The following is a 115,343-nucleotide window of genomic DNA, read 5'->3' as shown; positions in this document are numbered from 1 at the left end:
ATATCACCGCACATGACAACCACAAATCCAGCTCCATTTTTTATTTCTATATCTGTGACATTTAGAACAAAATCCTTTGGTCTTCCAAGCGCTTTCGGGTCATCAGAAAGCGAATACTGAGTTTTTGACATACAAACTGGAAAATGTTCAATATTGAGATTTTTTATAAGCTCAAGTTTTGACACAGCCGCTTTAGAAAACTGTACATCTTTTGCACCATAGATGATGGTTGCAACTTTTTTAATTTTCTCTTCAATAGAATCGCTATCTTGGTAAACAAAGTTTATTTTTTTTCTTTTATTGCTCAGCTCTATAACCTTTTCAGCAAGCTCAAGCACACCTTCTGACCCGTGAGTATATGCAGTTGATACTGAAAATTCCACACCTTTTTGTTCACAAAAAGACCTGATAAGCACAATCTCTTCATCTGTATCATCCGGAAACCTATTTAAAGCCACCACTGTCTCAAGTCCCATGACTTTGAGATTTTCAATGTGCTTTTCTAAATTCTCAAGCCCTCGTTGAATAGAATTTACATCACTCTGCAGACCACCATTTTCTTCAATTCTCGCATGATGTTTTAAAGCTTTTGCTGTCACAACCAGAACAGCAGCGTGCGGGTATATTCCAGATTTTCTTGCAACAATATTAACAAATTTTTCTGCTCCCAAATCAGAACCAAAACCTGCTTCAACAACAACATAATCAGAAAGTTTTTGAGCAATTCTTGTTGCAACAATGCTGTTTGTACCGTGCGCAATGTTTGCAAACGGTCCACCATGGACAATTGCCGTGGTATTTTCAGAGGTCTGCACAAGGTTTGGTTTTAGCGCATCTTTTAACAAAAGAGCCATGCTCCCATGGACGTTCAAATCCTTAGCATACACCGGTTTTTTGTCATAGGTAAAGCCTATCAAGATATTTCCAAGTTTCTCTCTAAGCTCATCATAACTCATCGAAAGGCACAAAACTGCCATAACTTCAGAAGCAACAGAGATAACAAAACCATCTTCTCTTATAGCACCTTTTTGGTCATTTGAAAGTCCAACTATGATGTGCCGAAGACTTCTATCATTCATATCCATTGCTCTTTTTATGGTTATAGACTTTGGATTTATTCCAAGGCTATTTCCATGATAAATATGATTGTCAATGGCAGCACAAAGAAGATTGTTGGCAGTTGTCACAGCATGAATATCTCCTGTAAAGTGAAGGTTTATATCAATTGAGGGCAAAATCTGACACGCACCGCCCCCTGTTGCCCCACCTTTCAAACCCAAAAACGGGCCTAAGGAAGGTTCTCTCAAAGTAACAATAGATTTAAATCCCAGCCTGTTTATTGCCATCGAAAGGCCAATTGCAGTTGTTGTTTTCCCCTCTCCAAAAGGTGTTGGATTGATAGATGTCACTAAAATAACCTTGCCGTCTTCTACTTCTGCTTTTTTCTTGAGGACATCCAAACTGATTTTTGCCTTGTACTTTCCATAAAGCTCAATGTCATCCTCATCAAGGCCTATTTTTTCTGCAATCTTAGATATAGGCTCAAGGGTGGTCTCCTGCACTTTTGATATGCTTTTCATAGGTAGATTTCACCTAACCTTTTGATATGCTTTGTTTAAAAATCTTTCGCGATTTACAATAAACCTTTCGTGAACTCCTTCCCCAATCTTTTCAAAGCTGTCATACGCCTCTACTTTAAATGTGAGTTTTCTGTCTTCAATGGCAATCAGCTGAGCAACTGCTTTCACTTTCATTCCCTTTGGAGTAGGCGCTAAATGCAAAATATCCACTTTGCTTCCAACCGTGGTATAACCTTCTTCTAAATAGTTTTCAACACAAAGAAGTGCTGCCTTTTCCATCAGCGCTATCATTGAAGGAGTTGCAAAGACATCCAAAAGTCCGCTTTGAAAATGAGAAGCAAGCATGTTATCACTTACTACTTCCTCAATCTCAAATTTAAGTCCAACTTGAAGTTCTGGCTTTTTCAATTTATGCGCCTCCTTTGAATGCTCCTGTACTTTCGGGACACCATTTAAAAAATGCTATCGTGGTGCACAATTTTGTTCACAATATATGCTTTAATAAATATATTACTTCTATTTTGTGGAATTGTCAATTATAATATGAAAAAGTTTGACTTGAAAATGCTGATAAGATGAATTATAATTGATTTTGCAAAATGAAAAAAGGCGGAGAGATGGCCGAGTGGTCGAAGGCACACGACTCGAAATCGTGCGCACCCCCAAAAAGGGTGCCGTGGGTTCGAATCCCACTCTCTCCGCCATTTTTTATTTAATTTTTCTACGCGCTCAATTTTCCACTTCTGCAATATATGCTTTGAAAATAGGCAGACTGTTTAAGATTTGTGGTATAATAATATTCAATTCAACATTTTCTCCCCAAAACAGTTTACCAACTTGCAAAGGAGATGTATACAGTGATTGCAGAAGTATTTTTTGTGTCAATTATTGCAGGATTTGTAGGTTCTCTTCTGGGAATTGGTGGTGGGCTTATTGTCATCCCATTTTTGTCAATTGTGTTCAAGTTTAATATGCACCAGGCTGCTGCAGCCGGGCTTGTGTCAGTCATTGCAACATCGTCTGGTGCTGCATCTGCCTATGTCAAAGACAGGCTTACTCATCTTAGAATAGGAATGTTCTTGCAGCTTGCAACAGTTATTGGTGGTGTACTCGGAGCAATTCTGAGTGGTTTTTTGCCAGCAAAAGTGTTGTCGCTCATATTTGGAATTCTGCTTTTATACAATTCATTTTTGATGATAAAAAATAGAAAGTCTGATGAAAAGCCACAACCATCAAGCCTTCAAATATCCAAATGGGCAAAGAAATTAAAACTTTATGGAAGCTATTTTGATAAGATTCAAAACAAAGAAATAGAATACAGTGCACAAAATATTACAGGTGGCTTTCTGATGATGACACTCGCAGGGATACTTTCAGGGCTTTTGGGCATTGGCAGCGGTATTTTTAAGGTTTTAGCTCTTGACACCATAATGAAACTGCCTTTCAAGGTTTCAACTGCAACAAGCAATTTCATGATGGGTGTGACTGCTCTGGCCAGTATTAGCATATATCTTGCAAGAGGCGATATTGTGTATGATGCATGTGGGGCTGTTGCAGTTGGCGTGCTTGTAGGTTCTGCAATAGGTGCGCGGCTTATGCCTTACATAAAATCAAAGTACCTTCGCATAGCATTTGCCCTGATTTTAATTTATACCTCTATTGAAATGATTAGAAAGGGGCTGTTTTAGATGGAAAATAAAAAAATAGCAGCAATGGAAGATATAATAAGTATTGTTTTGAGAGCTGGAGTGCTGCTTAGTATAACTGTTATCTGTGCAGGGCTTTTTATGCACATTGTGCTAAAGCTTGCTGCGGGGAGCCTGATTATAAAAATAGGGCTTTATATTCTTTTTCTGACTCCTTTTGCAAGGCTTGTTGTCTCTCTTTTTATCTTCCTTATAGAAAAAGATTTGATATACTTTGCCATTACGTTGGCTATAATTGTGATTATAGTGGTAAGCAACCTGCTTGTATCAGCTAAAATGTGAAGTCTTCTGAAGAAAGGATGGTAAAAAGATGATACCACTATGGGAAAATCAAAATGATATTCCTCTTTTTGACCCTGCAAACCCGTTTGTGCCTCATCTTGTGCCTTACATACCTGAAAGTAGCAAGCAGCTACCTTGCATAATTGTCTTTCCTGGTGGTGGGTACACACACAGAGCACAGCACGAGTCAGAACCCGTTTGTCTTTGGCTAAACTCAATCGGAATTTCAGCATTTGTACTAAACTACAGAGTACAGCCTTACAAACACCCTGCTCCTCTTTTGGATGCAAAAAGAGCAATTCGACTTGTAAGATACTTTTCTAAGAAGTGGAATATTGACCCAAACAGAATTGGTGTTTTAGGATTTTCTGCAGGTGGGCACTTGGCATCTTTGGTTGGCACACACTTTGACAGTGGCGACAAGAAAAATGATGACCCTGTTGAAAGAGTTTCCTGCAGACCTGACTGTATGGTCCTGTGCTATCCCGTTATAAGCCTTGCTGAGTTTGCCCACGAAGGCAGCAAAAAAGCTCTGCTTGGTGAAAACCCCGACCCAGTTTTGGTGTGGACACTTTCATCACACAACATGGTTTCAAGCAAAACACCACCAACATTCTTGTGGCATACAAGCGATGATAGTAGCGTACCTGTCGAAAACTCTCTTTTGTTTGCAATGGCTCTAAAAAAACACGGGGTACCGTTCGAGCTTCACATTTTCCCTCACGGAAGACACGGACTTGGTCTTGCCAGCGACACTTTATATGTTAAAGAGTGGACAAAACTCTGCGAAAAATGGTTTGAAAGCATAGGGTTTATAGGATATAATGTTTGATAAGAGAAGATGTAATTTAGAATTTAAAAGAAAGGGATTGTAAATGCTTCTTAGAAAAGAAGGAAGAAGAGCTCAAAAAAAGTTAATCAAGGAAAACAGGCTTTTAGATGCTGCGTACAGCCTTTTTATTGAAAAGGGAATAACAGCCACTGCAATAGATGAAATTGTTAAAAAAGCTGGCGTTGCAAAGGGAACTTTTTATCTTTATTTCAAGGACAAAGAGGATATCCTGGAAAAGTTAATTCTCAAAAAAAGTAGCGAGATTGTCAAAAAAGCATTGCAGGAAGTCTCAAGCAAAGAATTTCCTTCGCCTGTTGACAAATTCTTGTTTTTTCTTGAGTACATTATAGATTATCTTAGTAAAAACAGAGTGCTATTTAGATTCTTAAAAAAGGATTTTTCATGGGTGTTTTATAAAAAGATTACCGAAAACGACCAGCTTGTTGAGATCAAAAAAGCAAAAGAGATGTTTTTGAAAAACCTCAATACAAACTATTCTCAAGAAGAACTTGAAATGGTAATCTTTATGATACTTGAACTTGTAAGCTCACTCACTTACTCGAGCATTGTCAACAGCGAGCCTGCTCCAATCGAAAAGGTAAAACCACTTCTTCTGGCCACAATTCGAAAAATTCTTGAAAATTGAATTTCACAATTTTTTAATTTCATTTCACAATCTTTTCACAATTTGTTCACACACCATCTCTTTTTTTGCCTTATAATAGATATTACAAAAACTGCACAGAAGGAGCTTGATTGACAGCAATGGACACAGCCTTGATTTCAAATGAGACAAAGATTATAAAATCAATGTTTGCACTTGGCACAGACATTCATTTTATTTTTTATCAGCCAAACTTTGAAAGTGCATTTGACAGAGCCTACAGTCTTATTTTAGATATGGAAAATAAATTGTCCATTTTTAAGCCGAAGAGTTTGATATCAAAATTGAACAGATATGGAAATTATATCCCCATAAAAGTCTGCCCAGAGGTTTATCAGCTTATCAAAAAGTCGGTTGAGTACAGCGTACTTTCAGAAGGCTATTTTGATATAACAGTAAAAAGACTTATGGACCTTTGGAAAGAGGCAAAACAAAAAAATCAGATGCCAGCAAAAGAAGAAGTAGAACTTGCTCTTCTTTATACAGGCTCAGAAAACATACAACTTTTATCAAACTATAGAGTAAAGCTTAAAAACAAAGTCAAACTTGACTTTGGAGCTATTGCCAAAGGCTTTCTTGCAGACAAAATACGTGAGATTTTTGAACAGGAAGGTATAAATTCAGCAATTGTCGACCTTGGCGGGCATATATTGACAGTTGGGAAAAAACATGATGAGAGCCTTTGGAAGGTGGGAATTCGTCATCCTTTTAAAACAAGAGAAGATGTGCTGGGTTTTTTAGAGCTTGGCAGTATTTCAGTTGTAACTTCTGCAAGTTATGAGAGGTATTTTACCATTGACAGTAAAAAACTTTCACACATAATCAATCCAAAAACAGGCTTTCCTGCAAAAGATGACATTGCAAGTATAACCGTTGTTGACACAAACTCGACATTTGCAGATGCGATATCAACTGCTCTTTTTGCTATGGGATTTAAAAAGGCCATAAATTTCATACAGGACAGCAAGACCACTGAAGCTGTGGTTGTCACCCCTTTCCGTGAAATATATATAACACCATCGCTTGCACAAAGGTTTACCCTGTGTGACAGCTCATTTAGAGTTATCAAGACAAATGAGGTGATTGTTCTGTGACAAAAAAGGTAATGCCAACACAAATACTAAGGTTTTTTATCCAGCTTATTTCATTTATTTTCTTTCCTCTTTCTTTTGCAATGCTTCTTTCTCAAATAAAAAGCCTGTATTTAGCCTTCTTGGGCAAGGAAAACTTTCAATTTAACCAGAACTTTATAATGCTTATTGTAACCCTGATTATCACAATCTTTTTGGGAAGGTTTTTTTGCGGCTGGGTATGTGCATTTGGAAGCATTTTGGAATGGATATATTTTTTGGGTAAGAAAATCTTTAAAAAGACATTTGAAATGCCTAAAAAATTAGATGACCTTCTTAAAATGATAAAATACCTTGTGCTTATATACCTTATTGTAATGGTATGGACGTTTGGAAAAACTTTTTATGCTGACCCCTGGGATTCCTTTGACAACCTGCTTTCTTTGAATTTTGATATAAAGACATACTTGCCAAGCTTTGTATTTTTCGTGTTTGTATTAATATTGAGCCTTTTTGTAAACAGAGCCCATTGCAGATACTTCTGCCCACTTGGTGCAATCTTCAATATAATCTCCAGAGCAAAGCTTTTATTTGTCAAAAAGGCAGACAAAAACTGTGGAAAGTGCAGTATATGTAATAGCACGTGCCCAATGGGAATAGATATGAATAATGTTGAAAATTACAAAGGTGAGTGCATAGCGTGTGTAAAATGCGTTGAAAGCTGTCCAAGATTTAATATTCAGCTGAACATCGCAAAGACCAAAATAGACCCACGGTATACTTCCGCCGCAGCCATTGCAGGCGTGTTTTCAGTTGCAAGCTTTTTTGCTACTGCTTCTTCTATTGAACCATTGAATCAAAAAATTACATCTTTAAAACCTTCAACAACTTTTTCGCAGAGTACTCAATCTGAAAATAACTTGGATTTTCAAGAAAATCAAACTGAATCAGAAAATACAAGTCTTGCTACACAAAATTCTCAGGAATTCAATACACAAAAATCTGCCTCTAAAATTTACAAAGATGGAACATATACAGGCGAAGGTTTTGGATACAGACCAGGGCTTGTTGTTCAGGTTACAATCAAAAACGATAAAATTACAGATATTCAAATAATCTCTCATCACGAAACACCAAGCTTTGCACAGCTGCCATTTGAGATTATTCCTAAGGAAATAATAGAGTCTCAGTCAACAAATGTTGATATTATCTCTGGTGCGACAAGAACGTCTTATGGTATTATCATGGCAGTTGAAGATGCACTCAGTAAGGCAAAGATTGAAAATACTGAATCGGCACAAAATTAAAAAGCACACGGGCTGCTCAAAATTAAGAGGGTTTAGCAGCCCATTTTGTTTTTTATTTTCAGCATACCCACGGACGATTAAAGGTTTCTATACTCACTAAATATTCTGCAAAACTTCTCTGTTTAAACTCAATGTTTTCAATCCGCAAAACAGGAAAAATACCTGCTATGCTGCTTGTAATAAAGCACTCATCCATATTCTTAATATCTTCTATTTTCAAATAAGCCTTCTTTACCATGTATCCTAATTTCTCTGATACCCTTATCACCTGTTTTCTTACAACACCTGGAAGCAGTCCGCACAAAACGTGAGGTGTGTAAATAACCTTATCTTTTCTGAAAAAGATGTTGGCAAACGCTGCCTCGCATATAAAATCATCTTGATTGAGAAAAAGACAGCTGTCAAATCCTTTTCTCTTGGCACTTTTTTCTTCTATCAAATTGACACCTATATTGGTAGTTTTTATATAGTTTAGTATATTAGCTTTATCTTTTCTTGTCCGTGCGATTTTTAGCTCAAAACCTTTTTGGAAAAGTTCTTTGCTATACCTTATTTCCTTTTGCTCTAAAATCAAATTGCCATCAACATATAAAATCCTCACCCCACCATAATCTTTCCCACAACAAGCTATATACCTCTCTAAAGTCTCCTTGAACTTTTCAAACTCCAAATCAAACCTAAGCCCAAGTATCCAGAAAGCTCTTTTAAATCTTACAAAGTGTTCATACAAAAAATGCGCACCCTTTTTGTCAAAATAGATTGTTTCGAAAGGAAATAACCCAAAGCCATATGACCGGAAAAACTCTTCCAAATTTTGAACCTCCTTTTCAAGCACCTGCAAAATCATTTATTCCCAAAATTTCTAAAAACGGCCTCCCTTTGTGGATTGTTTCCCACCATTCATCCTCTTCTTGAGAGTCCCATACAATTCCGCCGCCAACACTAAAGTATGCTGTGTTATCTTCTACAACAAGCGTTCTTATTGCAATGTTAAAATCCATGTTGAAATTATTTGAGATATAACCAATAGAGCCGCAGTATATCCCTCGCGGACACTTTTCAAGCTCCTCTATAATCTTTATAGCATTCAGCTTTGGTGCACCTGTTATTGACCCGCCTGGAAAGGTTGCTTCAATTATCCTTTTTAAATCCATTCCCCTTAAGAGCTTTCCCTTTATGGTGGAGACAAGATGAAAAACTGTTGAATATTCTTCAATATCAAAGAGTTTTTCAACCTCAATGGACTCTGGCAAACATATCTTTGCAAAGTCGTTTCTCTCAAGGTCAACAATCATCAAAAGCTCTGACCTGCACTTTATATCGTTATATAATCCATCTTTCAAAGCTCTGTCTTCTTCCGGGGTTTTCCCGCGCTTAGATGTACCTTTTATTGGTTTGGTTACAATAGTATCCCCTCTTTTTCTCAAAAAAAGTTCAGGCGATGTTGATATTATGGATGCTTTCGGAAGTTTTATATACGCATGGTAACTACCATAGTTTCTTTTTCTGAGGTCAAAATACAAAAAGTCAGGGTCAAATACACCTTTTACAAAAAACCGCTGTGAAAGATTTACTTGGTAAACATCACCCTCAAAAATATAATCCTTTATTCTTTTCACTGCCTGCATGTATTCCGACTTTTCAAAGTTGCACCAGGCTCTTTCAACCCAAGACTCTTTAAAGCTTGGCAGGACAAGGTTTTCACTTTTCAGTATCCCTTCAAATTCCCTTGCCAAGGCTTTGGATGTAAAAGAAGCATATGTCTTTTTTTCAAAGTGGTCAATGACCACAAAATCTTCAAAATACCCAAAGAATGCTTTGGGTACAAAAGAGGTATCTTTTCTCCTTTCAACTTCAAAAAGGTCAACACCAAAGTTATAAGAAAAGTATCCTGCAAAACCCCCATTGAAGACAAAGTCAGAAGGGTTATGTTTTCTTGCTACTTTGTTTGAAAGTTGGTTTAAATATTCAAAAACATCATCGTCTTCACTCAAGATATAAACTTCCTTGGGCTTTAAAAACAAAAAAGAATATCTCCCATATCTTCTACTCAGCATACTGCTCTCAAGCAAAACTGAAAAGTCGCTTTTCAAATGACAAAAAATCAAAAATGGGTCAGGTACTATGTTGTAAACTAAAATCTGCACTTTTAATTCTCACCCTTTTAAAAAGTTTTTAAGCATCAAAAGCCCCTGCTGCGTCGCAATTGACTCGGGATGAAACTGCACACCTTCTATTTTAAATCTTTTGTGTCTTATACCCATAACCTCTCCCTCTTGCGACGTTGCTGTGACGGTAAGTTGTAGAGTGTCAATATCATCTATTACAAGAGAGTGGTATCGCACAACGCGCAGAGGGTTTTTGAGGTTTTCAAATACTCCTTTTTGGTCATGAAATATTGTATCCACAATCCCGTGCATAGGTCTTTTTGCTTTTTTTAGTTTTGCTCCAAAGAACATGCCAATTGCCTGATGTCCAAGACATACACCAAGAATACTTTTTGTCTCTTTAAACTTATCTATGATTTCAAACAAAATCTTATCGTTGGAAGGCCGTCCTGGTCCAGGAGAAAGGACAATGTGAGTAGGGTTTAGCTGCAGGATTTTTTCTATGGTAATCTTATCTCTGTTTATCACAGTGGTAGACACCTTGAGTCTTAAAAAATAGTTGTAGAGATTATACGTAAACGAATCAAAATTGTCAACAATCAAGACCTTCATTGCAAAAACACCCTCTTTAGCTTGCCGGAGACTATCTTTGATAGTATCCTTTTTGATACCTTATATCAAAAAAGTGCATTCTTGTACTCTTCCACTTTTCACTATTATACTATAACTTGCAAAACCACACATCAACATTTTGCAACCTTCTGTTAAAATTGAGCTATTCACAAATCTCAAAAAAGGATTATAATTTTACTTACCCGAAAATTTTGAAAGGAGTTGAAAAGGGAAAATGGCAAAATCAAAGGTGTATTTCACAGACTTTAAAACCAAACCAGGGTATAATATGCTTGATAAGCTTGAAAACCTTGTGAAAAAGGCAGGGATTGAAACAATCGATTTTAAAAACAAGTTTGTTGCTATCAAGGTACACTTTGGAGAACCTGGAAACCTTGCGTATATAAGACCAAACTACGTTGCAAGGATTGTAAAACTCGTCAAAAGCCTTGGCGGGAAACCGTTTGTCACAGATGCAAACACACTTTACACAGGAAGAAGAAGCAACGCTTTAGACCACTTAGAAGCTGCGTATGAAAATGGATTTAACCCTCTTGTGCTTGGCTGTCATGTAATCATCGCAGATGGTCTGAAAGGAACAGAGTACAGAGAGATTGAAGTGAACCTCAAGCATACACAAAAAGCAAAGATTGGATCTGCCATTGCAGATGCTGATATTATAATCTCAATGAACCACTTTAAAGGTCATGAGATGACAGGGTTTGGTGGTGCTATCAAAAACATTGGAATGGGTTCTGGTTCTCGCGGCGGAAAGCTTTTTATGCACTCATCCTCAAAGCCTGTTATAAAGGTTTCAAAATGTGTCGGGTGTGGAATGTGCGTCAAAAGCTGTGCGCAGCTTGCTATAACTTTGAATGAGAAGAAAAAAGCAGTTATTGACTATGAAAAGTGTGTTGGATGTGGTCAGTGCGTTGCTGTGTGCCAGTTCGGTGCAGCAACAGTCAACTGGGATGAGGCAGCGTCAATCGCAAGCGAGAAGATTGCTGAGTATGCGTATGCAGTTTTAAAGGATAAGCCTCATTTTCACATAAATTTTGTCATGAATATTTCACCTGACTGTGACTGCTGGTCACACAACGATATCCCTGTTGCACCAGACATTGGTATTGCAGCGTCATTTGACCCTGTTGCGCTTGACAAGGCATGTGTTGACCTTGTAAATAACTCTACGTTCACACCAGCTGGCTCTGTATTTGAAAAGGCAAAACACATAGAGGTTGATGGTAAGATTGATAGGTTCAAGAGCATTCATCCTGACACGGACTGGAGAGTTGCACTAAAGCATGCTCAAGAGATTGGACTTGGAAGTTTGGAGTATGAGCTTGTGAAGGTATAGACATTCTTCCTTGCCAAACTGCCGCTTTTCTGGTATGATAAAAATCATAATAAAAAAATAAAATTAAAAAAAGCTGAATTCCTGTGTAAAAAAAAGCACAGGATAGGGGGGACCCACTTTTTTGGGGTGAATCAAGGCATTTTTGCCTTGTAGGGCAAATGTCCCTTTCTGCCCGAACCCGTCAGCTAACCCCCGAAGCTTTGAAAGGGAGGTTATTGTTTTATGAATGTTAAGTTCAATCAAAAGACTCACATTCTCGAGATTGAGTATCAGTTCAGGGACATTGAGGAGCCAAATCTTTTTAGGAACATCTATCCTTACAATGAGGTACCAAGGCTTGTTTTTAACCACAGAATTGTGCCAATGAATGTTCCTGAGCGGCTTTACATCACAGACACAACCTTCAGAGACGGCCAACAGTCACGCTCACCCTACACTGTTGAGCAAATCTGTAGGATTTATGACTACTTGCATGAGCTTGACAATGGAAGCGGTGTTATTCTTCACACAGAGTTCTTTGTCTACTCAAAGCAGGACAAGGAAGCAGTTTTAAAGTGTTTAGAAAAAGGCTATGATTTTCCAAAAGTGACTGCTTGGATTCGTGCAAAAAAAGAGGACTTTGAGATTGTAAAGAGCCTTGGTATCAAGGAAACAGGAATACTTGTCTCATGTTCTGACTATCACATTTTCAAAAAACTAAGGATGACAAGAAGTCAGGCAATGAAGCAGTACTTAGAGATTGTGTCGGCAGCTTTAGAGGCAGGAGTAATTCCAAGATGCCATTTTGAAGACATCACACGTGCAGACTTTTATGGGTTTGTTCTGCCATTTATCAACGAGCTTATGAAACTTTCAAAACAGGCAAACATGCCTGTGAAAATCAGAGCTTGTGACACGCTGGGGCTTGGCTCACCCATCCCTGGTGTTGCTCTGCCAAGAAGCGTTCCACAGATAATCTATGGCATTGTGAACTACGGTGAAGTGCCATCTGAGTGGCTTGAGTGGCACGGTCACAACGATTTTTACAAGGCAGTAATAAACTCAACAATGGCATGGCTATACGGTGCTTCAATGGTAAACACATCACTTTTGGGAATAGGTGAGCGGACTGGCAACACTCCCTTAGAGGCAATGGTGATGGAATATATTCAGATAAGAGGGTCAGCAGACGGCATGAACGTTGCTGTAATATCTGAGATTGCTGATTATTTCAAAAAAGAAATCGGGTATGAGATTCCTCCAATGACGCCTTTTGTTGGTGAGAACTTTAACGCAACACGGGCTGGAATTCATGCAGATGGGCTTATGAAAGATGAGGAGATTTACAATATATTTGATACAGGAAAGATTCTGGGAAGGCCTCCTAAGGTGATTATAGATGCATACTCAGGCATTGCAGGAATTGTAATCTGGATAAACAGGTACTTCAAAGATAGCGGCATTGACATCCAGGTTGATAAAAAAGACCCAAGAGTTCAAAAGGTCAAAGAGTGGGTAGACAATCAATATGAAAATGGAAGAAATACATCTATAAGCGATGAAGAGTTAAAAGAGGTTGTAAGTAGAATATTTGGACTGTAAAAAAACAAGCAAGGCTGCCATTTGAAAACGGCAGCCTTGTGTTGTGTATATCACAACCTTTTTGTGCTGGGGGAGTTCAAAAAAACTTTATTTCTGTCCGTACTTGGTCATGTACCTCTCATGAGCTCTTTTTACCTCTTCAGGTGGGATCTCGATAGGCTCGCCCATCATCTTTGCAATAAACACTGTTTTTGCCACATCTTCAACCATAACAGCCGCTTTAACTGCCTCATCAACTGTCTTGCCTATTGTAAAAACTCCATGGTTCTGAAGAAGGATTGCGGGTGAGTCTCCTATATACTCCACTATCACCTTGCCTATGTCCTCACCACCAATCTGAGCATACGGTCCACACGGAATCTCACAGCCAAACTCATCGGCAATTGCTGTCAGATACACTTTAATGGGCTGGCCCAGCGCTGCAAATGCTGTTGCATAGTTAGAATGTGTATGGACAACAGCATTTATGTGTGGCATGTGTTTGTATACATAAAGATGTGTGAGGGTGTCTGTTGATGGTTTTAAACTTCCTTCAACAACATTTCCGTCCATGTCAACCACAACCATCTTATCAGGTGTCAAATCGTCGTACATAACACCGGATGGTTTTATGACAACAAGGTTTGTCTCAGGGTCGCGAGCTGAGACATTGCCAGATGTCCATGTGACAAGGCCATATTTTGGAAGATACAAATTATATTTGCAAACAAGCTCTTTCAGATTTTCCAACATACTTATAGCCCTCCTTTTGTGGAATTTCTAAAGATAATCTCGCATTCAACCTCTTCTTTAACACCTCTTCTGCTCTTCTTTATCATGGCAACTGCTGCTTTTGCTGCCATCTCTCCAAGCTTTTCTTTCGGGTGCTCAACTGTTGTGAGCTTTATATCTGTCAGTGTAGAAAGAAGTGAATTGTCATATCCCGTAACTGATATATCCTGAGGAATTCTAAATCCCATTTCTTTTAGCTTTACACAAAGAGGAAGAGCAATCTTGTCGTTGTAGCAAACGGCTGCATCAAATCTTTCTCTTGATATGACTTCAGCAGCTCTATTATGAACAAAATTATACTCCTCACTTGTAAAAAAGATTGCATCAAACTCTGCCTGTGCCTCCTTGCACGCTTTCTCAAAACCACTGTATCTTTTTATCCCCTGCAAATCGTCGCCTTTGAAAATACCTAGAAGCTTTTTGCAACCGCTTTTTATAAGACTGGTTGTGAGCTTGTAAACTGCTGATTGGTCTTTGGTTATTATGTAGTTTTGAGCAATGCCTTCTAAAATAGTGTTGATGAAAATCACAGGAATGTCTTTTTGTATAAGTTTTCTGTAAAGCTCTTGATTTTTGGAAGGCAAGGCACTTTTTGTCGGCTCTATTATGACAGCATCTATGTTTGGGTTGTTTATTATACTCTCCAAATGATACCTTTCAAATTCGTAGCTGTTGTCAGTCGAAAACAGCAAAAGACCATACCCTTCATGTGCTATCACCTTTTCAATTCCTCTTATAATCAGGGGAAAGATGTAGTCGGATATAAATGTTGTCAGAACAGCAATGCATTTAGAGCTGTCGGCAGTTTTCTTTGCAACAAACGTACCTCTTCCTTTTTGAGAAACAAGAAGTCCCTCAAATTCGAGCTCCATTATAGCTCTTCTTACCGTGTGCCGCGAAACTTTGAATTTTCGTGACAGCATATTCTCTGAATAAATCTTCTCGCCCTCTTTGAACTTGCCAGAGCTAATCCCTTCAATAATGAAATCTTTTATAATCTCATATTTGGTTTTGCTCATCTTATCATCATCTTGTCCATACAAGTTTATTTTTATCATACCACTTAAAAATTTTTAAATCAATACCATTATTTAACTTGCAGGCCACCCCTAAAAAGCAAAGGAAGTTTTAAAAGGGCAGCCTGCTTTTGAAGGGTTAAAAGATTTAAAAGCTTTACATCCTTGAAACTTCTTCTTTTATCTCTTTTAGCCTCTTCATCACATCATTTGCTCCACGGCCAAAGTAGTCGTGAAGAATTCTGTATTCTCTGTAGAGTTTTTTGTAAATCTCGTGGTTTTGCGGATTTGGTTTGTAAGAATAGTCTTTTAGTTTTGCCATCTTCTTTGCAGCCTCGAATATGCTGTCATACCCACCTCTTTCTTTTCCTGCAGCAACTGCACCAAACATTGCAGAACCGAGTGCTGGAGTCTGAGGTGATGCTGACACTTTTATCTCAAGCCCTGTCACATCAGCATAAATCTGCATCAAAAGCTCGTCTTTTTCAGCAATTCCACCGCACGCATAAAGCTCTCTTACCTCAACGCCATGCTCATTGAAGTTGTCAATTATTATCTTTGTGCCGTACGCCGTTGCCTCAATCAGTGCCCTGTACATCTCCTCTGGCTTTGTTGTGAGTGTCATGCCAAGCATCATTCCTGTCAGGTCTGCATCAACCAAGATTGACCTGTTACCATTCCACCAGTCAAGTGCCAAAAGACCGCTCTGACCAGGTTTTAGAGCCTTTGCTTTTTCTTTGAGTAGCTGATAGATATTTAGTCCTTTTTGCTTTGCTTCATCATAGTATATTGGTGGCACGCAGTTTTCAACAAACCATTCAAAATGGTCTCCAACACAGCTCTGACCCGCCTCATACCCATAAAAACCAGGCAAAATTCCATCTTCAACGTACCCGCAAATACCAGGCACCATCTTCTCTTCGTTCCACAAAAGCATGTGGCATGTAGATGTTCCGATTATCATTAGCATCTTGCCAATATCAGTAATCCCAACAGCAGGAACTGATACATGAGCATCCACATTTGCAATTGCAACAGCTGTCCCAGGATTGAGTCCCATTAGCTTGGCCATTTCTTCTGTGAGCTCTCCAGCTTTCTGCCCAATGGGGTATATATCACGTGAAAGCTTTTCATCAACAACATTTTCAAGCCTTGGATGAAGTGCTTTGAAAAACTCTTTTGAAGGATATCCTTCCCTCTTGCTCCAGATAGCTTTATATCCTGCTGTGCATGAGTTTCTCTTCTCAACACCTGTCATCTTAAATACAATCCAGTCAGCAGCTTCTATAAACTTGTCCGCCTCTTCATACACCTCAGGTGCTTCTTCTAAAATCTGCATGATCTTAGGGAAAAGCCATTCTGATGAAATCTTTCCGCCATATCTTTGTAAAAACTTCTCTCCTCGCTCTTGTGCTATTCTATTTAGCCTATTTGCATACTTTTGAGCAGCATGGTGTTTCCACAGCTTAACATAGGCATGAGGATTTGATTTGAACTTGGAAAGCTCACAAAGCGGTGTCCCATCCTTTTTGATAGGAAGCATTGTGCAGGCTGTAAAGTCAATTCCTATTCCAATCACATCGTCTTTAGAAACTCCTGCTTTTTTCAAGATATCTGGAACAGTTGTTGCCAAGACTTCTATATAATCCTGTGGATGTTGAAGTGCCCAGTCGTGAGGAAGTTTTGTGCCATCTGGCAAACTTTCGTCCATAACTCCGTGAGTGTACTCTTTCACACTTGTGGCAACCTCTTCACCTGTCTCAACATTTACTAGCACTGCCCTTCCTGACTGTGTTCCAAAATCAATTCCTATGCTGAACTTTGCCATAAAAATCCCCCTTTTCTCCTTTGCTTGTGCATACATGTTTCTTTAAAAATATAGTAGCATATATGCAAAAAGAACAAAAGAGAAGGAGTGAAAAAAGTTGTACGTGAACAATTTCACATCCTTCTCTTTTAGAGCCTAAAATATTCGGGATTTAACACAAGTATAACATTTCCTTCATAGTCAATAGTTGTCCCCAAAAGGAGCTTGTTTTTTTCCAGTGCTTTTGGAAGTGGTTTTAAAACAAATTCCTCATTTTGCATAAGTTTATCTACACATACTGCTATCTTTACACCTTTGACATTTAAAATCACAACAGAAAGTTCACCATCTTTTACAAACCTTTTGATAACATCTTCATTGCATAAATCTTCTTGATACAGCACGTACGAAATAGGGTAAAGAGGAATTGGCTCATCTCTTACATCAATGAGAAGCTTGTCTACACAACCATACACATTTTTTACATTTATCTTTACAGTTTCTTCAACATACTCAAATGGAATTATAAATTTTTGTGAATTGTAAACAACTACAATGCCCTGAGAGACGGCAGCAGTTGTCGGAATCTCAAGGATGAACTTGCTTCCCTTCCCTTCCTCTGTTATAACTTCAACTTTTCCTTTTAAGGACTCTACGATGTTTTTCACAACGTCCATACCTACACCTCTGCCAGAAATCTCATCTGCCACATCCTTGGTAGAAAAACCAGGTTCAAATATCAGCTTTATAGCCTCATCTGCAGTTAAACTACCCGCTTGTTCTTCTGATATAATTCCTTTTTCTACTGCTTTTCGTATAATCTTGCCAATATCCATTCCCCTGCCATCATCAGATATCTCTATAACAATGTTCTGTCCCTTATAATACGAAATAAGTTCTACTTTTCCATGTTCTGGCTTGCCCAATTTCTTTCTTTCAGAAGCATCTTCAATGCCATGGTCTATGCAGTTTCTTATTATATGCATAAGAGGTTCGCTCAGTTTTTCTGCTATGCCTTTGTCTATAACCACGTCGCCACAAGTGTACGAAAATTTTACCTTTCTCCTTGTCTTTTTAGCAGTTTCTCTTATAAGCCTGTTAAACCTCTTTACCACCATCTCAAAAGGAATCATTCTAATTTTCATTATGTGGTCCTGAAGAATCTCAGAAGTCCTTTGGATAGAACGGAAAAGTTCACTGAATCTCTTTGAAAGGTCCATATCGTACTTTTCAAGCTCTTTTACAAGATAATAGAATGTACTTTTGGTTGTTATAATCTCACCAACAAGCCCCAGCATCTCATCAATTTTTTCATAGCTTATTTTTACCTCGTTCAGCTCTGCAGACAATGCTGATGTTGTTGAGGCAATTACCTGTTCAATAGTATCTTTCCTATCAAGTTGATTACTTGATGCATCCTGCAGACCTTGTTCTTCATTTGTAAAACTCTCTTCCTCAACAAATTCTATTTCTCTTTCTCTACCTTCACTCACACTTTGAGCCTTCAAAATCTCCCTGTTTATGAGTTCTTCTTTTTCCTTTGCAAACAAATCTAAATCAAATTCCTCTTCAACCTCAATATATCCCTTTTCAGCTTTACGTTCATCACCTATTTTAAAAACAACTCTTTTTATTATATCGCTGCCTTTTAACAAAAAATCAATAACATCACTGCTCACTTTTATTGTCTTATTCCTGATCTTTGCTAACACATCTTCAATAATTTGACAGAGCAATGTAAATTCACCCATGCCTTCAAAAAAACCTGATAATCCTTTCATAGAATGATATTTCCTAAAAAGACTATTGACAAGCTCTTCATCATCTTTTCTTTCCTCTAATGCCAGTATCTCCGCTTCTATGTTGTTGAGATACTCATTTGACTCTGATAAAAAATCCTCCAGAATTTCAAGTTCATCCTCTTTTACCATAACTCTCATCAAATCACCATCCGCTTTCGCACTCTTTATAGTAGAAAAAGGAATCGTTTATCCTTCTTACACTGAATCTATCAGAAAGTCTGCCAACAGATTCTGAATGACCTAAAAATAGATATCCTCCACAGTTTAAAATCTCATACATCTTATCGATGACCTTTTTCCTTTGCTCATCACCGAAATAGATAAGCACATTTCTGCAAAAGACAAAATCTGATTTGGAAAAAATAAAATACTTGCTAAAATCAACTAAATTGTGATGTAAAAACTTTATGTTCCTTTTTAGTTCTTCTTTAATTTGGAATTTGCCTTCTTTTGTAATATCAAAATATTTATTCAAATAATAATGGTGGACAAATCGAACATTTCTCGCTTCATACACGCCTTTTTCTGCTGCCCCAAGCGCATTAGTATCTATGTCAGATGCATATATTTCATACAAAAAATCTTTTTCTAAAAACTCACTTAGGATAATAGCAATGGTATATGCTTCATCACCTGTTGCACATCCCGCAACCCAGATTTTTATTTTATTTTCTCCACTTTTCCTCTTAAATTCAACAACCTCAGGCAGTATTACTTCTGCAAAAGCTTTCAGCTGCTCGAATTCTCTGAAAAAATATGTTTCATTGACAGTCAAAAAATTTATAAAGTTCTGAAGTTCCCTGTCGTTTGTTATGAGGTTATAATAAAAATGATTTAAATCCTTTATAGCACCCTCATTTATCAGTATTTGAATCTTCTGCAAAATCATGTTTGCTTTTTGCTCATTTATCAATATTCCGGTTCTTTCCAATACAAGCTTTTTTATTTTGTCAATCGAAGCGGCATCAATATCTTGCTTCATAAACTACTCTTTCCTCCATACGCTTATATTAACACCTATCGTTCCTTTATCTGTTGCAAACTTTATATCCACAGCCTCATACCTTGTCATCATTATATAAATTTCATTACCCATCACAAGAGTTGGAGGAGTGATGTCTACCCTTTCACCTCCAAGATCAGCAGACATGTTGTTTGCAATATAGGCAGACAGCATATTACCAAGCTCCAAAATGGTACTCCTTGCCATTGGGTCGTCTAAGGTGTTCAAAAAACCTCCTGTCATAATATTCACAAGCTCTTCAGCTATAAACTCATTTAACCCCACAATCACATACCCATTTACCTTTCCCAAGAAACCTATGGTAACATTTACAGGATAATCACTTTCACTGTTTTCTTTCCTTTGATAAAAAGAAAGCCTTATATCACTTACACCGAACTGCTGCAGAATTGACGTCACTGCATTCTTGACAGCTTCAATAACGCTCTCATTCACCTTTTATCTTCCCCTTTCAAACCCAACCTCTATGAACATTTTTCCATGCTCAAATACATTCTCTATCCTTTTTCTTTCTATCTTCGGTGAAACAATGAGCATATTCTCGCCAAGAAAAATGGAAGGAGGAGTTGGACGCAATCCGATATTATAGCTTTTTTTGAACTCAACCAATGTATTTCCTACAATCATGTTGAAAATTTCGTATGACACATCAAGCATATCACTGTTTGTCGCAACATCTTGGTCATAAACTGATTTTACAAGATGTGTGGAAAGGTTAAAATCAACTCCAATTATAACTCTTCCCTTCATATCGCCCATTACACCCAAAACTCCAACAACACCAGAGTATTGAAATTCATCTAACTCAGGCACAAATTCTTTGCCATCTTTTGCTGCAAGACCAAAATTTTGTAACAAAAGACTTTTAGCAACATCATCGGCTATTTTCAAAACCTCATCTATCACTTTCTTGCCCTCCAAATGCCAAATTTATAGCCTTTTGAATATCCTCGCTTTTGAAAGGCTTTTTTATAATTGTCACAATATTTGATGTATCAGTAACATTTAAAAGTTCCTTATCCCCTATTGCGCTCAAGAACACAACCTTGCACGATTTGTCTTTTTCACAAATCTTGTTGTATGCCGCATCACCTTCTAACACCGGCATTGTAACATCCATAAAAATCAAATCCGGCTTTAACTCAAAATACTTCTCAATAGCTTCCTGCCCGTTTGTTGCACAGTAGCAAACTTCATGTCCTAACTTTTCAATTTCTTTTTTAAGAAGCTTGTGAATCATAGGTGAGTCATCAACTATCATAATCCTTTTCATGACCTTTTACACCCTCCTTTTTCAGTCCTCTTCTCCAACAAGCTCAATCAGTTTTTCTGCAATCTTGTATGATGGAAGCACATAATCCGCACCGCCTCGCAAAATTGCCTCGCGCGGCATCCCAAATACTATTGCAGTCTCTTCAGACTCTGCAATGGTAACCCCACCGCTTTGTCTTATTTTTACCATTGCATCAGCACCGTCATCGCCCATGCCTGTCATGAGCACTCCTATAGTATTCTCCTTAAACTTTTCCAGCACTGACAACATACAAACATCTACAGACGGCATGAACCTGTGCTCAGGCTTTTGTGTGAGTCTTATTCTCAAATCGTCAATGCTACTGCCATATAAAGTAAGATGATATCCGCCTTTCCCGACATAGCACTTTGACTTTTCCACCTTCATTCCAGCTGACGCTTCTACAACTTCAAGTTGAGAGTTTTCGTTCAATCTTTTTGCATACTGAGCAGTAAAGGTAGGTGGCATGTGCTGGATCAAAAAAACACAGGCGTTTAAATTCGCCGGAAGATAAGGTATAACATCCATAATTGTCTTTGGTCCACCAGTTGATATTCCTATTACAATGGCTTTAGACGGTTTTTGCCCCAAAGGTTGAGTAGATGGTGGTGTTTTTTGGGATACTTTAAATGAAGCTTTTTTGACAAATGCTTTCTTCACTACAAACTTGTGAGAAGATGCAGCTGCAGCTTTGACCTTTTCTATTATATCTTGTTTTACCTTATCAATATCAAGTGAGATAGTTCCACCCGGTTTTGGAACAAAATCAAATGCTCCCATCTCAAGAGCTTTTAATGTAATCTCTGCACCTTCTTGGGTAAGAGAGGATACCATCACAACAGGTGCAATCTTTTTCTGCATCAAAATCTTCAATGCGGTAAGCCCATCCATCCTCGGCATGTTAATATCAAGAGTTATTACATCAGGCAAAAACTCTTCAGCCTTTCTGATGGCATCCTCTCCATCTCTTGCAGTTGCAACAACCTCAATATCAGGGTCACTTTCTAAAATCTCTGTCAACTTTTTTCGCATGAAAGCTGAGTCGTCAACAACCAAAACTCTTATCATGAAAATTCATTCTCCTCACTTCGGCATGGTAACAACATTTACTCTTCTATAATTATTTCAGGGTCTATTTGAATAATCAGGTCATCATTTTGTTTTATGATAGCTTTGATGTACTTGATATCCAAATTGCTAAATTTTTCTTTTATCTCCTCATCTTCAAAAGACTGGTCAACCTCAACAATGTTCTCAATAGCAACCTTTGATACACTCAAAACCTTTTTTGCCAAAATTCCAAATCTTTCTCCTTTCAGCTCAACTATTATCACTCTTGATGAGTCATTCAGCTGGGTCTCCTCGCCGTACAAAAGCAAACAAAGGTCGACAATGGCTATCACATCGCCACGCAAATTCGCAATTCCCTTTAAATAACCTTTTTCATTGGGAACCTTAACAATATTAGGTATACGGTTTATCTCTTTTACCTTTTGAATGTCAATTGCAAATTTTTGGTTATTTAGTTCAAATAACACTACCTGTTTTTCCTCATTGGTCCTCACCATTTCCAAAGCCTCTTCTCCCTGATTTTTAAATTCCTCATAAATGGCACTGCTCACTTTGTCAAAAATCTTTTTTACATTAATGATAATAAACATTTTATCGTCTGATTTGATGCTACCTTCAAAGATATCCTCATAGTTTGCAATGGTCGGCAATTTTTTTATGTCCTCATCATTTACAGATATTACAGATAAAATCCTGTCTACAACAAACCCAAATTTCATATTGGAATGATTTGCAATGACAATCTTTGTCTCATCATCCGTTTCTTTGTTTTGTACCTTTAACAACTTCTGAATGTTAACAATGGGAATTATCTCATTTCTTAAATTTATAACACCTAATATCTCATCACTTTCAGATGGAATGGTTGAAAAGTCTGCAAATCTTATAATCTCTTGAATATCCGAAATATTGAGTGCATAATTTTGGTTATCAATTGCAGCTAAGATGTACCTTTCCTGCCTTGAAATTTTAAGCTCATTTTCTTCGATTTTCGAGCTACCTGCCTCTACATTTACCTTTTGAAAAACTGCAAGCTCATAGCTCTCCTCAAAAATCTTATCACTATCAATGAAGGTGATTAATTTCTCTTCTTCTTTCTGTTTTATCACAGCTTTTATCTCGTCAAGTGTAGTGATTTTGCACTCACTCAGCTGAGATTGGTCAATGCTGCTGATGTTCAGAACCTTATCCACCAACACTCCCATTTTAAAGCCACTTTTCTCTATCACAATTATTCTTGCATCCTCACTTTTTACATAACTGTCAATTTTATATTTTTCCTTTAGGTTCAAAACTGGTATGACTTCTCCTCTCAAATTTATAAGTCCTGCTACATGATTCTTGGTAAGTGGAACTGGAGTGATAGATGGAACCTTTATGATCTCCTTTACATTGTCGAGACTAAATGCAAAGTTCTGCCTACCTATCTGAAATACAATGACATTAAGATCCAGCACCCCTATCTTGCTCATACTCAATCATCCTTTCGCTACATGGCTAAAATTTCTTCAGCCAAGCTTGCCACATCCTGTATTGCCGAAAGCAGCTCGTCAGCCCCAAGTCTCTGCTCATTTACAGCTCTTGTTGCCTCTTCAAGCGATGCCAAGTTCTCTTGTGCTGCAGCTGAAATGTTCTCTATTCCTTTTGTAAGCTGCTCTAAAGCAGACTGAATTTGAAGAATTTCCATATTGATAGCATTTGTTGCTTGTTTCATATCTCTTATTAAGTTCATTGTCTGGTTTAAAAGCTCTATATCCCTTTTTGACCTCTCTACCATGTTGGATGTTGAAAGTGTGAGGTTTTCTATATCACCTGTAAACCTTAAAACCTTTCTTTGAGTGCTCTTTACAATGTCTTTCATCTTTTGAGCATTTTCAGAAGACTCATAAGCCAAATTTCTTACATCATTGGCAACAACAGAAAAACCTCTTCCATATTCTCCTGCTCTTGCTGCTTCAATTGAACCATTCACTGAGAGCATATTGGTCTGAACAGTTACCAAAGATATCTGCTCTATCAGCTTTTCCAATTCAGCTATATAATTATCTAAGCTTTCAATGAATTCTAAAACCTTGTTGTTTGATGTCAAAACGTTGGACAGGTCAGAAATCAGCGCAACTGTCTTGTCAATCACATCATTCATCTGGTCATTAAATGTATTGATTATGCCGTTGAGTTCATTTGAAAAGTCTTTATTTTTCCTTGACTCTATCACTATCTCATTTATATTGTTCTTAGCAAGGTTAGCGTTTTCAACCTGAATTTTAGAACCAGTCTCTACCTGGGAAAATGCCTCGGCTATCTGCGCTAAAGACTGAGAAATCTCTTCAACCGCTGATGAAAGCTCGTCAGACGATGCTGAAATCTTTGTGGCATCTTTTTCCAGAGCAGTTGAAACCCGCATCTCTTCTGCCAATTGATTTAAATCTTCAGCCTTTTCGCTTGCAATTTTGTACGCCTTTACCTGCTCATTCACTGTCTGGCTAATCTCCTCAATTGCCGCTCCTATCTGTTCTGATGCCGTTGCGATATTTGTCATGAGCTTTAAAAACTCATCCATTGAGTTAGAGGTCTTCTGCGACGACTTTTGAATTTCATTTGCATTTGTCAAGACCTTTTCAAAAATCTTTGTTGTTTCTAAAAGCTTTGTAAGAATTTCCTCACCCACTGCTGCTTTTGCATTCTCATACTCAACAGACTCTTTTATTTCCTTATCAATATTCTGAATCTCCTCATTTATTTTGGCAACATTTTTTTTAACACCATCTGTTAATCTTTCAACCACTTCGGCTAAATTTCTTATCTCATCAGCAACAACTGCAAAGCCTCGTCCGTACTCACCAGCCCTTGCAGCTTCAATTGCAGCATTTAAAGCCAAAAGATTTATCTGGTCAGCAATTTTTCCTACCGAAATCACAATATCGTTTATATCCTTTGCAGAGTCATTCAGTTGTTTCATGAACTCGCTTGCCTGAAGTTTTTTGTAAGCAGAAAGTTTTACCTCTTCGATTATCTCCTGGATTTTGCGTGTTGTGTCCATAACAGAGATGTTCAAGGTCTTTGCCTTGTCAACAAGCTCAATTGCGTTTTGATATGCTACATTTGCTGATTTTTTAATCTCATCTGTTGCGGTCTTTGACTCTTCAACAGAAGCTGCTGTCTCCTCTGCAGCTGCTGCAAGTTGCTCAACATTTTTGTTCAGCTCTTCAACAGCTGCAGTTGACTGTTCAATCCCCGCCATAAGCTGGGCTGCGGCTGCCGCAAGTCTTTCAGAAAGCTGTTGCTGACGAAGAAGTGCCTTTGTTTTTGCCTTTTCCTCTGCTTGCTTTTTGCTTTCAACCTTCTTTGTTGTAGTAGGGTCGTTCTTCAAAAGCTTCTTTTCCATATACAAACCTCCCCACCTACAAAAATTTTTGTTGACAATTTATTTAAAATCATTCCTACTTACAAATATACACTTTTTCTAAGTATCTGTAAACTTTTTTTTTTTTTTTTTTTTTCATATATGTTATTAAATGGAGTTATGCTTTTTACTTTTCCTTATCTCCTATCTATTTAGCCCAGCTATCTCTTCTACTCTCATCGGCCTTGAAAAATAATAACCTTGAAATTCATCACAGCCAAGTTCCTTTAATATCTCATACTGTTCTTTCCTTTCAACACCTTCAGCAATTGTTTTCAAATTCATTTCTTTTGCCATGTGAATAATACTTTTGACAATAATATATTCATTGCCGAAAAGCTCAAGTTTGTCAATAAACTTTTTGTCAATCTTGAGGGCATGAATTGGAAGTTCTAAAAGCAGCTCAAGAGAAGAATAGCCAGTGCCAAAATCATCTATCGAAATTTTTATGCCCCTCTCAAAAAGCCTGTTGAAAATCTGTCTTGTAAGTTCCAGATTACTCAAGATTACCCTCTCTGTTACTTCTATCTCAATATCCTCAGGCAAGATATCGTGCCTCTTTAGGTGCTCATTTAAAACTCCTATCATGTTGTACATCACAAACTCTTTGCCAGACAAATTTATAGCAACTGGAACATTTTTGAAAACATTTTCTTTCATATATTTTATATCTCTGCACACAATGTCAAGCACAAGCCTGTTCAAATCATACACAAGTCCGCTCTCTTCTGCTATTTGAATAAATTTGTCCGGAGTCAAAATTCCTCTCTGGGAGTTCCACCTCAGAAGTGCCTCAAAACCGACTACCGTTCTACCATCAGAAGATACTTTTGGCTGATATACCAAAAAGAATTGCCTATTTTGAATTCCTCTTGAAATTTCAGACTCTATCTCAACTCTTTTTAAAATCTCTTCTGTCATTGACACTGAATAAAACTCATACAAGCTTTTGCCCATATCCCTTCCATGCTTTTTAGCCGTCGTTAAGGCAATCTCTGCATTTTTTAAAAGTAAATCTACAACCTCTCCATCCTGCGGATAGCCTGCAATTCCAATGTTGATGTTTGCATACAACCACTTTCCCATTACGTTCCAGTTCCTCGAAAATCTTTCTATTAGATTCTCTGCAATTCTTTCAATAGAACTCTTTTCAACATTTGTGGTCAATACCACAAACTCGTCTCCACCAAACCTGCAAAAAGTCCAATCCCTTGGCAAAAGCTTTTTTATCTCCAGTGCTATTGATTTTAAAAATTCATCTCCTACAGTGTGCCCAAACAATTCATTGATATATCCAAAGTTGCTAACTTCAATAAATATTATCCAAAACTTAGAACTAATTTTCTTGCTCTGGTCTATCTTCTCTCTTATTCTTTCATTCAAAAAGTTTCTATTCGGAAGGCCGGTCACTTCATCATAATATGCGATAAGTTCGACATACCTGCTGAGCCTCAAATCACAGGAAACATGTGGTGTTACATCCTCAAATGTGCCAATTATTCTAAAAGGACTTTCCTTCTCATACAGAATAGTAGCACAAACAAAAATCCATCTACCATCTTTGAGTTTTACCCTGCTCGAAAAACCATTTTGTTTGCCATCTATACTTTCCTTTGCAAGATTTACAAGATGCACGAACTCATTTTCAGCCATCAGCTTTTGAAGAAACCCGCCTATGTTGCTGTGCTGCATTACAAGATACTCAAAGCCGTCAGAAAGATAAATCTTTTTGTGTTTTATATCATACAGCCAAAATCCTCTCTCTGATTTTACTGCTCTCTCAAACCTCTCAAACTGGGTATGTGAAAGCTTCTCAAAATTATTTATCCACAAATTAATTGAAGATTCATTCATACATCCCTTTCATCCTTTCTAAACGAGAATTTATTTCCCGCCCCTTTCGTTAGTCTAATTTTATCCTTTTCCATTTTCCAATTCAATGGTTTTCAAAAAAGACAAGCAATTTACTTGGAAATCCAATTGATGTTCTTGATTTAAAACATTAGTTGACTATAATATTTTTTTATGTATACTTATTATGTTTACTAAATAAACATAATACGTTAAGAAGGCTACTCTACTCATTTTACTCACACCTTAAGCTGTCGCAAATTTAGCAATAGAACGCAAAATTTTTGTAGGTGTCCATCTAACTGGGTTTTTTAGCCCCCTGTGGCTGTTATACTAACCTTGAACTATTAGATTGTTTGTGAAATGGGGGTTTGATATATGCATGAAATTAATGAAAAAGAAGCAGCGCTTGTGGAAAAGTTCAAAAAACTGCTGGAAGACGCACCAGGTATGCTTGAAAGACAGAAAGATTTAGATAAGTTTGCTGAAGAGGTGAGCAAAACCCTCTACAGGCTTCTTATTGAAATTATCGTATATTCAATTGAAAAGCTTGATGATAAAATCAAAGAATCCGAAGAGGTAAAAGAAAACTGGAAAAACATAAAAAGAGATTATAGAACAATTTTAATGCCACACGCTGTTGTGGTCTACAAGAGACGTTACTATCAGCACAAACAAACAGGAGAGTATGCATACCTTGTGGACAAATTGTTGGGAATTGATAGTTATCAACGTCTTAGTCAGCACTACGAAGAAAAGATTAGAAGCCTTTTTAAGGTTCATAAATCTTTCGCAGGTGTTTTGAAAGAACTTGCCAAGGCATCAAGTACTACTGAAATCAGTGCTCAAACAGTTAGAAATAAAATTTCAAAGGATAAAAAGAGGGATGACAAAAAACAAAACTGATAGTCATTTTTTTCGAATAGTGATATAATATTATTAGAATATACCTATTCAAAATTCTCGGGGGTGAAACAATGAAAAGAACTGCAAGGGTACTTTCAGTGATTGTGACAATTTGTTTTATAACCTTTTTGCTATCATCTTTAATTTTTGCTGCACCAAGTCAGCAAACCCAAGCATCTTTGTTAGAAAAAACTTTCAAAGCAGAGCTTTCGAAAATTTTAAATCCTGACTCTCCTCTTTCGTGTGACATAATCACCACCTCAACCGGGCAAAAGTCAGTCGGATATGGTTTAAATCTTATTGTCAATGAGACAAAAACTTACAAAGTTGCTTTTGACAGAAAAAATAAAAAATTCTTTGTACAGACGAAAAAGGATAATACAAGTCAAGTATTTTTCATGGACGGTCAAAATATTTACAAACAAGACCCAAAAGATAACAAGTACACCCTCAGCAGCATACCTACCGGTTTGTGGATGAGCATCAATATGCTTGACAGCTCGATTTCTCAGTCTATGAGCAAGTTTTACCAGACCATATTGAACTACCTAAACTCTCAATCATCTTCAATTGTAAAAAGCGCGTACAAGACAACAACATCTGTTGGTTCAAAAAAGATAAGCTGCTGGCAACTTAGCGCTACCCTGCCAAGCAAGGTTTTAGAACCTGCGTTTAAAGAATTTTTATCTACATCTTCAAAATCTGTACTTTCTCAGCTAAGCATTATGCTCGATGTTTATTTAAAATCTTTGACAGACGATGAAAAGAAAGCTTTGAGCTCTTTAAACATCGATGTAAGTAAACTCTCTTCAGCTGAGATTTCAAAACAGCTTGAAAGCAATCTTTCCAAGTTTATTAGTTCAATAAAATTGGATGATTACAAGATAAGCTTTTATGTTGACGAAAAGACAGGAAAAATAGTAAAGATAATAATTAAAAATGCACCTGCAACCGGTGGTGGAGTTTCATCAAGAGTTGAAATGACAAATATCTTGACAGGAAATGATGTTAAGTTTCTACAAATATCTCAAAATATGATAAAACAACAGTTCAGTCAGATTGATATAGTTGGCCTTTTGAAATTGATTGAGAATTTTGTTGCTAAAATGCAGCAAATAAAATAAACATATAATTATGTAAATGAATATCTTGGACTGCCGCATAATTGATATTTGAAAAAAAATGCGGCAGTCTTTTTTTATCCTTTTTACCTCTCAATCTGCCTTACCTAACTTTTGTAACATTCTTTTAAACAAAATCACACAAACTACATTTATAATTTTGTTATTGCGACGTCTTATAAGTGTGCTCAAAAGAAGGTGATGTAGCATGAAAAAAAGATTCTGCATTTTAGCACTAACTTTAATAGCGTTTGCGCACGCAGTAGTCTTTCCTGTGCAAACTCTTGCACAGCCAGAACAGATTAAGATTCCCGTGCTTGTATATCACTATTTTGCAAAAGACTCAAGAGAAGCTCAAGAGTGTAATTCCTCTGCGGTTGTGGATATTCAGAATTTTGAAAAGCAGATGAAATATCTTTATAAAAACAACTTTAAAACTTTAACAATGGAAGAGCTGTACAAATTTTTAAAAGGTGAATATATTCCACCCAAAAAAGCCATTGTAATAACAATGGATGATGGATACAAAAATAATATTACATTGGCATACCCCATACTAAAAAAATATGGCTTCAAAGCATGTATATTTGTAATTGGAAAGTTTTTGATATCCAAGAATACTTCAAATGAATTTGAATACCTTTCACTGGAAGATACTTTTAAATACACTGACGTTTTTGAGTTTGGTTCTCACACATACGACATGCACAGGCTACTAAATGGAATGCCGCTACTGCCTCAAGCTAATATGCTGGATATAATTTTTGATTTTGCAAACAATCAAATGCTCATAAATTCTCCTTATTTTGCTTATCCGTTTGGTGCATATGACGAAAGAGTAATAGAAGTTTTGAAGTCTTTCAACTACAAATTAGCTTTTACTACTAAAAAAGGATATGTTACGTCTTTGACAAACCCATATGAGATTCCACGGTTTACTATCTCACAAAAAACTACTTTTAAGCAGTTTATAAAAATTGTAAATGGTGAATATCCTGATATCTATGTTCACAATCCCGGTCACAAAACCTCCAAGGAAAAACAGCCTGTAAAAACGTTGACCGAAAAAAAGACAAAACAAACCTTATTGCAAAAAAGAGGCTAAAAAGCCTCTTTTTTATTTGCTAAATTTTAAATATACCAGGGTAGCTGCAACTGCCGCAGCTGCGCTTATGAACTTGTTCAGAAGAAAAAGCGAAACATAGGCAGGAGCAAACGTTGCCACAAATGCCAGCTGAGGACCTAAAGTCGAAGCTGCCGTCATGCACAGGGCAGATGCTAAAATTTTTGACCTTTTGTCCATCTTATCAAAAAGGTAAAGTGTAGGCACACAGTTCACAAGCAGCATCAACATTCCTTCCAGCCCTGCTTGATCTGAAGTATAAGAACTTTTCAAAAGCCTGAATCTACTTATTAGAAAATTGTACATAACTGTAAAGAATACATAGCTGCCACCAATTAAAACAGCCATTTTAAGTGGAAGGACTATACAGTCTTGCAAAGCTGTTTTTATAGGAAATAAAGCTTTGCTTGTTAATATTTGGTATCCCAATAATGCAAGTCCTACAAGGTTAACAAAGGTCATTGTACTACCCAAAAATTTCATTGCAGTTATCAAAAAACGCCATCCTCTTGAAACCCCAATGGCAAGTACAAAAGTAACAATCACAACAATAGCTACCAGTTTTAATGTCCTCAGTACATTATATCCCCAAAGCAGGCTTGTAAACACAACTGCAATGGGAATACATCCAATTCCAATAAGACTTCCTTTTATAAAATCCTCTTTTGACTCACCTTTCAAAATTCCAAATGCAACAGGGTATGTAAAACCAATGGTCGCCCCCAAATTTGAGCTAAGTAGAATACCGCCTATTACCTTAGCCATTTCATCTTTTGATACTTGTTGGGATATATGATACCCGCCCATGTCTATGGGTAAAAAACAAGAAATTAATATTGCACTGTCGGTATGAAAAAGCTGCGCTAAAAACTTTGAAGGTTTTACCAACAACATACCCAAAAATGGATATAAATAAAGAATGCCCAGCATCGAAAAAATGGCTTTTGCCATGATTATAAAGCCTTCTTCAATTTTTGAACCAAGTTTGCGCTTGTCGCCAAAGATTTTATCGATAACACCTGTTGCAAAAGCTATTGAAAATAACATAAACAAGATTTTGCTCAGTTGCATCTTTAAGATCACTTTTCAAATTTCATTTTTAAAGTTATTTTATCACAAAGCTAAAATTTTGTGTTAAAAAGATAAGCATCCTATCCATACCCTCATCTCACCAACTCCTCTGTTTGCCCAGGCATAATAAGGAATGAGCTTTATTTTTACTGGTACAAACTTTGGCTTATAGCTTCTGTAAAGCTCTTCTCCAAAATCATCTTCTGCCATCCTAAAACCATCAACTTTAGCGGTGTACAAACCTCCTAAAATATTGCTATCAAATTCTAACTTGCACTTGCTATTTGCATCAACAAAAAGCAGATGCAAATTCTTGCCATTGTCTGCTTCTTCTGCACAAAATACAACCGGCCCTTTCACAACTGCCACTTTACCTACATTGCTCCTCACTTGCGGGTGTGAACTTACCATCTTAACCTCTGTTGGAATCTTTAATACAACTTGGTCATTTTCTTTCCACAACCTCTCAATGCAAACATAGCCACTGGGCAGCTTATGCATCTCTTCTTTCTTCCCATTTACATAAACCTCATAACTTTCACACCAACCTGGAATCCTAAGATAAAGCTTAAATCTTGCTTCTTTTGAAGGTTTTAAATCTATCTTGACCATGTCTTCAAAAGGATAACTTGACACTTGCTGGAGCAAAACCTTAACACCATCTAATTCAACCTGAACACTGCTGCCAATGTATAAATTCACGTAAATTCTATCGTGGCTGTAGCTATAAACATACCTTCCCAAAGATGCTAAAAGCCTTGCAACATTTGGTGGACAGCATGCACATCCAAACCACGGCTGGCGCTCAGGTTTTACATGGTGTCTGTCAAACCTCTTTTCCACTTCTTTTGGATATACCTCAAGAGGATTTACATAAAAATACTTCTTACCATCCTGCGACATAGAACCAATAACGGTGTTATAAAGAGCCCTTTCTACAGCATCGTAATACTTAGCATGCGGCTCTATTTTGTTTAAGCGATATGCAAAAAAGATAAGACCTACAGATGCACAAGTCTCAGCATACGCTGCATCGTTTGGCAAGTCATATTCAAATGTAAATGCCTCGCCATGAGCAGACGAACCAATTGCACCGGTGATATACATCTTCCTCTTGACTATATCATCAAAGAGAGTCTTGCACACATCAAAAAGCTCTTTATCCTGTGTATATGCTGCAACATCTGCCATACCAGAATAAAGATAAACTGCTCTGACTGCATGACCAACAGCCTCTTTCTGCTGCCGAACAGGTTTGTGAGCCTGCAAATACTCTCTGCCAAGCCTTTTGAACCCTTGCCAGTGCTCTTTTCTACCTCTTTTCTCCCATTCGATGTCAAAGTAATATGGCTCTTGACCTCTTTCATCAACAAAAAACTTTGCAAGCTCTAAATATTTTCTGTCCCCCGTCACTTCATAGAGCTTTACAAGCGCAAGTTCAATCTCTGGATGACCATCATACCCAGGAATTTTACCTTCTTCTTTGCCAAAAATGCTGTATATGTGGTCGGCAAGCTTTTTTACAATCTCCAAAAGGCTTGTTTTACCAGTTGCCAGAAAATGTGCAACACCGGCTTCTATCATGTGCCCTGCAGTGTACAGTTCATGACATTCTTCTAAATTGGTCCATCTTTTGCCCTTTTCTTTGATGGTAAAATATGTATTGAGGTATCCATCTTCCCACTGAGCCTTGCCAATCAGCTGTATAACCTCGTCAACCTTCTTTTCCAAATCAGGGTTTGGATACTTTTCAAGGACATATGAAGCTGCTTCAAGCCACTTTGCAACATCGCTATCTTGAAAAACAAACCCTTTAAATTCTCCTTCCTCAAGTCCTGCTGCTATCCTGAAATTCTTTATTGCATGGCTTTTGACTGGAATATCAACATTATCATTGAGTATCTCCCATTGATATGGAACTACCACATCTTTGACAAGGTCTATGTATTTCCCCCAAAAAGGATCTGTGATTGAAACATCTTTTATTTTGGGAGAATTCAAATAGCTTAAAAAATCTTTATCATTCATATTTTTCACCAACCTAAAATAATTTTTGTTTTTATAAACTAATTTTATTTTCTAATATTTTTATTCATTTTTCAAGATGAAAAATCTAAAATCACCTAAGAAAATTACCTAAAAATGGAAAATATAAATTTTCACCAAATTGTCTCTTTTGTTTTTGTACATATTTTTATTACCTTATTTTGGTTTTTATTTGAAAAAGATAAGTAAAATCAAGCCCTTTGCTCGTCTTTTGAAACTATTTATTTTTAGTGCAAAATCTCTACAATTCATTGTATTCCTCTCATTTTAAAACATCAAAATAACAATTGAAATAAAGCTTTCAGGGGAATATAATTTTGTAATCATCTGAAATAGGCTTAAAATCACCAAGTTAAAGGAGGAATTTTAGCTTGTTTGAGAAGCTCAAAAGAATTCTCATAGGTAAACCTCTGCCAAACGAAGCTGAAAAGACAGAAAAGTATGGTGTTCTGTGGGGCCTTCCCATTTTGTCAAGCGATGCTATATCGTCTGTTGCATACGCTGGACAAGAAATTTTGTATGTCCTTTTGCCTGCAATAGGATTTCTTGCTTTTAAAGAAATATCTGTTGTAACTGCCGCAATCATAATACTTCTTTTTATTTTAATGCTTTCCTACAGGCAAACTATTGAAAACTATCCAAATGGCGGTGGTGCTTTCATTGTCGCGAAGGATAACCTTGGCGTATTGGCAGGCATTGTGGCAGGAGCAGCTTTGTCAGTTGACTACATCTTGACAGTAGCAGTTTCTATCTCGTCGGGTGTTGACCAGATTGTAACCGCACTTGAATTTTTAAAGCCTTATAAGATTGCTCTATGCCTCTTTTTAGTTTTATTTTTGATGATTGGAAACCTTCGGGGAATAAGAGAGTCATCCAGAATATTTGGTATACCTGCTTATGCTTTTATGTTTTCAATCTTAGCTTTAATCATAGCCGGGTATATAAAGCTAAAGATGGGATATGTTCCACCAGAGCCAAAGATAAACTATCCAACACATCCTGTTACTTTAGTTTTGTTACTAAAGGCATTTGCAAGCGGGTGCACAGCACTGACTGGTATTGAAGCTGTGTCAAACGCTGTTCCAAATTTTAAAGACCCGGCAACAAAACATGCTAAAACTGTTTTGCTTTTATTATCTTTGATAATCCTCGTGTTATTTGGCGGAACAACACTTTTGGCAACACACTATCATATAGTTCCTACTGAAGGTGCTATGCTTGTTTTGATGGCGCAAGAAATTTTTGGCAAAAGTTTTATGTATTATATCGTTGCTGCAACAACGTTTATAATCCTTGTTTTTGCTGCAAACACTGCGTTTTCAGGTTTTCCAATGCTCGTTGCAGTTATGGCAAAAGAAGAATTTGTGCCAAGGCAGCTCAGCCTCAAAGGTGATAAGCTTAGCTACTCAAATGGGATTATCATCCTTGCTTTGGTATCCGCCCTTTTGATTGTAGCATTTAATGGTAACGTCACAGCACTCATTGGACTTTATGCGGTTGGTGTTTTTATATCATTTACACTATCTCAATCAGGTATGTTTGTAAGATGGCTTAAGAACAAAGGCAGTCATTGGCATATAAAGGCATTTATAAACGGGTTTGGCGCCCTCACAACATTTGTGGTTGTCATTATAATTGCAATAACTAAGTTCAGAGAAGGTGCATGGATTGTCGTTTTATTAATCCCTCTGCTTGTCTTTGCAATGGTAAAAGTAAAACTTCACTATATAGCAGTTGCAGACCAGTTAAGAGTAACACCTGCTGACAAAGAACTTTTAGATGTTGAGCACAATATCTACAGAAACAGAGTTATTGTACCAATTGAAAGTCTAAATAAGGCAAGCATCCGTGCTTTGAGGTTTGCAAGAACAATTTCAGACAATGTCATAGCTTTCAATGTATCAATAAATGAAGAGCAGGCAAAAAAGCTTCAAGAAAGGTATAAAATGCTCAATTGTTCTATTCCGCTTGTAATAAGGTACTCACCTTATAGAAAAATATTAGAACCGCTTTTAGAGTATATAAAGTCAGAAGAGTACAACTATCAAAAGGGTGACATGATAACAGTCATCATACCCAAATTTACTGTACAGCGCTGGTGGCAAAAGATTTTGCACAACCATACATGGCTATTTATAGAAAAAGAGCTTTTAAAGCACAAGCACATTGTTGTATCTGTCATGCCGCTGCAGTTAAAAGATGATGATGTGGTTTTGAAGAAAAAGAATAAACCTCTATGGAAGGTGTTAGAGGAAGACTAAATAATAAAAGAGGACATAGCCAACTGCTTTGCGCAAGCTGGCTATGTCTTTTTATTTTTTCTGCCATATTTCTGCCCACATTTATTTATAAGCCTTTCTCATAATTCCTACTGTCTCCTCAAAACTCAGCTTATACGGGTCAACCTCAAAAAGTCCGCCCATTGTTTTTATGGCGTTGTCAGCAAGCTTTTCAATCTCATCCTCTTTAATTCCATAGTCAGACATCTTCAAATTTCCAACACCGCACTCTTCCTGAAGCTTTTTCATTGCCTTGACAAATGCAAACGGTCTTTCATCCTCTGGCAAAGAATCTACATCAACACCCATTGCTCTTGCAAGCTGGATATACCTTTGAGGCACTTTTGATGCAAAGAATGTGTGATAAGCTTCAGATAGCATTATAAGCCCGGCACCGTGTGGCAAATCTGGGTAAAATGCAGAGAGCGCATGTTCCATTGAATGCTCTGATGTACAGCTGGAAGTCGACTCAACAAAGCCTGCCAAAGTGTTCGCAAGTGCAACATATGTTCTTGCTTCTATATTTGTCCCATCTTTTACGCAAAGCGGCAAGTACTTTGCTATAAGCTCAACGCTCTTTAGTGCAAACATGCTACTGACTGGAGTTGCAATCTTTGCAATAAACCCTTCAACTGCATGGAAGAAAGCGTCAAACCCTTGATATGCAGTAAGATGCGGCGGTACACTCAGCATAAGCTCTGGGTCCACAATCGATAAAGTTGGGAATGTGTACTGGTTGCCATAACCTATCTTCTCGTTTGTCTCTTCATTTGTGATAACAGTCCATGGGTCAGCTTCAGTACCAGTTCCAGCTGTTGTTGTTATTGCAACAATTGGAAGTGCGCCGTTTACAGGTGCTTTGCCTTTGCCTGTACCGCCTACTATATAGTCCCAGTAATCACCATCGTGTTTTGCCATCAGAGCAATGCTTTTCGCAGAGTCGATGCTGCTTCCACCTCCAAGACCAATTACAAAGTCACAGCTCTCTTCCTTTGCTAATTTTGCCCCTTCCATAACATGCTTTTTGATAGGATTTGGCAAAATCTTGTCAAATACAATATACTCAATTCCCTTTTCTTTTAATATTGCTGTGAGCCTGTCTAAGTATCCATACTTTTTCATAGACGTTCCAGCAGATATTACAATCAGAGCCTTTTTGCCTGGCAAATTCTCATCTTTGAGCCTATTCAAACTTCCTGGTCCAAATAAAATCTTTGTGGGTATAAAATAATTGAAAACCAAGTTTTCCATTTTCTTAACCTCCGTTAAATCTTGATTTTAAAATTGAAATTACAAAACTCCTTATATTTAGTATAATATTTTTGTAAACCATTACAAGAGCGCACTTTTAAGATATGAAGTATCATATTTGATACTAAAGGAAGGTGTTAAAGAATATGACTCAAAAACAGAAAGCTAAAGAAGCAACGTGCGAAATAGAAGTTGCTTTTGAAGTTATAGGTGGAAAGTGGAAACCTCTAATTATATGGTATTTGGGAGAATATGGAACTCTGCGTTTTGCTCAGCTTCAGCATCTAATTCCCGACATCACTCACAGAATTTTAACAAAGCAACTTCGTGAACTTGAAGAACATGGACTTGTGGTAAGAAAAGTGTACCCTGAAGTTCCTGTGAAAGTAGAGTATAGCCTTACTGAAAAAGGAAAGGAAGTCTTGCCAATTTTGGATATGATGTGCGACTGGGCTGACAAGTATGATTATTTTGGGTATAAAATAAAGTACAATTTATGCAATGAAGAGATGTGCAATCTGCAAGAAGAGTAGTTTCTTTAAAATACAAAAAATCTTAACAAAGAAGATTTGGGGGTAGTACACAAAAATGTACCTTTTTGTATACGGCTCTCTTCTTTCACATAACAGTAATAATTATCTGCTAAATGGCTGTAAATTCATTGGAAAAGCGGTTTTAGAAGGCTATGGACTCTACAAAGTCAGCTGGTACCCTGCAATAGTGCCAAAAGAGGGCTCAAAAGTAGCAGGAGAGGTATATGAGGTTGATGAGACTCTAATTAAGGAAATAGACGACTTTGAAGATGAAGGTGAGCTTTACAGGCGGCAAGAGGTAGATGTCATTTTGAATGATAATAAAGTCATAAAGGCGTGGACATATGTGTATTTACTTGATGTTGATGAAAAAAACTACATTTCTTTCGAAAAGCAGCCGTGGAGAGAATAAGCATATATCTTATTCTCTCCTTTTCATTCTCACTGGTATTTTCTTTTTAACATACTCATTTTCAGCTCTTTCAGAGATGATGCTTATATTACCATCCATTTCAAAAACGGCAAGCTCAACATCGTCAAGCGAAGCAACGCCATGTTCTCTTACCGCTTCAAGTAGTTCGTCTTTTGTAATTTTTGCTTTAGCTAAATTTTTTTCATTGATTTTTCCTTTATAGACCAATAATAGAGGCTCTCCCTCAATCAAACGTTCTATCTTGGGAAACCTGTACACAATGAGCTTAATAATGTAGTTTGCAACAAACAAGGAGGTTGCAGCAACAAGCCCGCCTGCCAGGCTTGAATCTGCTCCCACCATGGCATTTTGCACAGAATTGCTAAGAAGCAGAACAAAAACTAAATCGCTAATTGAGAGCTGCGAAACATCTTTTTTGCCAAACAGCCTAATAGCAAGGACAATAAAAAAATATACTGATACAGAACAAAAGGCTATGTAGAGATATCTTAGCATCTTCTTAAAACTCCTTTTTCGACCTTAAACGGCTATATTTTTTCTAAACTTTATTTTGGAATTCTTTCTCTTCTAATTTATCAAATCAAATATCAAATCTCAATATTTTTAAAAACTTTTTAACAAACAACTTTACAGATTGCAAAAAATCATTTATAATATAACTGTATTAATACTCATAGTACAGTTAATACAGAAAAGTGGTGAAATGAATGTTTGAGATTGATTGGAAGAGCAGAGTACCCATCTACAAACAGCTTGTGGAGAGGATAAAAGAGCTAATCTTAAAGGAGGTTTTGAAAGAAAATGAACAGTTGCCATCTGTGAGGTCTCTTTCAAAAGAACTCACCATCAATCCAAATACAATCCAAAAAGCATATCAAGAGCTTGAAAGAGAAGGTTATATTTACTCAATCCCTGGCAAGGGCAACTTTGTTGCCCCTGTAAAATCAAAGATAAAGGCTGAAAAGGAAGAAAAGATAAAATCTGAGTTTAAAAAAATTGTTTCTGATGCATTTTTCATTGGAATTTCGAAGGATAAACTTATCAAACTTATTGAGGAAACTGAAAAAGAGTTAAAAGGAGGCGATAAATCTTGATAAAAGTAGAAAGCATTTCAAAAAGATTTGATGATGTCATAGCATTGAAAGAGGTAACTTTAAATATTCAAAAAGGTTCCATCTTTGGGACTGTTGGAAGAAACGGTGCTGGCAAAACTACCTTGTTAAAAATTCTGACAGGGGTGTACAAACCAGATAGTGGTTCTGTTTTCTGTGATGGTGAACCTGTCTTTGAAAATCCGCTTGCAAAGTCAAAAATATTTTTTGTACCAGACAATCCCTACTTTTTTGGAAGCTTTTCAATTTATGATATGGCAAATTTTTATAAAGGAATTTATAATAGCTGGGACAGCCGCTACTTTGAAAATCTTTTGAAGATTTTTAATCTTCCACTGAAAAAAAGAATCTCAAAATTCTCAAAAGGTATGCAAAAACAATGTGCAGTTCTTTTTGCCCTCTCATCACGTCCAGAGGTGCTTGTGCTGGATGAGCCTTTTGATGGTCTTGACCCTGTTATAAGGCAGAGTGTAAAAAAGCTTTTAATAGAAGATGTTGCAGATAGAAGTACAACAGTAATTATATCATCTCACAATTTAAGAGAACTTGAAGATTTCTGCGACACTATTGCAATTCTTCATGAAGGAAAAGTGGTGCTTTGCAGCAATATAGAAGAGTTGAAATCGGATACTTGCAAAATTCAAGCTGTGTTCAAAAAGAATTTTCTACCTGAAAGTTTGAGTAGATTCAAGGTAATCTCTTACTCTAAAAAAGGTAATATTGAGGTAATTATTGCAAAGGGCAACAGAGAAGAAATCTTAGATACATTAAAAGGATTTGAACCGGTGGTACTTGATATTCTGCCCCTTTCGCTTGAGGAAATATTTATCTACGAAATGGGAGGGTTGAAAGATGAGCTTGTCCAAATCTTGGATTAATAAAAGATTCTTTTTTGTGACTCTTAAAAGGTTTTGGTTCATAGGAGTAATATATTTTTTGGCTTTATCAGTTATTCCTTTTTCAATTATTCTGTTTGATTTGCCTTTAATCTCAAAGTACCCTGATAGCCATATAGTTTCCAAATCTATTTTAACAAACAATCAAGGATACTGTATTTTTGTAAGTTTACTTACCTGTTTTGCTCTTAGTGCATTTGTATTTAATTATCTACATTCAAAAGATGCCGCAGACCAGCTTCATAGTCTTCCTCCAAAGCGAATAGCACTTTATATCTCCAACACTTTAGCTTCTTTTTTATTACTTTTACTTCCCATTATACTCAACACAGTAATTTTATTAATCCTGAAATTAAACTTGGCAGATAAATTTGAAATACAGTTAAAAGAGATATTCTTCTGGGGCTTAAATATAACTGCTGTCTCAAGTTTATTTTTTTCAATTGCAACGTGTTGCGCAATTATTACGGGCATACCATTTGTCCAAATTTTCTTGAGCTTTGTTGTACTAATGCTGCCATCATTTTTATACTATACCTTCATTTCAAATCTCAAAAACTGGTTATATGGCTATTATCCCTCACCAAGCAGTGCTGTTATTGAAAGAATAAATCCTCTTTTAAGAATGTTTACACCTGTACCACCATCTTCTCCACTAAAGCCTATGGAATATACCGGCTTCTTTAGTATTGCCATTTTTTTGATTGTCCTCGGTAGCATATTATACAATTTTCGTAAAATCGAAAGTGCTGGGCAATCCATAGTATTTGAGTTTTTCAAACACATCTTCAGATATGGTGCTGCCCTTTGTGGCGCACTTTTGATAGGACTTTATTTCCCTTACATTGAACATGGAAAATCTTACAGCTTGGCAATATCAGGATATTTGATTGCTTCTTTTGTATGCTTTTTAATTGCTGAAATGATTTTGAACAAAAAAATCAATGTTTTTAATAAATCCCTTTTAAGATATGGCTATTTTGTAATATTTCTGTTCTTAGCAATAGGGATTATAAAACTGGACCTGTTCGGATTTGAAAAGTATGTCCCGCAGGAAAGAGAAATAAAAAGTGTTGTGTTTAAAGACTACTTTTTTATAGGAAATTATTCTGAGGATATAAGTACTTTTGAAAATCCTGAAATAGTAAAAATGGTTGTAAACCTTCACAGGCAGATTATTAAACAAAAACAAGAAATCACAAATGAAAAAGATTCAAATCTTCAATACAAAACTACCCTTTATATAAGTTATAATTTGAAAAATGGGAAAAAGATACAAAGAATATACGATGTTGATATTCAAAAGCTTTCTCATTATTTAAAACCTCTTTATGAAAATCGTACTTTCAAATACAAACTTTACGGTATTTTTAAAATATCTCCTACAAATGTTAAATCAGTGTCATTGAGCAAATACGGCAACTATTCTTCAACACCAGATAATTCTTCGAAGGCTTTTGTTAAATCTTCTGACATACCTGAACTATTAGAGGTTTTAAAAGAAGAGATATACAATAAGAAATTTGAGGAGATGATAAACAATACAAAAGACCCGTGGGGATACATGGACATCGTTCTTAAAAATGTAGTTTACACTGGTAAAATTCCTTTCTCTCATTTATCAGTTCCATTTGAAAAAAGCTTTACAAAGTTAGAAAAGTGGTTGACTAAAAAAGGATACATTAGATTTGCTCGCATCATGCCAGATGAGATAAGTTATGCTATCATAGGAAAGTCAAACAACCCAGATAAGCTGAAAAATACACTGATGAGTGATATAAATCTGGGGAAAATTAAAGACGGGGAAAAGATAAAAGATAAAGCCTTGATAGACAAATATCTGCGCATGTGTGAAAATCCATATCATTTTGGAAGTTATATGACTTCAAAAAAGGAGATATATTACATTATATTTTTCGGAAAATCGCAGAATGTTCTTCAAGTAGGGATTCTAAAAGATTTATAAAAAAACCGGGCTTTTTGCCCGGCTTTATTTTATCCTCTCAATCTTTGTCCCCTGAGGGGTGTCAAGAACGATATAGCCCAAGCTTTTGAGCTCATCTCTTATTCTATCTGCCTCGGCAAAGTTTTTCGCCTTTCGTGCCTGGTTTCTTTTTTCAACCAGCTCTAAAATTTCCTGTGGAATAGCCTCTTCTTTTGCGCCATACTGCTCCAAGATTCCCAGTATACTGCAAAGTTCTTTCAATGTATCTTTTACAAAAGTTAAAGTTTCTTTTGAGCAAGAATTAGCATGTGTATTGATTTCTCTTACCATTTCAAACAAATACCCTGTTGCCTCGGCAGTGTTGAGGTCATCTTCCATTGCCTCTATAAATTTTGCTTTTAGATCTTCAATTGCAGCTTTTAGCTTATCATCATTTTCAGATGAAGAGGCTGCATTTTGAATCAAAAACTCAAGGTTTTCATAACAGGTATAAATTCTTTTGAGTGCCACCTCTGCCTGTTCAATAAGATCTATACTGAAATTAAGAGGCTTTCTATAGTGAGCCTGAAGCATGAAAAGTCTCAGAGCCTCTGGATGGTACTTTTCTATGATTTCACGCACAGTAAAGAAATTCCCAAGCGACTTTGACATCTTCTCATTGTTTATACTCACATACCCATTGTGAAGCCAAAAACGCGCAAAAGGTTTTCCTGTTGCAGCCTCGCTCTGGGCAATCTCATTTTCATGGTGAGGAAAGATCAAGTCCTGCCCGCCTGCATGAATGTCAATGGTCTCGCCAAGGTATTTCATTGCCATAACAGAGCACTCTATGTGCCAGCCAGGTCGACCCTCACCCCAAGGTGAACTCCATGCCGGCTCACCTTCTTTTTTAGCCTTCCACAGGGCAAAATCAAGCAGGTCTTCTTTCTTTTCATTCGGGTCAACGCGCGCACCAGCCATCAGCTCTTCAATGTTCTTGTGAGAAAGCTTTCCATACTCAGCAAACTTTCTTGTTCTAAAATACACATCACCATCAACAACATATGCATAGCCTTTGTCAATCAGCCTTTGTATCAGGGCTATCATATCTTCTATCTCTTCTGTTGCCCTGGGATTTTTGGTTGCTCGCTTGACATTTAATCTGTCTGCATCTTTGTAATACTCTTCAATAAACCTCTTTGCAAGCTCAAAGACGGTTATACCCTCTTTGTTTGCCCTGTTTATCATCTTATCTTCTACATCTGTAAAGTTTTGAATATATATGACCTCGTATCCTTTGTACTCAAAATATCGTCTCAAAGTGTCAAACACAATCAAAGGTCTTGCATTGCCGATGTGGATAAAATCATAAACAGTTGGACCGCAAACATACATCTTTACTTTGTTTTTCTCAAGAGGTTCAAACTCCTCCTTGGTCTGACTTAGAGTGTTGTAAAGCTTCATACTCTTTTAATCTCCTTTCGTACTCGGCAAGTTTTTTCTCCAAAGCCTCTATCTTGGCTTCAAGCCTGCAAATCTGCATTGCAATGGGGTCAGGAAATCTCACCTGGTCAAGCTGTTCTTCAACAGTCGGCTTTTCCTTTTTCTCTTTTCTTACAACCCTTCCCGGCACACCAACAACAGTTGAGTTCTCTTCAACCTCTCGAAGAACAACTGCATTTGCACCAATTTTTGTATTGTCTCCTACCTTGAACGGTCCTAAAACCTTTGCACCAGCACCAATTAAGACGTTGTTTCCAATTGTAGGGTGGCGCTTACCTTTTTCTTTTCCTGTGCCGCCCAACGTCACGCCCTGGTAAATCAAAACATTGTCGCCAATCTCAGCTGTCTCACCAATGACAACACCCATGCCATGGTCTATAAATACCCTTCGACCAATCTTGGCACCGGGATGTATCTCAATACCAGTTTTGTGCCTTGCACGCTGGGAAATCCATCTTGCAATGAAGTACATCTTGCGGTTGTAAAACCAGTGAGCTATTCTGTGGTATATAATAGCCCACAGGCTTGGATACAAAAGAGTTTCCAGCCTGCTCTTGCAAGCCGGGTCCTTTTCCATGATAACATCCATCTCTTCTTTAATCATCCTTATGAATTTAAACATACTTCTTCATAACTCCTTCTAAAAAGCTCAAAATAAATCTAATCTAATTATACCACGTTTTGAAGAATTCCAATCGTTTTAGTATGTTTTCTTTCCCCACAATCTCAATTATCTCAACAAGCTCAGGTCCGTGAGTTTTGCCAGTCAACACAACTCTTATCGGCATAAATAGGTTTTTGCCTTTATAGCCAGTCTCTTTTTGAATCTCCTTGAAAAGTGCTTTGATGTTTTCAGAACTCAAGTCATTTAGCTGAGTTATCTTATTCTCAAAGACATTAATCAAATCTTTCACATGCTCCCATTTTAGGACCTCTTTTGCCTCATCATCCTCTATTTTGACTTCATTGTTAAAGAAGATATCAACCCTGTCCTTTATCTGAGAAAGATAATCCAGTCCTTCATACACAGATTTTACTATCTTCTTGAGCCATTCAAATTTGGACTGCGCCTCATCTTCTTTGACATATCCTGCTTCAACGAAGTATGGTATGCACATTTGAGTCAGTTCATCCAATGATTTTAGCCTAATATGATGAGAGTTTATATAGTTTAGCTTATCAATGTCAAATATTGCAGGGTTTTTGGAAACTCTGTCTAATGAGAAATTCTCAATTAGATACCTCATATCAAATATTTCTTTATCCTCTGGTGGTGACCAGCCAAGCAGAGCCAAGAAGTTTATAAGCCCTTCTTTTAAGTACCCTTGTTCTTTGTACTGTTCAACCCAAGTAGAACCGTGGCGCTTTGACATCTTTGTTCTGTCTTTTCCAAGTATAAGCGAAACATGAGCAAACTGCGGAAGTTCAAACCCAAGCGCATTGTATATCAGAATCTGGCGCGGAGTGTTTGAAAGATGCTCTTCTCCTCTTATAACATGCGAAATCTTCATTAAGTGGTCATCTATGACAACTGCAAAGTTGTATGTTGGAATACCATCAGACTTGACAATCACAAAGTCGCCTATGTCATCTGACATAAACTCAACATCTCCACGCACAAGGTCATGGACAACTATCTTAACACCTTCTGGCACTTTGAACCTGACAGTTGGTTTTCTCCCCTCCTGCTCAAATCTTCTTTTTTGCTCCTCTGTTAAATTCCTGCACTTACCAAGATATCTTGGCATCTGCCCTTTTGAGAGAAGCTCCTGCCTTTGGCCTTCTAACTCCTCTTCTGTGCAGTAACAATAGTATGCGTAGCCTTTTTCAAAAAGAACATCAACATACTTTTTGTAAATATCTACTCTTTCTGTTGATCTATAAGGCCCATAGGGACCTCCTACCTCAACTCCTTCGTCCCACTCAATCCCAAGCCATCTTAAACTTTCGATGATAACCTTTTCAGACTCAATAGACGATCTTTCTAAGTCTGTATCTTCTATTCTTAATATGAACTTTCCACCATATCTTTTGGCAAAAAGGTAGTTGAAAAGTGCTGTTCTTGCACCTCCAATGTGCAGGTGCCCTGTCGGGCTTGGCGCAAACCTTGTTCTCACTTCCACTGTATTTCTCAATCCTTTCTTTTTGAGATTTTTAAACTATCTCTATCTTAAAGCTATGATGAAGAGGCTATTTCTCCTGTTTAGAACGTGAAAAAATTATTCTCTTTTAAAAGTATAAACCTTGAAAAATCTGTAGTCAATCCAAAAAAAGCTGACCTTGTGTCACCTCAAACTCAGTTAATTTCTATCTTGTTAAGTGGTCAATAACTTCGGAGATTTCGTCCTTAAGTTGTATAATTTTCTCTAATACCTTCTGATTGTATGCCATTTTTCTCTCCAATTCACTTTTGTTTTTATTAAAATCCTCCCTTGTACTTCTCAAAAGCTCTGATATGAGACTGCAAACCTGTGATATTTTGTCTTCCATATCAGTTTTAAAAGTCTCAAAGCTTTCTTCCATTCTCCTTAAAAGGTCATACCTAATTCTTCCAATGTTTCTATCAACATCAATTTCAACCCTGTCAAGCACTCTCTTTAAAATAATCTTTTGAGCAAGTTTTTTGGGCAAAAGATAAGTAAAATACACAGGATCAATCTCAAGCGCACCAACTTCATAGCCTATCTTATAAGTAAACTTGCTCTGAACCACAAACCTTTGCAGTCCTTCATAGTAGCCAATCTCAATAGAAAAAAGCTCTTTTGCCGTGTCTTTGATACTCTTTATCAGCTCATTTATCTTCTCGCAATATCTTGAAAGAAGAATGGCAAACTGACCTTCAACATACTTTTCAAGACCTCTTTTTTGAAACTCAAACTCTTGCACAATAGCCTCCTCAAGATACCTTTCGAGATATTCTTTCTGTTTGAGTCTTTTAAACCTTGCAACTGATGGATAATAATCTTTTATCTTTTTTGTAATATTCATTATGAGTTCTTTCTTTATCTTTTCCATCTGCTCATCAAAACTTGTCAGAATATCATTCATCTCAACCCTAAATAGCTTATAAATCTCAATCTTGTTCCGATTTATCTTATCTAAAAACTCATCAAACTGTTTAATGTTTTCTTCAAGCTGTTTTAATGGCATAACCCTGAGTTTCATATCACTTTCCAAAAAGGTTTTACAAACTTCTAAAAAGCTATCTAAACTTTTCAGATTACTCAAAACTTGCACTTTTTCTTTTTCCTCTCTTAAAAATCGTTTTAGCTCCTCTTCAAAAATTTCTATGCCACTTTTTCTGATAACTTCTCTACTATTTAGCACCTTGCCTTCAAGGGCCATCTTTGCTGAAAAAGGAAAGATATTTATATTTTCTTTCTTTGTAATATCCATAATTACACTTTTTGTAAAACTTGCTATCTCCTCTAATTCATTTCTGCTTATCAAATCACATTTGTTAATTACAAAGAATATCTTATCTACACTTTCAGCAATCTTGAGTAAAAACCTTTTTTCAACTTCAGTAATTGGTGGGTCAACAGACAATACAAATATGACTGCATCTGCCTTGTCTACAAATTCATATGTCACATCTGTGTTGTGCTGATATATAGAACCAATTCCCGGTGTGTCAACAATTACAACATCTTTGTTCAAAAAATCAAACGGATACCCTATCTCAATTGTATCAACACCTTTTTGATTCTTAGGATTCCCTTTTTCTGTGCAGTAAAGCTCAAGCTCATCAACTGGAATTTCTTTTTTTACACCATTGTAAAAAATTACATCTATTTTAACCTCAGGACTGTAATAAATCTTTGTTATACTCGATGTCAAAGGAAGAACTCCTGTTGGTAATAAATTTGTTCCAAGCATGTAATTTATTAGCGTAGATTTTCCTCTTTTGAACTGACCCAACACAACAAGGTAAAATGCATCTTTTTCGATTTTTTCCTCAATACTACTTGCTAATCTCTTAATAGATTCTGAATCAATCTCCTCTGATAACTTTTTAATTTGCTGGAGAAAGTTTTTAATATTCTGCTGCATGATATCATACGCTGTGTCCCTCATCATATCTCACCTCATTTTGAAATGTCAGCTCAAATGCACTTACTCTTTAGACCCTGCAACAAACTCGACAGCCATGTGCCATGCTCTTACCTCTTCAGGCGTATAGCTTTCATGAATGTTTCGATAGTCGTTCTTTTCTTTTATCTTCTCAAGATGATGCAAGATTATATCAATTTTGTGCTTCACAACTGACAAGAGGTCTTTTTGAACTGACATTGAGGGCATTTTTTCTAAAACTTGATTTAGGTGTCTTTGACATATGAAACCTCTTTCCGCAAATGCAGATTTAAACTGAGACTGTGTTGCCCAGTAGTAAGAAAACGCTCTTGTGTAGGTGTCTTCAAAGCCTTGTTCCTTCTCACAAAAGACACACATATTTTGCTCTTGAGTTTTCCTTTTACGAGGCAATATTTCAATATGGTGGTTGTTTTTAAAACTACTTAGCAAGTCTGAATATATAATGGCATGGGCAAGCACATCTCCAAACGACTCTAACTTTCTTGCATGCTCCGGGCATATCCCCCCTTTTCTGATTCTATCGCGCAGCCTATGGTCGTTTACAGATTCATACAGAAAATCATCAAAGAATTTGTCCATCGCCTTGTTTTTGAGATAACAAATTATACACTTGTCTTCTTTCAAGTTTTCTATCATTTCAAAATACATAATATCCAAGGTCCATCCCCCCAAATCCTTCTCAAAAAGCTTATAACCTTTTAAAAAAGCAAAAAACTCCTGCCCGCACTTATACGGACAGGAGTTATCAGCCATCCAGGGTATTCCCTGTGGCATTTAAGGCGAACTCCATCGCCCTGATATTTACTTTTTTCCTTCTATATTAATTATATGAGTTTTTGAAAGATAAATCAATATGGGTATTGGATTTTATTGCGAATTTAGCTTCAATATTTTCTTAACTTCCTCTATTTCTATTCCTTCCCCTTTAGCAATCTCATCTTTTGCCAATTCTATTTGTTGAATTTCTTCATCTGTTAGTTCTTCATCTGAAGTGACTATCCTCTTTATTATGTGCAAAAGGCTAATCACATCTTCAGTTGTTAGCTTGTCAATCAGTGAATAAAGTTCATCTCGGGGATTTCTCATTTATATACATCTCCTCTATATCCGATTGTCAAAATATGTACTTCATTACCTTTAACCGTAAATATTACTCTTATATTCCCTACACGTAGCCTTAACTCTTCACGTCCCTTTAAAACTTTAATATCTCCCTTGAAAGGCTTCTCACTCAAATTATTTTCAATCGCATCAATTATTCTTTTAGCTGTTTTAGCATCTTGGAGGCTTAAAAATTTGAGAGCTTGCTTAGAAAAAATAATCTTCATCTATTTTTGACTCCAAATAACTTTTTTATAATGTAAATTGTTTTTTGCGTAATTTTATTATATCACAAAAATAAAGCTATTTCCATTAAAATTAACAAGAGGTGACTTTCTAAATAGGTGCAAATGCATTTCCTACATCGGAAAAACGTGTGAAACCAGTATGGTAATTAAGCAGCAATTTCTGTGTAGTTTGCAATAGTTATTTCTGTCTTGTTTTTGAGAAGTTCATCAACTAACTTTTCTATTTTTATAGCTGTTTCATTGTCAAGGTAATATTCTCCACATTGATGACATATCATAGCTGGAACATTTTTGATAATGACAATCTGAGATTCAGTATCAACAATATGGTTTACCTCTCCATGAATTAATTGTGATTTACACAAAACACAGTCCATCTTTTCTCTTAGTAGAGTCCCTTATCTTATTTTTTATCCTCTTTCAATTTTCTTATTGATAATTATACCACAAACCTAAGTATTTTTGCTATAGAAAAAGAGTCACTTCACCAAGAAGGTGAAATGGCTCTTTGAGCTTTTTAACTTCTTTGCTTTACTTTATCACATTGACCTTATAAAGCACATCCACATTTAGTTTCAAAATTTCAGACCAAGATAGCATATTCATTTCTTTGCAAGCTCCTCAAAAGCTTTTTTATACTTGTCAATAATTTCATCCATTAATCTTTCAATCTCTTTTTCCCTCTCTTTTTTTTTGAGTTCAATAAACTCCAATACCTCTTTTTGCAGTTCTTCGGGTAAGTTTACTATATCCTCTAAAATTCTCCTTGCCAACTCCATCACAATCCCTCTCTTTGATGACACTTTTTAACTTAACTCTGCTATTTTCATTATCCACCCAGATCAAAATATTTTTCAATTATTCCCTTGACATATTACAGTTTGTCTTTGATGGATTTTATTGCGAATTTAGCTTCAATATTTTCTTAACTTCCTCTATTTCTATTCCTTCCCCTTTAGCAATCTCATCTTTTGCCAATTCTATTTGTTGAATTTCTTCATCTGTTAGTTCTTCATCTGAAGTGACTATCCTCTTTATTATGTGTAAAAGGCTAATCACATCTTCAGTTGTTAGCTTGTCAATCAGTGAATAAAGCTCATCTCGGGGATTTCTTATTTATACACATCCTCAAAATCGTATACATCACCGTTTTCTAAATCTTTAAGACCTCTTTTAATTGATTCCATTAATTCTACATCATTAAGGATTTCGTTTTCTTCTTTTTCATCTTTAAATTTCAAATACTCTATAAAATTAACAACTTCTGTAAGCTCGTCTTCACTAAGATTATCAATAACTTCTTTCAACCTGTTTTTTAACAAATTACTCACTTCTTTTCACCACCATCTTTCTTACTCATTTTTATTATAACTCTTTTTATTGCAAGATAACATCATTAACTTTTATACAATCTTAACCTATTACAAAAAGAGCCCCTTTGCCCAAAAGGCCAAGAGGCTCTTTAAGAAGCATTTTAATTCACTTACTTAATCACATTAACCTTATAAAATGCATCCACATTCTGTTTTGTTACAACCATTGTACCTGTATCGACATATGGTGGGAGTGGATTAATGCCATATTTCTGCCAATTGTCAACCGGGTTAACAATGCCATGTTTTAAGTAGAACAGGAATGTCATGCCCCAGAATCCCATGTTCCATGTACCCTGTGCAATCGACGCATCAATGATTCCCTGTTTGATAAGGTCAAGTGTTCCCTTGTCAGTGTCAAAGCTTACTATCTTAATCTTGCCAACTTTATTAGCCTCCTTGATAGCTGTTGCAGCACCAACACCACCAAGAGCGTCTGTGCAGAATATTCCTTTGATGTTGGGATGAGCTTGGAGCATAGCAGAAATCTGTCTTGCAGCTTTTGTCTGGTCATTTTCATCATTTACAATTGCAACAACCTTAATTCCTGGGAACTCTTTTTTGAGAGTATCAATAAACCCTTGTTTTCTTTGCTCATGGTTGAGCTGTGCAGCAACTGTTGAGATACCAACCTCGCCTTTGCCGCCCAAAAGCTTGCCAAGATATCTTGCAGCCATTGCACCTGCGTTATAGTTTCCTGTCTCCAAAACAGAATATCTGCTTGACTTTGGCGAATCTGCGTCAAATGTTATAACAGGAATTCCTTTCTTGATTGCCTCATCAATTGGAGCTTTCAGAGCATCAGGGTTTGCACATGTTACCAAGATTCCTGCGGGTTTTTTAGCAATAACCTGGCGAAGTACTGTAACTTCCTGGTTAACATCAAATTGTGGTGCACCTGTGTAGATAGCCTTTACACCGTACAGATCTGCTGCTGCCTTCATTCCCTTGAAGCAGCCTTTCCAGTACTCAATACCAGACACAAAGGTTACCATGTAATACTCTTCATTTGGACTTCCTTTGAGCTTTGGATTGCCACTGCTTGCCTGTGTGACATCCTTTGAACTTGGAACAAGCGCATAAGCCAAAGACACAATCAGCGCAACCGCCAGAAAGATTGAAAGATACTTGTAGAAATTCTTCTTCATAGCCTATCAAACCTCCTCCAATATAGTTTTTATTTATTTTAACCTCTGCCGCCTACAAGCTTTTCTCCAGGCAGGCGACAGAAGTTAAAACCAAGCTTTTACTTTGAAAATCCTTTATGATTTTTTCTGATGTGTCAGGTAGTCAATTGTCACAGCCGCAATCAAAATCACACCGCTGACCAAGTTCTGCCAGTAGACAGAGACGTTCAAAAGTACAAGCGCGTTGTTGATAATACCAACCAGGATTGTACCAAGAATTGCTCCAAGGACAGTTCCTTCACCGCCTGCCAGTGACGCTCCGCCAATGACACATGCTGAGATTGCGTTCAGCTCTGAACCGTTTCCTGCTGTTGGTGCTGCAACTGAAAACCTTGAAAGTGTGAATATCCCTGCAATTCCCGCCAAAATTGACATCAAGACATACACAGAAATCTTTACTTTTGGAACATTTATACCAGAAAGCCTTGCAGCGTTTTCGTTGCTTCCCACATAGTACACAAGTCTGAACGGTGCTGATTTTCTCATCAAAAAGTCAAAAAGGATTATTAGGATGATAAAGAACAGGATGAAAAATGGAATTCCCAAAACCTTGCCCTGACCAAGAAAATCAAAGCCTTTCAAGTTCCCATAAAGCGAAAGAGGTGAACCTTGAGTCAGAACATACGCAGCACCTCTTGCAATCCCCATCATAGCAAGTGTAACAATGAGTGGTGGAATCCCAATTCGCGCTATGAAATACCCGTTGAAAAGCCCAATCAGAGCACAGATAACAAGAGCTATCAATGAACCTATCCAGATGTTTACCCCATAGCTAAGATAAAGCCCGCCTGCAATGACAGCCGAAAGCCCCAGAACAGAACCAACAGAAAGATCTACCCCACCAGAGACAAGCACAACTGTCATCCCTATTGCCAAGATACCATCTGCTGCAAGACCCAGAGCTGTTGTTATCAAATTTTCTGCTGTCAAGAAGTTTGGGCTCAGGACCGATATAATCGCACTTATGACAATTATGATGAAAATCAAAGTAATTTCCCTAAACCCCATCAATTTTTTAAGAAAACTTCTATTTGCCGCCTGATTTGAAGATAGTGTTGACATTTCAAACCTTCCCCTCCTTTTGCGCAGAATTATTTGTGTGCAGCAAGCTGCATAATGTTTTCTTCGGTGATGCTACTTCCCGAAAGCTCTCCAGTTATCCTTCCTTCTCTCATGACAAGTACCCTGTCACACATTCCAATTATCTCGGGAAGCTCAGATGAGATAAGAATAATCCCTATTCCGCTTTTTGCAAGCTCTCTTAAAAGACCATGAATTTCTGCCTTTGCACCAACGTCTATTCCACGTGTTGGCTCATCCAAAATCAAAATCCTTGGATTTATAGCAAGCCATTTTGCTATCATCACCTTTTGCTGGTTACCACCAGAAAGACTCATAACAAGCTGAACATACGATGAAGTCTTGACATTTAGCTTTTTGACAAACTCCTGGGCAAGCAAAAGTTCTTTTTGCCTGTCAATCAAAAGCCTTTTGTAATCATATTTGAGATGTATTGCCGAGACATTGTGCGCAACAGGAAGCTTTAGAAAAAGACCATACTGTTTTCTGTCTTCTGTAACATAACCGATTTTATGCCTGATGGCATCTTCGAATGAGTTTATCTCAATCTTCTTACCTTCAAGATAAATTTCCCCACAATGCTTTGGTAAAATTCCGCAGATTGTCTGGGCAAGCTCTGTTCTTCCAGCACCCACAAGCCCTGCAAACCCTAAAATCTCACCTTCTCTGAGCGAAAACGAAACATTGTAAACCTTGTCAGAGCTAATGTTTTCCACCCTGAAGATCTCTTTGCCAACAAAAGTGCTCTTTGGCGGATACATTTCCTTGATTTCTCTTCCCACCATCAGGCTTACAACCTGGTCGGGGTTTGTCTCAGCTGTATTTAGCGTTGTGATGTATCTGCCATCTCGAAGGACAGTGATTCTGTCTGCAAGCTCAAAAATCTCACGTAGCCTGTGAGAGATGTAAAGAATGCTTATACCCTTTGCTTTTAAATCTTTTATGATTTTAAAGAGCACTGCTGCATCAGCTTCAGACAAAGCCGATGTTGGCTCATCCAAAATTAAAAGCTTGCAGTTGAACGTAATTGCTTTTGCAATTTCAACAATCTGCTGCTGCGCAACGTTCAAGTCTGCAACCTTGTCAGTTGGTTTTATGTTCACCTCATCAAACAAAGACAAAACTTCTTGCGACATCTGGTTGAGCTTTTTAAAATCCACTATCTTTGCAGACTTTTCAGGAAGTCTTCCTATGTATATATTCTCAGCAACAGTAAGATGCGGGCAGAGCGCAAGCTCCTGGTGAACTATGCTAATGCCAAGATTTTGAGCATCCCTTGGAGATCTGATATTGACCTTCCTGCCCTCAAGGTATATCTCACCTTTGTCTGGAAGAAGGCTTCCTGATATGATGTTCATCAAAGTTGACTTTCCAGCACCGTTTTCACCAACTATTGCATGTATCTCTGCTTTGTTTACCGAAAACGAAACATCAGAAAGTGCAACAGTGCCTGGGAAAATCTTTGTAATTCCGTTTAGCTTTAAAAGTTCGGCATCTGTGGAGCTTTTCATGCAAATCTCACCTCGCTTTGTTAAAAATTATAGTAGTCTTGGTAAAACTATTTACTTGCATCTATCTTTTGCTTTTCTATTTATATATATTCTACACCAAAATCAAAAATCCTTCTTTTTTAATCAAAAAATTTTTATTTTTTTGAACGATGTTATCAAAAGTGTTCAGCTTGTTGACAGGCCTGATAAAATGTAATACACTGAAGAAAAGAAAATATATCAAACTTGTTCACATACAACTTTTTTAGTGGTATAATAGCATAAGAGTTTGCAAAAGTGGTGAATATTGATGCTTGTTGCAGAGAGGCTGAAAAAGATAAGAGAGATACTTCTTCAGAAAAAGCACATTGACGTTGCAACACTTGCAGAACTTTTGAACGTTTCAGAGGTCACAATCAGGCGTGACTTGGACAGGCTTGAGAGCGAAGAGTTTTTGATAAAAACATATGGCGGAGCAATCTTAAAAGAAGAGGCAGCAAAGATTCTATCACCTACAATCTCAGAAGACTCTGAAAAAGAGGCAATCGCAAAAGTGTGCTCTTACATGATAGAAAGTAACCAGGCAATTATCCTTGCAGGCGGAAATATATTAAGGCTTGTTCCAAAGTATATAAAGGAAAAACAAAACATTATTGTGCTCACAAACGACCTTCTTTTGGCAATAGAGTGTGGAAAGCTTTCCATCCAGACAATTGTAACAGGCGGCTATATTGTTGGAAACACCTTCACCCTGGCAGGGCCAATGCTTGTAAATCCAAACCTTGATATATTTGTTGACAAGGCGTTTATTGAGGTTGACGGTGTCTCACTTGAGCGAGGATTTACTGTGAACAATGTTGAGTTTGCAAATGCATACAAATATTTTAAGTCAATTGCAAAAGAGACAATTATTGTTGCAGATTCATCAAAGTTTGACAAGATTTCTCTTTTCCAGATTGCAAGGGTTGATGAGATCAAAAAGGTTATAAGCGATACAAACGTGCCGGATGAGTACAAGTCATTTTTCTTTGAAAATGGCACCCAAATATTTTGCAGTTTTGACTTTTCTGACCTTGAAAGAGGGGTTTGAAAATTATGGCTATTTTGCTGAAAAACATCTCAAAAAAATTTGATGATTTTTATGCCTTAAAAGATATAAACCTTGAATTTTTTGAAGGTCAGGTGAATGTCATCCTTGGCAAAAACGGCTCTGGCAAAACAACCCTGACAAAGATTATAAATGGAAGCACAGCGCCAACCAGCGGAAAGGTCTTGATTGACGGTAAGGAATTTTCAAGTCTCAATCCTATGCTTGCAAAATCGCTTGGAATATTTACCGTGCATCAGGAGCTTTTGTACTTTCCTCACCTTTCTGTTGCTGAGAACATCTTTATTGACAACAAGCCAAAAAACAAGTTTGGATTTATAAGCCACAAGGCGATGATAAAACAGGCATCAGAAATTTTAAGCAAAATGGGCGTATATATAAACCCTGAAGCGCTTTGCAAAAACCTGGGGCTATCTCAGCTTCAGGTGATTGAGATCTGCAGAGCGCTTGTTCAAAACGCAAAGGTTTTGATTTTTGATGAGCCAACAGCAGGGCTTACAACATATGAGATAGAAAAGCTTTTTAAAATCATAAAAGAGCTGAAAGAAAAAGGAATTGTGATAATATTTGTAACAAATATGGTGGAAGAGGCGCTATCTATTGCAGACAGGGTAACAATCCTTCGTGATGGTGAGGTTGTTGCATCTGATAGCGTTACAAGCTTTAACTTAAGCAGGGTAATCTCTTTGATCTTTGGCAGTGTAAACAGGACATATCCAAAACTAAAGGTTGAAAAAGGCTCTACCATCTTTAGCGTTAAAAATTTAACAAAACGTGGAATTATCGAGGACATTTCATTTGATGTAAGAGAGGGAGAGGTTTTTGGGATTGCAGGGCTTGTTGGGTCTGGGCGAAGTTTTCTGGCAAAGGCTCTTTTTGGTGCAGAAAAGCTTGACTCAGGTGAGATTTATATGAATGGAACTCTTTTGAAACTTTCAAGCCCAGCCGATGCCATAAAAAATGGTATTGCGTTTATGAGCGAAGACAGAATTGGTACAGGCCTTTTCAAAACCCTCAACATCGCAGACAACATCATCTCATCTAACATCTGGAACATTGCAAACGGCTTTTTTGTAGACTCATCCCGTCAGGAAAAGATTGCAAATCTTTATATAAAAAAGCTTGGGATAAAGCCAAAGGAGATTACTCAAAAGATTGCGTTCTTAAGTGGTGGGAACCAGCAAAAGGTATTGATTGCAAAATGGCTCTTTTCACGTTCGAATGTGTTTATCTTGGATGAGCCCACAAAGGGCTTGGATTTGGCATCAAAGGTAGAGGTTTATAATATCATCAATGAGCTTGCAAGAATTGGTTGTGCCATTATTTTCATTTCCTCTGACTTTTCAGAACTGATTGGCATGTGTGACAGAATCCTGGTACTCCACAGAGGCAAGGCAGTCCATGAGTTTTCTAAAAAGGAGATGGATTATGATAAGATTTTGAAAACGGCAATGGGGTTATAAAAGAAAAGATGGCACAGCGCCATCAGAAAAGTAGGTGAATAAAATCATTTTTTCTCAGGTTTTTTCAAAGCTATTTTAAGGTCACAAAGAGGTATTTTCAACCTCAAAAACCTCACCTTCCCAGTTTCTAAAAACCACTTTCCCTTTGCCAAAGTAAAGAAGATAATTTGGCATGATTGGAGTTTTTCCTTTGCCTTTTGGAGCATTTATGATGTATGTGGGAACCGCCATGCCTGAGGTTCTTCCTCGCAAGCTTTCAATTATCTCCATACCCTCTTCAATTGTCACCCAGAAGTGCGATGTTCCTTTTACTCTTTTTGGATGAAAGATATAATATGGCTTTACTCTGATTTTCAAAAGTTCTTGATTGAGCTTTCGAACAACAAACTTGTCGTTGTTGACCCCATTTAACAAAACCATCTGGTTGCCAAGTGGAATGCCACTGTCTGCCAGCATTTCGCAAGCCTTTTTTGATTCTTTCGTTATCTCACGTGGATGGTTAAAGTGGGTGTTTATATAAATAGGATGATATTTCTTTAGCATATCAACAAGCTCTTTTGTAATTCTTTGTGGCAAGGTTACAGGTGCTCGTGTGCCAATTCTGATTATCTCAACATGAGGAATCTGGCGCAAAGACCTCAAAATCCACTCCAAAATCTCATCAGAGAGCATCAGGGCATCGCCACCTGTGATGAGAACATCTCTGATGTTTGGGTTTTGTGCCACATATTCAATTGCATCCGTAATGTCATCCAGCGATGCGTGTGTGTCAGTCTCACCGATAAGTCTTCTCCTCTGGCAAAACCTGCAAAACATCCCACATATATTTGTAACCTTTATAATGAGCCTGTCTGGGTATCGCTGCGTGACTACCTTTGTAGGTGAGGTGTGCTCTTCGTCCATTGGGTCAAGCTCACCTTTTTCTATTAGCTCAAATGAGCTTGGGACCGATTGCTTTTTTATTGGGCAGTTTGGATCATCTGGGTCAATTAGCGATAAATAATAAGGGGAGATTGCAAAGCGGTAAACCTTGGCTACTTCTTCAATTTGTTGGGTTTCTTTCTCGTCAAGGTTCAAAAGTTCTTTTAGCGTCTTGGCAGATAAAACCCTATTTTTTAGCTGCCACTTATAATTTGCCCAGTCTTTTTCGCTTGCACCAAAGTAGGAAAGAATCTTTCTCTTTTGATATTCAATCTTTTCCTCATCCTCTATGCCAGTTTTGATTGTGTCTTTTACTTCTAAGTAGTCTTTAATAGCTTCTTTTAACTTTTCAAACCTTTCATTGTTGTTGATAACATTTAATTTTTCCATATTCTATAAACCTCCTTTCAAAATATTTGCCAAAAATAAAAGCAGCCAAACTCCATAACCTCGGAATTTGGCTGCTTTGAAATCAAAAGGCAAAGGAATGCCTTCCCTTTTAAAAAAGGGCATAAAAAAACCCCTTTTGCCTCCCCTTTCAAAGCTTCCGAGGTTAGCTGACGGGTTCGGGCCGAAAGGGTTAGCCCTACAGAAGCTTTTGCTTCTGATTCACCCCAAAAAGGTTGGGTCCCCCGTATCCCAGGTCTTTACCCTGGGAATTCAGCTTTTTAAAAGGAGTGCTCTAAGCTTTATTTATTTGTATCTATTGCAATGCAATTGCACTCCTTTATTTTCTGTTGTAGTCTTCCCATGAATCTCTCTCCTGACTAATATACGCGTCGGCATCTACATTCTCCCAAATTTTTGAACCGATTTCTATTAATGCTTGAGTGTATGACTCAGGTTTTTTAAAAATAATAATTTCTTTCTTTTCTTCATCGTATGTCCAAAGTACATTGTCTCCTAAAAAATTTTTCACTGTGTCAAATATCTCTTTTTGAACTTTGAGAGTAACATACTGCGTTTCTGGATTCAATCCAATATCCATTTTTTCCATAATATATCCACCTCATGATTAATAACTATACCATTTTTAATATCTTCTTTTTTAATTTTTGTCTGTTTTTATTATACCACATTTGGAACTATGATAACAATAAACAATATTATAACTTTGTAAATATCTTGCAATACACAATTTTTTCATGGTATCATTAAATAAGATTTTCATATGGAGTTGAAAAGACCATGCTAAACGTAGATAATAAACTTCCCGATCTTGTTAGTTTTTTCAAAGCGCGGGACGATATAGTAGCCGTTTGGATAGTGGGTTCATACGGTACAAAATATCAAACAGAAAACAGCGATATCGACCTTGCGATTTTATTTTCTAAAGAAATTAGCTTTTTTGATGAACTCGATTTAGAAGTACAGATATCCGACATTCTTCAAACAGACAAGGTGGACATTATAAATCTCAATAAAGCTCCGTTGACTTTACAGTTTAAAGCCATCAGCGAAGGAAGAGAGGTAATTAAAAAAGACCCTATTAAAGTAGCAGACTTTGAAGAAGTAGTCCTGGATTTGTATCAAGACCATGAGTACTTTTACAGGACATTTTATAAAGAGTTAAGGGAGAGAAATCACCATGACTCTCAATATAGATTATGATAAGGTATTTCAAAAAATAGAATTTATCAAAGGAAATCTTGCAAAGTTAAACCAATTAAAAAAAATTGAATTAGAAGATTTTTTAAATGATTTTAGGAATACTGAAAGTTGCAAATATCTTTTGCAAACCTCAATTGAAGCAATAATTGATATTTGCAATCACATTATTGCTCGAAATAATTTAGGGAAACCCTCAACTCACGCTGATGCTATAAGAATTCTTGTGAAAAATAATATAATTTCTCAAGAGATAGCAGCTCAATTAGTAAAAATGGTTAAATTCAGAAATAGAATTGTTCATTTGTATTTTGAGGTTGATAATTTAACCTTGTATGACATACTTCAAAACAATCTTAGTGACTTTGATAAGTTTATAGATGAAATCACTGGAAAGCTTGCTCAATAAAATGGAGCGATATTAAAAATTGTTTAAAGGAGGATTTTTTGAGGTGGTTGACATATTGCTGATAACAATCCTGCTGCTTGTCTTCATATTACCGTTTGTTTTTCGCAAGATTGAGCACAATTTAGAGTTATTTTTGCTTGTAATGGGTATCTTAGCAATTGTGGTTTCTAAAACTCTATCATTTCATCTTCTGGGACATGTATTTAGCAATTATCTTCTTTATCTTGTTACAGCAGTTGTTCTTGTAATGGGTTTTGTGTTTAACCTCACAGTCAGCAAACTTAAAACTGCAATAAACTCTATTTTGAGCAAGATGAAAATAGAGCTCTTCGTGGCTCTTGTGATTTTACTTCTTGGCTTTGTATCAAGCATCATCACTGCAATTGTTGCGACATTGATACTGGTGGAAATCATTCACTTGCTGCCCCTGAAACACAAAACAAAGGTTAAGGTAGCAATAATAGGCTGCTTTTCCATAGGATTTGGCGCAGCATTAACTCCCGTTGGAGAACCACTTTCAACAATTGTTGTTAGTTCGTTGAACGCTGAATTTTTGTATATACTTAAAAATCTTGGAATGTATATAGTACCCACAATAATCATCTTATCACTTTTAAGCTACTTTATCCTGCTGCATGAAAGAAAAAGAGGGTATATCTTACCTACTTATGAACAACTGCTGACAGAAGAAGAGGCTATTGTGAAAGCTGAAGAAAGAGCTATTTTAGCTGCTGAAGCAAGGAAAGATGTAATACTGCGTGCTGGCAAAATTTTTATGTTCATAGTTGCATTGGAACTGCTGGGCAATGGTTTTAAGCCTTTCATTGATAAATATGTTGTAAAACTGGGAGATAAACTTCTGTTCTGGATAAACGTAATATCAGCAGCCCTCGACAATGCAACCATTGCAGCTGCTGAGATAACACCAAGCCTTTCAACTGGTCAAGTAAAAGCAATACTTTTGAGCCTTCTTGCAAGTGGCGGTATTTTAATTCAAGGCAACATTCCAAACATAATTGCAGCAAATAAATTAGAAATAAAGAGCAAGGAATGGGTACAGCTGGGACTACCACTGGGATTAATATTGCTCCTTGCATTTTACTTGATCCTTTTTGTAGTTTAAATGGTAGAGAATGGTTTAAAAAATATAGAGGCTGGCATTAAGCCAGCCTCTATTCTATCCTCGCAACCTCATACCCTGCATCATCAATTGCTCTTACAAATTCTTCATCTTTTACATCTTTACTTAGCTCAACAGTTGCAACTTTGCCTTGTAGGTCAACCTTAACAGAACTTACACCTTCTATGGCTTTTAGGCTGTTTTCCACTCTTCTTACGCAGTGGTCGCAGGTCATGCCTTTAATATAAATTTTCTTTGTCATTTCAAAACCCATCCTTTCTTTCAAATTTTTTAATTTATATTAATTTTAATTTACAGGCGTGAATCTTTTTAACCTCAGAGCATTTGAAACAACCGAGACGGAAGAAAACGCCATAGCTAAGGCTGCTATTATCGGATTCAAAAGCGGGCCACCAAATATGTGTAAAACTCCTGCTGCAATCGGAATGCCCAATGTGTTGTAGAAAAATGCCCAGAATAGATTCTGTTTGATGTTCTGTATTGTTTTTTTGCTAAGCAGTATTGCATTTACAACGTCCAATACATCATTTTTCATAAGAACTACATCAGCAGACTCTATTGCAACATCTGTTCCAGACCCAATTGCTATACCCACATCAGCTTGAGCCAAAGCTGGTGCGTCGTTGATCCCATCGCCAACCATCGCAACCTTTTTGCCTTCTCTTTGTAGCTTTTTCACTTCATTTGCCTTGTCTTGTGGCAAAACCTCTGCTAAAACCCTATCTATTCCAACCTGTTTTGCAATTGCTTTTGCTGTTTTGCTATTATCCCCTGTAATCATTGCTACCTCAATGCCCATGCTATGCAAAAGTTCAATTGCCCTTCTGCTATTTGGCTTTATCACGTCTGATACTGCTATGATCCCAGCAAACTTTCCATCTATTGCTACAAACATAGGCGTCTTTGCCTCAACTGTTAGTTTTTCTACATCAAGTAGCATTGGTATATCAATGCCTTTATCTTTCATGAGTTTTATGTTCCCAACAAGAACTTTTTGTCCATCTACCACTGCCTCTATTCCATGCCCTGAAATTGCTTCAAACTGACTTGCTTCAAAAAGCTGCAGATTCTTTTCCTTTGCTGCCAAGGCTATTGCTTCACCTAAAGGATGTTCAGAGAGCCTTTCTGCCGAAGCTACTATTTGCAAAAGTCTTTCGCTTTCCCACCCATTTGCCGGAATTATATCAGTTACTTTTGGCTTACCTTCGGTAATTGTTCCCGTTTTGTCGAAAACAACCATTGTGATCTTGTGCAAGGTTTCTAATGCGTCACCGCTTTTTATCAAAATCCCATGTTCTGCGCCTTTTCCTGTTCCAACCATAATAGCAGTGGGTGTTGCAAGACCCAAAGCGCACGGGCATGCGATCACCAAGACGGTAATAAATATTCTCAAAGCGAAAATAAATGAATTGTCAACAAAGTACCATGCAAGGGCTGAGATTACAGCAATGAGAATGACAACTGGCACAAAATACCCTGAGATTACATCTGCCAACCTTGCGATTGGTGCCTTTGAACTTTGAGCATCCTCAACCAGTTTGATAATCTGCGCAATGACTGTATCCTTGCCGACCTTTGTAGCTTTTATCTTTAGCGTGCCATTTTTGTTTATTGTGGCACCAATAACCTTGCTTCCAGGTGTTTTTTCAACAGGGATACTTTCACCTGTCAGCATTGATTCATCCACAAAGCTTCTACCTTCAATTACTTCTCCATCAACGGGAATCTTTTCCCCGGGCTTTACTAAGAGTATATCGCCTACTTCAACTTCTTCTATTGGAATGACTATTTCATTATCACCTTGAACAACCACTGCAGTTTTTGGTGCAAGTCCCATTAATTTTTTTATGGCTTCTGAGGCTTTGCCTTTGGAAACTGCTTCTAAGTATTTGCCCAGTAACACAAGGGCTATAATTACACCTGCAGTCTCAAAATACATTTCTTTTACATACTGGTAGTTACCTATTGCAATTTGGTATATAGCAAAAAGCCCATACAAGATAGCAGCTCCTGTCCCAACTGCAATTAATGAGTCCATGTTGGGGTGAAACTTGAAAAGCCTGCTAAAGCCTACCGTGTAGAACTTATACCCTGCAATGACAATTGGAATTTCCAATATCGCTTGTACAAGCGCAAAATTCAAAGGATGTTTTTCAGGCGAGATTATCTCTGGCAGCGGAACTCCCACCACATGTGCCATAGCAATCAATAAAAGTGGAACTGCGAATATGCTTGCAATGACAAATCTCCTAAAAAGACTATTTATCTCCTTTTGCTTTCGTTCTTGATGCGAATCTTCATAGGATGTCTTTTCAATCTCAAGTGGCGTATATCCTGCTTTTATTATCGCATTTTTTATTTCAGACAGCCTTACCTGAGACGAATCATACACAACTCTTGCTTTTTCACTTGCAAGGTTAACACTTACCTCTTTTATTCCATTAAGCTTTGAAATTGATTTTTCGATCGCTCTTGCACATGAAGCACATGTCATGCCTGAGATGGGAATGCTTACCTCTCTAATAGTTTCTTCTCTATCGTCCAAAACACCATAGCCGGCTCTTTCCACAGCTTCTTTGATCTTATCAATGCTGGCTTTGCTTTCATCAAACTCAACTATGAGCTTCTCAAGCGCAAAGTTAACCGAGACATTACTTACTCCTTCTACTTTGCTAACACTTTTTTCAATTGCCCTTGCACACGAAGCACATGTCATACCTGTTACACTCAAAGTTTTTTTCTCCACATGTAACACCCTCTTTTTTTAGCATTTGCTAATCTAACTTTATTATACTCTACTATTCCTATATGTCAAGTAGGAATTATTTAAAAAATAAATTTTTCTCTCAATTTTATTATACCCACCTACTAAAAAATACTATCAGCTATCTTTACCTCTATCACCACCCCCCGTGGTGCCTAAAGCAGTGTCCTCTTCCTTTTCCTCTGTGACATACAACATGAGAAGAGTGGCATTCTGGGCACTCATCCTTTTCTGATTCAAAAACTTTTCCGCAATTTAAGCAGGTATACTTGCAATTTCCAAAAACGTAGTTCCCACCTTCAATTCTGATAGCTTTGCCGTTAATAAGAGCATCGGCAATTTTTTTTCTCGCCTCTTCTAATATGAGCTGAAATGTCTGGCGGGAAACTTGCATCTTTTGTGCACATTCTTCCTGCATGAGCCCTTCTAAGTCTTTAAGTCTTATTGCCTCAAGCTCTTCAACCTTCAGCAAAACCTCATCATTTGAACCCTCACGTGGTGAAAAATATTTAAACCTTGGCAAAAACTCAACTCTTCTGCATCTTATAGGTCGTGGCAAAGTGAATGCCTCCTTTGTCTGAAATTATTATGAACAAAAAGGCAGGATTTTAACCCTGCCCGTGTTCTTTAACGGTAACCTTTGTTTTAAATATACTTTTAAGAATATTATATCACAAATCTTAGCAACTTGCGCCTCAATAATCTTACCTACTTAGAAGCAATTTATACGGCTTACTTTCCATTATGATGGTGCTGATGAGAATGTCTATGGGTATGATGATTGAGTCCCTCTTCACGCTCATGAATCTCATTTGCAAGGGCTTCGTTTGACTTCAGCTGGCCTTTTAATAGCTTTTCAACTGCTTCGTCTGGATCTCCCAGCACACCAATGAAATATTTTATTCCAAGAGTGTCAAATATATATCTTGCCCGCTCACCTATTGAGCCTGCAATTACAACATCTGCACCTTTTTCTTTTATAAATTTTGCAAAAAGTCCTGCTCTGTGCTCTGGCATGTCAAAATATTCTTTTGCTACAACATTGCCATTTTCAATTGTATAAATACAAACTTTTTCACTTCCCCCAAAGTGGGGACTTATCTGATTGCCTACCATCATTACTGCTATTTTCATAATTTTTCCCTCCAAATTCTTTATTCTTCTTTTTTTATTTTTATGCATACTCTTCATAACAATCCACCAAATTTGAGTAGCAGGCTTGATCTTATTAAAGATAATTTTGGTTTAACAAATTGGGGGCACATAACATGTAAAAATATTCTGCTGTGCCCCCTTCTATGAAGTTTCTTTAAGTTCTTTTACTCTTGCTTTTGTTCATTATCTTTCAGAAGCTTATCAATTAGCTTTAGTCTTTGCTCTAAAACTTGTTTTTCAAACTCCAAAGCATCCTTGACATAAGGTGCGTAAGAAGTGCTACCTAAGAGAGCCCATTTGCAAATTCCTAAACCTCTGCCAAAACCACCACCAAAGCCTCTTGCAAAACCTCTACCAAAACCTCTTCCTGCGCTGCCGCCTGCAAATCCTGGTCCAAAACCCCAAGGCATCATTTTTCACCTCCAAAGCTATTTTTGTTTTTTGTTTCTGGCATATGCTAATTATAATTATACTCTATTTTTGGCATATGTCAATAACTTTTTGAAAAACTTTTACCCTTGCTTTTCACAAGGGTAATCACCTACCAAAAAAGAAATTATTGTTCTGTCACAGAAATGTTGCAGTTCTATAATATAAAAGTGTCAAAAATTTTCTTCCCCTTCTACAACGTCCCTTTTTAAAACCTCTATACAGGAATCCAAGTACAAATTCCTCGCCTTTTCAATTTCGCCCTCATCGCAAAGTTTAGTCAGTTCTGGATCTATTGGAATCCGTCCTAAAATCCTCAAATCTAACTGCTCAGCTACGCTTTCCAGCTTGCTTTTACCAAAAATATCGAATTCTTTTCCACAATGAGGACATATCGCATAACTCATATTCTCAACAATACCTACAATTGGTATATCCATTTGTTTTGCCATGTTATAAGCTTTTTTGACTATCAAAGAAACAAGGTCTTGAGGCGATGTTACAATAATGATTCCGTCAATTGGCAAAGATTGAAAAACTGTAAGTGCAACATCACCTGTTCCGGGGGGCATGTCTATAAAAAGATAATCTAAAACACCCCAGCCAACCTCTGTCCAAAACTGCTCTATTGTCTTTGCAATGAGCGGTCCTCTCCAAATCACTGGAGCATCTTCTTTATTCAAAAGTAGATTCATTGACATAATTCTTATATCATTGTGAGTTCTCACAGGATATAGTGCCTTTGAGTCTGACTCAATCTTAGCACCACTTACACCAAACATCTTTGGGATAGATGGTCCGGTAATGTCCGCATCAAGGATTCCAACTTCAAATCCTTCTCTTCTCAAACCCACGGCAAGCAAAGATGTAACCAAGCTTTTTCCTACTCCGCCCTTGCCGCTGACAATGGCATATATCTTTTTTACATCTGTAAATTCATTTTTTGGAATTGGGTGCATTGTATTTTGTCGCAATTTTTCTCTCTCCCTTATTCGTTTTTCTCTTTATTTTACTCTCGTTTTTGGCATATGTCAATAATAATTGTTGTCTCTTTTTATAATGGGTAAATTTTTTGTGTTTCGAAATTAATTTGGGTATATAATTAATAGCAGGATAAAAATTTTCAGTAAAGGAAATATCAATTTTGGAGGAGAAAAAGATGCTTTCAAACATCATTAACCATGATTTTATAAAGCTTTTGCCGACTGACACAGTCAAATTTGCACTTGAGCAGATGCAAAAAAGAAAAAAGAGCGTGGCAGTTGTTGTGGACGAGAATGACTTTCTCAAAGGAATCATTGTAAAAGTAGATATTTACAGGTTTTTGAGCCAGCCAGGACATTATGAAACATACCCTGTTGAGCTTGCCATGACAAAAGCTGTTATTACAGCTGACAAAAATGATGATATTAAAGATGTTGCAAAACTCTTGCGTGAACATGATATCTCTGCTGTTCCTGTTCTTGACAATGGTAAGGTAGTTGGCCTTGTTGGACTTGAGGATATTGTTGATTATTTTATAAAGATGTAGTATTAAATATTCATAGAAGCCATTGCAAATTCAAGAGTAATATGTTGGCAAATTGCAATAAAGGAGGAAAGGGATGGAGCAGTCGTTTGATACAAAGAGAGTAATCATAGGTCCAGAAGGGTTCAAAAAGGTTGTTGACATATCAGTGCCAAAAAGAGTTAATCTTCCAACAGGATATATTGAAACAGACAAACTTGCAAAAATTTCTCCTGGCGGAAGCTTTTTTGCAAATGATGTTGAGTATTATGTCTTTCCTTGTGACACGTTTGACTATGTTATGCACTTTTTGAAAAGACATACACAGATAGTCTATCCAAAAGACGGAGCATATATTCTGATGAGACTTGACATACACCCCGGAAAAAGAGTTGGTGAGGCCGGAACAGGCTCTGGTGCGTTTACGCTTTACCTTTCGATGGCTGTTGGTCCGGAAGGGAAAGTGTATACATATGAGCAAAGAGAAGAGTTTTACAAAATGGCTGAGAAGAATATAAAAAATTTTTCAAAGTTTGACAATGTGGTTATGCACAACAAATCAATCGTAGAAGGAATTGAAGAGAAGGATTTGGATGCATTCTTTTTAGATATCAGAGAACCTGAAGAAGCAATTAGCGCTGTAAGAGAGGCTCTAAAGCCTGCAGGGCACTTGGGAATACTTGTTCCAACAACAAATCAAGTGTCAGAGACCCTCACAGCCTTGCAAGCACACAGATTTTATGTCTCCGAAGTTGTTGAAATAATGATGCGCCAGTACAAGCCTGTGCCAGAGCGTCTGCGACCTGATGATAGAATGATAGGGCACACCGCTTATATGATTTTTGCAAGGAAGATTTTGTGATACGGTCAAAAATAAAAGCCACAGATAGTTTTGCCTGTGCAGCCTATCTGTGGCTAATTTTTTGTCAGAATTGTTCAAATTCTTTATCTGTCATGTTTTGCCTCAATTCTTTTATTTTCTCAATGTCAAGTCCTGTGACCTTTGAAATAAAGCTGTCTTCTGCTCCTGCCAATATCATGTTTCTTGCTATTCTGATTGTAGCTTCAAGTTTTCCTTCAAACTTTCCTTCCTCATACCCTTTTTCTTTTCCTTTTTCCTCTGCTTCTTTGTAATATTCCTGCATCAGCCGCTGAACATTAAATACAAAATCACCCACATCAGCCACCCCCTCTTGTTCTATTCTTCCAAGAAGCTCATCTATTTCCCCTTGTATCTCTTCCATCATCTGCGGTCTTATCACCCTCAAAAGCCACATCGCAAATACCTTCACCTGTTCTGTCGGCAAACAACTAATGTACTCTGTCACCTCTTTTAATTTCTCTATAAACTCCTTTGCTGTTTTCCTTGACCTATCCAAATACAATATTACACTCAAAAGGTCAAGCCTATTTTTAAGTGTTTCATCATCAAGATTGTTCACATCAACAAGAAAATAGTTGAACATGTCATCTTTGAAAATATCCCAGCCTTTGAATATAAGCGTCGGTACGTTCCAATTGCTTCTGCCGTTGTATAAAACTATTGGTACAACTGGTGGCAGAAGTTCATCTTTTGTTTCTTCGATATGCCTTTGCCATATCAGGTTCATATACTCAAAAAGTCTTCTTGGCATAGTTTTGTCTGCTGTTGACTGGGCTTCTAAAAGAACATAAAAGTATATGTCAGTATCCTCAATCTTTGCCCTATAGATGACATCTGCCTCTTTTTCAACAAACTCATCTTTAACAAAGCTTCTATCTACAAACTCAAGGCTCTGCAGGTCTATTTTATCAACCCATGGTCTTTTGATGGTTGATTTTAGAAAGTTCAAGAATACTTCTTTGAAACTAAATATCCTTTTAAAAGTCAAATCGTATTGGTTGTGAGGAGGTTTTTGTTCCACTTTCATTTACTCCCATCTGCAAGTAATAAATTGATAAATTGAAATTAAACGCTGGATAATAGTCTTAAGCTGCGTTGGAAAGTTTGTTTGTGCTTTTAATTTTATTATACCACACTTTCCTGCTTTTTGACATAGCAACTTAACAATTAACAGCAGTGAAAGTTTACGTAATATCATTTAGCAAATCAAAACATTACCAGCAAAAAGTGACAACATAATTAAAATTTTGAAAAGACCATATTGAGAAGTTGTTATATTTAAAAATTTTGACATACATGGTCTTTTTGAGAATCTGACAAATTGCCTATTTTCTAATGTGGTAAAGAACGAAAAGTTTGTGGTATAATTATTAAAGAGAAAAGTCTTGTGTTTTAAGCAAAGGTGAGTATAAGGTGGAAGTAAGCTTTTCCAATAAATATGAGTATTACACATACGAAGAATTTTTGAAACTTCAAAAAGAGGAAACCCAATTTAAAATTGAATATGACAAGGGCTTTATCTTTTCTATGGCTCCTGCTCACCCAAACCATGATAGGGTAAAGAACAAAATCGCAACAGCGTTTATTAATCATCTTGGGTTTGATGGCATGTGTGAAGTTTTCACAAGTGATATTGCTGTTGTCTTTGAAAGTCAAAATGAAATTTACGAATTTCAGCCAGATATAATGGCATGCTGCAATCCTAAACTTTTTCACGGACCTAAATACAAGGGAATTCCCCGCTTGATTGTTGAAATACTATCATATTCGACAGAACACCGCGACAGAACAATCAAACTGTCTGTGTATGAGAAATTTCAAGTACCTGAGTACTGGATAGTGGATATTTCGAATGAGTGCATTGAAGTTTACAGCAACAATATCAATGGAAAGTATTGCTCAATAAATAAATACAAAAAAGGTATGACAATAAAAGTATTCGATAACCTTGTTTTAGATGTTGATGAAATATTTAGCGTGGTAAAATAAATGTAAAAAAAATAGAAGGGGACTTTCCTAAGCTCAACTGCTGCTTAAAACGGAGAGTCCCTTTTTTTGAATTAATCTACCTGCTCTCTTAAAATCTCAACTGGCATAAGTTTTGACATCTTTCTTTTTACTAAAAGTCGTGAAATAACATATACAACCCCCAAGATTACAAACGTACTTGTAATACTTTGCAGGCTCAAATCAAGAGACATTGCAAAATCTATGTCCTTTGTTGCTTGTGCTATGAGACCATCCATTGTAAGTTTGGATAGTGGAATACCTAAGATAAATCCTATAATAAATGAGATATTGTTAAATCCAAGCATCATTTTGAATATGTCATTTTCTTTGAATCCAAGCATCTTGAGTATCCCAATATTTTTCTTATTCTCATTCAAAGTGAGGTTTGAAAGAACATAGACAATCAATAGTGCTATGATTGCGGAAAACAATGCTATGACTCCTATGCTTTTAGATAAGTCTTGAGCCGATTTTTTGAAGCTATCCACAAGTTCTGACTTTGAAAAGCTTTCAAATACCATGTTTTTGTCAAGATTTAAGCTTTCTTTTGAAAAAATCCCAATATAATCATCCTTGCCAAACCCAAACATGCTGTTAAAGCTCTCTATCTCCAAATATCCATTGTTTCCTGTAGAAAGGGCTGCTATCTTTTGAATTTTTAATGTGTATCTTTTATCATTGAATTTGTTCTTTATAGCAATACTGTCCCCCTCTTTTAAGCCAAGCTTGTTTGCAAGCGGTCTTGTGATAATAAGGTTATTTGAGACATCGAGTTTCCTACCCCTTTCATCAAATAGGTTTATAAGTCTTGAGTCTTTTTTGATGCCATATATTATAATGCTAATCTTTTCCCCTTCTACATCAAAAGACATCATGTTAAACTTCTCTGCATCGGCTGGGAGATTTATTTCAGGGTGATTTGAGGTAGAGTTTAAAATATAAAGATATTCATACTTGAAATTCTTCTGGTATGTCTTTTCTATTGCAGACACAATCGAATCCTTTGCAACAAGTCCATACATCATCAGTATGGTTGAAAAAATTATACCAATTAATAATATTAATTCCCTTGCAAAATGTCTTGTTCCGTATTTGAGCATTATTCTTGTCTTGAAATCAAATTTATCAAATAACTTTATATTTGGAAGCTTGCCAAACTTTATCTCGTCTGTGCCATGCAGCATCTGAACAATTGTGAGTTTTAAAAAGCTTCTCAATGCAAGATAACAAGACAAAAATATGAATACTGCAGGCAAAAACAGTGCCACAAAAATATGCTTTAGAGGAAAGATTGCTTTTAACTTTGGCAGTGTAAAATATGACCTGTAAAACTCTGCAAAAGGTGATGCTTCTAGAAGGCCAAAACAAATACCTAAAATTGAGCCAAGGATCCAGATGTAAAGTGCAAATCTCATAAAAACACCAAAGACATCTTTTTGTGTATAACCCATGGAATATAGCGTACCAATCTCTGCATGCATTGAGTTTATAACTCTTCTCATGACTATGAAGAGGATAAACGATGACACTAATACTATAAATAAGCTCAGCGGCATTGTCATTCTCTTTGCATTTTCAAGCTTCATCTCAGTATAAATTATCCTCGGATTTTCATTTTTGGTCATAAATTTTAGCAAAAACCAGTGAGAGTTTACATAGCTTTTAAAATTTTCAAGTTTTTTAACGTTTCCTTTGTAGCTATAATAGTGTACTGGCAAAGAGGGAAAAGTATTTTTCATATCCTCTTTTGTCATAATCACAACTGCAAACCTTTGTGGGTCTGGCAAAAAATCTTGGTCGTTTTTAATAAGGTAGATATAGTCAGGGAGGTATGCCTTGCCAGCAATTTTGAAGTTTTTACCTGCAATTTTTATGTTTTCTCCAATTTTTAAATTGTGTGCCTTTAAAAAGCTTGGATCTATAAAAATTTCGCCATTTTTTAAATCTTTTTGAGGCTGAGTATAAGGCAGATTGATTTTCTCTGGCAATGAAAACACTCGAAAAGTAATCTCATCTTCTTGGCTGTCATAAAAAAGCCTCTCTTCCAATTCAATTCCAAACTCTTTTTCAACCAGCTTAGTATCTACAGGCTGTGAGGTTATAAAATATCCATCTTCTTGAACATAGTCTTTTATAAACTGTTTGTAATTGCTATCAACATCTTCCATTGAGACAGAAAATAATGTGTATATCATGCTTGCCATTGCAGTCAAAAGGATAATAGAAATAAACTGAAGAAGTTCTCTTTTGATTACTCTCAGTGGAATTTTTTTAATTACCATTACCACGTTACCTCCTCAGCAGAGATTTTCTGAGGATTGGGCAAAAATTCAATAAGCTTTCCTGATCTTAGTTTTAATGTTGCATCTGCCATTTTAGAGATGGCAAGGTTGTGTGTTATTATCAAGATGGTTGTACCAAACCTTTTGTTTATATCTTCTAAAAGCTTCAAAACAAGCTTGCTACTTTCATAATCTAGAGCTCCAGTTGGTTCATCGCATAAAATCATCGCAGGGTTTTTGACAACCGCTCTTGCAATTGCAACCCTCTGTTGCTGACCGCCGGACAGTTCAAACGGGAATTTATCTTTTTCTGAATATACATCCATCATTTTGAGCACCATGTCAACATCCAAAGGATTTTTGCTTAGAATCGCACTGGACAGAACATTTTCATACACGGTAAGACCGTTTATGAGGTTGAAAAACTGAAAGACAAATCCAACATAGTCTTTCCTGTACTCAGATAACTTTTTCATGTCCATTGCAGTAATTTCTTTCCCATCAACAAAGACTCTTCCTTCATCTGCCCTGTCAAGCCCGCCAAGGATGTTAAAAAGGGTTGTTTTGCCAGAGCCAGACGGTCCAATCACTGTGTAGATTTTTCCTCTTTCAAGCTCAAAGCTCACATCATTTAGGGCTCTTATCTCGTTTTTCCCAATCCTGTAGATTTTAGAGAGATTTTCAACCTTGACAAACACAGAATACCATCTCCTTAAAATACATATCCTTTTTGTTTTCAAAATACTGATACATGCTCCCCTTAGCTACTCTGCACTCCTTTGCAACATCCGATATATCCACAAGATGGTAGGGTTTTGTTGCAAAATGTTTAATCAGTATCTCTGTGATAAGATTCTTTTTCTCTTCTGGCAGATTTAAAAATGTAGCCTTTGGCATTGACATCACCTCAAGATTATTATGACTCACAGGTCACAGAATGTCAAAAATAAAATCCTTGATGGTAGAGTAGCCATCAAGGATTTTTCCATTTGATTTGCTTCTTTAATCTATTAGCTTTTTCACGATATAATCATATTTTTCTCGAATTGCATCCTCTGAAAATTTATTTTTCTTTATCTCCTTTACTCCTTTTATAACCTCTTCAACAGAAGGTTTTTTTGAAAAATAATTTTCGTAAGATCTAATGTAATACAAAATGGTTGAAGCAAGCTCCAAATCAGTATGGGTAAAATTTTTGAATACTTCAATTATTTTATCGATTGTATCTTTATATTTATTAACTTCATTTTCGTATTTCGCAATTAAATAGTCGCCATTTTTTGCCAGTTTATAGCTCGATTTTTCTTTTTTTTATCTTTAAGACACTCATCTATAATTACTTCATCGGCAATTAATTCATCCATCTTATCATACAGTTCAAAGGAAAAAGGACCATAATTGTAAAGTTCATAAGTAAAGTTGAATGGTACTCCTACGCTCTTCAAAAAATAACATATTTTTTGAATAATAGTTCTTCCCAAAGGAATTTGTGAAGCTTCGGTCCATTTTTTTATTGTATATGCCACTAAAGCATCCTCTGCACTATCACATAGATACAATTTTACTTTCTCCATCATCAAATTGACCTCCCTATTTTTTCAATTGCCATCTTCAAATCTTTAATTTCTTCTTCTCTTAGCTTTTCAAACTTTTTTTCTTTGTGGCTGACATATATTCTTATATTTGGAAAATTTTTTTGGCATATTTTTAATTACGTGTGACTCATCAGAAAGCAAATAGGGTTTATTATTTCTAATCACATAGAATCCCTCTCCTGCTTCCTCTTCATCTGTGGCTTCCCTTGTAATAAAATTATGGATTCTTTGCTTAGTTTCAAGTAATACAAAATCATATTGAGGAAAACTTGTTTGAAGCCTTTCGTAAAGTACTTTTATATTTTTCTTCTGAAGAGAATCGCAAAAGTCTGAAGTTTCATATGACTCTTTTAAACCCAAACACTCTATCAATCTCTGATAATTGTATCTTCCGTATTCAACTCCACAGTATAGCGAATCTCTTAACAGATAATCCATCCTGTCTGCATCAATAGCACCCTAATTATTTTCTTCAGTATCATTAAATTTTTAATAGTCTCTTTTTTACTAATCACATTTATAATCCTTTCGGTAATACCATTGAAAAAAATCCTGTCTAATACATCTCTTAAGCTAAGAATGATGCTAACCGTGACATCTTCATGTTTCTTCCCTTGTGGCAAAACCTCTTCCCCAGCATGTGAGAACGGAAGATGTCCTATGTCGTGAAGTAGGGCTGAAAGCCTCAAAATTTGTCTTGCTTCATTAATATTTAGCCCTATCTCTTCAAAATTCTTGCTAATTAGTTCTTTATGCTCCTTGCACAATTTATCAAAAATTCGAGTTGCTAATTCCATGACGCCCAAGGAGTGTTCAAATCTTGTGTGAACTGCCCCTGGATAGACATAGCAGCTCAACGCAAGTTGTTTTATGTAACGCAGTCTTTGAAATTCATATAAATCTATGACTTTTCTTTCATTTTCGTTCAGTTCAATAAAGCCCAATACTGGATCTCTTATTCTCATCGCTTAAATCTTTTATACTTTTTGGAATTATTATACCTCAAAGTTTGTTTATTGTAAATCATTAAGATGTTTTTTAAATGCCCTGTTATTTTTCAAATTTAATTATACCACAAATCAAATTTTTTATATTGAATAAAAACAAGGGACTGTGCCCAAAAATCGAGGACAGTCCCCTTAGCATAGCATAAGCAGCCAATTAAAAGACACATTCTTTATGGGTTTACCATGCTAACAACTTTGCCGTCATAACCTAAGATGAGGTACACTCTCTGACCAACTTTGAATGTATCTGCAAGAAGCACAGACGGGTCAAAGTCTTCACTCACCTCATATGTCTTGTCTACAAGCTTTCCTGTTGCCTGGTCGTATACGCTCACAACAATAGACTTTGGTGTGAACCTTGTTGGCTGGTAGCTCTTGATATAACCCTCAACCCTGTCATCTACAACAAGTATAAACTTGTTGCCGCCCCAGATGTCTGTCACAGCGTAGACAACATCGTTCTTCTGAATATAGCTGTAATCCACAACATCCCCGTCTTTTATAACCTTATTGCTGCCGCTTATATCCAAATCACCTGCTTTTAAGGTCAGATATGTCTGCTCGTTTGCAAGGTACGGTTTGCTGTATACCGGGTCAAATATTACACAGTAGTCATACCCGCTCTTCTGTGTTGATATCCCAAACACAAGCGATGTTGCCCTTTGCATCTTCTGGAGGGCTGTTGAGTAGTCAATCTTTGTGCCGCTGTAGTAGTAGGTTATGTTCTGTGGCAAGGTCATTTCAACCTGTGTTCCACCCTTGTCAACTGTTACTTTGCTTCCAAGAGCATATACAACTGTCATGCCATCTGTTGAATTGAACTTTTTGTAAACAAGAGTTATCTGGTTGTTTGTATCAACATAAAGTCCGTATTTTGCGCCAAGCTCCAGGTTTACGTTCTGGTTTGACGGCAGGGTCAAAATGCCTTTGTCTGTCAGCACCTCATTGTCTGCAAGACCTTTTGAGACTTTGCTTGTACCCATTACAATGACTTCCATGTATGTTCCATACTCATCATAGTATGGGTCCTGGATGATCGCGTACTCATAAGAACTTCCTGTCTGGTTGTAGCCAAAATAGATCTTCTGACCTGTTTTGAGAATGCTCTTTAATTGATCATAGCTAAGCTTATTCCCATTGTAATAATACGTGGGTTTTTGAGGAAGAAGCATTGCATTTTCAGTGCTACCTTTTTTGAGTTTCACGGATGTAGCACTCACAACCGCAGTGATCTCTGCTGACTCCACGTTGTTGAGCTTTTTCACAACCTTGGTGATTGTATCATTTTTGATGTACACACCATACTTTGATCCAACTGTCAGCTTTCCTGCACTGCTGCTTACAACATATATGCCCTTGTCTGTCAGAACCTCATTTGTTGCAAGTTTGCTTGATGAAACTGCATCTGCCATCACTATGACCTCTGTGTATGTGCCATACTCAAGAGAGTATGGGTCCTGAATTACAACATATTCGTATGTCTTGCCGTCCTTTGTATAGCCAAAGTAGATTTTCTGACCCACTTTTAGCACATTTTTAAGCTCAAGGTAGTTTGTTTTTGCACCATTGTAATAGTAAGTTGGCTTTTGAGGTAGAATGATGTTCTCCTGCCCCTGCGCACCTTTTAGCTTGACATTGGTGTCGCTGACGACATCTGTCACTTCATACTGCGCAGTGTTATTTAACTTCTTCACAACAAGGGTTATCTTATCGTTTTTCACATAAAGCCCGTACTTTGCGCCAAGTTCAAGCTTTGTGTCAGCAGATGGAAGGTAAAGGATGCCCTTGTCAGTCATAACCTGGTTGTTCTCAAGGCTTGAATTTAAAAGTGCATCCTGCAAGATTATTGCCTCAATATAGCTTCCATACTGGGTGCCGTATGGGTCCTGAATAACGTATGCCATAACCTTGCCTGTGTCAGGGTCTTTTGATACATAGAGTATCTGGTCTTCTTTTAAAATGTTTGGTAGATTTTCATAGCTCTGTTTTGTCCCCTGATAGTAATATAAAGGCTTGCTTGATAGCTGAATCTTCTGTGTCTTGCCGTTTTGTTGAACATCAAGTGTGTAATCATCTATATTTTTGATAGTAAACTTGTCGGATACCCACACTTTTTGCAAAGCTGCAGTGATTGTATCATCTTTTATATACACTCCATACTTTGTGCCAATTTCAAGGTTTTCAGGTTTTATTGAAGATGCAACAAAGTATATTCCCTTGTCTGTCTGAACCTGGTTTGCCTCCAAAGACGATGATGTTTTAGGAGTTGCCAAAATCAGCACCTCATCGTAGTTTCCATAAACCTCTTGTGCATATATTTCTTTAATTACAACATAGTCCACTTTGCTCCTATCTTCAGAATAGATAAAGCTTATTTTCTGGTTCGGTTTTAGCACATTTTCTATTGCATCATAGCTTTGCTTTGTCCCATTGTAATAGTATGTTGCTGAAGATGGCAAAGTGATTGATTTTGTCTTTCCGCTTTCCTTGTAATATACAGTCTTGCTGCTTACCTTTGTACTGACAATCTGGAAAGAGTCAGCTTCAGTGCCAAACACTTTCGTGATTTTGTTGCTATCGACCTGAAGCATGTACTTTTTCCCAACTTCAAGTTGCGTTTTTGTTGTGTTCACAAGCACTCCGCTGTCTGTCAAAACCTCATTTGAAAGAAGCTTTGAAGAAGTTTTGCCGGTATCAAGCACCACATACGATTTGTAAAGCCCAACATACTCAGAAAATTTTATGCCGCTGTTTTGGGATGAAGCTGATACTCCACTTAAAGCTGACTGAGCAGATGAAGCTTGATTTCCACCGCTTTTGACATAAGTATCAAGAAGCCTTGATAGCATCAAGGCAAGAGCCCAGCGCGGAACTTTTTGCGATGCAGAAAGGTTTATTCCTTTTATAAGTCCAAGCTCAGACGCCTTGTCGATGTAGTTTTGTGGCCAGATGCCAGAAAGATCTGAGTCAGAGTACCCAAGCATCCTTACAATAGCAGTTGTTGCCTGGGCAAAGGTAAGCGGGTCGTTTGGATGGAACTTATTGTCTGCCATTGGTGTCATATACTTTTTCTTTACTGCCCAGTTGACATATCCGCAAAGTGTGGTGTTGGGCTTTATATCAGGATACTGTGAATATCCTTTTTGAAGGTTTGCCTCATCCTCTGCGTTTGAAATCTTGACAATCGCAGCTGCAAACTCACCGCGTAAGACCGCAGCGTTTGGCTTGAAATAATCTTTGTAAACAAGAATTCCAAGCTTATTTAGTTTTTCCACTGCCTGCCTGTAACTTGCATTTGCTGGAATGTCCTTGTATGCAGCAAAAGCAGAAGACAAACCAAGATTTGCAAGCACAAAGCACAACGTCAAAATGACTGCCAAAAACCTTTTTCTCATCTTTCATATCCCCTCCAAGCTTATTCGTATCTTAGCGCTTCTATTGGGTTGAGGCGCGATGCCTTTGATGCCGGGAATAGTCCAAAGACTATCCCTATAGCAAGCGAAATTGTAAATGCAAGAATGGCCCATGGTATTGAGAATATGGCTGTTGCAATATTAAGTTTTGACATTACTCTTATTGTCACAAATCCCAGAATTATACCTACCACTCCACCAAGTCCTGTCACAACAGATGCCTCTATCAGAAACTGAACAAGTATATTTCTTCTCTTTGCGCCGATTGCTTTTCTGATTCCAATCTCTCTTGTCCTCTCTGTCACAGACACAAGCATGATGTTCATGATGCCAATTCCACCAACGATCAGCGAAATTGCAGCAATCCCGGCAAGCATTAGCGTGAGCGTCTGGGTTACACTGTTTAAGGTGTCAAGCAGCTGGGCTGTGTTGAAAACTCTAAAAGCTGTAGAATCATTGTAAATCTTCATGAGGAAGTCGTTCAGATAGTTCATCACAGCTTCACTTCTGTTGCCATCTGTGATTTTTATCGCAAAGTTTCGGATTATTGCATTTCGTGTGAGCCTTTGTGCAACTGTTACAGGGACTATCACCTGGTCATCGTCTGACTGCTCTTGCGAATTCGCACGCTCTTCTAAAACACCAACAACCGTGAATATCTGCCCGTTTATCTTTATCTTTTTCCCTATTGGGTTTTGCCCGTTAAATAAATCCTTTACGATGTACGTCCCAACAAGCGCAACCTTTTGACGGTAGTCCACATCAATGGGCAAAATAAATCTTCCGCTGCTGACGTTGACATCTCTCACAAGGCTATAGTCTGCTGTTGTTCCAATCAGAGTTGTATCGTGGGTGTTTGTCCCATACTTGAGCGTGACAGAACTTGATACAGTTGGTGCGATTGCCTCAATGTCGTCTTGGTGCTGCTCGGCAAACTGCTGAAGCTCCTCATATGTGACGTTTCTGTTACTGTTTCTTCCTGTGATGTTTATTTGAATGAGATTTGTTCCAAGCCTTTGAAGCCTGTCTGTTATGCTTTTGGTGCTTCCCTGGGCAAGCCCAACAACCGCAATCACTGCCCAGATACCAATGATAACACCAAGCATTGTAAGAAAAGACCTTAGCTTATTTGAAAGGATACTCTTTATTGCCATTTTAAAAGCCAAAGCAAACTGAGCCACCTGTCAGCTCACCTCCTTGTCCTCTATTATTTGACCGTCTTGAATCCTCACAATCCTTTTTGCCTGCATGGCAATGTTGTTGTCGTGCGTGATTAAAACAATGGTGTTTCCTTGAGCGTGAAGCTCCTTGAAAATCTGCATAATCTCAGCACCTGATTTTGAGTCCAAATTTCCCGTTGGCTCATCAGCCAGAATTATCGGCGGACTTGTCACAAGCGCCCTTGCAATTGCAACCCTCTGCTGCTGACCGCCAGACAGCTCTCTTGGTCTGTGATGCATTCTATGTTCCAAGCCGACCCTGGCAAGAGCTTCTTTTGCAAGCCTGTGACGCACAGAGGCTGGAACACCTTTGTAGATTAAAGGAAGCTCAACATTTTCAAGAGCTGTGAGCTGTGGTATTAAGTTAAAGTTTTGAAACACAAAGCCTATCTTGCTGTTTCGAATCTCTGCAAGCTGGTTGTCGTTGAGTCTGCTGACTTCATGACCATCCAGTATGTATGTGCCAGATGTTGGCGTGTCAAGGCAGCCTATGATGTTCATAAGAGTTGATTTTCCTGAACCGGATGGCCCAACTATTGCAACAAACTCGTGAGCATTGATTTTCAAGTTGACACCGTTTAAAGCATACACCTCATTTTCGCCCATCTTATAGATTTTGTAGATATCATAAAGTTCGATCATAGCAAGCTTTCACCTTCTTTTTTTATTACCTGTTTGTGTTACTTCCCTGTGAGCTAGAAGACTGATTTGTTCTGCCAGTACCACTTTGGTTTTGCCTAAACTGCCTGAACTCGCCGGGCATTCCACCACCAGGTCCACCAAACCCGCCCATTATGTTAAAGCCCTGCTGAGATGTAGTTTGTGTGCTTGTTGAGCTTGTTGAAAGCGGTGGCAGGACAACGATATCTCCTTCGTTAAGTCCGCTTACAATCTCGATGTATGAGTCATTGTTTATACCAACCTCAACAGGTCGTAAAACTGCACCTTTGTAGTAACTGTTGTTAAGTAAACTTGCCATCCTTCTTGTTCCAAACTGCGAAGAGCTACCTGTGCCTTGGCTATTTTGCGACCATGAACCTCTTGACTGGCCACTTGTCGACTGCTGTGTATTTTCTGTGCTGCTACCTTCTTGCTGCCATCTCTGTCGCCAGTTTTGTGAGCCTTGGCCAGAACTTTGCTGATTATTTCCAAAACCTCCCTGCGGGAAAAATCCGCCCGTTTGTTCTTGCTGAGAACTGCTTTGGGCTGATGATTTTACAAACACAAAGTACCTGTTACCAAATTTCTGGACAGCTTCAAGTGGTACCATCAAAACATCCTGTTTCTGGTTTACTATTATCTCTGCGTTTGCGTTCATGCCAATCTTGAGGTTCTTGGGATTGTCAATTGAGATTGTAACAGAGTATGTTGTAACACCGTTCTGGGTTGTTCCCTCAAGCGGGATTTTGGCAACTTTCCCTGTCAGCGGGTTTGTCTGTGTCTCTGGTAGAGCATCAACTGTTATATTTACTTTTTGCCCTACTTTTATTTTAGCAATATCAAGCTCGTCTATGTCAACCCTGAATACTAAATTTTTGTTATCAAATACAGTTGCAAGTACCTCTCCCGCTTTTATGTTATCGCCTTTTTTGAAATTTATGTTTGTCACAACTCCGTCAAACGGAGCCTTGATGTAGTAATTTTCCAGATTCTCTTCTGCATCCTTTAGCTGGTCCTGCAAGTTTTTAAGCTGTGTCTGGTAGTTCTTGAGCTGTTTTGACAGGTCATCGTTTGAAAGTTTCAAAAGCACAGCACCTTTTTTAACAAACTGGTTGTTTCTTGCAAAAATCTCTTCAACCTCACCGTCAACCTTTGCCTTGACATTTTCTTTGTCCACATACTCCAAGGTTACATCCTGCGTGCTAAGATATACATCACTTCCAACCTTTATCTCAGCACTTGCCTTCATGCCTTCCTGAAGAGCACCGGGGTTTGAGATTGTTATCTCAACATCAAAAACTTTGCCACCGTAGTCATTTGTGTAAGTTGTGTTCCCAAGATAGCTTACTGTACCCTGGATTGACTGTGAAATGTCAGGAATGTAAACAACTGCCGGCGTGCCTATCTTGACCTTGCCGAAAAGCGCTGCTGAAAATGGCAATGTAACTTTCAGCTTTGATGTATCAATTATTGTCAATACGGTTGAACCTTTTGAAACCCTGTCTCCCTCTTGAACGTTCAGATTTTTAATATACCCGGAAATGGGTGCTGTGATAACAAGGTTTTTTATGCTCTCCTGAACATCTGCAATTGAAGAGCTTACATCGTCAATCTGACTCTTTATTGAATCAATCTTGTCCTTTGCATCCTGATTTTCAAGCTCAAATATGACATCCCCTTTTTTGACAGAATCACCGTCTTTGAAAAACACATTTGTGATGGTTGAGCTCACTAGCGATGTGAGATCTACGCTCTGAGCAGACTCAATAGGACCAGACCCGGTGACACTTACTGTTATATTGCCGCGGACTGCTCTTGCAGTCCTCTGCTGAACAGTTTGATTTTGATCTTTTCTACCCTGGACAAACCTGTATATTCCAAACCCTGCCCCTGCCAAGATTGCAACAATTACTATGGATATTATAACCCTCTTCAAAACCTTGCTTTTTAAACTTAACTTAAACTTTGGAGTTTTTAGCGGTTTTATTTTCTCTGCCATATGCACACCCTTCCTTTCGCTTTTTTACTGCTTTATTTTGAACTCTGGCTGTATGTTCCCATAACCATAATCCTTTTTGCAGTTGTCTTTTTGCTGTCAGCATACCAGATGTACAGTATGTTGTTTGTTTTTAAGTCCTTCGTGGATAGCTTTTTCTCTGTTATTTGACCATTCTGAAATACTCTTGTTACAATTGATGTCTTGCTTGAAACTGTAATTGTCTGTGTCTTGTTTGTCAGTTCAACTCTGCTTCTTCCAAATCCTCTGCCATCGCTTTGAGATGAGAGCTTTGCGATGTAGATTGTGATTTTACTGCCTGAGAAGTTCTTTACAACACCAATCAAGTCTGGCTGGGAATTTTGAGCATTATTCGATTGGGCAAGTGATGTATCCCATGGTAAGATTAACACTGCAGCTATAAAAGTTAATATTAACATAAGGCACATATAAGCTTTTAGGCTTTTTGGCATTCTCATTTTTTGTTTTCTGCCTCCTTCTATGAAGATTTTTCCTCTTTAAATATGTTAGCAATAATTTGTGAATAAATTTTTAAATTTTTATAAACAAATTTTAAAGAAGTGTGAAAAATAAAAAAGAGTGGATATTAAAAGTATCCACCCCTACTCTTATTAAAGAACTAACTGAAAAGTTAGAAATTCAAAATACCTACCCCATTTCTTGACAAAAAGCCCAAAATTAAAGGGGCTGCCCACTCCTTTTGGGGTACAGCCCCTTTAATTTTATACAAACTTTTATTTTGCTGTCACAGTCATATCTGCAACATACCCAATCTTATTAGGACTAGAAGCATTATCTTGTATATCTGAATCTACTCGCACTGTATAAACCTTATTTGATGTGAGACCATTTATTACAACTTCATAATATTTCTTTGAATCTGAACCCGTGCTCCATCCTACAGATGAAATTGCAGGACTATCACCTGTTTGCAATCCAGAAACAATCTTAACTTTTGAACCGTAATCAGCAGCTACAATTGACACTTCTTCACTGAATCTTAGTTTGATTGTTCCAGCTGTATCACCACTAACAGCAACTACTGTTGGAGCACATGCATCAATAACTGAATAAAATTGTGGTGTTGATGGAACTAAAGCATTACCAAATATATCTTTTGTAGCCGTCCCCACAACTTTCAAAGAAATTGACAACCTCTGTACAGTTGAATCAGAATCTGTAGCAGTTACAGTTGCATCAGTATTTACATCTTTGTTAAGAGTCAAAGTAATTTTATTCGCATTTACATCATAAGATGCAGCTGTTGCATAAGCATAATCAACTTTTGATGTATCTGATTTCGCATATACAACAACGAAATCTGACGGCGAAACATATTGAAGTTTTGCATTATCAATAGCAATCTCGATCTTGTTCTTTGAAACCAGCTTAACACCTGTTGAATTAATAGATGCAGCTGTAATAGGATTTAATGTCTTTATAATACCTCCTATTGCATTACCAGACAAATCTGCTACGTTTGTTATCACAAGCTTATCAACACTTGTATTTAGTTGTGGACTTGTTCTAAAATCAATTTTTACAGTTCTCCCATCTGCAAGAAGCGTGATATAAGCTGCAGAAATAGAAGCTAAACTCTTTGTTGTATTATCACTGTAAAGTATAGAATAATTTGATGGATTTGTAGCTGACGCAACATTAACCTTTTCATCATATGCAACATAAATCTCTGTAATATTGCTATCTACAACTTTCTTGTAAACAGTTGCCCCTGGAGGTGTTTTATCTAATATAGTCACAGCTACATCTGTTGGAATAATTTCATTTTGTAATGGCGTTCTGTCCTTCACTCCTGAGATTGATAGTGTGTATGTGGTACCTGCACTTAATCCACTAAATGTTACTTTTATTTTATTGTAAACTCCTGATTCAGCATAATCCTTACTTGTTGCAGGATAAATATTACCACTACTGTCTTTCATAGTATATGTGCCCGTATCTTTATCAACGTCCTTAGAGAACACAATTACAATTTCGCTTTCAGAATTTACTGTATGACTTACGTATGCTGGTCTTATTACATCTATAGTTGGTGTAACAGTAACACTCAAACCAGTTGTTACATTACCAGATGCATCAACAACATCAAACTTAATAGTTGCACCAGATACTGGTAACGCCGTTGAAGCAGTTGTTCCAAATTTTAATGTAACAATATTACCTTCATATTTTGTATTTTCACTGTCCCAAGTTCCTTGTGGTGACGCACTCACATTTTCAATTCTTGCTATATCCTTATTAAATTGTAATTTTACTTCTGTTTGAGTTGCAGACAATACTGTTGGTGTTGTAACAGGAGTATTATCACCTGACAGCACAAATGTTTTTACTGGTGTCACAAGTCCATATCCAGCATAATCAGTAACATTATTGAATTGAATTGTATGAGTTCCAGCCGATAACGGACTATAGAATGTTATTGTATATACTTTCTTCGTTGCATCAGAAGTAACTTTTGCAGCTGTGTACGCATTATCAATTAAGCAATTTGCAGGATTATCTGCATTTTGAACTGGTTCACTAAATGTCACAATTACTTTCATTAAGCCAGAACCAACTACACTTTCAATTACAGGAGCCTTGTCGTCAATAAAGTTTGTTATTGTTGTTGTATAATCGCTTGCAATACCTACAGCCGCTTTAACTGTTACTGTTACAGTATCATCTTTTGTAAACTTATCATTGTCACCCAATAACAATGTTACTGACTTCTTATCAGATGCCAAAGCTGCATTTGAAACTGATACTGTTGCTGTTCCTACCTTTACAGTATAGTTACCAGTTGTTGTCGCATATGTGTCATTGTCAACCGCTCTGTTGAATGTAACCTTTATCTCTTTGTAGTTGAGTGCCTCAACCTTTGTAACTGTGAGTGGCACTGGAACTGCTACAAACTTCAAACCTGTGTCTTTACCCTTGAAGTAGAGTTTGTATGTTGCATTTGCTGTCTGAGCAGCTGTTTTAAGAACAATCTTGCCGCTTGCAAAGTCGGACTTTTCTGTATCAATCAGAGTTACTGCAACTGTCTTTGTCTCATCAGATGCATCTTTAATTTCGAAATCAAGAGGAATTACATCTCCATCTTCAAGTGTTGCAGGTTCATTATTGAGGTATACATCAACTGCAACCTCAATTGTATCATTTGCAAGAGCTTTAACATCTTTCACAACAACTGTCTTCTCTGGTGGGAAGAATGCATTTGCGAATGCTACTGCTGCTTGACCTCTGATTACAACATCGCCAATTCCGACTTCATCTTCAATTCCATTGAAGAATCCAAGTTCAAGGGCTTTTCTTACATAGTTGAGAGGCCACTTTCCTGCTGCTGGGCTCTCGCCTTTTGCAGCAACAAGCATCTTGCAGAGCTCTTCAAATTTTACTGGTTTGTCTGGCTTGAATGTTCCATCCGGGTAGCCATTTACAATGCCGAGGTCTTTACCTGCCTCAACATATGCAAATGCCCAGTGATCCTGTGGAACATCGCTGAAGGATTGTTCTGCATAGACATAGTCTTTTACAACATCTTCCTGACCTGTTGCTCTGATGATCATTGCTAAAATCTCTGCTCTTGTAAGTTCCTTGTCGAGCATCAGGTCGCCTTGTTCATTACCTTTCAAGATACCTTTGTCTTGGAGAATCTTTGCTGCCTGGTCATACACAGAACCTGTCTCTTGTGTAGCTTCGTCCTGTGCAAACGCAGGCGCAATTATTGAGAGGGCAAAGAGTAAAACTGTTACGATAGCGATGAGTCTTTTGAATTTTTTCATAACTACTCACCAAACCTCCTTGTATGATTTTTTAGTGATGAGGCTATACTATTTTTTATAGCCTCATCACTTACAGCTAAAATTTTAACAACAGCATTTTAATAAGTCAATAGGGGTTTAGCATTTGTAACCAAACTGTAAAATTGGTGAAATAATTTTATTACACTTTGAAAACCTGCATTGCCTCTTTTAAATCTTGCGCAAGCTTGTTAAGCTGCTCTGCCATAGCTCTGAGCTCTTCAATTGCAGCAAGCTGCTCTTCAGTGGATGCAGAAACCTCCTCAGAAGATGCAGCAGTCTCTTGTGATATTGCCGAGATATTCTCGATACTCTGAACAATAGTATCTTTTTCTTTATCAATTGCCAAGATAGACTGATTTATATTTTCTATACCGCCAATTAGTTCATCCATTGCAGATTTTATGCTTGAGAATGCCAAAGAAACGTTTCTGACGGCTTCATTTTGCTTTTCAATAACATCTTCTACTTTATCAGCGACATCCTGAGCAGCTTTTGTCTGGCTGACAATCCTCTTTATCATATCCTCAACTTCTCTTGTTGACTCTTTTGACTGGTCGGCAAGCTTTCTAATCTCGCTTGCAACAACAGCAAAGCCACGTCCAGCATCTCCTGCTTTTGCCGCCTCAATTGATGCATTTAGAGCCAAAAGCTTTGTTTGCTCTGATATGCTGCTGAGTACCTGAATAATCTTGCCAATTGACCTTGAATATTCTGCAAGCTGGTTGATTGTTGAAATCATTGTATCTGTAATTTGCATAGTATCGTGTGAAACAGAATCCAAAGTTGAAACTGTATTTTCTCCTTTTGTTGAAAGTTCAGCTACATTCTTTGAAAGCTTCTCCATCTTATTTGAAGCATCAACAATTGTTTCTATCCTCTCACCAAACTTTGAAACTATCTCAACAACGTTGCTCGCCTCTTTTGCCTGATTAGATGCACCTTCTGCAATCTCTGAGATTGCTTTTGCAACTTCATTTGATGCTGCAGCAGTCTCACCGGCAATGGTCGAAAGAGTAGAAATAGAGCCTGTGACCTGATCGCTAAGCTTTACTCCCTTTTCAATGAGCCCTTTTATGTTCTTTATCATGTTGTTAAAACTGTGTGAAAGAAATCCTATCTCGTCGTTTCGCTCAATGTTCAGGCTTACTGTCAGGTCACCTTTTTCAGCAACTGCAAATGTGTTTGTAACAAGCTCTAAATCCTTTACCATCCTGAGCGCAAAGAAAATTCCAACTGCAAGCGCAGCAAGGGTGAAAATTATTGTAAGTACAATCACAAAAATCTCAAGTTTCCTTGCAGAGCTAAGTAGCATCTCAATAGGAATCATGCTTACAATTATCCATTCTTGCTCGGGTATGCGCGAATATGTAATCAAAAATGGTTTGCCGTCAAATACTGTGTTGAAAGCTCCTTTTGGATTTTTCCCCTTTGCCTCAGCCAGTATCTTTTTTATAAAAGGTGTGTCTGCTTTTGGCGAAAGCTTTCTTGTTGTTTCCCATTCGCTTGGCAAAATAACTTTTCCAGATGGTGAAACAGCAAGCATGTACCCGCCCTGCTGGGAAATATTTGTAGACTGAAGAGCAGATCTTAGCCACTGAAGACTTACGTCGATTAGCAAAACACCAAGTGTTTGAGAAGATGAAATGTCTTTAAACGGCATACCTATAGCAAAAGCATACTGCGGTATTGTCTGGCTCTTTTGGTTTGCTACCTCATCTAAAGCCTGATAGTGGTTGTCCAAAAACACAGGTCCGTCTGCCTGCATTATCTTTTTGTACCAGTCAGCCTGTTTTAACTTGTTAAAATCTATGTATTCTGCAGAAAAGTATGGATACAAAAGTGAATTATCCTTGTTTACCAATATATACGCTGCAGAAAGCATGATGTTTGTGACAAAAACATTTTGAATCATCTTGTCAGCATCAGTTTTGAGTCTGTATTTGTCATAATCTTCTAATGTCATCTGACGCGACTCTGAATAGAGTTTTTGGATAACATCGTTTGACATAAGCTGCAGTGCCTGATCTCTGACAGTGTCAAAGACAAGCTGAAAATAGTGGCTGTTTGCCTCTGTCGCTGCAAGATACGACATTTTGCTCTCGTTTATAACTGAATTTACAGACATAGAGATTGAAATAACGTCAATTATAATAATTGGAATGAGCAAAACCCCCACAACAAGAAGACTGAGCTTTCTGCCAAGACCTTGTTTTAATATGGATTTTTTGAAAAACGATAATGGGTCTTTTTTAGACAATTTCCTCACCTTCTAAATTTTAATTTTTATATCTTTGATTATACATCATTTAACAGAGAATGTGTCAAGAGAGTTTTAGGCAAAATTGCAAAAATAACATTAAAATCTCACAGTTTTATCCCAAACAGGTTCCAAATTTTTTCTTCGTGCTTTAAACTGAAGCCAATATCCTTTCAGAACAAGATATATCCAGAATTGAGCATAAGTAAAATACATTAAAAAAGCATACATTATATTTCTTATATTTATCTCCTTCTCAACTACGGCAGAAGCCACTATTTGGACAACATATATGAATAATGTTTCAAACCAAAGTACAAACAAAGGAACAGAGAATTTTATATTAACCAAATTTAGAATCCCCATTACAAACCATATATCGGAAACTAATACGAGAGAAACGAATAAATAGTAAATAGATATCATTTGAACAACATTGAATATATTCATTCCTCTAATCAGGCTCTTTTCGGAAAGAACTTTGGCTATAAGATAGAGATTCCCCTGCATCCACCTTGTCCTTTGTCTAATCCACACTCTCAGAACTTCAGGTTCTTGTTCCCATGTTACAGAATCAGGTACTATTGGCAATAAATAATGTGCTGCATATATTCTCAAAGATAATTCAGCATCTTCAGCCAAGGCATAAGGGTCCCAACCATTTATCCTTTCCAAAACATGTCTTTTCAAAAGCATATTTGTACCTGTTAAGGTTCCTAATTTAAATAATTTCCATCTTCCAGATTGCATAAGCAATTGAAATATCATAAATTCTAACCCTATCATTCTTGTTAGTGAATTCTTATGCATATTAATTGTTTTCACATAACCTACAGCACCTGCATATTCCTCTTTCTCTAAAGCTTTTTGAACAAGTTTAATTAAAGCAAATCTCTCTGGTTGATTGTCTGCATCATAAACGGCTATCATCTCTCCTTTAGAGATAGACATACCATAATTTAATACTCTCGCTTTGCCTTTTGGTTTTCCTGGTGGCACCTTTATATGATGAACATTTGTATAAAGCCTTGCAAAGTAATCTGCAATATCGCCAGTATTGTCTGTAGAATTATCATTAAGAACATAGATATTTAACTCACCAGGATAATGTAAATTTACCATTGCATCCAAAGTATCAAATAGCACTTTGCCCTCATTATAAGCTGGTATCAGAATATCCACGCTTGGATACTCCTTTAAATCAACTTTTGTCTCTTTATATTGAACTTTAAATATTAATCCAAACACTGTTAATATAGAATAGTAGAAAATCAACAACCAGAAGAGTATTGCAACAATTATCACTATTTTCGAAACTATCATTTTCATATCACCTAATCTATAAGGATAATTAACTATTGGTATTATTTGCTAAATTTTGTATGTATTCTTTAAAAGCAAGAAAGTCATTGTTGAAACTCTCTATTTTTATATCAATATGTTTTTCTATAATCTCTGGATTCAAATATCTTATGGTGCGAAGATTTCGTCTAATTCTATCTACAACAAGCATAGCACCCTGTTTATTGGTATTTTGTAGTAAAACTAAAAAAATAGTGTTTTCTATGTAACAAATTATGTCATAATTTTTTCGTACTGAATCTATTAGGACTCTACCTATTGTATTTATAAAAGTTTTTGAGATTCTATTATTATCATCTATGTAGCTTACTTTTATTACCAGCAGCTGAGCCTCTTCACTTCGTCTTCTAAGACCAGTAAAAATTATTTCTGCTCTCTCTAAAAACTCATTAAAAGTTAACACTCCCGCTTCAGGATGTAATTTTTCTAATTGTTTTACTTTTTCCTTTAATTTTTCGCTGTTGTCTACAATATTTTTTAGATACAACGATTCAAGCCAAATTGAAATTGATAGAATTATAATCAACATTTGCTGGAAAACAATCTCAAATTGGTTTATTCCATATTCAATTCTTATCCACGAAGATATAACTATGTAGAACGCAGTAATTAACATTCCTGATACTAAAAATACAAAACTTTTGAGGGAATCGTATAAAAAGGTTAAAAAAACTAGAAGAATAAAAAAAATAAGATAGTACTTTCTTATTTCCAACGGCACAAAGGTAGTAAAAAGATAATAGAAAAGGAATTGAACAATTATTGCTATTACAAAATTTGCATAAAGAAGTCGTTTTTTCATATTTCGCACTCCATTGCTCTAAATTTTACAAAGAATTAGCAGAATAATTAGTAAAAGCATTTCAACAGTAACATTATAACATAAAATACACTCATAATAGTACATAAGAATTCCAAATATTTGCAATTAAAAATTTCATCTTTAAAAACTTTCCAACCAAAGTCTATTGTAAAATTTTAGTAATAAATACCTTTGAGGCATATTTAGTTTTTATCCTCAGTTGATAAGCTCTTTTTTAGCTATGAGCAAAAACATTTCGCTATTGTCAATACTGAGGACTTCAATTAGCTGAGCTTTTCGGCACAGGTGTATTATTTCATTCATTTGTGGAAGAAAATGACCTTTTACTGGTTCAGGAAGACTCTTATGAAGGCTATTTATTTTCTCTCTTGACTGTGAGTGAGCAATCACAAGTTTGCCATCTTTTTTTAGCATTTGAGAAAACTTTTTTATTGCATTTTCTTTGTCTTCAATATGCGGGAATACTGAGTAGCATATTATAGCATCAAAAAAGTCTTTAAAATCAAGATTCATCACATCGTTGTGTAAAAAATTTACATTTGTTATCTCTTTATATTTTTCCTTTGCCTTTTCAATCATTTTCTCTGAAACATCAACACCAATGATGCAGCCCTCTGGTCCCACAAATTTTAATATGTACTCCACCAAAACCCCCGTCCCACAGCCAACATCTAAAACCTTATCACCTTTTTTGAGTCCAATTTGCTCTACTATTTTATTTAGTTTTTGAGGATCATGCCATACAATCTCATCCCATTTCTCTGCAAGCATGTTAAAATACTTCCGCATATTCATGTTTACTTTCCCTCCTCTTTATTTAAAAGATTTTTGAGTAAAACTATCACATATCACAAAAAAACAAAAGCCCACAAAAGGAGAATTCCAAAAAGTACATCCCTTCGTGGGCTTTATTATCTTTATTATTTTTCATTAAGCTACTATAAATGTACTACCATCTTTATTACTTAAACAACGTCAACAGCACGCCTGCGGCAACTGCTGAGCCAATAACCCCTGCAACGTTCGGTCCCATTGCATGCATCAAAAGAAAGTTTGATGGATTTTCCTTAATTATATCCATGCCGTTTTCAATGGACTTTCGGACAAATGATGATAGCGGTTTTACTATCCTCAGCAGTCATGAACAAAATAATCTATTTCATCCTTATAATTAATTTTTCTCCAGCTTTAGTTTTTTTCTTCTGTTTAAAATTATACCATAAAGACAAAGAGCATACAAGCAGCATCCTGCAACTAATATTTATTTAGTTAACCTTACAAACCTGTTTGTGAACATTTCACAACGAAAGTTTTATATCTGCACCTATCACACCCAAAAGCTTGCCAAAACTATCATATACAGGCATAGAAATTGTGATGCAGTAGTTTCTTGTGATAGCTGAGATGTAAGCACCAGATACATATGTGTGACCTGCCATTGCTTTTGTGAACCACTCTCTAACCTTTGCATTTTCTATGCCCTCTGGCGGATTTGAGTAGATGAACGTTCCATCAGGGTTGTTTGTCCACAGAGCTTCAAATATATTAGAAAACTTTTGAAGACTCTGGTCTATAACCTCTTTATGATTGAGCTCACTCTGCCAGTTTAAAACAAGCTGCGGTATCACCTCATTTTCAATGGTCTCAATAGCCTCTGCAACACGCTGCTGGTTTACCTCTATCTCTACTCTCTTTGTAATCTTTTCTGAGATGTCATTTCTGACAGACTCAAACTCCCTGCACATGTCAACAAGCCTGTTCATAAGCCGCATAAGCCTTGCTGCAGTTTTTTGGCTCACCTCTACAGAACTCAAAATTCTGCTGGTGCTCCTATCGACAGCGATGTAGTCATTCTCAAGTCTTGATACATAGTGCTTAAGGTCGTTCACAATAGAGTACTGGACAGAAAGCTTTTCTGATGCCTGGGAAATCTTTTTGTTTATGTAGTTAACAAGCTGAGATACCTGATTTAGTTTCTGGAAAGTAGTTTTGCCATACTCAACTTGTGCTGATATTATGTCCTTGCTTTTCTCGCTGAGGCTTGAAATTCCATCAACTATGCCAGAAATCTCAATGATAAAGTCTCCAATCTCGTCTGCAGTTGATTTTGTGTCATTTGAAAGTCTTCGGATTTGGTCAGCAATTACATGAAAGCCCGTTTTGAAATTCTCGCCAAGCACACTTTCAAGCTTTGCTGACTCAATAGAAGCGTTCAGTGCAAGGATGTTTATCTGCTCTGAAATCTTCACAATTGTGCCAAGAAAATCTTCTACCTTTTTGAAAACAGTCTTGAGCTTGGTTATTTGGTCTGCCATTTTCTGGGTGTACGCGGTATTTTCTGAAACCATATTTTCCAAATCGCTTGACACCTCTGCAAGCAGCTTTTGAATGTCTTCTTGAATATTCTGGTTTTTTTCTTTGAAATGAGCCATGAATTCTTCAAGGCTTGAGACATTTTCATAGGCGCTCTCAATGTGCTCAAGAACAAGCTTCAAGCCCACCAGAAGTCCTGATATAGAATTTTGAATGTCCTTGCTATTTGAAAGCACAAGATTGGATTGCTGCTGGTTCCTTTCTGCGCTTGATTCAATGTCATAAGCAACTGACAAAATTTTGTTGTATGCAAGGTCAATCTCTTTGAATATGTCACTTAGAAAACCCTGAAAAGATGCTGCCCAGTCTTTCACAGGTGTCAAAAAGAGCTTTTCAAATGCGTTGAGGTTGTTCTTGCCGTGCAAAATTGAAAGTATCTTGTCAACAAAGATTTTTAAAATCAGAATGGAAAATATAACTGATAGCACAAGCGCACCCAAGATAGTCAATACAACCTGCATCTTGCAAAACCCCCCTGAAAAAAGTTTTACAAAAAAATTAAAGGCGCTTTGAAGCTTTCGCCCCAAAACGCCTTTGTTTTGGATACAATATTTTTTATACATTATAGCATAAACTATCAAAAAATACAAGAGGTCAAAATAATTCTCTTCCAATTCTATATGCAAACCAGTTTAAAACCTCTTGCATGGATTGAACAGGACTTTTATAATTATTGAACTTTATCATATCTTGAATGATTTTGTCGCCCTGTGTGATAGTTATCAATTGGTACCTGAATGCTTCGTATAATATCCCTAAACTTCCTTTCAGTTTTAACCCATTGGCTTTACAATAATTCTTTACACCTGTCATATCATCGCTTATAACAATAAAATCATTAACTTTCGCAATTGCCAAAATTGCTCCTTCTCCTGGATGAAACTTTTTTCGTATTCTGGTATGTTCTATAAACTCCCTGGGAGTTAAAGTATATGAAATAACAAACTCTTTCAACCAGCCTTTCGAAATAGCGTCAGATATGTAAGGTCTAAGTTCTGGTTTATCTTCACATTCTTGTATAACAATAGTTGGCATATAAAGTTTTTTCCCGTACAGAATTTCAAGTATGTTAATGTTACCCGTTAGGGCAAAGTTTGAAAATACATTCGTATCTATTACTGCAGGGGGATTAGTCATACATCCAGTCCCCCTCTTCAACAGATTGCCCCTCTATTACATCATTTAGGTTAATATTTACTGCGTTTAAATATTCTTCTGCTTTTCTTTGGCTTATCTGTTCTAATTTGAAAGCATCCATAACTAATTCTACATAAGCTTTGGAACAATAAATATCATTTGTAGGTTGATAGAGCTGAGTGTTATAACCAAGGACTTTTGCCAGTTTAGTTATTGGAACATTTAAATAGTAAGAAGGGTCTTTTATATATCCCAATTCCAGCAATTTCTTTATAATTGCCTTATAACTTACACCAAAATATTGCTGAATAAAAAGCACATCTGTAACATCCAAGACTCCTTTTTTATTTTTCCGGTTTTCTGCTATTTCCACCACACCTTCATCTGGCATTAAAAAGTGGGAAGCAAATAAATCTGCCATAATTTCTTCCTGTTTTGAACCAGGTGAATTAACCACACAAATTCTGCTTGTGATTTCAGGATTGTATTGGTAATGATACAATTCATGGGCAGCTGAAAAAATCTGATGGCCAAGAGTTCGTGCTGAGTTTATAACAATCAAACAAATGTCTTTTCTTTTCCTATAAAGTGCTGAGATGTTTGTATCAAGAAATGGTTTTTTAAAAACATAGATTCCAACACTTTCAAGGAGCGAAAATACATCAGGAATAGGTTTTAAAAGTCCCAATCCTAACATGTCTCTCATTTTAACAGCATACATTTTGGCTTTAATATTCATATTCTTCAACTTCTTGCACCTCACTGAGTATTTCTTTTAATGCCTTAATATTAGACAAGAGCATATTGCTCCACGCTATTATTTCATAGTCTTTAAATTCACCATTTGGTTCAATAGACCTGAAAAAAAGTTCATCCTCTTTTTCCTCAGCTTCCTCAATCCCAGCTAAATATTCTAAGGAACATCCATAAAGTTTTGAAAGCTTTTCAAGCATGGTTATCTCATAATCATCGTCGCCTTTTTCCATATTGATTATTTTATTTCTGCTAACATTGAGTAGCTGCGCAACCCTTTCCTGAGTAAGCCCAACACTTTTCCTTGCCTTTTGCAACCTTTCTGCTATAATTTGTTTCATAAAATCCACCCCAACTTGTTGAATAACTTCAACATTTCTTTAATATTATTATAACACTTTGTTGCTTTTTGTAAACACAAAATTGCTTCTTTGATTCCAATCGGGAGTTAAAACAAAAAAGAAATATTCACTTTACTAAGAAACACAAATTTCTTTACAAACCTCTGAATAAGAGCATACAAGCAATATCTGAGTATAAAACTTGAAATTACTTTAATTTTCAGTTATAAAGCGTGATGTTGTCGTATCAAGTTCCACTGACAATTTCCTAAGTTCCTCTATCATATTCTTAAGTTCCTCTATTGAAGCAAGCTGCTGCTCAGTTGCAGCCGACACTTCCTCAGCTGATGCAGCTGTTTCTTCGGAAATTGCTGAAATACTTTCTACACTATTGAAAATTCTATCCTTTTTGTAGTCTATATCTTCCAATACATTTAATGATTTTCTTAAATTTTCATATAGCTCAGAAATTGCATTTTTCATCGCATCAAAAGAAAGCTGGACATTATCCAACGCATTTTCTTGTAATCCTATCAAATTCTCGACATCAGCTGCAACTTTATCAGAAAATTTGGCTTTCGATAGAATATTCTTAATAATATCTTCAACATCTTTTGTCGACTCACGTGACTGCTGCGCAAGCTTTCTTATTTCAGTTGCTACAACCGAAAACCCTCTTCCAACCTCGCCCGCTTTGGCAGCTTCAATTGATGCATTCAAAGCCAAAAGCTTTGTCTGTTCAGAAATACTTGAAAGCAGATTCATTATTTTACCTATCTTTTCAGTCCATCCGATGAGTTCTCTTACATGGAAAATCATGTTTTTGGTTGTCTCTTGAGATTTTCTCGCAACTTGGTGTAACATCTCAATAGCTGAAAATCCTTTATTAGTTTGAATTAATACATTTTCTGAAAATTGATTCATACTTTTAAAATCATTTACCATAACACTAATTTCTTTAGTGAACTCTGCCATCTGCTGAGAAATCGCAGTAGCCTCATTTGCCTGCTGAGAAGCACCTTCAGCAATTTCTGAAACTGCTTTGGTCACTTCATGCGAAGCAGCTGTGGTTTCAGTGGCAACACTGGCAATTAGTGATATTGATTTGTTAACTTTTTCTGAAAGCTGTTTTATCTTTGTAATTAGCTCTTTTAACTGCTGTACCATACTATTAAAACCATCCGATAACATACCTATTTCGTCATTTGAAGAAATGTTAGTTGTCATAGTTAAATTGCCATTAGCTGCTTTGCTCATTGATTCTAACAATATCTTTACATTTTTTGTTATTTTCAATGTTACTATAAGTCCAGAAACAATTCCTAAAATACCAAATATTAGACTTATCATAATTATGAAAATTTGTAATTTTACAGTTTTAGAATTTATGTCGCTGATAGGTATTAATGAAACATACAAAAAGCTGCTGTCTGGACTCTTCGAATAGCTTACAAGCCATCTGCCTGACATGTTAAGCTCGAAATTATCAATCTCTTTCTTTTCAGCCTTTTTCAAAAGCTCAGCACTGAGAGCCTTCAAATTCTTTACCAATTTTTCGTTTATATTAGTTGGCAAAATAATAAACCCATCAGGTGTAATAACAAATGATGTGCTGTTTTTAGTCACTTTTACATTTGAAAGCATTTCATCAAAAACATCCCTTCCAATATCTACTACTATTAACCCAACTCTATTACCACTTGATGAATCATACAACACTCTTACCACTGATGTAGCATAATCTCTTACTTCGGAACCAACCTCTTTCAAAACATCATTGAAATACTGATTGTGATTAGAACACCATACAAAACCTTGATCACTTTCAATAGCTGCTTTCGCCCAACTACTACTCATTAATTTTTTGAAGTCAATGTTCTCAAAACTTATTGTTGGATAACCCAACGAAGTTTCTTTATCAACTAAAATATATATGCTCGACAAAAATTTATTAGCAGAAACAATACTTAACAGAGCTTTTTGAGCATTTTTCTTCCAGTCTAATTTCTCATAATCGTCAGTGCTTGTCCTTTGCACATTTAAATATTTTTGTATAGTTTCATTCGTAGCCAATTGAAAAGACAAATCTTTTGCACGCTCTAAGATCTGATCAAAGTATTTTCCCGACTGGAACACAGATGTTGAAATACTGCTTTGAAGATTTTGTCTCAAAATAGATGTAGATATTGCCACAGCAAACACATCTATGGCAAACACCAAAACCAGAATCACAGTAAATATGAGCAGCGAGATTTTTCCAGGCAGTGTAGATAACAATTTTCTAATTTTTTGAACATTTAAAACCATCTAACCCCTCCTATATCGCAAAATATAAAACTGGGCTATCTAAAAGGTGATAAAAGCTCCCATTTATATAATGTTGCAAATCGTCATAAATCCCTTTTAGACAGCCCTGCTGCACCATTTTTATTCTTTCACAGCACCAGCAGTGAGACCCGACACAATCCTTTGCTGGAACACAAATACCATAAGCACAAGCGGAATCATTACTACAATTGCAGCTGCTGAAATTTCATCCCAGGGAATCGTGAACCTTCCCTGGAACATGACAATTCCAACAGATACTGTTCTCCATATATCGTCTGTGTTGATAACCAGGGCAAATAAAAACTCATTCCATGCAGAGATAAAAATCAAAATTGCTGCGGTAAATATTCCCGGTGCGATGAGAGGTGTTATGATTTTATAAAAAATTTGGAATGTGTTGCACCCGTCAATCTTTGCTGCTTCATCAATTTCATGAGAGACACCCTGGTAAAATGTTGTCAGATACCAGATTGCAAGTGGCAGTGAAAATGTTGTGTATGGAATCAAAAGCCCAAAAAAGCTGTTTCTCAGTCCAAGGTTTTTTACCATAACGTAAATAGGAGAGACTATTGTTATCTGTGGGAACATGGACACAGCTAAAGACAGACTCAAAACAAGGTTTTTTATCTTTGGTGAGATATTTGTCTTTGCAATTGCATATGCTGCAAAGCTGGCAATCACAATTGATATAATTGTTGTCTCAAGACCAATTACAAAGCTGTTTAAAATGTATCTGGCAAATGGTCTTTCAGTAAACACCATCTTGTAGTTGCCAATATGAGGCTTTAGCGTTATCAGTGATGAAATATTGAATATTTCACTTTTCGGTCTTATTGATGTAAGAAGTAGCCAGTAAAAAGGAAACAAAATTACAATCAGAGCCAGCACAATTATTATGTTCATAACAATCCTTGCAATCTTTTCGCCTGTCAGTTTCTTCTTGTTTTTCATTTTATCCTATCACCTCTTTTGATGTGAGAATACCTCAGCACCAAGGATTTTTATATAGATAAAACTGATGATTGTCACCATTATAAAAATCAAAACTGCTAAAGTCGAACCTCTTCCAAAATCAAGCTGGTTAAATAGAGTTTTGTAAGTGTAGATAGAGACTGTCTCTGTTGAGTTTGCTGGTCCACCACCAGTCAAAACATAAATCAGGTCAAATACTCTAAACGCATCCAAGGTTCTAAAAAGCAGGGCAACAAGTATGGTTGGTTTTAACATTGGCAATGTAATCCTGAAAAATTGATACACCGCATTTGCTCCATCCACTTTTGCAGCTTCATACAGCGATTCCGGAATTGTTTGAAGTCCCGCAACAAGCAAAATTGCAATATAGGGTGTTGTTTTCCAGATGTCGGCTGTCATTGCAGCTATCATTGCGTTTGTAGTGCTTGATAAAAGGTCTGCCGGGCTTTTGATAAGTCCAATGTCTGCAAAAAACTTTGCCAAGATGCCAACCTGACCATCATACATAAACTTCCACATCAAAGCTGATATAACTGTTGGAATAGCCCAGGGCAGAAGAACAATGCTTTTGAAAACATTTTTCAGGTTTGCTACTTTGTGCATAACAACTGCAAGCATCAGACCAAATACAAGTTCAAAAAACACTGTTACAACTGTGAACAAAAGTGTATTTTTCACAGCTGACAAAAGCCTTGAATCTTTTAGATAGTAGCTATAGTTCTGAAGACCAACAAAGTTTGGTTTAACTATCACCTGGTCGAACGCTAAAAGTGCCTGTTTTAAATCATTCATCTCCTGTGTGTTTGGCAAAGAGTTTGTAAGGTTTATGATTTTATTCACATATGCATTATATTGATTTATCTCCTTAGCAGATACTGGCAGATATTTTAGTTTACTATCTACCGGCTGAAAGTTATTTAAAAGGTCATTTACCTTGTTGAGCCTGTCTATTCTGGTCTTTGTGTTAAAAATGCTTTTCTCCATCACAGGCAAGAGAGATTTTATTCTGGCAATTGTCTTTTTTTGACTATCATTCAAAGCCTCAAGATTGATACCATCAATTATTGAAGAAGCTGTAAAAAGAGTGTTGGCATAGTTTTCAACATCTATCTTGTATGAAAGAGAAACCTCACTCTTTGTTGGGTTATTGAGCTGAATGTCAAATAAGCTGAAGATAAAAACTTGAACCAGTGGAATCACAGCAACAAATATGAATATCAAAACTGCAGGTAGCAAGAACAAATACCCAAATAGTTTTTCCTTTCTGTCCATCTTTTCCCTCCCCTTTAAACTTGATTGGCAGGCTTAAAATCCTTTTAAGCCTGCCAACTTACAATATTGAGATTGCCTTTTACCTTTGAGTCTTTACAAGTTCTTTTAACTTCTTGTCCATATCAAGGACAGCTGTCTTTACATCTTTCTTGCCATTTACAATGTTTGAAAGCTCAATCTGCATAACATCCGAAATCTTTGGATAAATTGGTGATACAGGTCTTGGAACAGCAGCTAAAATAGCTTCAATAAACTTCTTATCACCTATCAATGGATTTGCTTTTATAACATCCTTGTCATTGAAAAGTGGTTTGTAAACAGGAACATTTCCATTGTAAATAGCCATAAGTTTTTGTCCTTCTTTCTGAACAAGGAACTTCAAAAGTCTCCAAGAAGCCTCAGGATTTTTTGTGTATTTGTTAATACCAACCATCCAGCCACCAAGAGCTGCAGCTGAACCTTTTGAACCTTTTGGAAGCGGAAGAATTCCAACTTTGCCTTTTACTTTTGACTGCGGACTGTTTACCATAGCCCACATATACGGCCAGTTTCTTGCAAACACTGCAAGACCGTTTATGAAAGCTGTATGTGTTTCAACCTCTGTGAATGTGTTGATGTTTGGTGGAACAATCCCAGATGTTATAACCTTTCTCATCATGTTAAGTCCATCTATTGTTCCTTGGTTGTTGACTACAATGTTTCCACTCTCATCGACAACCCTGCCGCCATAAGATGCAATATACTCTATCGCATCGCAAACAAGACCTTCATACTGCTTTGCCTGCATTAAAAATCCATATTTTGTTCCATTTTTACCTTTATATTTTTTAGCAACTTTAATCAGCTCATCCCATGTCTTTGGAAGTTCATTTGGTGGAACAATGTCTTTTCTGTAATACAAAAGTCCGGCATCAATAAATCTCGGAAATGCCCACATCTGACCTTTGAATCTTGCAGCATCAATTGTTCCTTTAATGTAGTCATTGAGATTAATCTTGTCTCTCTTTATAAATCTGTCGAGAGGAAGTGTGTAGCCTGCTTGAGCAAACTCAGCTGGCCAGATAACGTCCATGTCAAACACGTCGATGTCAGACCCGCCAGCGCTCAGTACTGTCACAAGCTGGTCATGATTTTGACCTGTGTCAGATGGGTTTTCTTTGTAGATTACTTTGATGTCAGGGTTTTTCTTCATGAACTCTTGGATAATCTTTTCTGTTGCGTGGGTTTCGTCCTTGCCTCGAACATAGGTAATTGTGACCTGCTTTTTGGAAGCGGCATTAGAATCAGTAGGCCCAAAGGCTAAAAATAAGCCTACACTCAAAGCAATCAAAATTACCACAGCAATAAATCTTTTCATTTAAAAATACCTCCTTTTAGTAAGTTTTATGGTATAATATAGAATGGGGAGTTGTATATTATCCCATATTATGGGATAATACCATTTTTGTGCCTGGTCTGGTCTTAAAGATTTTTTGTTAGACCAGGCAGTTATTTTTGTTGTCTATCGTAATCGTTTACGCTAAATAAAATATATTATATCTTGTTCAATTTGTCAATAGGTTTTTAAAAAACACTACTTATTTTGTTATATTTGCATTTTTGGTCGAATCCCTTGGAATTATTGAAGTGTCAAGGATGTATTTGCCTTTTGAAACTTCTTCTCCAGTTAAAATATTTATCAAAAGTTGTGCAGATAACTTTCCCATTTCATATCGTGGCTGATGAACTGTGGTAATTTTAGGCGTCACCATTGAAGATAGTTCAATGTCGTCAAATCCCATAACTCCAAGTTCATCAGGAATTGAAAAACCAAGCTCTTTTGCTGCATCACATGCCCCAATTGCCATCTCATCGTTTGAACAAAAGATAGCATCTGGACAAGGTTTTGCACTTAAAAGTTCTTTTGCAAGCTTGTAGCCACTTTCGTACTTGAAGTCACCATATTTTATGTATTTTTCATCGCTTCCTAACCCTAAGTTCTCAAGTGCCATCTTATATCCTTTTAATCTGTCTTGAGACAGAATCGCTCCAATTTTTCCAGTTATCTTGGCAATTCTTCGATATCCACATTTATACAAAAACATTGTAGCATCATATGCCGCCTTGAAATTGTCAATACACACAGTCACAAGTTCGTCAGAAAAATAGTCAGAAATCACAACCATAGGAAACTGTCTTGATATTTCAACAACCTTTTGAGGCTCGCTCAAACTTCCAACAATCAAAATGCCATCTGCTATCTGTCCTTTCATCATCTTGTAGTATTCCTCTTCAATTTCTTGAGAGTCTGAAAAATCACCAAGGATGATATTGTAACCTTTTTCGCGCGCCTCTGTCTCAATACCTTTTATTAGCTTGTTGAAAAAGTAGTTTTCTATATCAGGTATCATCACCAGAATATTTTTGGTCTCTTTGCTTCTGAGCCTTCTCGCGCTCTGGTTTGGAATATATCCAAGTTGGTCTATAATTCTTAAGATTTCTTTTCTTTTTTCCTCGCTTACTCCTTCTTTACCGCTCAGTGCCCTTGAAATTGTAGCAACAGAATAGCCAGTTATCTTTGCTATATCTTTTATTGTGTACTTCATCTTTCCCATCCTTTTCTCTTTGATTTGGATTTATACGTAATCGATTTCGGCTATAAATAAAAATATAGCAGTTAGCTTGGACGAAATCAATACATATTTTGTATAAAATGTGCGAAATTTTGTTGAACAAGGATAACAAAAAAGTTGGCAGGCTTCCCTTTGATGAAGGTTTGTTGTTTAAAACTATAATATATAATGATTTTAAGTTGCAAAAATAGAATTATTTTGGAATAATTTTAAATCAGGATAATTTTAAGTGTTACAATTAATAGTATGTTTAGTTTGCGAGAAGATAGGAAAGTCCTTATAAAAATTTTTAACAAGCTAAGCAAAAAAGAAGTATAATATAGAATGTAGAAGTATTTCAATATTGAAATTTTCAGGTTGGAGGTAAGTTTTTTTAAAATGAACAAGTATTTTTTTATAGGTATTGGTGGAATATCAATGAGTGCAATCGCTTTAATACTCAAAAACCAAGGTTTTTGTGTTGAAGGTTCTGACATTCAAGAAAGCGCTACTACAAAAATGCTAAGAGAAAATGGAATAAATGTATATATTGGTCATGATGAAAGTCACATCCACGGCGATGAAACTGTGATATATACTGCGGCAATTTCAAAAGACAATCCCGAACTTTTAGCAGCAAAGAAGATGAATCTGAAAATCTATGAACGGGCAGAATTTTTAGGGCTTTTGATGAAAAATTTTAAAAATGTCATTGCAATATCAGGTACGCATGGAAAAACAACCACAACTTCTATGATTGGTTACATTCTAAAAAAAGCAAGTTATAATCCTACAATTTTAGTAGGTGCATTTGTAAAACAACTCGGTGGAAATTTTGTGATTGGTTCTAAAGAGTATCTTGTTGTTGAAGCATGTGAATATGTAGATAGTTTTTTAAAGTTCAACCCTACAATTGGAGTTATTTTAAACATTGACAATGACCATTTGGATTATTTCAAAGACATAGATTCAATAAAAAACTCCTTTAAAAAGTTCGCACAGAAAATTCCAACTTCAGGGTTTTTAGTAGCAAACTGTGACGATAAAAATGTTAAAGATGTTATAAGTAAGCTTCACACACAGGTAGTTTGTATATCCACAAAAGAAAAAGCTGACATTTTTGCCGGCAATATCAGCTGTAATGATGGATACTGTGAATTTGACGTTAAAAATAATAACGACGAGATTTTAGCTCATATAAAGCTCAACATTCCTGGTTTCCATAACGTTTATAATGCGCTCGCTGCATTTGCAGTTGCATCAAAGTTGGGAGTAGAAAGTCTCACAATTGAACATGCTCTCTCTGAATTTTGTGGTGCTTCGCGCAGGCTTGAAAAGGTAGGAGAGTTTGATGGAATATACCTCTATGACGACTATGCCCACCACCCTACTGAAATTAAGGCAACACTTGCTACCCTGAAAAAGCTCTCTGAAGGAAAGGTTTTTGCCATATTCCAACCCCACACCTTTTCAAGGCTTAAAAGCCTTTTGAACGAGTTTGCTGAGAGCCTGAAGTTGGCTGACAAGGTTATTGTCACAGATGTATATGCCGCACGTGAAAAAAATACTTTCGGAATTACATCTGAAAAGCTTTATTTGAAATTAAAAGAAATTGGAGTTGATTGTGAGTATATAAGCAGCTTTGAAGATATTGCCTGTTATGTGGTAAAAGAAGCAAAAAAAGGTGACATCATTGCAACCATTGGCGCAGGTGATATAAACAAATGTTTGGACATTATTCTCAAAAAAGCTGTTGTAAAATCATAAAAAAATACTGCCTCATTTTGGAGCTCAATTCCCAAATGAGGCAGTTTAATTTCTATTTTACTATCAAAAGTTTTTGACCAGGCACAATTTCTTCTTTATCTATCTGATTGAAATCAACCATTTTTTCTACTGTTGTTCTGTATTTTTTTGCAATTTTCCACAGAGTATCACCTTTCTGGACAGTATAAATGTAGACGCTTGCAAGTCTCTCCTCTTCTTTTTTTATCTCTTCTACAAGCTCTAAATCAGACAAAATCTCTTTTGAGAGCGCTCTTTTTATCCACGCCTCAATTGCAAGATGAATCCGCAGTTCAACTTCAGATGTAGAAATAATGGAAAATGATATGTTTTCTATCTCAATATTTGCAAATGCCCTGTCGGTCTCTTCTACCCCTTCTATATCTAATTTCACATCAAAAGGAATTTGGGATGTTGTATTTTTTATGATGTCCTGCTGGTCTTTTGAAAGATAAATCAAAAAGACAACAGCTACACCTTTTATATTAATTTTATTCTTTTCTGGCTTTATAACGTCCACCTCTATCCTGCCAGAGACTGAAAAAACCTGCTCAGGTTCAATGGGTAGTGCAATTGTATCTTTTAAAAGATGCATATGCCGGACTTTCCCAACAAATTGTTCTATGTTGAGAAGTTTTTTAGAATCTTTTATCTCATACGCTGTCGAATATGCATCCACAATGGGTTCAATGGTTTTTACATCATGAAATGTTATCTCAGCTTCAATAGTTATATCATACTCTATCCTGCGAAGCTCACCTATTTCATCAGTCTTGGGCAAAACTTTGAAGCTTTTGATATAAAATTTAACAACTGGCTCTACATCATCAGGGCTGTCTGGAACTTCAGCTGTGTGCTGGATTAATACCTCATGTTCAACCATCTCAATAGGATTTTGACCAATATCTGGTGAGTAGAGGGTTTTTAAGTCCACTTTTAAGTCAAAGGTCATCTTTTTCCTGTCAAACTTGATGTTCCTGTCTGAAAGCCTTGCAAAACATCGCAATATTTCTCTGATTGAAGGTTTACCTTGAGGTATCTCTAAAATTTCTCTTTTTGAAATCTCCTCTGTCGTGCTGCGAGGATTTGAAATTGAGATTTTTTCTTTTAAATACTTTATTGAATCTTCTTCAATGTCGGCAAGATACTCAACAGTAGCTGGGGCTTTTACTAAAACGGTAATCTCTGCAATTGCCTTGGCAGAAAGTTTGCGCGGACTCAAAAGAGAGCAAAAGGTATAAATGAGATCATCTTTGACCTCGTACGCCATTGTAGGTCTTACTCCCAACATATCAAATGTCTTTGAAAACTCTGCTGAACTTGAAACAGAAGCAACTTTCCTCTGCGGGTCAGATGAGAGATAAATTACTCTGAATTCTATTTCACCTTGAACAATCACTTTGTCGTTTAAAACTTCAACATTTGTAATCAGAATTTCGCTATCAGTCTGAAGCACTTTCACAGCGTCTGGTTTTATCTCTGGAAGCAAAATCTCGCCTTCAACAATCACCTTCTGCGAATCTGTACCGTAGACGTTCATGTATTCAACCTTTTCAAACCTCTTTTCCAATGCTAAACTTGCCTCCATTTGTTGTTTTCAATCTTCTTACTATAAAATATATGCAGGGATGTCCTGGGAATATGTAAAACAAAAAAGAGCTTATTCTAAAAACTTTTTAGAATAAGCCCTTTTAAGTAGTTGACAAATCAATATTTTTGATTATAATAAAAACGTACAAGGAAAATTGATGAAACTATAGAGTTTACATAACGCCTACCTTTGTATTTGTCCTACAAAGTATAATTTCTACTGTATTTGTAATAAGATCTGAATAGGTGTATGTCACGCACCTGTACTGTTTACATTCTCTGTCAACTGGAAACTTGACAACAAAGATGTTCGAATAAGTGTTCTCTAAAATACCTTCAACCTCAATCATCTTTTTTCGTCCTTTATTTGCGCGAATTAAAACCTTTTCGCCTTTTAGGGCCTCAATGTCTTTTTTCAGCTGTTGAAGGTGAAGTTTATCAACCACCTTAACATCACTGCCCCTCTAAAAATATTTAGTTTTTAGACTGCATGAAAATTTCTCCATTTTACTACATTTAAAAACACTATTATTATATCACTATTCTTTTTTTTTGTAAATAGAGGGGGTAAATATTATAAAGGGTTTTTAAAGAGTTGTCAAGAACTTAATTTTAGAGTTTTTGTCGAAAATATCGATTTAAACAATAGAAATTTATTTGTTTTTCAACTTCTCTCATGAAAAGAGATATTCTTGTTTTTTTCTGACCATATTGATGCGAGTTGAGAGTTTGTATTTTTAGTTATGGAAAAATTCTTTATACATTTTTGAATATAGTTAAATTTAAAGTATATTGACATCTACATACGTTTTTGATAAATTTAAAACATATAAAGAGACACTAACAGCAAAATTATTGGCTGCAGAATATTCCATAAGTGTCTCGATTTATCTATTTTTCTAAAAGACCCTTACAGCGAAAATTTTGGGCATGGAGCAAAAAGGGTCTTGTCAAATACCACACCTCTATTAAAGATGCAGACAGCAAATACAGTTCGGGGATATGCCTGCAGGCATTTCTGTGGGCTGATGGTTCGAAGCCATCATGCATCTTGAAGATAGAGGTGTGGTATAAAATATTTTATAACTCTTTCAAGATGAATTGGTTACACTTTTTATGGAGGAAGTATAAAATGAGTGAAGAATTTCTTAACGCAATGGAAAAATCAACAAATACTTCACGTACAGAAAATGAAGCTTTGACATATCAATCTACACTTAACGCAAATCTTGATTGGTTCGCAATGAGTGGGGGTCTGAGGTTTCAATCTGAGGATAGAATTATTTCTCTATTTATGAAAGCCTTCTATGAAGATAAGTTACTTGCTATGAAAAATCTTTTTCATACCAGAGATATCAGACAAGGTCTTGGAGAACGCAGAGTTTTCAGGGTTGTTCTTAAATACCTTGCTCAAACCCAGTCAGATGTTGTTAAAAAAAACCTCTCGTTTATACCCTTTTTTGGCCGCTGGGATGACTTATATGTATTAATTGACACTCCTGTTGAGAATGATATGTGGCTATTTGTTAAACAACAGTTATTTGAAGATTTAAAATCAGATCATCCTTCACTCTTAGCAAAATGGCTCAAAAGCGAAAACACTTCTTCACAGGAATCTATAAAATTAGCAAAAAAAACACGCAAGGCTCTTGGAATGACACCAAAAGAATATAGAAAAACATTAGCTGTACTGAGAGAAAGAATTGATGTATTAGAAAGAAGATTATCAATGAAGGATTATACATTTGATTATGAAAAAATCCCTTCACAAGCTATGTTAAAATACAAAAAGGCATTTTTGCGAAATGATAGGGATAGATATACAGAATACATTGAGAAAGTTATCCAAGGAAAGAAAAAAATCAAAACAGATACACTCTCAGTTGTCCAACTTGTAAGGAAAATATTATTAGATAATGGAGAAATGTCTCTTGATGAAAAGAAACATCTCGATGTGCTTTGGAACAACATTTCAAAAATTGATACTTCCGAAAATGCTCTTGTTGTAGCAGATACATCAGGTTCTATGTTTTATGCCTGTGGCCAGTATGCTCTTGGCATTGCTGCTTCAGTTGGTTTAGCGTTATATTATGCAGAAAATAATAAAGGAGTTTTTCATAATAGATTCATAACTTTTTCTGCTAGACCAAAACTTCAAAAAATTAAAGGACAAAATATTTACGAAAAAGTAAAATTTCTGGAGCATGCTGGTTGGGATTGTAACACAGATATTGAGGCAGTCTTTACTCTAATATTAAATACAGCAATAAAGAATAATTTGTCGCAAGAAGATTTACCAAAAAAATTATACATTGTATCAGATATGGAATTTGACGAAGCAACAAGAGTCTCACCTGACTCACCTCTTTTTGATGCAATAAGAGAAGAGTTCAAAAAACACGGATATGAATTACCAACGTTGGTATTTTGGAATGTTTCTTCACGGCAAAACAATGTTCCTGCAACTAAAGAAACACCTAATGTATTCTTTGTATCTGGAATGTCTCAAAAAATATTTGAAAACCTCATTAAAAATCGACTTCCAGATCCCGTAGCACTTATGATTGAAGTATTAAATAATGAAAGATATTCCATTATTCAGATATAAAAATCGATCCTTATAAACTTCTATTTTTGGCTTTTCACTTTCCCATTGTCAAAACTAAAAATATGTCTTATAATAGATAAAGTGAAAAGGGAATAGTAGCGGAGAGATGGCCGAGTGGTCGAAGGCGCACGACTGGAAATCGTGTGTACCCCCAAAAGGGGTACCGTGGGTTCAAATCCCACTCTCTCCGCCATTTTTATTTTTCTGGCTTTGTGGCTCATACCTTTGAAGGGTATTCAATTTCCAGCTGATTTTTTCTAACATTTTTCTAACATCAAATGCTGGGTGATTTGTTAAATAAAAGGAGAGGAGCGCTTTTTTAAGCGCTCCTCTTTTGCGTTTGTTTCAGGTGCAGTAAATAGTCATCAATGCCTTTGAATTCCTTATCCCAGGTGATTTGTTTGAATTTAAATCCATTTTCAATTAAAAGTTTTTTAACCTTCTCTACATTTAACCTTACTTCGACCTTTTCTTCATAATCCATGTCAAACGCCAGGATAACGAGTTTCGGCTGAAATTGTTTCAATGTTTCTACCAATTGCCTGTGGCATGAACTAACACCAGGAAGTCCGATAAATGTTTGCCTTGACAGGTAGGATGCCACATCAACCTTTAGAGCGCCTTCTGTTACATATACAATCTTATCTTCCATACTTCCTGTCACATGCAAATTAGCTTCAGCGGGTGTTCCGACATCTTTACTGCTGGACGACGAAAACCAGCGGTATTTAGAAAATGCTGGTTCATCCATTCTGACCTGTAGTCCAACTATTTGTCCGTTTAAATTCCTGACAGGTATTGCATATCCCCTGTATGGTATAAAGTCCCATTCCCAAGTACTCTTGTGCTTGAAAAAGCCCGGGATACCCTCTAAGCTGAGTCCTTTTTCCTGCAGTGTTCTGCAAATCTCCAGTCTTTTTTCTTTTGGTGTTACGAAAAGGGTCTTGTAACCTTTCACCTTGACAGCTACTTCGGACAAACCACGTCTGAGCAGGTCTGCTTTGTGTTCTTCACTGAGTTCTAACAATTTCAAAAATTCTCTGTAGACTTTGTCTCTTGTTTCTGGCGGTGCAATGTATTTTTGTTGTGATTGTGTGTACTGTAACTTGTACTGTATGTGGTGCAGTCTTCGTAAGCCGGAACTTATTTCTTGTGCGAGCTCTTTATATGCCTCTTTGGTATCCTGTCCTGTCAGTAAAGCATACAGTTGCAGTGCATTTCCCTGTCTACCACATTTGTGACATATGAATGTGTCCTTGACGACGTTGATGTAAAGATGTCCTTCACGTCTATGCGGCTCATCACAGTACGGACACAAACAGTTCAGTTCATTACCACGTTGTTTCAAGACAGTTATTCTTACCCTGTCAAGCACATCTTGCATTGTAACATCAACTAACTCTCTCATAGGTTCCTTCCTCCCCCATGTTTAAATTTTTCAAACTCTTTTTTGCTGCTAACTTTGATTGGCAAACTGCCAGAACGGGGGAGGAGGGACCCTTCTGGCTGAACCGGCAAACTTGCTCTGAAAAATATAAAAGCCCCGACGAGTATAACGGTTACTCTATCGGGGCTAACTTTCTTCTTGGCAAACTTCTAATTCTATTTTTACATTTCTGTAGATGCTTTTTATCCAGATTGTTTGCTTTCTGATTTTATTATACCACACACGCAGGGTTTAAAACAAGTTCCCTTTTATTTTTACATTTCGGTAGATGTATTCTGTCTTCAGTTTCCCTTTTGTTTTAATTTTAGCAAAAAACATACTCTTTGAAAAGACCTTTTCTACACTTTTTCACCGCTTTGTGCATTTAAAAATGTTTTCAGTTTACAATTAACACTCTGCAGTATTTCTTTTGTTTCCGGTTTTTCGAGAATGAAAATGATATTTTCAGGTGGTGCAGTGTTAATAATATCTCTGATTATAGTTTCTTCACCAGCAAGGACATAGCAAACGAAAGCGTTTTTACCCTTTATCGTTCTTACAATTGCTACATAGGGGTACTGTGCAGGTCTGTAGTCTGTTACCTTATCCTGCAGGTGTTTTACAAAAAAGTCGAGAAATTTTAAGGTTCTTTGTGTTTCAAGATAGGACAGTTGTGAAAAAATGGGTTTCAACACCCCACCCTGTTCTTCAATCAGCAAACCTTTTATAAGTCTTTTAATTTTTGCTAACGGCATAGGGTGGACAAGCTCACGAATGTGTTCCACCCTGCAGCAACCCCAAGTGTAAATAAATTCTTCTATCATCTTCTCAGCGTTATAAAAAGCCATATGCACACTCCTTTCTTTTGTTTTCACGGCAAAAAAACAAAGGACTCAAATGAGTCCTTTCAATGCTTTTTCCAGTTCTTCTTCCAGTTCTCTTCTTTTTCGTTTTTCTTCTTCGGTCATATTTGCTTCTATCAATTCCAGAATGTAGTGAGTTTTCAGATTGAACTTTTCTATTTCCCTGTCACGTTCCTTTTCCAGCAGTTTTATTTTCGCCTGCTCAAAATTAATTATTTTCCCCATTTAAAATACCCCCATATCAAGATTTTTTCTCTATTACTGTTATACCACGTCTTCACGAAAAACTACCCAAAAAAAAGGCAGGGATAAAAACCCTGCCTTGAGCTTAAGCACTTGCCTGCTGTAGCTGTTTGTCCTGTTTTTCCCCGACTCTTTCCAGGATGTACTCGACTGCCCTTTCTGCTTTCCCGGCTGCCTTGACGATCATGGTTTTATCTTTTTGCAGTTGTTCCAGCCAGTAGTTGATGTATGCGACGTTGTTTTTGAAAGTCTCCGGTATATCCAGACCATACATGCTAAGCAGAAAAGCACTTCCGATTTCAGCAACCAGTTCTTCCTGAGCATAGTGCCAGTCGCCAAACCTGGAATGTCTGTGACGGTCCAATCTGGTTTTGTGCCCTGTTGAATGTACAATCTCATGGTATACGGTGCTGAAGTACTCTTCAATCCTGTTGTTACCTTTAAAACTTGAAAATGGTGGCATATAAATTGTATCGTTTGCTGGTGAATAGCAGGGTTCATAGTTGCCGTGTTTGATAGGACATATGGTGTTCCAGTCAGTTACAATCTTTAATGCCCTCCTAACTCTTTCATCAAAAGGTACCGGGGTAATTTCTTCCTTTTCTTTCTTCCTTGCAGGCAAGCCTTCTACATCATTGACATTGAAGACATAATAGTACCGGAGCAAATAGACTGTTTTTGTATTTTCCTGCTGTTCTTCTTCCACGACTTCTACAGTTTCTTCGTTTTCCGGGATGTCCCTGGTTTCCTGCTTGACTGTGTCAACCTTCCAGAAGACTACAATGTATCCTTTGGCACCTTTCTTCAGTCTTGCACCAAGTTTGCTTATTTGTTTGAACGTCAGGTATTCACCGGGTTCCAGGAGAAGCAGATTGACACCATTGTAGGGACGTCTGGTTTCCCAGTTAACCGGTCGACTATCAACACGCCAGCTTTTGTGCCAGGGAACAACCCCATTTTCCAATTGTTCTAAAATTCTTTCAGTAACAATCTCAGATACTTTAGACCCAAAGAAAATCTTATCCATAGCAAACTCCCCCTTACAGCAAACTTTTATTTGCAAACTACCAAAAGGGGAGCGAGGAAGAGTTTACTCTTCCTCATAGTCGTCACAGTCATCATCGTCGTCATACAAAGGAACGTGGCAATCGCTGCATCTGAATGTTCCGTACATTCCCTGGCAGAACCACTCTTCCTCGCTTTCATACCAACCAGTTCGCTCCTGGCAAGAAGAACAGGGACTCTCATGAATAATAACCTTGCAACCATCTTCCAATCTCTCAACTCTGTATAACGCAGTATCGTGAGAAACAAACCCCATGAAAGTTCCTACCACCACAATCACCCCTGCAAACTTTTTGTTTTTGGCAAACTGCCAAGGCAGGAAGGGCAAGGGGCAAAGCCCTTCCTACGCTGCAAATCGTCTAACAAACGATTCCGGTACTGCGAATACAAAGCGTGTTATTAATTGTCCTCTCTCTGCGTCAATAATGTAGTTTAACAAAAGCTTTACGGGCACTTTGCTTAATCTGTTTTTTATTTCTTCTGTGTCCATGGTTGTTGAATTGCTAAGTACATACAGGTTGGTTGCCCCCGTTGAATTTAAACATACCAGTGCAAACTTAATCATAACTGCAAACCCTCCTTTGCTAACTTCCAGAGGGAGGGGCACAAGGCAAAAGCCTTATGCCGTCTTTCTTTTCTGCTGCTCTTGTAGTTGTGTCTGTAGATCCATTTCCATATCCTGAATGCGCCAGTCGACATATTTTATCAGTTCTGTAAGTTGTTCTTTGACAAGCTGCTGGTCTGCATTTTTTCGTGGTACAAATACATCATTTCTGAGCACTCTGATTGTATACTTTTTTGTTGGGTACTCTGGATATACGCCGTAGTTGAGATAGAAGTTAACTTTACCTAAAATGATAGTCAAATCAGTTCTAAGAGTTCTCAAGTCATCAAAGTTAAGTTTCGCGATTTCAACTTCGTTGAAAGATCCTTTTTCAAAGACCTTTATATAATCCATGCAAACTCACTCCCCTGCAAACTGTATTTGGCTAACTGCCAAGGGGAGCGAGGCAAGATTTACCTTGCCTCTTTGTTCTTAGTTTTTGTAAGTCTGTAGGTTACTCGCTTTGTGCCCAGGTGCTCAAGTTCCTGCTCTGTAATTTTGAGTTTTTTAAGGTTTGTTAGCGTACAGTTCAAAAATTGAAGCGGGTCTTTTCCAAGGCTTTGGATATAGTCATAAACTTTTCTTGTATCGAAGTCCCAGTTGTTTACTACGGTAAGCTTCCACACACTGGTACCTGTATTGACTTCCCCAAACTCTTCAATATAGTCTCTCAGCATTTCTTTCTTGAGCTCTAACAGATTTTCGAGTTCCTCAATTTCTTTTGCCAGTTTGATTACATCTTCAGCAGTAGAAACACTGTTGCATAAGCTCTTGTACGGACATTTCAGACAAACACCAAAATCACTGGTTTTTGGGAAAACTTCAATGTCTTCCGACAAGTCGTAATCAAACTGGCATTCAGCGATGTTTTCCAGCATTTGTTTGGTCCAATCCAGAGTTTTCTGTATATTTTCTTCCTGCAGGTCAATTTCAACATCTTCAGCATAGCGCAGATAATGAAACAAAGCTTTTTCTACATCCAAACCTTCCTGTCTTGCACCATGGGTATATAAAAGCAGTTGTCTTGGATCTGAATTTTTGACCCAGTTAGTTTTCCAATCAATAATCTGTCCGTTTGCTACTACATCAATCACTCCGTCCATCTGTATGCCATCTACCGAAAATCTTATGGGTCTTTCTACAAACTCCTGCGGTGTTCCTTTGAGTGCATATACTTTGCCGGTCAAAAAGTCAGCAATTTCAGCAGTTTCCTCGCCAGTAGTTATGAACCTTGCAATGCCTTCATGTATTCTTTTGCCCAACTCCAGAGCAGGTGTTGAGTATTCAAGTCCTTGAATGTACTTGTAGAAATACGCTCTTGGGCACTTCTCGAATAATGCTAACTTTGAATAACTCCCTGTCCACGTTTCAACCATACCGGATTCCCCTTGCAAACTCTTTTTGGCAAACTGCCAAAAAGAAAAGGGAAAAAGCTACTGGTGGTCTGCAGGTTGCTCTTTTGTGTTGATAACAAACTCGAAACTTCCGAACTTCCAGTGGATGTTTTTCTTAAAAGCAACACAGTACCCCACCAGTAGCACAAAGCCCAGGATACTGAGCCACAAAGCCCAGTCGAGGACTGCAGCGACAGTTTTGAGAATTTGCATTAGCATGGTGTTGTTCACTCCTTTTTTGTGGTATAATGATATTAGGTGGGTACGTTAGGGGTTATATGAACGCAGGCGTTTGAATAGGGAGTAGTTAGGTCTTTACCTAACTACTTTCTTTTTTATGCGAACTTTGAGGGGTTTGAGAGAGATTTCTATATCAACATTTGCTCGAACAAAAAGTACAGCAAATGCAATTACAATGAGAGTTAATGACCTGATAACGAGCTCTATTATTACCCTATCCAAACTTCATCACCCCCTTCTTTTGTAAACTTTTCCCCTAACGTACCCGCATCTTATTGTCTGGGGGTGATGTTCCTGCGTTGTTTCCTAATAAGCAAACTGAATTGTTTGCTAACAATGATTGGCAAACTTCCAAAACAAATTGTCTGTTTTTGTCTGCTTGTGGTATAATAATACTAGGGTGTGTTGGGGAAAATTTATGGCAAATGCGGGTGTTGGAAGAGAAGTGGTAAGGATATTACTTTACCACTTCTTTTTTTATGCGAATCTTAAAGGGTTTCAAGCTAAAGTAGATTTTGAAGTTTGCCTTTGCAAAACAAACCGACACAATAGCAACGATTGATACAATGGATAGTAATACAGGTTTAACTATAGCTTCCAACACTATCACCCCCTATTTTGAAGTTATCTACCCCAACACACCCGTGTCTTTAAAAGGGGGTGATAATACCCGCATTGCGTGCTTCAATCACATCAAACTTTGTTGAGCAAACTTTAATTAGCAAACTTCAAAGCCAGAGACAGGCTTTGAACCTGTCTCATTACACCACACATGACACTGAATCAACTTTGTCTAGAATCCTTTTCTGTGGGAGTTTGAGAATTTTCTCGGGTCTTCTTTTCAGGTCTTCGTCAACCAGCTCATATACAGCATACAGGAAGTCGCCGAACTTGACTTTATTTGCAAGCTGAGCGTATGCATCATAGAGTTTTTCTACAATCTGGTCCTGTGTAGCATCGTCTAACCATTCAAAACCTATCCGCATTTCTACAAGTCTTTCAAAAATCATAAGTTTTTTCAAAGCATCAGCGTCCTTGTCGGTTACAATGTTATACAGTTCTCTGTAGCTCATTAGGAAACCCTCCTTGCCAACTTTTACTGGCTAACTGCCAGGATGAGCGGGGCAGTGTAGCCGCCGCATCACAAAACCTGGAACCTGCGGATAGCTACTATCTGACCTGTCTCATCTCTTACTGCTGACTGAGGTCCAGTATCAGGAGAAACAAGGTCGTTTCTCTGAATGCCAAGCTCTCTGCAAGCCTGCAGAGTTACTGTTGATACAATATAAACAGTGTTCTCATGTGACTCTGGAAGTTGGACGTCAGTGAACCTTGTTGCGACAACAGGAATTCCATCAATGTCTCTAACAATCTCCTGTACAGTGTTTACTCTTACTGCAAGCCCAGAAGGTGCAATCTCAACAACCTCTCCGTTCTCCCTCACCACACGTACCGTGTGCGGTGTGCAGTTTACTAATCTGACCATCTCAAACACTCCTTTCTGCAAACTTTGTTTTTGGCAAACTGCCAAGGCAGGGCGAAGGGGGAACTCCCTGCCTTATTCTTCTATCGAATTTACAAAAAGCATACCAGATGAAAGTCTTTTCACTGTAACCTTACTGAATATAAATCCTTTTTCAATCTGTTCCATAACATTCTTTTGATTACTAACTATTTCAAATTCGCCTTCGTCTGCAATGACCTTTACCTTCATATAGTCTGTTCCCTTTTTGCTCTGCATAATGACCGGGTCATCAATGACTGCAACGTTATGGAGTTCAATCACAGTAGATAGCTGAGCTGATTGTTGTGTTTCTTCAGTTCTTGGTTCTTTTTCAGGCAGTGGAACAACTTTTTCTTCTTTATTTGCCTGTTCAGTATCAACTGACCATTTTGTTTCTGGTTGTTCAGTTTGCTCACCTGATTGAGAAATAATCACAGGTTCTTTGCTAAGTTCCTGTGGTTCGACTGGCATTTCTTCTACACCATAGAGTCCCTCGAAATC

At 36.9% G+C, this 115,343-nt stretch carries 110 protein-coding genes, 2 tRNA genes, 3 pseudogenes and 3 riboswitches (2 of these 118 only partly in view); of the genes and pseudogenes, 29 read left to right on the top strand and 86 right to left on the bottom strand.

Annotated elements, in window-relative coordinates; translation table 11 throughout:
- Window positions 1–1,580 carry the 5' portion of a formate--tetrahydrofolate ligase gene (locus OTK01_RS02625; RefSeq protein WP_029228365.1) on the bottom strand. The gene continues 82 nt to the left of window position 1, outside the view, so 1,580 of the gene's 1,662 nt are visible here — the first part of the coding sequence; it begins with the start codon at window positions 1,578–1,580; the stop codon falls past the left edge of the window.
- Between the two features lie 9 nt (window positions 1,581–1,589).
- Window positions 1,590–1,988: a thioesterase family protein gene (locus tag OTK01_RS02620; protein WP_013431769.1), complete on the bottom strand. Its 399-nt coding sequence runs from the start codon at window positions 1,986–1,988 to the stop codon at window positions 1,590–1,592.
- A 203-nt stretch (window positions 1,989–2,191) separates the two neighbouring features.
- Here OTK01_RS02620 and OTK01_RS02615 point away from each other — a divergent pair.
- From OTK01_RS02615 to OTK01_RS02585, 7 genes are all read left to right on the top strand, one after another.
- A tRNA-Ser gene (locus OTK01_RS02615) sits at window positions 2,192–2,284 on the top strand.
- A 153-nt stretch (window positions 2,285–2,437) separates the two neighbouring features.
- Window positions 2,438–3,268, top strand: a complete 831-nt coding sequence (locus tag OTK01_RS02610; RefSeq protein WP_029228364.1) for a sulfite exporter TauE/SafE family protein — start codon at window positions 2,438–2,440, stop codon at window positions 3,266–3,268.
- Window positions 3,269–3,568 (top strand): DUF1634 domain-containing protein, encoded by a 300-nt coding sequence (locus OTK01_RS02605; protein WP_029228363.1) that lies wholly within the window; start codon window positions 3,269–3,271, stop codon window positions 3,566–3,568.
- Between the two features lie 28 nt (window positions 3,569–3,596).
- Window positions 3,597–4,400, top strand: a complete 804-nt coding sequence (locus OTK01_RS02600; RefSeq protein WP_029228362.1) for an alpha/beta hydrolase — start codon at window positions 3,597–3,599, stop codon at window positions 4,398–4,400.
- Between the two features lie 43 nt (window positions 4,401–4,443).
- Complete coding sequence (locus OTK01_RS02595) at window positions 4,444–5,046, top strand: TetR/AcrR family transcriptional regulator (RefSeq protein ID WP_029228361.1); 603 nt, start codon at window positions 4,444–4,446, stop codon at window positions 5,044–5,046.
- 119 nt (window positions 5,047–5,165) lie between these two features.
- Window positions 5,166–6,158, top strand: a complete 993-nt coding sequence (locus OTK01_RS02590; protein ID WP_029228360.1) for an FAD:protein FMN transferase — start codon at window positions 5,166–5,168, stop codon at window positions 6,156–6,158.
- Window positions 6,155–7,441, top strand: coding sequence for a 4Fe-4S binding protein (locus OTK01_RS02585; RefSeq protein WP_029228359.1), 1,287 nt, complete (start codon window positions 6,155–6,157; stop codon window positions 7,439–7,441). The genes OTK01_RS02590 and OTK01_RS02585 overlap by 4 nt, the downstream gene beginning before the upstream one ends.
- Window positions 7,442–7,499: 58 nt before the next feature.
- On the opposite strand, the gene OTK01_RS02580 is transcribed toward OTK01_RS02585, so the two are convergent.
- The 3 genes from OTK01_RS02580 to OTK01_RS02570 are packed head-to-tail and all read right to left on the bottom strand — an operon-like array spanning window position 7,500 to window position 10,161.
- On the bottom strand, window positions 7,500–8,252 hold the full coding sequence (locus OTK01_RS02580) for an aminotransferase class IV (protein WP_029228358.1): 753 nt from the start codon (window positions 8,250–8,252) through the stop codon (window positions 7,500–7,502).
- A 16-nt stretch (window positions 8,253–8,268) separates the two neighbouring features.
- A complete protein-coding gene (gene pabB, locus OTK01_RS02575; RefSeq protein WP_029228357.1) occupies window positions 8,269–9,588 on the bottom strand; it encodes an aminodeoxychorismate synthase component I in 1,320 nt (439 codons plus the stop codon).
- 9 nt (window positions 9,589–9,597) lie between these two features.
- Window positions 9,598–10,161: an anthranilate synthase component II gene (locus OTK01_RS02570; protein ID WP_029228356.1), complete on the bottom strand. Its 564-nt coding sequence runs from the start codon at window positions 10,159–10,161 to the stop codon at window positions 9,598–9,600.
- Window positions 10,162–10,396: 235 nt separating this feature from the next.
- On the opposite strand from OTK01_RS02570, the gene OTK01_RS02565 reads away from it, so the two are divergent.
- On the top strand, window positions 10,397–11,518 hold the full coding sequence (locus OTK01_RS02565; RefSeq protein WP_029228355.1) for a DUF362 domain-containing protein: 1,122 nt from the start codon (window positions 10,397–10,399) through the stop codon (window positions 11,516–11,518).
- A 61-nt stretch (window positions 11,519–11,579) separates the two neighbouring features.
- Window positions 11,580–11,734, top strand: a riboswitch (cyclic di-AMP (ydaO/yuaA leader).
- 6 nt (window positions 11,735–11,740) lie between these two features.
- Window positions 11,741–13,099 carry a beta/alpha barrel domain-containing protein gene (locus OTK01_RS02560; RefSeq protein ID WP_029228354.1) on the top strand — a complete coding sequence of 453 codons (1,359 nt, stop codon included), beginning with the start codon at window positions 11,741–11,743 and terminating at the stop codon, window positions 13,097–13,099.
- An 87-nt stretch (window positions 13,100–13,186) separates the two neighbouring features.
- Here OTK01_RS02560 and OTK01_RS02555 read toward each other — a convergent pair whose 3' ends face one another.
- From OTK01_RS02555 to OTK01_RS02500, 12 genes are all read right to left on the bottom strand, one after another.
- Window positions 13,187–13,831, bottom strand: coding sequence for an L-ribulose-5-phosphate 4-epimerase (locus tag OTK01_RS02555; protein WP_029228353.1), 645 nt, complete (start codon window positions 13,829–13,831; stop codon window positions 13,187–13,189).
- Window positions 13,832–13,833: 2 nt separating this feature from the next.
- The gene (locus tag OTK01_RS02550; protein WP_029228352.1) at window positions 13,834–14,928 is read right to left on the bottom strand and encodes a GntR family transcriptional regulator; all 1,095 of its coding nucleotides are present in this window, start codon (window positions 14,926–14,928) and stop codon (window positions 13,834–13,836) included.
- Window positions 14,929–15,043: 115 nt separating this feature from the next.
- On the bottom strand, window positions 15,044–16,714 hold the full coding sequence (locus OTK01_RS02545; protein WP_029228351.1) for a ribulokinase: 1,671 nt from the start codon (window positions 16,712–16,714) through the stop codon (window positions 15,044–15,046).
- A gap of 128 nt (window positions 16,715–16,842) precedes the next feature.
- Entirely contained in the window at window positions 16,843–18,633 is a 1,791-nt protein-coding gene (locus tag OTK01_RS02540; RefSeq protein ID WP_029228350.1) for a chemotaxis protein CheA, read from the bottom strand.
- Between the two features lie 4 nt (window positions 18,634–18,637).
- Window positions 18,638–19,477: a CheR family methyltransferase gene (locus OTK01_RS02535; protein ID WP_029228349.1), complete on the bottom strand. Its 840-nt coding sequence runs from the start codon at window positions 19,475–19,477 to the stop codon at window positions 18,638–18,640.
- A 3-nt stretch (window positions 19,478–19,480) separates the two neighbouring features.
- On the bottom strand, window positions 19,481–19,954 hold the full coding sequence (locus OTK01_RS02530; protein WP_029228348.1) for a chemotaxis protein CheX: 474 nt from the start codon (window positions 19,952–19,954) through the stop codon (window positions 19,481–19,483).
- Window positions 19,955–19,957: 3 nt separating this feature from the next.
- Entirely contained in the window at window positions 19,958–20,425 is a 468-nt protein-coding gene (locus tag OTK01_RS02525) for a chemotaxis protein CheX (protein WP_029228347.1), read from the bottom strand.
- Window positions 20,415–20,792: a response regulator gene (locus OTK01_RS02520; protein WP_029228346.1), complete on the bottom strand. Its 378-nt coding sequence runs from the start codon at window positions 20,790–20,792 to the stop codon at window positions 20,415–20,417. Before OTK01_RS02520 ends, OTK01_RS02525 begins: the two co-directional genes overlap by 11 nt.
- Before the next feature lie 21 nt (window positions 20,793–20,813).
- Entirely contained in the window at window positions 20,814–21,881 is a 1,068-nt protein-coding gene (locus OTK01_RS02515; RefSeq protein ID WP_029228345.1) for a protein-glutamate methylesterase/protein-glutamine glutaminase, read from the bottom strand.
- A gap of 38 nt (window positions 21,882–21,919) precedes the next feature.
- Window positions 21,920–23,356, bottom strand: a complete 1,437-nt coding sequence (locus tag OTK01_RS02510) for a chemotaxis protein CheW (protein ID WP_029228344.1) — start codon at window positions 23,354–23,356, stop codon at window positions 21,920–21,922.
- Between the two features lie 17 nt (window positions 23,357–23,373).
- The gene (locus tag OTK01_RS02505) at window positions 23,374–25,269 is read right to left on the bottom strand and encodes a methyl-accepting chemotaxis protein (protein ID WP_029228343.1); all 1,896 of its coding nucleotides are present in this window, start codon (window positions 25,267–25,269) and stop codon (window positions 23,374–23,376) included.
- A 162-nt stretch (window positions 25,270–25,431) separates the two neighbouring features.
- Complete coding sequence (locus OTK01_RS02500) at window positions 25,432–27,141, bottom strand: putative bifunctional diguanylate cyclase/phosphodiesterase (protein ID WP_029228342.1); 1,710 nt, start codon at window positions 27,139–27,141, stop codon at window positions 25,432–25,434.
- Between the two features lie 375 nt (window positions 27,142–27,516).
- On the opposite strand from OTK01_RS02500, the gene OTK01_RS02495 reads away from it, so the two are divergent.
- From OTK01_RS02495 to OTK01_RS02485, 3 genes are all read left to right on the top strand, one after another.
- Complete coding sequence (locus OTK01_RS02495) at window positions 27,517–28,044, top strand: UPF0236 family transposase-like protein (protein ID WP_029228341.1); 528 nt, start codon at window positions 27,517–27,519, stop codon at window positions 28,042–28,044.
- 71 nt (window positions 28,045–28,115) lie between these two features.
- Complete coding sequence (locus OTK01_RS02490; RefSeq protein ID WP_029228340.1) at window positions 28,116–29,168, top strand: hypothetical protein; 1,053 nt, start codon at window positions 28,116–28,118, stop codon at window positions 29,166–29,168.
- A 205-nt stretch (window positions 29,169–29,373) separates the two neighbouring features.
- Window positions 29,374–30,270 carry a polysaccharide deacetylase family protein gene (locus OTK01_RS02485; protein WP_029228339.1) on the top strand — a complete coding sequence of 299 codons (897 nt, stop codon included), beginning with the start codon at window positions 29,374–29,376 and terminating at the stop codon, window positions 30,268–30,270.
- 12 nt (window positions 30,271–30,282) lie between these two features.
- Here OTK01_RS02485 and eutH read toward each other — a convergent pair whose 3' ends face one another.
- Together eutH and OTK01_RS02475 are read right to left on the bottom strand one after the other, a co-directional pair.
- Window positions 30,283–31,359: an ethanolamine utilization protein EutH gene (gene eutH, locus OTK01_RS02480; protein WP_029228338.1), complete on the bottom strand. Its 1,077-nt coding sequence runs from the start codon at window positions 31,357–31,359 to the stop codon at window positions 30,283–30,285.
- 63 nt (window positions 31,360–31,422) lie between these two features.
- On the bottom strand, window positions 31,423–33,387 hold the full coding sequence (locus OTK01_RS02475) for a glycoside hydrolase family 127 protein (RefSeq protein ID WP_029228337.1): 1,965 nt from the start codon (window positions 33,385–33,387) through the stop codon (window positions 31,423–31,425).
- Between the two features lie 389 nt (window positions 33,388–33,776).
- On the opposite strand from OTK01_RS02475, the gene OTK01_RS02470 reads away from it, so the two are divergent.
- The gene (locus OTK01_RS02470) at window positions 33,777–35,666 is read left to right on the top strand and encodes an APC family permease (protein ID WP_029228336.1); all 1,890 of its coding nucleotides are present in this window, start codon (window positions 33,777–33,779) and stop codon (window positions 35,664–35,666) included.
- 81 nt (window positions 35,667–35,747) lie between these two features.
- Here the strand turns inward: OTK01_RS02470 and OTK01_RS02465 are convergent, their stop codons facing one another.
- The gene (locus OTK01_RS02465) at window positions 35,748–36,935 is read right to left on the bottom strand and encodes an iron-containing alcohol dehydrogenase (protein ID WP_029228335.1); all 1,188 of its coding nucleotides are present in this window, start codon (window positions 36,933–36,935) and stop codon (window positions 35,748–35,750) included.
- 146 nt (window positions 36,936–37,081) lie between these two features.
- On the opposite strand from OTK01_RS02465, the gene OTK01_RS02460 reads away from it, so the two are divergent.
- Both OTK01_RS02460 and OTK01_RS02455 read left to right on the top strand, forming a co-directional pair.
- Window positions 37,082–37,468, top strand: a complete 387-nt coding sequence (locus OTK01_RS02460; RefSeq protein WP_029228334.1) for a winged helix-turn-helix transcriptional regulator — start codon at window positions 37,082–37,084, stop codon at window positions 37,466–37,468.
- Between the two features lie 55 nt (window positions 37,469–37,523).
- A complete protein-coding gene (locus OTK01_RS02455; protein ID WP_029228333.1) occupies window positions 37,524–37,880 on the top strand; it encodes a gamma-glutamylcyclotransferase family protein in 357 nt (118 codons plus the stop codon).
- Between the two features lie 9 nt (window positions 37,881–37,889).
- On the opposite strand, the gene OTK01_RS02450 is transcribed toward OTK01_RS02455, so the two are convergent.
- Window positions 37,890–38,396: a DUF421 domain-containing protein gene (locus OTK01_RS02450; protein ID WP_029228332.1), complete on the bottom strand. Its 507-nt coding sequence runs from the start codon at window positions 38,394–38,396 to the stop codon at window positions 37,890–37,892.
- A 212-nt stretch (window positions 38,397–38,608) separates the two neighbouring features.
- Here OTK01_RS02450 and OTK01_RS02445 point away from each other — a divergent pair, with 212 nt between their 5' ends.
- The 3 genes from OTK01_RS02445 to OTK01_RS02435 are packed head-to-tail and all read left to right on the top strand — an operon-like array spanning window position 38,609 to window position 41,875.
- Complete coding sequence (locus OTK01_RS02445; RefSeq protein WP_029228331.1) at window positions 38,609–38,995, top strand: GntR family transcriptional regulator; 387 nt, start codon at window positions 38,609–38,611, stop codon at window positions 38,993–38,995.
- Window positions 38,992–39,891, top strand: coding sequence for an ABC transporter ATP-binding protein (locus OTK01_RS02440; RefSeq protein WP_029228330.1), 900 nt, complete (start codon window positions 38,992–38,994; stop codon window positions 39,889–39,891). Before OTK01_RS02445 ends, OTK01_RS02440 begins: the two co-directional genes overlap by 4 nt.
- Window positions 39,866–41,875, top strand: coding sequence for a DUF6449 domain-containing protein (locus OTK01_RS02435; protein WP_029228329.1), 2,010 nt, complete (start codon window positions 39,866–39,868; stop codon window positions 41,873–41,875). Before OTK01_RS02440 ends, OTK01_RS02435 begins: the two co-directional genes overlap by 26 nt.
- A gap of 24 nt (window positions 41,876–41,899) precedes the next feature.
- Here the strand turns inward: OTK01_RS02435 and cysS are convergent, their stop codons facing one another.
- The 13 genes from cysS to OTK01_RS02370 form a co-directional block, all read right to left on the bottom strand.
- The gene (gene cysS, locus OTK01_RS02430) at window positions 41,900–43,297 is read right to left on the bottom strand and encodes a cysteine--tRNA ligase (protein WP_029228328.1); all 1,398 of its coding nucleotides are present in this window, start codon (window positions 43,295–43,297) and stop codon (window positions 41,900–41,902) included.
- Entirely contained in the window at window positions 43,254–43,958 is a 705-nt protein-coding gene (epsC, locus tag OTK01_RS02425; RefSeq protein WP_029228327.1) for a serine O-acetyltransferase EpsC, read from the bottom strand. The genes cysS and epsC overlap by 44 nt, the downstream gene beginning before the upstream one ends.
- A 43-nt stretch (window positions 43,959–44,001) precedes the next feature.
- The gene (gene gltX / locus OTK01_RS02420) at window positions 44,002–45,459 is read right to left on the bottom strand and encodes a glutamate--tRNA ligase (RefSeq protein WP_029228326.1); all 1,458 of its coding nucleotides are present in this window, start codon (window positions 45,457–45,459) and stop codon (window positions 44,002–44,004) included.
- A 184-nt stretch (window positions 45,460–45,643) separates the two neighbouring features.
- Entirely contained in the window at window positions 45,644–47,413 is a 1,770-nt protein-coding gene (locus OTK01_RS02415; RefSeq protein WP_029228325.1) for a dynamin family protein, read from the bottom strand.
- A gap of 39 nt (window positions 47,414–47,452) precedes the next feature.
- Entirely contained in the window at window positions 47,453–48,205 is a 753-nt protein-coding gene (locus OTK01_RS02410) for a DUF6062 family protein (protein ID WP_029228324.1), read from the bottom strand.
- Window positions 48,161–48,234: riboswitch (Fluoride riboswitch) on the bottom strand. (Overlaps the previous gene by 45 nt.)
- A gap of 64 nt (window positions 48,235–48,298) precedes the next feature.
- On the bottom strand, window positions 48,299–48,517 hold the full coding sequence (locus OTK01_RS02405) for a hypothetical protein (RefSeq protein ID WP_013433443.1): 219 nt from the start codon (window positions 48,515–48,517) through the stop codon (window positions 48,299–48,301).
- Window positions 48,514–48,759 (bottom strand): type II toxin-antitoxin system RelE family toxin, encoded by a 246-nt coding sequence (locus tag OTK01_RS02400; RefSeq protein WP_013433444.1) that lies wholly within the window; start codon window positions 48,757–48,759, stop codon window positions 48,514–48,516. Before OTK01_RS02400 ends, OTK01_RS02405 begins: the two co-directional genes overlap by 4 nt.
- Before the next feature lie 167 nt (window positions 48,760–48,926).
- Entirely contained in the window at window positions 48,927–49,145 is a 219-nt protein-coding gene (locus OTK01_RS02395; RefSeq protein ID WP_232841680.1) for a type II toxin-antitoxin system MqsA family antitoxin, read from the bottom strand.
- Window positions 49,146–49,382: 237 nt separating this feature from the next.
- Window positions 49,383–49,559, bottom strand: a complete 177-nt coding sequence (locus OTK01_RS02390; RefSeq protein ID WP_167317454.1) for a hypothetical protein — start codon at window positions 49,557–49,559, stop codon at window positions 49,383–49,385.
- A gap of 333 nt (window positions 49,560–49,892) precedes the next feature.
- Entirely contained in the window at window positions 49,893–50,111 is a 219-nt protein-coding gene (locus OTK01_RS02385; protein ID WP_013433447.1) for a hypothetical protein, read from the bottom strand.
- 152 nt (window positions 50,112–50,263) lie between these two features.
- A complete protein-coding gene (locus OTK01_RS02380; RefSeq protein ID WP_029228323.1) occupies window positions 50,264–51,301 on the bottom strand; it encodes a substrate-binding domain-containing protein in 1,038 nt (345 codons plus the stop codon).
- A gap of 114 nt (window positions 51,302–51,415) precedes the next feature.
- Window positions 51,416–52,402 carry an ABC transporter permease gene (locus OTK01_RS02375; RefSeq protein ID WP_029228322.1) on the bottom strand — a complete coding sequence of 329 codons (987 nt, stop codon included), beginning with the start codon at window positions 52,400–52,402 and terminating at the stop codon, window positions 51,416–51,418.
- Window positions 52,403–52,431: 29 nt separating this feature from the next.
- Window positions 52,432–53,931, bottom strand: a complete 1,500-nt coding sequence (locus tag OTK01_RS02370) for a sugar ABC transporter ATP-binding protein (RefSeq protein WP_029228321.1) — start codon at window positions 53,929–53,931, stop codon at window positions 52,432–52,434.
- Between the two features lie 289 nt (window positions 53,932–54,220).
- Between OTK01_RS02370 and OTK01_RS02365 the strand changes: the two genes are divergently transcribed.
- Together OTK01_RS02365 and OTK01_RS02360 are read left to right on the top strand one after the other, a co-directional pair.
- Window positions 54,221–55,000 (top strand): DeoR/GlpR family DNA-binding transcription regulator, encoded by a 780-nt coding sequence (locus OTK01_RS02365; protein WP_029228319.1) that lies wholly within the window; start codon window positions 54,221–54,223, stop codon window positions 54,998–55,000.
- Window positions 55,001–55,005: 5 nt separating this feature from the next.
- Entirely contained in the window at window positions 55,006–56,481 is a 1,476-nt protein-coding gene (locus OTK01_RS02360; protein WP_029228318.1) for a sugar ABC transporter ATP-binding protein, read from the top strand.
- 81 nt (window positions 56,482–56,562) lie between these two features.
- On the opposite strand, the gene eam is transcribed toward OTK01_RS02360, so the two are convergent.
- Together eam and OTK01_RS02350 are read right to left on the bottom strand one after the other, a co-directional pair.
- Window positions 56,563–57,792: a glutamate 2,3-aminomutase gene (eam, locus tag OTK01_RS02355; protein WP_029228317.1), complete on the bottom strand. Its 1,230-nt coding sequence runs from the start codon at window positions 57,790–57,792 to the stop codon at window positions 56,563–56,565.
- A 137-nt stretch (window positions 57,793–57,929) separates the two neighbouring features.
- Window positions 57,930–58,078: riboswitch (cyclic di-AMP (ydaO/yuaA leader) on the bottom strand.
- Between the two features lie 51 nt (window positions 58,079–58,129).
- On the bottom strand, window positions 58,130–58,399 hold the full coding sequence (locus tag OTK01_RS02350; protein WP_029228316.1) for a hypothetical protein: 270 nt from the start codon (window positions 58,397–58,399) through the stop codon (window positions 58,130–58,132).
- Between the two features lie 191 nt (window positions 58,400–58,590).
- On the opposite strand from OTK01_RS02350, the gene mntA reads away from it, so the two are divergent.
- The 3 genes from mntA to OTK01_RS02335 are packed head-to-tail and all read left to right on the top strand — an operon-like array spanning window position 58,591 to window position 60,542.
- On the top strand, window positions 58,591–59,013 hold the full coding sequence (gene mntA / locus OTK01_RS02345; RefSeq protein ID WP_013433466.1) for a type VII toxin-antitoxin system MntA family adenylyltransferase antitoxin: 423 nt from the start codon (window positions 58,591–58,593) through the stop codon (window positions 59,011–59,013).
- Entirely contained in the window at window positions 58,991–59,419 is a 429-nt protein-coding gene (gene hepT / locus OTK01_RS02340; protein ID WP_013433467.1) for a type VII toxin-antitoxin system HepT family RNase toxin, read from the top strand. The genes mntA and hepT overlap by 23 nt, the downstream gene beginning before the upstream one ends.
- A 43-nt stretch (window positions 59,420–59,462) precedes the next feature.
- Window positions 59,463–60,542, top strand: a complete 1,080-nt coding sequence (locus OTK01_RS02335; protein WP_029228315.1) for a DUF1646 family protein — start codon at window positions 59,463–59,465, stop codon at window positions 60,540–60,542.
- A 49-nt stretch (window positions 60,543–60,591) separates the two neighbouring features.
- Here the strand turns inward: OTK01_RS02335 and OTK01_RS02330 are convergent, their stop codons facing one another.
- The 6 genes from OTK01_RS02330 to OTK01_RS02305 form a co-directional block, all read right to left on the bottom strand.
- Window positions 60,592–60,801, bottom strand: a complete 210-nt coding sequence (locus OTK01_RS02330) for a heavy-metal-associated domain-containing protein (protein WP_013402430.1) — start codon at window positions 60,799–60,801, stop codon at window positions 60,592–60,594.
- Window positions 60,802–60,846: 45 nt separating this feature from the next.
- Window positions 60,847–63,306, bottom strand: coding sequence for a heavy metal translocating P-type ATPase (locus OTK01_RS02325; RefSeq protein WP_029228314.1), 2,460 nt, complete (start codon window positions 63,304–63,306; stop codon window positions 60,847–60,849).
- Window positions 63,307–63,460: 154 nt separating this feature from the next.
- Window positions 63,461–63,883 carry a DUF134 domain-containing protein gene (locus tag OTK01_RS02320; protein WP_029228313.1) on the bottom strand — a complete coding sequence of 141 codons (423 nt, stop codon included), beginning with the start codon at window positions 63,881–63,883 and terminating at the stop codon, window positions 63,461–63,463.
- Between the two features lie 173 nt (window positions 63,884–64,056).
- Window positions 64,057–64,458 (bottom strand): NifB/NifX family molybdenum-iron cluster-binding protein, encoded by a 402-nt coding sequence (locus OTK01_RS02315; protein WP_029228312.1) that lies wholly within the window; start codon window positions 64,456–64,458, stop codon window positions 64,057–64,059.
- Between the two features lie 185 nt (window positions 64,459–64,643).
- Window positions 64,644–64,889: a hypothetical protein gene (locus tag OTK01_RS02310; RefSeq protein ID WP_029228311.1), complete on the bottom strand. Its 246-nt coding sequence runs from the start codon at window positions 64,887–64,889 to the stop codon at window positions 64,644–64,646.
- Window positions 64,890–65,081: 192 nt separating this feature from the next.
- Window positions 65,082–65,882 carry an Mrp/NBP35 family ATP-binding protein gene (locus OTK01_RS02305; RefSeq protein ID WP_029228310.1) on the bottom strand — a complete coding sequence of 267 codons (801 nt, stop codon included), beginning with the start codon at window positions 65,880–65,882 and terminating at the stop codon, window positions 65,082–65,084.
- Window positions 65,883–66,067: 185 nt separating this feature from the next.
- Here OTK01_RS02305 and OTK01_RS02300 point away from each other — a divergent pair, with 185 nt between their 5' ends.
- Entirely contained in the window at window positions 66,068–66,439 is a 372-nt protein-coding gene (locus OTK01_RS02300; protein ID WP_014041827.1) for a CBS domain-containing protein, read from the top strand.
- Window positions 66,440–66,512: 73 nt separating this feature from the next.
- Window positions 66,513–67,277: a tRNA (adenine-N1)-methyltransferase gene (locus tag OTK01_RS02295; protein ID WP_029228309.1), complete on the top strand. Its 765-nt coding sequence runs from the start codon at window positions 66,513–66,515 to the stop codon at window positions 67,275–67,277.
- Window positions 67,278–67,341: 64 nt separating this feature from the next.
- Here OTK01_RS02295 and OTK01_RS02290 read toward each other — a convergent pair whose 3' ends face one another.
- Complete coding sequence (locus OTK01_RS02290; protein ID WP_029228308.1) at window positions 67,342–68,319, bottom strand: Rpn family recombination-promoting nuclease/putative transposase; 978 nt, start codon at window positions 68,317–68,319, stop codon at window positions 67,342–67,344.
- Between the two features lie 392 nt (window positions 68,320–68,711).
- Between OTK01_RS02290 and OTK01_RS02285 the strand changes: the two genes are divergently transcribed.
- On the top strand, window positions 68,712–69,287 hold the full coding sequence (locus OTK01_RS02285; protein WP_029228307.1) for a Uma2 family endonuclease: 576 nt from the start codon (window positions 68,712–68,714) through the stop codon (window positions 69,285–69,287).
- A 71-nt stretch (window positions 69,288–69,358) separates the two neighbouring features.
- Here OTK01_RS02285 and OTK01_RS02280 read toward each other — a convergent pair whose 3' ends face one another.
- The 27 genes and pseudogenes from OTK01_RS02280 to OTK01_RS02150 all read right to left on the bottom strand — a co-directional run bounded on the left by OTK01_RS02280 (window position 69,359) and on the right by OTK01_RS02150 (window position 101,514).
- Window positions 69,359–71,590 carry an ABC transporter permease gene (locus tag OTK01_RS02280; RefSeq protein ID WP_029228306.1) on the bottom strand — a complete coding sequence of 744 codons (2,232 nt, stop codon included), beginning with the start codon at window positions 71,588–71,590 and terminating at the stop codon, window positions 69,359–69,361.
- Window positions 71,590–72,288 (bottom strand): ABC transporter ATP-binding protein, encoded by a 699-nt coding sequence (locus OTK01_RS02275; protein ID WP_029228305.1) that lies wholly within the window; start codon window positions 72,286–72,288, stop codon window positions 71,590–71,592. Before OTK01_RS02275 ends, OTK01_RS02280 begins: the two co-directional genes overlap by 1 nt.
- Before the next feature lie 16 nt (window positions 72,289–72,304).
- A pseudogene (locus OTK01_RS02270) lies at window positions 72,305–72,487 on the bottom strand (TetR/AcrR family transcriptional regulator); the annotation flags it as partial.
- Between the two features lie 105 nt (window positions 72,488–72,592).
- Window positions 72,593–72,745 (bottom strand): hypothetical protein, encoded by a 153-nt coding sequence (locus OTK01_RS02265; RefSeq protein WP_232841678.1) that lies wholly within the window; start codon window positions 72,743–72,745, stop codon window positions 72,593–72,595.
- Between the two features lie 107 nt (window positions 72,746–72,852).
- Window positions 72,853–73,167 carry a hypothetical protein gene (locus OTK01_RS02260; RefSeq protein ID WP_232841677.1) on the bottom strand — a complete coding sequence of 105 codons (315 nt, stop codon included), beginning with the start codon at window positions 73,165–73,167 and terminating at the stop codon, window positions 72,853–72,855.
- Window positions 73,168–73,233: 66 nt separating this feature from the next.
- Window positions 73,234–73,623: a hypothetical protein gene (locus OTK01_RS02255; RefSeq protein WP_029228303.1), complete on the bottom strand. Its 390-nt coding sequence runs from the start codon at window positions 73,621–73,623 to the stop codon at window positions 73,234–73,236.
- Window positions 73,608–74,150 carry an HD domain-containing protein gene (locus tag OTK01_RS02250; RefSeq protein WP_232841676.1) on the bottom strand — a complete coding sequence of 181 codons (543 nt, stop codon included), beginning with the start codon at window positions 74,148–74,150 and terminating at the stop codon, window positions 73,608–73,610. Before OTK01_RS02250 ends, OTK01_RS02255 begins: the two co-directional genes overlap by 16 nt.
- Before the next feature lie 212 nt (window positions 74,151–74,362).
- Window positions 74,363–77,587, bottom strand: a complete 3,225-nt coding sequence (locus OTK01_RS02245; RefSeq protein ID WP_029228301.1) for an S-layer homology domain-containing protein — start codon at window positions 77,585–77,587, stop codon at window positions 74,363–74,365.
- A 20-nt stretch (window positions 77,588–77,607) separates the two neighbouring features.
- Window positions 77,608–78,786 (bottom strand): ABC transporter permease, encoded by a 1,179-nt coding sequence (locus OTK01_RS02240; RefSeq protein ID WP_013433488.1) that lies wholly within the window; start codon window positions 78,784–78,786, stop codon window positions 77,608–77,610.
- 3 nt (window positions 78,787–78,789) lie between these two features.
- The gene (locus OTK01_RS02235; RefSeq protein ID WP_029228300.1) at window positions 78,790–79,467 is read right to left on the bottom strand and encodes an ABC transporter ATP-binding protein; all 678 of its coding nucleotides are present in this window, start codon (window positions 79,465–79,467) and stop codon (window positions 78,790–78,792) included.
- Window positions 79,468–79,492: 25 nt separating this feature from the next.
- Window positions 79,493–81,484 (bottom strand): efflux RND transporter periplasmic adaptor subunit, encoded by a 1,992-nt coding sequence (locus tag OTK01_RS02230; RefSeq protein WP_029228299.1) that lies wholly within the window; start codon window positions 81,482–81,484, stop codon window positions 79,493–79,495.
- 50 nt (window positions 81,485–81,534) lie between these two features.
- Window positions 81,535–81,960 (bottom strand): annotated as a pseudogene (locus tag OTK01_RS02225) (hypothetical protein); the annotation flags it as partial.
- A 276-nt stretch (window positions 81,961–82,236) separates the two neighbouring features.
- Window positions 82,237–85,290 (bottom strand): S-layer homology domain-containing protein, encoded by a 3,054-nt coding sequence (locus OTK01_RS02220; protein WP_029228297.1) that lies wholly within the window; start codon window positions 85,288–85,290, stop codon window positions 82,237–82,239.
- 160 nt (window positions 85,291–85,450) lie between these two features.
- Window positions 85,451–87,568, bottom strand: a complete 2,118-nt coding sequence (locus OTK01_RS02215) for a methyl-accepting chemotaxis protein (protein WP_029672031.1) — start codon at window positions 87,566–87,568, stop codon at window positions 85,451–85,453.
- 99 nt (window positions 87,569–87,667) lie between these two features.
- Entirely contained in the window at window positions 87,668–88,891 is a 1,224-nt protein-coding gene (locus OTK01_RS02210; protein ID WP_029672029.1) for a glycosyltransferase family 2 protein, read from the bottom strand.
- A gap of 28 nt (window positions 88,892–88,919) precedes the next feature.
- Complete coding sequence (locus OTK01_RS02205; RefSeq protein ID WP_269011764.1) at window positions 88,920–89,546, bottom strand: nucleotidyl cyclase domain-containing protein; 627 nt, start codon at window positions 89,544–89,546, stop codon at window positions 88,920–88,922.
- A 402-nt stretch (window positions 89,547–89,948) separates the two neighbouring features.
- A complete protein-coding gene (locus tag OTK01_RS02200) occupies window positions 89,949–90,548 on the bottom strand; it encodes a class I SAM-dependent methyltransferase (protein ID WP_029228293.1) in 600 nt (199 codons plus the stop codon).
- A 166-nt stretch (window positions 90,549–90,714) separates the two neighbouring features.
- Window positions 90,715–90,822, bottom strand: a pseudogene (locus OTK01_RS02195) (sodium ion-translocating decarboxylase subunit beta); the annotation flags it as partial.
- A 229-nt stretch (window positions 90,823–91,051) separates the two neighbouring features.
- On the bottom strand, window positions 91,052–92,587 hold the full coding sequence (locus OTK01_RS02190; protein WP_029228292.1) for a methyl-accepting chemotaxis protein: 1,536 nt from the start codon (window positions 92,585–92,587) through the stop codon (window positions 91,052–91,054).
- Window positions 92,588–92,720: 133 nt separating this feature from the next.
- Entirely contained in the window at window positions 92,721–93,284 is a 564-nt protein-coding gene (locus OTK01_RS02185; RefSeq protein WP_269011762.1) for a hypothetical protein, read from the bottom strand.
- Window positions 93,256–94,002 carry an ImmA/IrrE family metallo-endopeptidase gene (locus OTK01_RS02180; RefSeq protein WP_029228290.1) on the bottom strand — a complete coding sequence of 249 codons (747 nt, stop codon included), beginning with the start codon at window positions 94,000–94,002 and terminating at the stop codon, window positions 93,256–93,258. The genes OTK01_RS02185 and OTK01_RS02180 overlap by 29 nt, the downstream gene beginning before the upstream one ends.
- The gene (locus OTK01_RS02175) at window positions 93,992–94,357 is read right to left on the bottom strand and encodes a helix-turn-helix transcriptional regulator (RefSeq protein ID WP_029228289.1); all 366 of its coding nucleotides are present in this window, start codon (window positions 94,355–94,357) and stop codon (window positions 93,992–93,994) included. Before OTK01_RS02175 ends, OTK01_RS02180 begins: the two co-directional genes overlap by 11 nt.
- A gap of 213 nt (window positions 94,358–94,570) precedes the next feature.
- On the bottom strand, window positions 94,571–96,664 hold the full coding sequence (locus OTK01_RS02170; RefSeq protein ID WP_029228288.1) for a methyl-accepting chemotaxis protein: 2,094 nt from the start codon (window positions 96,662–96,664) through the stop codon (window positions 94,571–94,573).
- A gap of 120 nt (window positions 96,665–96,784) precedes the next feature.
- On the bottom strand, window positions 96,785–97,636 hold the full coding sequence (locus OTK01_RS02165) for a carbohydrate ABC transporter permease (protein ID WP_029228287.1): 852 nt from the start codon (window positions 97,634–97,636) through the stop codon (window positions 96,785–96,787).
- Between the two features lie 9 nt (window positions 97,637–97,645).
- Complete coding sequence (locus OTK01_RS02160; protein WP_029228286.1) at window positions 97,646–98,929, bottom strand: carbohydrate ABC transporter permease; 1,284 nt, start codon at window positions 98,927–98,929, stop codon at window positions 97,646–97,648.
- Window positions 98,930–99,008: 79 nt separating this feature from the next.
- Window positions 99,009–100,286 carry an ABC transporter substrate-binding protein gene (locus OTK01_RS02155; protein WP_029228285.1) on the bottom strand — a complete coding sequence of 426 codons (1,278 nt, stop codon included), beginning with the start codon at window positions 100,284–100,286 and terminating at the stop codon, window positions 99,009–99,011.
- 220 nt (window positions 100,287–100,506) lie between these two features.
- Window positions 100,507–101,514, bottom strand: coding sequence for a LacI family DNA-binding transcriptional regulator (locus tag OTK01_RS02150; protein ID WP_029228284.1), 1,008 nt, complete (start codon window positions 101,512–101,514; stop codon window positions 100,507–100,509).
- 405 nt (window positions 101,515–101,919) lie between these two features.
- On the opposite strand from OTK01_RS02150, the gene murC reads away from it, so the two are divergent.
- Window positions 101,920–103,287, top strand: coding sequence for a UDP-N-acetylmuramate--L-alanine ligase (gene murC, locus OTK01_RS02145; protein WP_029228283.1), 1,368 nt, complete (start codon window positions 101,920–101,922; stop codon window positions 103,285–103,287).
- Between the two features lie 52 nt (window positions 103,288–103,339).
- Here murC and OTK01_RS02140 read toward each other — a convergent pair whose 3' ends face one another.
- Together OTK01_RS02140 and OTK01_RS02135 are read right to left on the bottom strand one after the other, a co-directional pair.
- The gene (locus tag OTK01_RS02140; protein ID WP_269011756.1) at window positions 103,340–104,893 is read right to left on the bottom strand and encodes a DUF3794 and LysM peptidoglycan-binding domain-containing protein; all 1,554 of its coding nucleotides are present in this window, start codon (window positions 104,891–104,893) and stop codon (window positions 103,340–103,342) included.
- A gap of 175 nt (window positions 104,894–105,068) precedes the next feature.
- Complete coding sequence (locus tag OTK01_RS02135; protein ID WP_013402397.1) at window positions 105,069–105,341, bottom strand: Veg family protein; 273 nt, start codon at window positions 105,339–105,341, stop codon at window positions 105,069–105,071.
- 686 nt (window positions 105,342–106,027) lie between these two features.
- On the opposite strand from OTK01_RS02135, the gene OTK01_RS02130 reads away from it, so the two are divergent.
- Window positions 106,028–107,503 (top strand): DUF2828 family protein, encoded by a 1,476-nt coding sequence (locus OTK01_RS02130; protein WP_029228281.1) that lies wholly within the window; start codon window positions 106,028–106,030, stop codon window positions 107,501–107,503.
- Between the two features lie 100 nt (window positions 107,504–107,603).
- Window positions 107,604–107,696, top strand: a tRNA-Ser gene (locus OTK01_RS02125).
- A 126-nt stretch (window positions 107,697–107,822) separates the two neighbouring features.
- On the opposite strand, the gene OTK01_RS02120 is transcribed toward OTK01_RS02125, so the two are convergent.
- The 14 genes from OTK01_RS02120 to bet all read right to left on the bottom strand — a co-directional run.
- Complete coding sequence (locus OTK01_RS02120) at window positions 107,823–108,911, bottom strand: DUF3854 domain-containing protein (protein ID WP_269011755.1); 1,089 nt, start codon at window positions 108,909–108,911, stop codon at window positions 107,823–107,825.
- Window positions 108,912–109,288: 377 nt separating this feature from the next.
- On the bottom strand, window positions 109,289–109,753 hold the full coding sequence (locus OTK01_RS02115) for a DUF5697 family protein (protein WP_269011754.1): 465 nt from the start codon (window positions 109,751–109,753) through the stop codon (window positions 109,289–109,291).
- Window positions 109,754–109,822: 69 nt separating this feature from the next.
- Window positions 109,823–110,017: a hypothetical protein gene (locus tag OTK01_RS02110; protein WP_013433252.1), complete on the bottom strand. Its 195-nt coding sequence runs from the start codon at window positions 110,015–110,017 to the stop codon at window positions 109,823–109,825.
- Window positions 110,018–110,120: 103 nt separating this feature from the next.
- The gene (locus OTK01_RS02105) at window positions 110,121–111,062 is read right to left on the bottom strand and encodes an ArdC family protein (RefSeq protein WP_269011753.1); all 942 of its coding nucleotides are present in this window, start codon (window positions 111,060–111,062) and stop codon (window positions 110,121–110,123) included.
- A 63-nt stretch (window positions 111,063–111,125) separates the two neighbouring features.
- Window positions 111,126–111,371 carry a hypothetical protein gene (locus OTK01_RS02100; protein ID WP_269011752.1) on the bottom strand — a complete coding sequence of 82 codons (246 nt, stop codon included), beginning with the start codon at window positions 111,369–111,371 and terminating at the stop codon, window positions 111,126–111,128.
- A gap of 72 nt (window positions 111,372–111,443) precedes the next feature.
- A complete protein-coding gene (locus tag OTK01_RS02095) occupies window positions 111,444–111,665 on the bottom strand; it encodes a hypothetical protein (protein ID WP_269011751.1) in 222 nt (73 codons plus the stop codon).
- A gap of 54 nt (window positions 111,666–111,719) precedes the next feature.
- Window positions 111,720–112,058, bottom strand: a complete 339-nt coding sequence (locus OTK01_RS02090) for a hypothetical protein (RefSeq protein WP_269011750.1) — start codon at window positions 112,056–112,058, stop codon at window positions 111,720–111,722.
- A gap of 59 nt (window positions 112,059–112,117) precedes the next feature.
- Window positions 112,118–113,080, bottom strand: a complete 963-nt coding sequence (locus tag OTK01_RS02085) for a RecB family exonuclease (protein WP_269011749.1) — start codon at window positions 113,078–113,080, stop codon at window positions 112,118–112,120.
- 57 nt (window positions 113,081–113,137) lie between these two features.
- On the bottom strand, window positions 113,138–113,317 hold the full coding sequence (locus tag OTK01_RS02080; protein ID WP_269011748.1) for a hypothetical protein: 180 nt from the start codon (window positions 113,315–113,317) through the stop codon (window positions 113,138–113,140).
- Between the two features lie 96 nt (window positions 113,318–113,413).
- Window positions 113,414–113,560 (bottom strand): hypothetical protein, encoded by a 147-nt coding sequence (locus OTK01_RS02075; RefSeq protein ID WP_269011747.1) that lies wholly within the window; start codon window positions 113,558–113,560, stop codon window positions 113,414–113,416.
- A gap of 235 nt (window positions 113,561–113,795) precedes the next feature.
- Window positions 113,796–113,939, bottom strand: coding sequence for a hypothetical protein (locus OTK01_RS02070; protein ID WP_269011746.1), 144 nt, complete (start codon window positions 113,937–113,939; stop codon window positions 113,796–113,798).
- Window positions 113,940–114,099: 160 nt separating this feature from the next.
- Complete coding sequence (locus tag OTK01_RS02065) at window positions 114,100–114,411, bottom strand: hypothetical protein (RefSeq protein ID WP_269011745.1); 312 nt, start codon at window positions 114,409–114,411, stop codon at window positions 114,100–114,102.
- A gap of 68 nt (window positions 114,412–114,479) precedes the next feature.
- On the bottom strand, window positions 114,480–114,824 hold the full coding sequence (locus tag OTK01_RS02060; protein ID WP_269011744.1) for a hypothetical protein: 345 nt from the start codon (window positions 114,822–114,824) through the stop codon (window positions 114,480–114,482).
- 72 nt (window positions 114,825–114,896) lie between these two features.
- On the bottom strand, window positions 114,897–115,343 hold the 3' portion of the coding sequence (gene bet, locus OTK01_RS02055; protein WP_269011799.1) for a phage recombination protein Bet. The gene runs 564 nt beyond the window's last position; only the last 447 of its 1,011 coding nucleotides appear in the window; the start codon falls outside the window, past its right edge — the gene reads right to left on this strand; it ends in the stop codon at window positions 114,897–114,899.

This window comes from Caldicellulosiruptor acetigenus (genome assembly GCF_026914305.1).
Classification (GTDB): Bacteria; Bacillota; Thermoanaerobacteria; order Caldicellulosiruptorales; family Caldicellulosiruptoraceae; genus Caldicellulosiruptor; species Caldicellulosiruptor acetigenus.
Note: the sequence above shows the minus strand (reverse complement) of the source record. Positions and strands in the feature narration are given on the sequence as shown.

Excerpts from the sequence above, each read along its gene's own strand:
- OTK01_RS02160 (WP_029228286.1), bottom strand. The coding sequence starts at position 98,929 with ATGGACAGAAAGGAAAAACTATTTGGGTATTTGTTCTTGCTACCTGCA.
- OTK01_RS02505 (WP_029228343.1), bottom strand. The coding sequence starts at position 25,269 with ATGGAAAAGAAGCTTTTGAAGAACGACCCTACTACAACAAAGAAGGTT.
- OTK01_RS02540 (WP_029228350.1), bottom strand. The coding sequence starts at position 18,633 with ATGAGAGTTATGGTAAAAGAGGATGAACTTGAAATTCTGGAGGATTTT.
- cysS (WP_029228328.1), bottom strand. The coding sequence starts at position 43,297 with ATGAAGCTTTACAACACTCTAAGTCAGACCAAGGAGGAGTTTGAACCT.
- epsC (WP_029228327.1), bottom strand. The coding sequence starts at position 43,958 with ATGTTTAAATTCATAAGGATGATTAAAGAAGAGATGGATGTTATCATG.
- OTK01_RS02350 (WP_029228316.1), bottom strand. The coding sequence starts at position 58,399 with ATGGAAAAAATGGATATTGGATTGAATCCAGAAACGCAGTATGTTACT.
- OTK01_RS02370 (WP_029228321.1), bottom strand. The coding sequence starts at position 53,931 with ATGAAAAGCTCCACAGATGCCGAACTTTTAAAGCTAAACGGAATTACA.
- OTK01_RS02520 (WP_029228346.1), bottom strand. The coding sequence starts at position 20,792 with ATGAAAAGGATTATGATAGTTGATGACTCACCTATGATTCACAAGCTT.
- hepT (WP_013433467.1), top strand. The coding sequence starts at position 58,991 with ATGACTCTCAATATAGATTATGATAAGGTATTTCAAAAAATAGAATTT.
- OTK01_RS02380 (WP_029228323.1), bottom strand. The coding sequence starts at position 51,301 with ATGAAGAAGAATTTCTACAAGTATCTTTCAATCTTTCTGGCGGTTGCG.
- OTK01_RS02205 (WP_269011764.1), bottom strand. The coding sequence starts at position 89,546 with ATGTTAATTACTGCGTTCTACATAGTTATATCTTCGTGGATAAGAATT.
- OTK01_RS02365 (WP_029228319.1), top strand. The coding sequence starts at position 54,221 with ATGCTTGTTGCAGAGAGGCTGAAAAAGATAAGAGAGATACTTCTTCAG.
- OTK01_RS02245 (WP_029228301.1), bottom strand. The coding sequence starts at position 77,587 with ATGAGAAAAAGGTTTTTGGCAGTCATTTTGACGTTGTGCTTTGTGCTT.
- OTK01_RS02445 (WP_029228331.1), top strand. The coding sequence starts at position 38,609 with ATGTTTGAGATTGATTGGAAGAGCAGAGTACCCATCTACAAACAGCTT.
- OTK01_RS02565 (WP_029228355.1), top strand. The coding sequence starts at position 10,397 with ATGGCAAAATCAAAGGTGTATTTCACAGACTTTAAAACCAAACCAGGG.
- OTK01_RS02600 (WP_029228362.1), top strand. The coding sequence starts at position 3,597 with ATGATACCACTATGGGAAAATCAAAATGATATTCCTCTTTTTGACCCT.
- OTK01_RS02405 (WP_013433443.1), bottom strand. The coding sequence starts at position 48,517 with ATGAGAAATCCCCGAGATGAACTTTATTCACTGATTGACAAGCTAACA.
- OTK01_RS02545 (WP_029228351.1), bottom strand. The coding sequence starts at position 16,714 with ATGGCAAAGTTCAGCATAGGAATTGATTTTGGAACACAGTCAGGAAGG.
- OTK01_RS02220 (WP_029228297.1), bottom strand. The coding sequence starts at position 85,290 with ATGAAAAAATTCAAAAGACTCATCGCTATCGTAACAGTTTTACTCTTT.
- OTK01_RS02235 (WP_029228300.1), bottom strand. The coding sequence starts at position 79,467 with ATGATCGAACTTTATGATATCTACAAAATCTATAAGATGGGCGAAAAT.
- OTK01_RS02080 (WP_269011748.1), bottom strand. The coding sequence starts at position 113,317 with ATGCTAATGCAAATTCTCAAAACTGTCGCTGCAGTCCTCGACTGGGCT.
- OTK01_RS02560 (WP_029228354.1), top strand. The coding sequence starts at position 11,741 with ATGAATGTTAAGTTCAATCAAAAGACTCACATTCTCGAGATTGAGTAT.
- OTK01_RS02515 (WP_029228345.1), bottom strand. The coding sequence starts at position 21,881 with ATGATAAGAGTTTTGGTTGTTGACGACTCAGCTTTCATGCGAAAAAAG.
- OTK01_RS02250 (WP_232841676.1), bottom strand. The coding sequence starts at position 74,150 with ATGAGAATAAGAGATCCAGTATTGGGCTTTATTGAACTGAACGAAAAT.
- OTK01_RS02460 (WP_029228334.1), top strand. The coding sequence starts at position 37,082 with ATGACTCAAAAACAGAAAGCTAAAGAAGCAACGTGCGAAATAGAAGTT.
- OTK01_RS02330 (WP_013402430.1), bottom strand. The coding sequence starts at position 60,801 with ATGACAAAGAAAATTTATATTAAAGGCATGACCTGCGACCACTGCGTA.
- OTK01_RS02060 (WP_269011744.1), bottom strand. The coding sequence starts at position 114,824 with ATGGTCAGATTAGTAAACTGCACACCGCACACGGTACGTGTGGTGAGG.
- eam (WP_029228317.1), bottom strand. The coding sequence starts at position 57,792 with ATGGAAAAATTAAATGTTATCAACAACAATGAAAGGTTTGAAAAGTTA.
- OTK01_RS02375 (WP_029228322.1), bottom strand. The coding sequence starts at position 52,402 with ATGTCAACACTATCTTCAAATCAGGCGGCAAATAGAAGTTTTCTTAAA.
- mntA (WP_013433466.1), top strand. The coding sequence starts at position 58,591 with ATGCTAAACGTAGATAATAAACTTCCCGATCTTGTTAGTTTTTTCAAA.
- OTK01_RS02500 (WP_029228342.1), bottom strand. The coding sequence starts at position 27,141 with ATGAATGAATCTTCAATTAATTTGTGGATAAATAATTTTGAGAAGCTT.
- OTK01_RS02230 (WP_029228299.1), bottom strand. The coding sequence starts at position 81,484 with ATGGCAGAGAAAATAAAACCGCTAAAAACTCCAAAGTTTAAGTTAAGT.
- OTK01_RS02510 (WP_029228344.1), bottom strand. The coding sequence starts at position 23,356 with ATGAGCAAGATAGGGGTGCTGGATCTTAATGTCATTGTATTTCAGATA.
- OTK01_RS02295 (WP_029228309.1), top strand. The coding sequence starts at position 66,513 with ATGGAGCAGTCGTTTGATACAAAGAGAGTAATCATAGGTCCAGAAGGG.
- OTK01_RS02155 (WP_029228285.1), bottom strand. The coding sequence starts at position 100,286 with ATGAAAAGATTTATTGCTGTGGTAATTTTGATTGCTTTGAGTGTAGGC.
- OTK01_RS02570 (WP_029228356.1), bottom strand. The coding sequence starts at position 10,161 with ATGAAGGTCTTGATTGTTGACAATTTTGATTCGTTTACGTATAATCTC.
- OTK01_RS02415 (WP_029228325.1), bottom strand. The coding sequence starts at position 47,413 with ATGAGGGACACAGCGTATGATATCATGCAGCAGAATATTAAAAACTTT.
- OTK01_RS02280 (WP_029228306.1), bottom strand. The coding sequence starts at position 71,590 with ATGGTAATTAAAAAAATTCCACTGAGAGTAATCAAAAGAGAACTTCTT.
- OTK01_RS02550 (WP_029228352.1), bottom strand. The coding sequence starts at position 14,928 with ATGATAAAAATAAACTTGTATGGACAAGATGATGATAAGATGAGCAAA.
- OTK01_RS02105 (WP_269011753.1), bottom strand. The coding sequence starts at position 111,062 with ATGGATAAGATTTTCTTTGGGTCTAAAGTATCTGAGATTGTTACTGAA.
- OTK01_RS02170 (WP_029228288.1), bottom strand. The coding sequence starts at position 96,664 with ATGGTTTTAAATGTTCAAAAAATTAGAAAATTGTTATCTACACTGCCT.
- OTK01_RS02555 (WP_029228353.1), bottom strand. The coding sequence starts at position 13,831 with ATGTTGGAAAATCTGAAAGAGCTTGTTTGCAAATATAATTTGTATCTT.
- OTK01_RS02180 (WP_029228290.1), bottom strand. The coding sequence starts at position 94,002 with ATGAATATTAAAGCCAAAATGTATGCTGTTAAAATGAGAGACATGTTA.
- OTK01_RS02210 (WP_029672029.1), bottom strand. The coding sequence starts at position 88,891 with ATGATAGTTTCGAAAATAGTGATAATTGTTGCAATACTCTTCTGGTTG.
- OTK01_RS02595 (WP_029228361.1), top strand. The coding sequence starts at position 4,444 with ATGCTTCTTAGAAAAGAAGGAAGAAGAGCTCAAAAAAAGTTAATCAAG.
- OTK01_RS02495 (WP_029228341.1), top strand. The coding sequence starts at position 27,517 with ATGCATGAAATTAATGAAAAAGAAGCAGCGCTTGTGGAAAAGTTCAAA.
- OTK01_RS02150 (WP_029228284.1), bottom strand. The coding sequence starts at position 101,514 with ATGAAGTACACAATAAAAGATATAGCAAAGATAACTGGCTATTCTGTT.
- OTK01_RS02175 (WP_029228289.1), bottom strand. The coding sequence starts at position 94,357 with ATGAAACAAATTATAGCAGAAAGGTTGCAAAAGGCAAGGAAAAGTGTT.
- OTK01_RS02455 (WP_029228333.1), top strand. The coding sequence starts at position 37,524 with ATGTACCTTTTTGTATACGGCTCTCTTCTTTCACATAACAGTAATAAT.
- OTK01_RS02435 (WP_029228329.1), top strand. The coding sequence starts at position 39,866 with ATGAGCTTGTCCAAATCTTGGATTAATAAAAGATTCTTTTTTGTGACT.
- OTK01_RS02260 (WP_232841677.1), bottom strand. The coding sequence starts at position 73,167 with ATGATGGAGAAAGTAAAATTGTATCTATGTGATAGTGCAGAGGATGCT.
- OTK01_RS02255 (WP_029228303.1), bottom strand. The coding sequence starts at position 73,623 with ATGGATTATCTGTTAAGAGATTCGCTATACTGTGGAGTTGAATACGGA.
- OTK01_RS02490 (WP_029228340.1), top strand. The coding sequence starts at position 28,116 with ATGAAAAGAACTGCAAGGGTACTTTCAGTGATTGTGACAATTTGTTTT.
- OTK01_RS02360 (WP_029228318.1), top strand. The coding sequence starts at position 55,006 with ATGGCTATTTTGCTGAAAAACATCTCAAAAAAATTTGATGATTTTTAT.
- OTK01_RS02590 (WP_029228360.1), top strand. The coding sequence starts at position 5,166 with ATGGACACAGCCTTGATTTCAAATGAGACAAAGATTATAAAATCAATG.
- OTK01_RS02390 (WP_167317454.1), bottom strand. The coding sequence starts at position 49,559 with ATGGAGTTGGCAAGGAGAATTTTAGAGGATATAGTAAACTTACCCGAA.
- OTK01_RS02450 (WP_029228332.1), bottom strand. The coding sequence starts at position 38,396 with ATGCTAAGATATCTCTACATAGCCTTTTGTTCTGTATCAGTATATTTT.
- OTK01_RS02190 (WP_029228292.1), bottom strand. The coding sequence starts at position 92,587 with ATGCAGGTTGTATTGACTATCTTGGGTGCGCTTGTGCTATCAGTTATA.
- OTK01_RS02535 (WP_029228349.1), bottom strand. The coding sequence starts at position 19,477 with ATGAAGCAAGATATTGATGCCGCTTCGATTGACAAAATAAAAAAGCTT.
- OTK01_RS02165 (WP_029228287.1), bottom strand. The coding sequence starts at position 97,636 with ATGAAAAACAAGAAGAAACTGACAGGCGAAAAGATTGCAAGGATTGTT.
- OTK01_RS02410 (WP_029228324.1), bottom strand. The coding sequence starts at position 48,205 with ATGCCACAGGGAATACCCTGGATGGCTGATAACTCCTGTCCGTATAAG.
- OTK01_RS02130 (WP_029228281.1), top strand. The coding sequence starts at position 106,028 with ATGAGTGAAGAATTTCTTAACGCAATGGAAAAATCAACAAATACTTCA.
- OTK01_RS02400 (WP_013433444.1), bottom strand. The coding sequence starts at position 48,759 with ATGAAGATTATTTTTTCTAAGCAAGCTCTCAAATTTTTAAGCCTCCAA.
- OTK01_RS02315 (WP_029228312.1), bottom strand. The coding sequence starts at position 64,458 with ATGAAAATAGCAGTAATGATGGTAGGCAATCAGATAAGTCCCCACTTT.
- OTK01_RS02065 (WP_269011745.1), bottom strand. The coding sequence starts at position 114,411 with ATGAGCTACAGAGAACTGTATAACATTGTAACCGACAAGGACGCTGAT.
- OTK01_RS02090 (WP_269011750.1), bottom strand. The coding sequence starts at position 112,058 with ATGGATTATATAAAGGTCTTTGAAAAAGGATCTTTCAACGAAGTTGAA.
- OTK01_RS02465 (WP_029228335.1), bottom strand. The coding sequence starts at position 36,935 with ATGGAAAACTTGGTTTTCAATTATTTTATACCCACAAAGATTTTATTT.
- OTK01_RS02115 (WP_269011754.1), bottom strand. The coding sequence starts at position 109,753 with ATGATAGAAGAATTTATTTACACTTGGGGTTGCTGCAGGGTGGAACAC.
- OTK01_RS02475 (WP_029228337.1), bottom strand. The coding sequence starts at position 33,387 with ATGAATGATAAAGATTTTTTAAGCTATTTGAATTCTCCCAAAATAAAA.
- OTK01_RS02140 (WP_269011756.1), bottom strand. The coding sequence starts at position 104,893 with ATGGAGGCAAGTTTAGCATTGGAAAAGAGGTTTGAAAAGGTTGAATAC.
- OTK01_RS02485 (WP_029228339.1), top strand. The coding sequence starts at position 29,374 with ATGAAAAAAAGATTCTGCATTTTAGCACTAACTTTAATAGCGTTTGCG.
- OTK01_RS02300 (WP_014041827.1), top strand. The coding sequence starts at position 66,068 with ATGCTTTCAAACATCATTAACCATGATTTTATAAAGCTTTTGCCGACT.
- OTK01_RS02310 (WP_029228311.1), bottom strand. The coding sequence starts at position 64,889 with ATGCCTTGGGGTTTTGGACCAGGATTTGCAGGCGGCAGCGCAGGAAGA.
- OTK01_RS02120 (WP_269011755.1), bottom strand. The coding sequence starts at position 108,911 with ATGAGAGAGTTAGTTGATGTTACAATGCAAGATGTGCTTGACAGGGTA.
- OTK01_RS02085 (WP_269011749.1), bottom strand. The coding sequence starts at position 113,080 with ATGGTTGAAACGTGGACAGGGAGTTATTCAAAGTTAGCATTATTCGAG.
- OTK01_RS02605 (WP_029228363.1), top strand. The coding sequence starts at position 3,269 with ATGGAAAATAAAAAAATAGCAGCAATGGAAGATATAATAAGTATTGTT.
- murC (WP_029228283.1), top strand. The coding sequence starts at position 101,920 with ATGAACAAGTATTTTTTTATAGGTATTGGTGGAATATCAATGAGTGCA.
- OTK01_RS02200 (WP_029228293.1), bottom strand. The coding sequence starts at position 90,548 with ATGAATATGCGGAAGTATTTTAACATGCTTGCAGAGAAATGGGATGAG.
- OTK01_RS02095 (WP_269011751.1), bottom strand. The coding sequence starts at position 111,665 with ATGATTAAGTTTGCACTGGTATGTTTAAATTCAACGGGGGCAACCAAC.
- OTK01_RS02110 (WP_013433252.1), bottom strand. The coding sequence starts at position 110,017 with ATGGGGAAAATAATTAATTTTGAGCAGGCGAAAATAAAACTGCTGGAA.
- eutH (WP_029228338.1), bottom strand. The coding sequence starts at position 31,359 with ATGCAACTGAGCAAAATCTTGTTTATGTTATTTTCAATAGCTTTTGCA.